Annotated in this window: 107 protein-coding genes, 1 tRNA gene and 1 other RNA gene (1 of these 109 cut by a window edge); 59 read left to right on the forward strand and 50 right to left on the reverse strand. The window is 58.8% G+C overall.

Annotated features, from left to right (window positions below):
- Nucleotides 1-267: 267 nt before the first annotated feature.
- From BMZ40_RS06965 to BMZ40_RS06980, 4 genes are all read right to left on the reverse strand, one after another.
- Complete coding sequence (locus BMZ40_RS06965) at nt 268-1,866, reverse strand: efflux transporter outer membrane subunit (protein WP_177193054.1); 1,599 nt, start codon at nt 1,864-1,866, stop codon at nt 268-270.
- Between the two features lie 4 nt (nt 1,867-1,870).
- A complete protein-coding gene (locus BMZ40_RS06970) occupies nt 1,871-5,041 on the reverse strand; it encodes an efflux RND transporter permease subunit (RefSeq protein ID WP_092373469.1) in 3,171 nt (1,056 codons plus the stop codon).
- A 20-nt stretch (nt 5,042-5,061) separates the two neighbouring features.
- Nucleotides 5,062-6,231, reverse strand: coding sequence for an efflux RND transporter periplasmic adaptor subunit (locus BMZ40_RS06975; RefSeq protein WP_177193055.1), 1,170 nt, complete (start codon nt 6,229-6,231; stop codon nt 5,062-5,064).
- Nucleotides 6,232-6,442: 211 nt separating this feature from the next.
- The gene (locus tag BMZ40_RS06980) at nt 6,443-7,279 is read right to left on the reverse strand and encodes a L,D-transpeptidase family protein (RefSeq protein WP_177193056.1); all 837 of its coding nucleotides are present in this window, start codon (nt 7,277-7,279) and stop codon (nt 6,443-6,445) included.
- Between the two features lie 165 nt (nt 7,280-7,444).
- On the opposite strand from BMZ40_RS06980, the gene BMZ40_RS06985 reads away from it, so the two are divergent.
- Nucleotides 7,445-7,762 carry a hypothetical protein gene (locus BMZ40_RS06985; protein ID WP_092373475.1) on the forward strand — a complete coding sequence of 106 codons (318 nt, stop codon included), beginning with the start codon at nt 7,445-7,447 and terminating at the stop codon, nt 7,760-7,762.
- Between the two features lie 10 nt (nt 7,763-7,772).
- On the opposite strand, the gene BMZ40_RS06990 is transcribed toward BMZ40_RS06985, so the two are convergent.
- Nucleotides 7,773-8,690: a L,D-transpeptidase family protein gene (locus BMZ40_RS06990; protein WP_218143747.1), complete on the reverse strand. Its 918-nt coding sequence runs from the start codon at nt 8,688-8,690 to the stop codon at nt 7,773-7,775.
- A gap of 731 nt (nt 8,691-9,421) precedes the next feature.
- Between BMZ40_RS06990 and BMZ40_RS06995 the strand changes: the two genes are divergently transcribed.
- Together BMZ40_RS06995 and BMZ40_RS07000 are read left to right on the forward strand one after the other, a co-directional pair.
- Nucleotides 9,422-11,455: a methyl-accepting chemotaxis protein gene (locus BMZ40_RS06995; protein WP_092373477.1), complete on the forward strand. Its 2,034-nt coding sequence runs from the start codon at nt 9,422-9,424 to the stop codon at nt 11,453-11,455.
- A 19-nt stretch (nt 11,456-11,474) separates the two neighbouring features.
- Nucleotides 11,475-11,960: a chemotaxis protein CheW gene (locus tag BMZ40_RS07000; protein ID WP_092373479.1), complete on the forward strand. Its 486-nt coding sequence runs from the start codon at nt 11,475-11,477 to the stop codon at nt 11,958-11,960.
- A gap of 117 nt (nt 11,961-12,077) precedes the next feature.
- Here BMZ40_RS07000 and hcp read toward each other — a convergent pair whose 3' ends face one another.
- From hcp to BMZ40_RS07020, 4 genes are all read right to left on the reverse strand, one after another.
- Nucleotides 12,078-13,739, reverse strand: a complete 1,662-nt coding sequence (gene hcp, locus BMZ40_RS07005; protein WP_092373481.1) for a hydroxylamine reductase — start codon at nt 13,737-13,739, stop codon at nt 12,078-12,080.
- A 73-nt stretch (nt 13,740-13,812) separates the two neighbouring features.
- Entirely contained in the window at nt 13,813-14,994 is a 1,182-nt protein-coding gene (locus tag BMZ40_RS07010) for an FprA family A-type flavoprotein (RefSeq protein WP_092373483.1), read from the reverse strand.
- Nucleotides 14,995-15,073: 79 nt separating this feature from the next.
- Nucleotides 15,074-15,610 (reverse strand): HPP family protein, encoded by a 537-nt coding sequence (locus tag BMZ40_RS07015; protein WP_092373485.1) that lies wholly within the window; start codon nt 15,608-15,610, stop codon nt 15,074-15,076.
- 3 nt (nt 15,611-15,613) lie between these two features.
- Complete coding sequence (locus BMZ40_RS07020) at nt 15,614-16,204, reverse strand: CBS domain-containing protein (protein ID WP_092373487.1); 591 nt, start codon at nt 16,202-16,204, stop codon at nt 15,614-15,616.
- A gap of 304 nt (nt 16,205-16,508) precedes the next feature.
- On the opposite strand from BMZ40_RS07020, the gene BMZ40_RS07025 reads away from it, so the two are divergent.
- From BMZ40_RS07025 to BMZ40_RS07040, 3 genes are read left to right on the forward strand one after another with little or no spacing between them, the layout of a single operon-like run.
- Nucleotides 16,509-17,339, forward strand: coding sequence for a phosphate ABC transporter substrate-binding protein (locus BMZ40_RS07025; protein ID WP_092373489.1), 831 nt, complete (start codon nt 16,509-16,511; stop codon nt 17,337-17,339).
- A 4-nt stretch (nt 17,340-17,343) separates the two neighbouring features.
- Nucleotides 17,344-19,155 carry a phosphate ABC transporter permease gene (locus tag BMZ40_RS19890; protein ID WP_245751053.1) on the forward strand — a complete coding sequence of 604 codons (1,812 nt, stop codon included), beginning with the start codon at nt 17,344-17,346 and terminating at the stop codon, nt 19,153-19,155.
- On the forward strand, nt 19,143-19,910 hold the full coding sequence (locus BMZ40_RS07040) for a phosphate ABC transporter ATP-binding protein (RefSeq protein WP_092373491.1): 768 nt from the start codon (nt 19,143-19,145) through the stop codon (nt 19,908-19,910). The genes BMZ40_RS19890 and BMZ40_RS07040 overlap by 13 nt, the downstream gene beginning before the upstream one ends.
- Before the next feature lie 83 nt (nt 19,911-19,993).
- Here the strand turns inward: BMZ40_RS07040 and BMZ40_RS07045 are convergent, their stop codons facing one another.
- Complete coding sequence (locus tag BMZ40_RS07045; RefSeq protein WP_092373493.1) at nt 19,994-20,644, reverse strand: peroxiredoxin; 651 nt, start codon at nt 20,642-20,644, stop codon at nt 19,994-19,996.
- A gap of 390 nt (nt 20,645-21,034) precedes the next feature.
- On the opposite strand from BMZ40_RS07045, the gene BMZ40_RS07050 reads away from it, so the two are divergent.
- The gene (locus tag BMZ40_RS07050) at nt 21,035-22,312 is read left to right on the forward strand and encodes a double-cubane-cluster-containing anaerobic reductase (protein WP_092373495.1); all 1,278 of its coding nucleotides are present in this window, start codon (nt 21,035-21,037) and stop codon (nt 22,310-22,312) included.
- Nucleotides 22,309-23,085 carry an acyl-CoA dehydratase activase gene (locus BMZ40_RS07055; protein WP_092373498.1) on the forward strand — a complete coding sequence of 259 codons (777 nt, stop codon included), beginning with the start codon at nt 22,309-22,311 and terminating at the stop codon, nt 23,083-23,085. Before BMZ40_RS07050 ends, BMZ40_RS07055 begins: the two co-directional genes overlap by 4 nt.
- Nucleotides 23,086-23,153: 68 nt before the next feature.
- Here BMZ40_RS07055 and BMZ40_RS07060 read toward each other — a convergent pair whose 3' ends face one another.
- From BMZ40_RS07060 to BMZ40_RS07075, 4 genes are all read right to left on the reverse strand, one after another.
- Entirely contained in the window at nt 23,154-23,927 is a 774-nt protein-coding gene (locus tag BMZ40_RS07060) for an ABC transporter ATP-binding protein (RefSeq protein ID WP_092373500.1), read from the reverse strand.
- 3 nt (nt 23,928-23,930) lie between these two features.
- Nucleotides 23,931-24,686 carry an ABC transporter permease gene (locus BMZ40_RS07065; protein ID WP_245751054.1) on the reverse strand — a complete coding sequence of 252 codons (756 nt, stop codon included), beginning with the start codon at nt 24,684-24,686 and terminating at the stop codon, nt 23,931-23,933.
- A gap of 133 nt (nt 24,687-24,819) precedes the next feature.
- Nucleotides 24,820-25,944 carry an ABC transporter substrate-binding protein gene (locus BMZ40_RS07070; protein WP_245751055.1) on the reverse strand — a complete coding sequence of 375 codons (1,125 nt, stop codon included), beginning with the start codon at nt 25,942-25,944 and terminating at the stop codon, nt 24,820-24,822.
- A 25-nt stretch (nt 25,945-25,969) separates the two neighbouring features.
- Nucleotides 25,970-27,139, reverse strand: a complete 1,170-nt coding sequence (locus BMZ40_RS07075) for a double-cubane-cluster-containing anaerobic reductase (protein WP_218143748.1) — start codon at nt 27,137-27,139, stop codon at nt 25,970-25,972.
- A gap of 336 nt (nt 27,140-27,475) precedes the next feature.
- Between BMZ40_RS07075 and BMZ40_RS07080 the strand changes: the two genes are divergently transcribed.
- A complete protein-coding gene (locus BMZ40_RS07080) occupies nt 27,476-28,267 on the forward strand; it encodes a protein phosphatase 2C domain-containing protein (RefSeq protein WP_092373756.1) in 792 nt (263 codons plus the stop codon).
- Nucleotides 28,268-28,270: 3 nt separating this feature from the next.
- Here BMZ40_RS07080 and BMZ40_RS07085 read toward each other — a convergent pair whose 3' ends face one another.
- The 5 genes from BMZ40_RS07085 to yedE form a co-directional block, all read right to left on the reverse strand.
- On the reverse strand, nt 28,271-29,497 hold the full coding sequence (locus BMZ40_RS07085; protein WP_092373502.1) for a glycosyltransferase family 4 protein: 1,227 nt from the start codon (nt 29,495-29,497) through the stop codon (nt 28,271-28,273).
- An 88-nt stretch (nt 29,498-29,585) separates the two neighbouring features.
- Nucleotides 29,586-30,380: an NAD(P)H-hydrate dehydratase gene (locus tag BMZ40_RS07090; RefSeq protein WP_342707884.1), complete on the reverse strand. Its 795-nt coding sequence runs from the start codon at nt 30,378-30,380 to the stop codon at nt 29,586-29,588.
- Between the two features lie 68 nt (nt 30,381-30,448).
- The gene (locus BMZ40_RS07095; protein ID WP_092373506.1) at nt 30,449-30,997 is read right to left on the reverse strand and encodes a putative Se/S carrier protein; all 549 of its coding nucleotides are present in this window, start codon (nt 30,995-30,997) and stop codon (nt 30,449-30,451) included.
- Nucleotides 30,994-31,212, reverse strand: a complete 219-nt coding sequence (locus BMZ40_RS07100; RefSeq protein WP_092373508.1) for a sulfurtransferase TusA family protein — start codon at nt 31,210-31,212, stop codon at nt 30,994-30,996. Before BMZ40_RS07100 ends, BMZ40_RS07095 begins: the two co-directional genes overlap by 4 nt.
- Nucleotides 31,213-31,225: 13 nt before the next feature.
- Complete coding sequence (gene yedE / locus BMZ40_RS07105; protein ID WP_092373510.1) at nt 31,226-32,314, reverse strand: YedE family putative selenium transporter; 1,089 nt, start codon at nt 32,312-32,314, stop codon at nt 31,226-31,228.
- Between the two features lie 805 nt (nt 32,315-33,119).
- On the opposite strand from yedE, the gene BMZ40_RS19540 reads away from it, so the two are divergent.
- The 5 genes from BMZ40_RS19540 (at nt 33,120) to BMZ40_RS07125 (ending at nt 37,388) form a co-directional block, all read left to right on the forward strand.
- A complete protein-coding gene (locus BMZ40_RS19540) occupies nt 33,120-33,296 on the forward strand; it encodes a hypothetical protein (RefSeq protein ID WP_177193057.1) in 177 nt (58 codons plus the stop codon).
- 14 nt (nt 33,297-33,310) lie between these two features.
- A complete protein-coding gene (locus BMZ40_RS07110; RefSeq protein ID WP_092373512.1) occupies nt 33,311-34,117 on the forward strand; it encodes a sterol desaturase family protein in 807 nt (268 codons plus the stop codon).
- Between the two features lie 428 nt (nt 34,118-34,545).
- Complete coding sequence (locus BMZ40_RS07115) at nt 34,546-35,859, forward strand: multiheme c-type cytochrome (protein ID WP_092373514.1); 1,314 nt, start codon at nt 34,546-34,548, stop codon at nt 35,857-35,859.
- Between the two features lie 34 nt (nt 35,860-35,893).
- Nucleotides 35,894-36,565: a hypothetical protein gene (locus BMZ40_RS07120; protein ID WP_092373516.1), complete on the forward strand. Its 672-nt coding sequence runs from the start codon at nt 35,894-35,896 to the stop codon at nt 36,563-36,565.
- Nucleotides 36,555-37,388 (forward strand): formate dehydrogenase subunit gamma, encoded by an 834-nt coding sequence (locus tag BMZ40_RS07125; protein WP_092373518.1) that lies wholly within the window; start codon nt 36,555-36,557, stop codon nt 37,386-37,388. The genes BMZ40_RS07120 and BMZ40_RS07125 overlap by 11 nt, the downstream gene beginning before the upstream one ends.
- A gap of 145 nt (nt 37,389-37,533) precedes the next feature.
- Here BMZ40_RS07125 and BMZ40_RS19545 read toward each other — a convergent pair whose 3' ends face one another.
- Entirely contained in the window at nt 37,534-37,707 is a 174-nt protein-coding gene (locus BMZ40_RS19545) for a hypothetical protein (RefSeq protein WP_177193058.1), read from the reverse strand.
- A 175-nt stretch (nt 37,708-37,882) separates the two neighbouring features.
- On the opposite strand from BMZ40_RS19545, the gene BMZ40_RS07130 reads away from it, so the two are divergent.
- On the forward strand, nt 37,883-38,851 hold the full coding sequence (locus tag BMZ40_RS07130) for a virulence RhuM family protein/type II toxin-antitoxin system death-on-curing family toxin (protein ID WP_092373520.1): 969 nt from the start codon (nt 37,883-37,885) through the stop codon (nt 38,849-38,851).
- 45 nt (nt 38,852-38,896) lie between these two features.
- Nucleotides 38,897-39,085 carry an SWIM zinc finger family protein gene (locus BMZ40_RS20155; protein WP_143075564.1) on the forward strand — a complete coding sequence of 63 codons (189 nt, stop codon included), beginning with the start codon at nt 38,897-38,899 and terminating at the stop codon, nt 39,083-39,085.
- A 28-nt stretch (nt 39,086-39,113) separates the two neighbouring features.
- Here BMZ40_RS20155 and BMZ40_RS19550 read toward each other — a convergent pair whose 3' ends face one another.
- Together BMZ40_RS19550 and BMZ40_RS07140 are read right to left on the reverse strand one after the other, a co-directional pair.
- Nucleotides 39,114-39,272, reverse strand: coding sequence for a hypothetical protein (locus tag BMZ40_RS19550; protein WP_177193059.1), 159 nt, complete (start codon nt 39,270-39,272; stop codon nt 39,114-39,116).
- 49 nt (nt 39,273-39,321) lie between these two features.
- A complete protein-coding gene (locus BMZ40_RS07140; protein WP_092373524.1) occupies nt 39,322-40,092 on the reverse strand; it encodes a sulfite exporter TauE/SafE family protein in 771 nt (256 codons plus the stop codon).
- Nucleotides 40,093-40,310: 218 nt separating this feature from the next.
- On the opposite strand from BMZ40_RS07140, the gene BMZ40_RS07145 reads away from it, so the two are divergent.
- Genes BMZ40_RS07145 through BMZ40_RS07165 form a run of 5 tightly spaced genes read left to right on the forward strand, consistent with a single transcriptional unit; the run spans nt 40,311 to nt 43,880 of the window.
- Nucleotides 40,311-40,862: an RNA polymerase sigma factor gene (locus BMZ40_RS07145; RefSeq protein WP_092373526.1), complete on the forward strand. Its 552-nt coding sequence runs from the start codon at nt 40,311-40,313 to the stop codon at nt 40,860-40,862.
- The gene (locus tag BMZ40_RS07150) at nt 40,859-41,440 is read left to right on the forward strand and encodes an early set domain-containing protein (protein ID WP_092373528.1); all 582 of its coding nucleotides are present in this window, start codon (nt 40,859-40,861) and stop codon (nt 41,438-41,440) included. The genes BMZ40_RS07145 and BMZ40_RS07150 overlap by 4 nt, the downstream gene beginning before the upstream one ends.
- Nucleotides 41,424-42,134 (forward strand): hypothetical protein, encoded by a 711-nt coding sequence (locus BMZ40_RS07155; protein WP_143075565.1) that lies wholly within the window; start codon nt 41,424-41,426, stop codon nt 42,132-42,134. The genes BMZ40_RS07150 and BMZ40_RS07155 overlap by 17 nt, the downstream gene beginning before the upstream one ends.
- A gap of 40 nt (nt 42,135-42,174) precedes the next feature.
- The gene (locus BMZ40_RS07160; RefSeq protein ID WP_092373532.1) at nt 42,175-43,176 is read left to right on the forward strand and encodes a tetratricopeptide repeat protein; all 1,002 of its coding nucleotides are present in this window, start codon (nt 42,175-42,177) and stop codon (nt 43,174-43,176) included.
- A 17-nt stretch (nt 43,177-43,193) separates the two neighbouring features.
- Entirely contained in the window at nt 43,194-43,880 is a 687-nt protein-coding gene (locus tag BMZ40_RS07165; protein WP_092373534.1) for a helix-turn-helix domain-containing protein, read from the forward strand.
- An 86-nt stretch (nt 43,881-43,966) separates the two neighbouring features.
- Here the strand turns inward: BMZ40_RS07165 and BMZ40_RS07170 are convergent, their stop codons facing one another.
- Nucleotides 43,967-46,156 (reverse strand): SulP family inorganic anion transporter, encoded by a 2,190-nt coding sequence (locus BMZ40_RS07170; RefSeq protein ID WP_177193060.1) that lies wholly within the window; start codon nt 46,154-46,156, stop codon nt 43,967-43,969.
- A gap of 244 nt (nt 46,157-46,400) precedes the next feature.
- On the opposite strand from BMZ40_RS07170, the gene BMZ40_RS07175 reads away from it, so the two are divergent.
- From BMZ40_RS07175 to BMZ40_RS07215, 9 genes are all read left to right on the forward strand, one after another.
- Nucleotides 46,401-47,624, forward strand: a complete 1,224-nt coding sequence (locus BMZ40_RS07175; RefSeq protein WP_092373536.1) for an MFS transporter — start codon at nt 46,401-46,403, stop codon at nt 47,622-47,624.
- Nucleotides 47,621-48,661, forward strand: coding sequence for a GNAT family N-acetyltransferase (locus tag BMZ40_RS07180; protein ID WP_092373538.1), 1,041 nt, complete (start codon nt 47,621-47,623; stop codon nt 48,659-48,661). The genes BMZ40_RS07175 and BMZ40_RS07180 overlap by 4 nt, the downstream gene beginning before the upstream one ends.
- Nucleotides 48,662-48,751: 90 nt before the next feature.
- The gene (locus tag BMZ40_RS07185) at nt 48,752-51,049 is read left to right on the forward strand and encodes a xanthine dehydrogenase family protein molybdopterin-binding subunit (protein ID WP_092373540.1); all 2,298 of its coding nucleotides are present in this window, start codon (nt 48,752-48,754) and stop codon (nt 51,047-51,049) included.
- Complete coding sequence (locus BMZ40_RS07190) at nt 51,046-51,501, forward strand: (2Fe-2S)-binding protein (protein ID WP_092373542.1); 456 nt, start codon at nt 51,046-51,048, stop codon at nt 51,499-51,501. The genes BMZ40_RS07185 and BMZ40_RS07190 overlap by 4 nt, the downstream gene beginning before the upstream one ends.
- Entirely contained in the window at nt 51,498-52,328 is an 831-nt protein-coding gene (locus tag BMZ40_RS07195) for an FAD binding domain-containing protein (protein WP_092373544.1), read from the forward strand. The genes BMZ40_RS07190 and BMZ40_RS07195 overlap by 4 nt, the downstream gene beginning before the upstream one ends.
- A 111-nt stretch (nt 52,329-52,439) precedes the next feature.
- Nucleotides 52,440-53,741, forward strand: a complete 1,302-nt coding sequence (locus BMZ40_RS07200) for a hypothetical protein (protein WP_092373546.1) — start codon at nt 52,440-52,442, stop codon at nt 53,739-53,741.
- Nucleotides 53,728-54,903 carry a histidinol-phosphate transaminase gene (gene hisC / locus BMZ40_RS07205; protein ID WP_092373548.1) on the forward strand — a complete coding sequence of 392 codons (1,176 nt, stop codon included), beginning with the start codon at nt 53,728-53,730 and terminating at the stop codon, nt 54,901-54,903. The genes BMZ40_RS07200 and hisC overlap by 14 nt, the downstream gene beginning before the upstream one ends.
- Before the next feature lie 66 nt (nt 54,904-54,969).
- Nucleotides 54,970-57,384 carry an SLC13 family permease gene (locus BMZ40_RS07210; protein WP_245751056.1) on the forward strand — a complete coding sequence of 805 codons (2,415 nt, stop codon included), beginning with the start codon at nt 54,970-54,972 and terminating at the stop codon, nt 57,382-57,384.
- Nucleotides 57,385-57,830: 446 nt separating this feature from the next.
- A complete protein-coding gene (locus BMZ40_RS07215) occupies nt 57,831-58,844 on the forward strand; it encodes a TerC family protein (protein ID WP_092373550.1) in 1,014 nt (337 codons plus the stop codon).
- A gap of 77 nt (nt 58,845-58,921) precedes the next feature.
- On the opposite strand, the gene BMZ40_RS07220 is transcribed toward BMZ40_RS07215, so the two are convergent.
- Nucleotides 58,922-59,278: a hypothetical protein gene (locus tag BMZ40_RS07220; protein ID WP_092373552.1), complete on the reverse strand. Its 357-nt coding sequence runs from the start codon at nt 59,276-59,278 to the stop codon at nt 58,922-58,924.
- 487 nt (nt 59,279-59,765) lie between these two features.
- On the opposite strand from BMZ40_RS07220, the gene BMZ40_RS07225 reads away from it, so the two are divergent.
- From BMZ40_RS07225 to cysS, 6 genes are all read left to right on the forward strand, one after another.
- Nucleotides 59,766-60,725, forward strand: coding sequence for a Nif3-like dinuclear metal center hexameric protein (locus BMZ40_RS07225; RefSeq protein WP_092373554.1), 960 nt, complete (start codon nt 59,766-59,768; stop codon nt 60,723-60,725).
- Nucleotides 60,726-60,779: 54 nt separating this feature from the next.
- Entirely contained in the window at nt 60,780-61,511 is a 732-nt protein-coding gene (locus BMZ40_RS07230) for a zinc ribbon domain-containing protein (protein ID WP_092373556.1), read from the forward strand.
- Nucleotides 61,512-61,520: 9 nt separating this feature from the next.
- Nucleotides 61,521-61,877, forward strand: an RNA gene (rnpB, locus tag BMZ40_RS07235) — RNase P RNA component class A.
- Nucleotides 61,878-61,885: 8 nt separating this feature from the next.
- Nucleotides 61,886-63,076 carry a 2-C-methyl-D-erythritol 4-phosphate cytidylyltransferase gene (gene ispD, locus BMZ40_RS07240; protein WP_092373558.1) on the forward strand — a complete coding sequence of 397 codons (1,191 nt, stop codon included), beginning with the start codon at nt 61,886-61,888 and terminating at the stop codon, nt 63,074-63,076.
- On the forward strand, nt 63,073-64,533 hold the full coding sequence (gene gltX / locus BMZ40_RS07245; protein ID WP_092373560.1) for a glutamate--tRNA ligase: 1,461 nt from the start codon (nt 63,073-63,075) through the stop codon (nt 64,531-64,533). The genes ispD and gltX overlap by 4 nt, the downstream gene beginning before the upstream one ends.
- Nucleotides 64,534-64,535: 2 nt before the next feature.
- On the forward strand, nt 64,536-66,005 hold the full coding sequence (gene cysS, locus BMZ40_RS07250; RefSeq protein ID WP_092373562.1) for a cysteine--tRNA ligase: 1,470 nt from the start codon (nt 64,536-64,538) through the stop codon (nt 66,003-66,005).
- A gap of 110 nt (nt 66,006-66,115) precedes the next feature.
- Here cysS and BMZ40_RS07255 read toward each other — a convergent pair whose 3' ends face one another.
- From BMZ40_RS07255 to BMZ40_RS07295, 9 genes are all read right to left on the reverse strand, one after another.
- Entirely contained in the window at nt 66,116-68,164 is a 2,049-nt protein-coding gene (locus tag BMZ40_RS07255; protein WP_177193061.1) for an AsmA family protein, read from the reverse strand.
- Between the two features lie 220 nt (nt 68,165-68,384).
- A complete protein-coding gene (locus BMZ40_RS07260) occupies nt 68,385-69,398 on the reverse strand; it encodes an FAD:protein FMN transferase (RefSeq protein WP_092373566.1) in 1,014 nt (337 codons plus the stop codon).
- Between the two features lie 27 nt (nt 69,399-69,425).
- Nucleotides 69,426-70,307 carry an RnfABCDGE type electron transport complex subunit B gene (gene rnfB / locus BMZ40_RS07265; protein ID WP_092373568.1) on the reverse strand — a complete coding sequence of 294 codons (882 nt, stop codon included), beginning with the start codon at nt 70,305-70,307 and terminating at the stop codon, nt 69,426-69,428.
- 23 nt (nt 70,308-70,330) lie between these two features.
- Nucleotides 70,331-70,903, reverse strand: a complete 573-nt coding sequence (locus tag BMZ40_RS07270) for an electron transport complex protein RnfA (protein WP_092373570.1) — start codon at nt 70,901-70,903, stop codon at nt 70,331-70,333.
- A gap of 18 nt (nt 70,904-70,921) precedes the next feature.
- A complete protein-coding gene (rsxE, locus tag BMZ40_RS07275) occupies nt 70,922-71,641 on the reverse strand; it encodes an electron transport complex subunit RsxE (protein ID WP_092373572.1) in 720 nt (239 codons plus the stop codon).
- A gap of 31 nt (nt 71,642-71,672) precedes the next feature.
- On the reverse strand, nt 71,673-72,251 hold the full coding sequence (rnfG, locus tag BMZ40_RS07280) for an RnfABCDGE type electron transport complex subunit G (RefSeq protein WP_092373574.1): 579 nt from the start codon (nt 72,249-72,251) through the stop codon (nt 71,673-71,675).
- 6 nt (nt 72,252-72,257) lie between these two features.
- Nucleotides 72,258-73,214, reverse strand: a complete 957-nt coding sequence (locus tag BMZ40_RS07285) for an RnfABCDGE type electron transport complex subunit D (RefSeq protein ID WP_092373576.1) — start codon at nt 73,212-73,214, stop codon at nt 72,258-72,260.
- A 60-nt stretch (nt 73,215-73,274) separates the two neighbouring features.
- Nucleotides 73,275-74,471, reverse strand: a complete 1,197-nt coding sequence (locus tag BMZ40_RS07290; RefSeq protein ID WP_177193062.1) for a 4Fe-4S dicluster domain-containing protein — start codon at nt 74,469-74,471, stop codon at nt 73,275-73,277.
- 7 nt (nt 74,472-74,478) lie between these two features.
- A complete protein-coding gene (locus tag BMZ40_RS07295; protein WP_177193063.1) occupies nt 74,479-75,228 on the reverse strand; it encodes a cytochrome c3 family protein in 750 nt (249 codons plus the stop codon).
- A 376-nt stretch (nt 75,229-75,604) separates the two neighbouring features.
- On the opposite strand from BMZ40_RS07295, the gene BMZ40_RS07300 reads away from it, so the two are divergent.
- A complete protein-coding gene (locus tag BMZ40_RS07300) occupies nt 75,605-76,576 on the forward strand; it encodes a calcium/sodium antiporter (RefSeq protein ID WP_092373582.1) in 972 nt (323 codons plus the stop codon).
- A gap of 65 nt (nt 76,577-76,641) precedes the next feature.
- Here BMZ40_RS07300 and BMZ40_RS07305 read toward each other — a convergent pair whose 3' ends face one another.
- The 3 genes from BMZ40_RS07305 to BMZ40_RS07315 form a co-directional block, all read right to left on the reverse strand.
- Nucleotides 76,642-77,019 carry a hypothetical protein gene (locus BMZ40_RS07305; RefSeq protein ID WP_092373584.1) on the reverse strand — a complete coding sequence of 126 codons (378 nt, stop codon included), beginning with the start codon at nt 77,017-77,019 and terminating at the stop codon, nt 76,642-76,644.
- An 81-nt stretch (nt 77,020-77,100) separates the two neighbouring features.
- Nucleotides 77,101-78,474: a PFL family protein gene (locus BMZ40_RS07310; protein WP_092373586.1), complete on the reverse strand. Its 1,374-nt coding sequence runs from the start codon at nt 78,472-78,474 to the stop codon at nt 77,101-77,103.
- A gap of 10 nt (nt 78,475-78,484) precedes the next feature.
- Nucleotides 78,485-79,036 carry a glycine cleavage system transcriptional repressor gene (locus BMZ40_RS07315; protein ID WP_092373588.1) on the reverse strand — a complete coding sequence of 184 codons (552 nt, stop codon included), beginning with the start codon at nt 79,034-79,036 and terminating at the stop codon, nt 78,485-78,487.
- A gap of 145 nt (nt 79,037-79,181) precedes the next feature.
- On the opposite strand from BMZ40_RS07315, the gene purT reads away from it, so the two are divergent.
- Nucleotides 79,182-80,363, forward strand: a complete 1,182-nt coding sequence (gene purT / locus BMZ40_RS07320; protein ID WP_092373590.1) for a formate-dependent phosphoribosylglycinamide formyltransferase — start codon at nt 79,182-79,184, stop codon at nt 80,361-80,363.
- Nucleotides 80,364-80,598: 235 nt separating this feature from the next.
- Complete coding sequence (locus BMZ40_RS07325) at nt 80,599-81,129, forward strand: DUF2059 domain-containing protein (protein WP_092373592.1); 531 nt, start codon at nt 80,599-80,601, stop codon at nt 81,127-81,129.
- A 64-nt stretch (nt 81,130-81,193) separates the two neighbouring features.
- Here BMZ40_RS07325 and hysD read toward each other — a convergent pair whose 3' ends face one another.
- From hysD to BMZ40_RS07345, 4 genes are all read right to left on the reverse strand, one after another.
- Entirely contained in the window at nt 81,194-81,661 is a 468-nt protein-coding gene (gene hysD / locus BMZ40_RS07330; protein ID WP_092373594.1) for a NiFeSe hydrogenase maturation protease, read from the reverse strand.
- A gap of 116 nt (nt 81,662-81,777) precedes the next feature.
- Entirely contained in the window at nt 81,778-83,322 is a 1,545-nt protein-coding gene (gene hysA, locus BMZ40_RS07335) for a NiFeSe hydrogenase large subunit HysA (RefSeq protein ID WP_092192875.1), read from the reverse strand.
- A gap of 15 nt (nt 83,323-83,337) precedes the next feature.
- The gene (gene hysB, locus BMZ40_RS07340; RefSeq protein WP_092373596.1) at nt 83,338-84,285 is read right to left on the reverse strand and encodes a NiFeSe hydrogenase small subunit; all 948 of its coding nucleotides are present in this window, start codon (nt 84,283-84,285) and stop codon (nt 83,338-83,340) included.
- A 347-nt stretch (nt 84,286-84,632) separates the two neighbouring features.
- The gene (locus tag BMZ40_RS07345) at nt 84,633-85,601 is read right to left on the reverse strand and encodes a hypothetical protein (RefSeq protein ID WP_143075566.1); all 969 of its coding nucleotides are present in this window, start codon (nt 85,599-85,601) and stop codon (nt 84,633-84,635) included.
- A gap of 11 nt (nt 85,602-85,612) precedes the next feature.
- On the opposite strand from BMZ40_RS07345, the gene BMZ40_RS07350 reads away from it, so the two are divergent.
- The 3 genes from BMZ40_RS07350 (at nt 85,613) to BMZ40_RS07360 (ending at nt 88,310) form a co-directional block, all read left to right on the forward strand.
- Complete coding sequence (locus BMZ40_RS07350) at nt 85,613-86,596, forward strand: ABC transporter substrate-binding protein (protein ID WP_092373600.1); 984 nt, start codon at nt 85,613-85,615, stop codon at nt 86,594-86,596.
- A gap of 83 nt (nt 86,597-86,679) precedes the next feature.
- Entirely contained in the window at nt 86,680-87,270 is a 591-nt protein-coding gene (locus BMZ40_RS07355) for an NF038143 family protein (RefSeq protein WP_092373602.1), read from the forward strand.
- Between the two features lie 407 nt (nt 87,271-87,677).
- Complete coding sequence (locus BMZ40_RS07360; protein ID WP_143075567.1) at nt 87,678-88,310, forward strand: NF038143 family protein; 633 nt, start codon at nt 87,678-87,680, stop codon at nt 88,308-88,310.
- 4 nt (nt 88,311-88,314) lie between these two features.
- Here BMZ40_RS07360 and BMZ40_RS07365 read toward each other — a convergent pair whose 3' ends face one another.
- A complete protein-coding gene (locus BMZ40_RS07365) occupies nt 88,315-88,614 on the reverse strand; it encodes a hypothetical protein (protein WP_092373606.1) in 300 nt (99 codons plus the stop codon).
- A gap of 155 nt (nt 88,615-88,769) precedes the next feature.
- On the opposite strand from BMZ40_RS07365, the gene BMZ40_RS07370 reads away from it, so the two are divergent.
- Entirely contained in the window at nt 88,770-89,468 is a 699-nt protein-coding gene (locus tag BMZ40_RS07370; protein ID WP_177193064.1) for a FadR/GntR family transcriptional regulator, read from the forward strand.
- 3 nt (nt 89,469-89,471) lie between these two features.
- On the forward strand, nt 89,472-90,488 hold the full coding sequence (locus tag BMZ40_RS07375) for an alpha-hydroxy-acid oxidizing protein (RefSeq protein WP_092373610.1): 1,017 nt from the start codon (nt 89,472-89,474) through the stop codon (nt 90,486-90,488).
- A 24-nt stretch (nt 90,489-90,512) separates the two neighbouring features.
- Here BMZ40_RS07375 and BMZ40_RS07380 read toward each other — a convergent pair whose 3' ends face one another.
- Nucleotides 90,513-90,812 (reverse strand): PilZ domain-containing protein, encoded by a 300-nt coding sequence (locus tag BMZ40_RS07380; protein ID WP_092373612.1) that lies wholly within the window; start codon nt 90,810-90,812, stop codon nt 90,513-90,515.
- Nucleotides 90,813-91,011: 199 nt separating this feature from the next.
- Here BMZ40_RS07380 and BMZ40_RS07385 point away from each other — a divergent pair.
- From BMZ40_RS07385 to BMZ40_RS07450, 15 genes are all read left to right on the forward strand, one after another.
- A tRNA-Met gene (locus BMZ40_RS07385) sits at nt 91,012-91,088 on the forward strand.
- A 377-nt stretch (nt 91,089-91,465) separates the two neighbouring features.
- The gene (locus BMZ40_RS07390) at nt 91,466-93,592 is read left to right on the forward strand and encodes a PAS domain S-box protein (protein ID WP_092373614.1); all 2,127 of its coding nucleotides are present in this window, start codon (nt 91,466-91,468) and stop codon (nt 93,590-93,592) included.
- Nucleotides 93,589-94,956: a sigma-54-dependent transcriptional regulator gene (locus tag BMZ40_RS07395; RefSeq protein WP_092373616.1), complete on the forward strand. Its 1,368-nt coding sequence runs from the start codon at nt 93,589-93,591 to the stop codon at nt 94,954-94,956. The genes BMZ40_RS07390 and BMZ40_RS07395 overlap by 4 nt, the downstream gene beginning before the upstream one ends.
- Nucleotides 94,957-95,241: 285 nt before the next feature.
- Nucleotides 95,242-96,111: an FAD binding domain-containing protein gene (locus tag BMZ40_RS07400; RefSeq protein ID WP_092373618.1), complete on the forward strand. Its 870-nt coding sequence runs from the start codon at nt 95,242-95,244 to the stop codon at nt 96,109-96,111.
- A gap of 12 nt (nt 96,112-96,123) precedes the next feature.
- Entirely contained in the window at nt 96,124-96,621 is a 498-nt protein-coding gene (locus tag BMZ40_RS07405) for a (2Fe-2S)-binding protein (protein WP_092373620.1), read from the forward strand.
- Nucleotides 96,618-98,957: a xanthine dehydrogenase family protein molybdopterin-binding subunit gene (locus BMZ40_RS07410; protein ID WP_092373622.1), complete on the forward strand. Its 2,340-nt coding sequence runs from the start codon at nt 96,618-96,620 to the stop codon at nt 98,955-98,957. Before BMZ40_RS07405 ends, BMZ40_RS07410 begins: the two co-directional genes overlap by 4 nt.
- A 55-nt stretch (nt 98,958-99,012) precedes the next feature.
- Nucleotides 99,013-99,909: a SphA family protein gene (locus BMZ40_RS07415; RefSeq protein ID WP_092373624.1), complete on the forward strand. Its 897-nt coding sequence runs from the start codon at nt 99,013-99,015 to the stop codon at nt 99,907-99,909.
- Nucleotides 99,910-99,918: 9 nt separating this feature from the next.
- Complete coding sequence (locus tag BMZ40_RS07420) at nt 99,919-100,752, forward strand: sulfide/dihydroorotate dehydrogenase-like FAD/NAD-binding protein (RefSeq protein ID WP_092373626.1); 834 nt, start codon at nt 99,919-99,921, stop codon at nt 100,750-100,752.
- Nucleotides 100,753-102,150 carry an NADPH-dependent glutamate synthase gene (gene gltA / locus BMZ40_RS07425; RefSeq protein WP_092373628.1) on the forward strand — a complete coding sequence of 466 codons (1,398 nt, stop codon included), beginning with the start codon at nt 100,753-100,755 and terminating at the stop codon, nt 102,148-102,150.
- Between the two features lie 51 nt (nt 102,151-102,201).
- Complete coding sequence (gene yqeB, locus BMZ40_RS07430; protein ID WP_092373630.1) at nt 102,202-103,002, forward strand: selenium-dependent molybdenum cofactor biosynthesis protein YqeB; 801 nt, start codon at nt 102,202-102,204, stop codon at nt 103,000-103,002.
- Between the two features lie 2 nt (nt 103,003-103,004).
- Nucleotides 103,005-103,769, forward strand: coding sequence for a selenium cofactor biosynthesis protein YqeC (yqeC, locus tag BMZ40_RS07435; protein ID WP_245751059.1), 765 nt, complete (start codon nt 103,005-103,007; stop codon nt 103,767-103,769).
- Nucleotides 103,766-104,380, forward strand: coding sequence for a nucleotidyltransferase family protein (locus BMZ40_RS07440; protein ID WP_143075568.1), 615 nt, complete (start codon nt 103,766-103,768; stop codon nt 104,378-104,380). The genes yqeC and BMZ40_RS07440 overlap by 4 nt, the downstream gene beginning before the upstream one ends.
- A 14-nt stretch (nt 104,381-104,394) precedes the next feature.
- The gene (locus BMZ40_RS07445) at nt 104,395-105,414 is read left to right on the forward strand and encodes a molybdopterin-binding protein (protein ID WP_092373633.1); all 1,020 of its coding nucleotides are present in this window, start codon (nt 104,395-104,397) and stop codon (nt 105,412-105,414) included.
- A 558-nt stretch (nt 105,415-105,972) separates the two neighbouring features.
- Nucleotides 105,973-106,536 (forward strand): PilZ domain-containing protein, encoded by a 564-nt coding sequence (locus tag BMZ40_RS19155; protein ID WP_143075569.1) that lies wholly within the window; start codon nt 105,973-105,975, stop codon nt 106,534-106,536.
- 23 nt (nt 106,537-106,559) lie between these two features.
- Nucleotides 106,560-107,222 carry a GntR family transcriptional regulator gene (locus BMZ40_RS07450; protein WP_092373635.1) on the forward strand — a complete coding sequence of 221 codons (663 nt, stop codon included), beginning with the start codon at nt 106,560-106,562 and terminating at the stop codon, nt 107,220-107,222.
- Nucleotides 107,223-107,322: 100 nt separating this feature from the next.
- Here BMZ40_RS07450 and BMZ40_RS07455 read toward each other — a convergent pair whose 3' ends face one another.
- From BMZ40_RS07455 to BMZ40_RS07490, 8 genes are all read right to left on the reverse strand, one after another.
- Complete coding sequence (locus BMZ40_RS07455) at nt 107,323-109,404, reverse strand: type IV pilus secretin PilQ (protein ID WP_092373637.1); 2,082 nt, start codon at nt 109,402-109,404, stop codon at nt 107,323-107,325.
- Between the two features lie 6 nt (nt 109,405-109,410).
- The gene (locus tag BMZ40_RS07460; protein WP_092373639.1) at nt 109,411-109,902 is read right to left on the reverse strand and encodes a pilus assembly protein PilP; all 492 of its coding nucleotides are present in this window, start codon (nt 109,900-109,902) and stop codon (nt 109,411-109,413) included.
- 10 nt (nt 109,903-109,912) lie between these two features.
- Nucleotides 109,913-110,545: a type IV pilus inner membrane component PilO gene (locus BMZ40_RS07465; protein WP_177193067.1), complete on the reverse strand. Its 633-nt coding sequence runs from the start codon at nt 110,543-110,545 to the stop codon at nt 109,913-109,915.
- Nucleotides 110,538-111,122, reverse strand: coding sequence for a PilN domain-containing protein (locus tag BMZ40_RS07470; protein ID WP_092373643.1), 585 nt, complete (start codon nt 111,120-111,122; stop codon nt 110,538-110,540). Before BMZ40_RS07470 ends, BMZ40_RS07465 begins: the two co-directional genes overlap by 8 nt.
- Nucleotides 111,123-111,137: 15 nt before the next feature.
- Entirely contained in the window at nt 111,138-112,190 is a 1,053-nt protein-coding gene (pilM, locus tag BMZ40_RS07475; RefSeq protein ID WP_092373645.1) for a type IV pilus assembly protein PilM, read from the reverse strand.
- Between the two features lie 817 nt (nt 112,191-113,007).
- A complete protein-coding gene (gene icd / locus BMZ40_RS07480) occupies nt 113,008-114,165 on the reverse strand; it encodes an NADP-dependent isocitrate dehydrogenase (protein WP_092373647.1) in 1,158 nt (385 codons plus the stop codon).
- Between the two features lie 99 nt (nt 114,166-114,264).
- Nucleotides 114,265-114,741 carry a chemotaxis protein CheX gene (locus BMZ40_RS07485; protein ID WP_092373649.1) on the reverse strand — a complete coding sequence of 159 codons (477 nt, stop codon included), beginning with the start codon at nt 114,739-114,741 and terminating at the stop codon, nt 114,265-114,267.
- A 76-nt stretch (nt 114,742-114,817) separates the two neighbouring features.
- Nucleotides 114,818-115,044, reverse strand: partial view of a protein-tyrosine phosphatase family protein gene (locus BMZ40_RS07490; protein WP_092373651.1) — the final stretch only. The gene runs 814 nt beyond the window's last position; the window shows 227 of its 1,041 coding nt (coding positions 815-1,041); its start codon lies beyond the right edge, outside the window — the gene reads right to left on this strand; it ends in the stop codon at nt 114,818-114,820.

Below are 115,044 nucleotides of genomic sequence, written 5' to 3' on the forward strand. Positions count from 1 at the left end.
CAACGCCTGCTCGGCAAGCGCTTCGGAAAGGACATTCTGGACATTCGCATGCAGGAACGCCTGCGAAGCGCCAGCGCCGAACAACTCGACCTCTGGGCGGAGCGCATCCTCGACGCCACGACCATCGAGGATGTCTTCAGGGAATAAATCCGTCCATCCAGGTCGCGGCCCATGCCTCAAGCCAGGCCCAAGCCGGGCACACGCCTGGCTCTCGCACGCTTTCATCCCTTTCGACCATCTCGTGCCGTGTCCGCCCGAAGATGATTCCTATTCCCGCACGCCGTCTCCAGCCACGGGCGCTCCCGTTTCGAGCAGCCCTCCCCAGTCCGTCCGCTCGTCCATCACCCGCCTGATTTCTTCGGGCAGAAAATCCTTGCCGACGCGGGCTTCCCAGCCTCCGCCAAGGGCCTTGTACACGGCCGACAGATTGATGAGCACCGAGCCCTGCGTGCTCGTCAGCAGATCCTGGGCCTGGACCTTGGAACGCTGCGTGTCCAGGACGCGCTGAAAGTCGGCGAGGCCCTCGCGGTACTGGATCATGGAAATTTCCACCGAACGTGTCGCGGCGTCCACGCCCTGCGCAAGAAAGGCAACCTCCTCCCGGGAGCGCAGGAAGGCGGACAAGGCATCCTCGGTCTCCCTGGCGGCCTGGAGCACCGTATCCTTGTAGCTTACGACCAGTTGCTGGAAACGCGCATCCTGGACGCGGACATTGTTCTTGATGCGCCCGTAGTTGAAGATGTCCCAGCCAAATCCCACGCCTCCCGAATACTGGAGACTGTCTCCGCTCATGAGATCGCCCAGATTGCTGCCGCCCGGATATCCGGCGATGGTCAGCGCCGCGTTGCTGGCCGACAGGCCGATATTTCCGAACAGGGTCAAGCGTGGATAGAGATCCGACTGGGCCACCCCGATCAGCGCGCACTGGGCGGCCATGCGGGCCTCGGCGGCGCGGATATCCGGACGCCGCCGCAGGAGCTCGGCGGGAACGCCCACCGCCACATCGGCGGGCACCTCGGGGATGCGTCCCGGCGCACCGAGCAGGTCATCCACCTCGCCGGGCAGCATGCCGAGCAGCGCAGCCAGACCGTTTTTGGCCTGACGCAGCTGAGCATCCAGTCGCGGCATGGACGCACGCGTGTTAGCCAGCAGCGCCCGGGCCTGGGCCACGTCGAGTTCGGTCACGTCCCCGCCCTCGTAAAGCGCCCGGGCAATCTGCAGGGAGCGTTCCTGAACCGCCACGTTTTCACGTGCGATGTCCAGGCGTTCCTCCAGGGTGCGCAACGTCACGTAGACCCGCGCCACCTCGGCCGTGAGCGTGACCAGCAGATCGTCGTAACCCGCCGTGGCCGCGTCCAGATCCCACACGCCCGATTCCACCGCACGCCTGAATTTCCCCCAGAAATCGAGTTCCCAGGCCGCGTCGAGGGCGACGGAGGCCGTGGCGTAATACGTGTCCACTGCGGGCGAGGTATTGGCGTTGTGCTTGCTTAGACCGTTGTCGGCAAGATTGCCCTTGAGCTGCTGCAGCTGCGGAAACATGTTGCCGGTGGCGATGCCGAGTCTGGCGCGGGCCTCAAGGATGCGCAGCCCGGCAACATGCAGGGATGGATTCCGTTCGCGGGCCATCTCCACCAGCCGGTCCAGCACCGGATCATTCAGTCGCTTCCACCACACCGCAAGCTCGGCCGGGCCATCCTTGAGCCTGGTGTCGCCTTTCCCGCTCCATTCCTTCATCACCGGGACCTCTGGACGGACATAATTCGGACCAACGGCGCAGCCGCCCATAAAGACAAGGACAAGGCCCAGGACCGTGATCCGCAAAACATTGGCGGCTTCCGTCACCCGGCGTGTGGCATCCTTCATGGCGCTACTCCTCGCTCTTCACATTGAAAAAGATCGCATACAGCACGGGCACAACGATCAGCGTCAGCACCGTGGCGAAACCGAGACCGAACATGATGGTCACTGCCATGGACACGAAAAAGGCGTCCTGCACCAGGGGGAGCATGCCAAGGATCGTGGTCAGGGCGGCCATGGACACGGGAATGAGGCGGCTGACTCCGGAATCGATGACGGCTCTGAAGGGCGGTTTGCCGCTCCCGGTTTCCACATCGATCTGATCGATCAGGACAATGGCGTTCTTGATCAACATGCCAGAGAGGCTCATGAGCCCCAGGAGGGACATGAACCCGAAGGGCTGGTCGAAAAGAAGCAGGCCTGCGGTCACGCCGATGACGGACAGAGGCACCGTGAACCAGATGACCAGGGTCTTCTTGATGGAGTTGAAAAGCACTATGACGATGAGGATCATGAGTCCGAAAAACACCGGGATGGTACCCGCGAGGCGCGAATTGGCTTTGGCCGAGTCTTCGGACTCTCCGCCCCAGGCCATGTAGTAGCCGGGCATGTCCCTGATGGGCCATTTGTCGGAGTAACCGACCTTGAGGGTCGAAGCGTCGTACCCTTCCTTAAAGGGATCCTCGCCGGGCGCGAGACTTTTTCCGAGCACCTGCGCCACGTCCACGTTCAGAGCCTGTTCGATCACGGGCTTCACGCGCTTCATCAGCTCGCTCGGCAGGCCCTCGCTCGGATCGGCATGAATGCGCAGCATCTTGAAGCGGTCCCGGCGCCACAGATAGGCGTCCTCGAACTCCATCTTCATGCCGGTCAGCACTTGGCCGATGGGAATCATCGACTGCGCGGCCGGACTCCAGATGGGAATGCTCTCCATGCTGTCCAGGTCACTGCGTTCCGCTTCCGGAGCGCGCGTGATGATCGGGAGCAGCTCGTCGCGTTCCTTGAACACGCCCACCCGGGTCCCCTCGAAAACAGACTCGAAAGCCATGGCGATCTGGGGCCTCTCGATGCCCGCCTTGAGTGCCGGAACTTCGGCCATCTGGGGCCGCATGACCTTGACCTTCTGCCGCCATTCGTTGCGCACGGACTTGGCATGAGGGTCATCCAGCAATACCTTCTCCGCCTTGGCGGCCAGCTCTCTCAGCACCGTCGAATCAGGACCGTACAGACGCAGCTGGATCTTGCCACCCACGGAGGGCCCGAGCACAAAGAGCCGCACGCTGACCAGGGCTTGCGGAAACATGCGGTCCAAATCCCGCTGAATCTCTTTGGTAAGCGCCGGGATGCGCTTGTAATCATCGACGTCCACAAGGATCTGACCGAAGGCGTCGTAGCTCTTCTCCGTCGGGTAGGTCAGCAGGAATCGGACCTGCCCTCCTCCGATCATGGTCGTCATGTGGGTCACGCCTTCGCGCCGGGCGATATCCGCTTCGGCCAGTTCCAGTTGCCGCTGGGTTTCGCGGATGTCCGTGCCTTCGGCGAACCAGAAGTCCACGTAGAACTGGGCCCTGGTGGAGTCCGGGAAAAAGCTGTTCTTGAGGGTGCCAAAGCCGACCATGGCCGCGATGAACATGGCGACAACAACCGCCACCGTGACCCAGCGCCGCCGGATGCACCAGGCCAGAAAGACGCGATATGCACCGTAGAATCTCCCGCCGTAGGAGTCGGACGCGCTGCTTGATCCGTCCGCGTTTTGCGGTCGGACCTTCAGGAACGCCTTGCAAAAAAGCGGGGTGGTGTTCACGGCCGTGACCCAGCTCATGAGCAGGGAGATGAGAATGACATAAAAGAGGGAGCGGCAATACTCGCCCGTGCTGTCCTGGGAAGTGCCGATGGCAGCAAAGGCGGCCACGGCCACGAAGGTCGCACCCAGCAGAGGCACCCCGACCTGCCCCACCACGTCGCGGGCAGCGGTCAGGGCATCCACGCCGCGATTCATTTTTTCCTTCATGCCGTCCGTGACCACGATGGCGTTGTCGACCAGCATGCCAAGCGCAATGACCAGCGCTCCGAGCGAAATTCTCTCCAGGGTGATATCGCCAAGATCCATGACGATAAAAGTCGCCATGATGGTGATCACAAGGACCGCCCCGATGATCAGCCCGCTACGCAGCCCCATGAATATGAGCAGCACCACGACGACGATGGCCACGGCCTCCAGCAGATTGATCAGAAAACCGTTGATGGCCGCGGTCACGGCCCGGCTCTGGTGGGAGATGACGTGCAGTTCCATGCCCACGGGACGCATGGATTCAAGCTCGTGAAAACGCTGGTCCAGGGATTCGCCCATGTCGACCACGTTGCCGCCCAGGACAGTGGAGACGGCCAGACCGATGGCGGGCTTGCCGTCATAGCGCAGGATCGTATCCGGCGGAGCGATGTAGTCACGCTTGATGTCGGCCACGTCACGCAGATAGACTGTGCTGTCCGACCCCATGCCCTTGATGAGCAGCCCGCCGATGTCCTGTTCGGACTTGAATTCGCCCGTGGGACTGATGGGTATATACTCGACCCCGAGCGGCAGATGCCCCGCGCTGGCGGGAATGTTCTTGGCCTTCAGGGCATTGCTGATGTCTGACGGAGATACCCCGAACTGGGACATTTTTTCGCGACGCATCTCGATGAAGATGGCTTCCTTCTGCACGACGTAGAGGGTGATCCGCTTCACGTCCTTGGCCTTCAGAAGCTCGCGTTGCAGAAACTTGGCGTACTCGTAAACTTCGCGCGGCGTGTAGCCCTCTCCGGTGATGGCCAGGAAGACGCCGTAAACATCGCCAAAATCGTCATTGACTATGGACGGTCCGGCTCCGGGCGGGAGACTGCGCTGGGCGTCGGAGACCTTGCGCCGCAGTTCGTCCCAGACCTGAGGCAGGGTGGCCTTGTCGAAATTGTCCTTCATCGAGACCTGCACGATGGACAACTCCCGCGAGGAGCGCGAATCGACCCGCTCCAGTTGGCCCATCTCCTGACAGGCCTTCTCGATCACGTTGCTGACCTCTTCCTCCACCTGCTCCGCCGAGGCCCCCGGATACGGGGTGATGATGACCGCCTCCTTGATGGTGAACTCGGGATCCTCAAGCCTGCTCAGGTTGTTGAACGAATACCACCCGACCACGAGAAAAAGAACGGTCATCACCCAGCTTATGACGCTCTTGCGTATGCTCCACTCCGCGATATTCATCATCATTCTCCCGGGTGATCTCAGAAGGTTCCATCAAACGGCTTGACCCGCATCCCGTCCCGCAGCCGACTGGCTCCGCTGACAGCCACGACCTCTCCGGCCTTTAGCCCTTCGGCTATGCGGATGCCCGCCTCCCCGGCCACCCCGCCCGTGACGACCTCGCGCCGCTGCACCGCCATCGTGTCCGGCTCGACCACCCAGACGTGAGCCACACCCCGCTCGTCGGAGAAAACGGCCACGGCGGGAATGACGAACCGCCCGTCACCGTTGACGCCCTCCGGGGACGAACCGACGATCATGGCGGTCATGCCGGGCAGGATGGAGACGTCGTCTGGTTTCTTCATCTCGAAGACGACCTGGAAGGTCTGGGTTTTAGGATCGGCCCGGGTGGAGAATTCCTTGACGACAAGCGCATACTCCTTGCCCGGCAACGCGGCGAACTCGGCCATGACCGGGGCCTTTTTGCCGGTTCTTTCGGAAGGCTCGTTTATGCGGGCGACAACGCTCTCCGGCAAATCGACCAGAATTTCCAGCGCCGAGATGTCGTCCAGGCTGACGATGGGCTCCTTGGCCTGCACCTCCTGAAAATTTTCCACGTGCCGCCTGGAAACGATGCCCGAAAAAGGCGCGCGCAGGGTCGTGTCGCCGAGCTTGTCCCGGGCCGCATCCAGCGCGGCTTGGGCGGACTCCATTTCAGCTGCGGCCCGATCCTTGGCCTCCCGCCTCTTGACTACCATGCTCTCGCTGGTCGCGCCGGGGTCCTGCTTGCGGATGCGCAAGATGCGCTCGTACTCGCTCGTGGCGCTCTCAAGGGCCGCGCGCACATTGCCGAACTGACCCTGGGCGTTGCGCAGGCTGTTCTCGAAATCACGCTGATCCAGCTGGGCCAGAATCTGCCCTTCCTTGACCTCCTGCCCTTCCCCCACCGGGAGCTGCGTAAGCGTCCCGGACACCTGGAAGGCCAGCTCCGCCCTTTTGGACGCCCGCACCATGCCCGGAAATTTTCGCTGCATGACCGCAGAGGACTCCCCGACGGTCAGCAGCTTCACGGGCCGGGGTTCCTCGGGCGCGGCCTGCCGCTCCGGCGGACTGTCGCATGCCGACAAAAGAAAAAATGAAAAAACAACCAGCAAGGCAGCGCCAGGGAAAAAAAATTCACTGTATCCTAAGATCACGTTATTTCTGCTCATGTTGACACCATTTCCTCGTTTTTTCATCTGCAGCTCAAGAGTTCCAGCCGCGATACCGCATCAAGACCACTATTTCGTATCCGCATTTCACGTAGCGCCAAAATTTCAATATCAACTCAAGAAAGTACATATCTTCACTCAAAATCCACTCCCGTCCAGGCGATCACGCAATTTTCGTCACAACTTTCCTGAACAGCTCCCCATGCAGACATCAAAGGCCACGATACGTCCCACTGGCGAAAACATCGACCACCGCCTGCCTGACCATCTCGTAGACGACTTCGGAGGAACGCCCCTCGGCAAGTGGTCCCGTCACGCTGTCCAAAAAGGAAATCAGCCCGTCCGCGTTGGTGTCGGACAGGGCCAGAAGTTCCCTCCCGGAACCGTCGCCAGGGGTCACGCGGACCCGAACGGACCAGCCAAGCCCGCCGCCTTCCGTGATGCTTATGACCGTGCGCCCAAGGGCGGTCACAAGATCCAGCACGTAGACGCAGCCCTCTTGAGGACAAAACGGCAACCCCTCGGCATCGAACGTAGTCAGCCGGGCGAATGGCCTGGCCAGGGCGTAAAGGTTGCTTGCGCTGTTGAAGATGACCACCGCGTCCCCTATCCGACATGACTCGAAAAGCTTTTCCATGTCCGGATTGTTCAGCGCCACGCATCCTTCGGTCCAGTCGCGCTCACGATTGTCGCCGAACTGCCGGACCACTCCGCCGCCATGTATGGCGATGCCGCAGCCAAGGCCCGTGTTGCAGGGGCCGGGCCTGGATTTTCGGGCGGCCTCGCGTATCTTCTTGTATTCCGGGAGAGAGATGACGCCGCTGGCCAAGGCCTTTTCCGCGTCGGCGAGATTTGGGTAGGAAATCCCGAGCGTGCGATGAAAGCGGGTCACGGCCTTTTTATATGATACGAAATACAGGCCCTCGGGGGTTGCGCAGTCGAAGGCCCTGCGCTTGTCCGAGATCGGGTCGATCCCGAAGGTGACGGGATACCTGGCCACCGGCCGTGCGTCCCTGAATGCGACCAGTTCCCTTGTGGCCTTGTCCACGACCAGGCATCCGCTCGTCGCGGACCATGCCTGAGCCGCAGAAAAAATCGTCAGCGCGCAAATCAGCCAAAATAACCGTGTCATTTGACTTTGAAAATGCTTGCGCGGTATTATTTTTAAAATTGATTTCACGTTACCCTGGCTCGAAACAAGGAGGAAAAAAAGATGTTCAGGAAAAAAATGTACCGCGATCTGTCCATGGCCGTTTGTCTCGCCGCTGTCCTTGGTCTTGCCGGATGCGCGACCTTGAACAAGGAGGACCGTGCTCTCCTTGAAAGCGCAAAGCAGTCCGCCGAAGAAGCCAAGCTGTCAGCCGCCAGGGCAGAGGCCGTGGGCGACAGGCTCGAAGCCATGGGCGTGCGCCTTGAAAACGCGGCGGCCAGCGCCGAGCAATCCGCGACCAAGGCCGAAATGGCTGCCGCGCGCGCCGAGGCAGCGGCCGAAAAGGCCGAACGCATCTTCGACAAGTCCCTGAAGAAATAGCCAATCACGGTTATTTTTCCCTGGGACGCGCGACAACCATGGGCACCCCGGTCTTTTCCTCCAGGACCCGTTCAAGGGCCTGACGGTCAATGTCGAGGGGGCCTATGGTTGCTTCATGATAGAGAAGCTCCTCCATGATTTTCATGAGAGGGTATTCCGCCCTTTTTTCAAAATCCTCGAAAGCCTGCACCCAGAACAGCCCATCCCCCCATCCGTATTTGACCGGCTCGTAGATGACCTGGACCGTGGCGCCCACGGGGACCACCGGATAGAGCGCGCCCACGTCCTCCGGGTACATGCGGATGCATCCGTGGCTGACCCTGCGGCCGATGCCCCAGGGCTTGTTCGTGCCGTGAATGGCGTACAGATTACGGGACAGCCTGAACACGAAATCACCCAGGGGATTGTCCGGCCCAGGCGGCACCTCGGCTGGAAGGTCCGGTTCCTCTTCACGGATCGAAGCGGGCACGACCCAAGTCGGATTGGGCGTCTTGCTTTTGACCTTGTAGACGCCAAGCTCCGTAAGATACCCTTCCCTCCCGATGCCGATGGGCGCGGTGAAAAAAAAGTCGTGGCCGCCGTTCGAAAAAAAGAAATACAGCCGCATCTCGGCAAGATTGACCACAATGCCCGCTTGCGGACGTTCCCGGGGAAGCATGAAGGCCAAGGGGATTTTGACCAACTCCCCCTTGGGCGGCACCCAGGGATCGATGCCGGGATTCGCCGCCACGATCTGATTGTACCCAAGGCCAAACTCGCGCGCGATATCAAGAAGCGTATCCTGTTCCTCTGCCTCCACCCGACGCACGGTGCCGTACAAATCCGTCCCCGGCGAGAGCATGAAGGATCTGAGCGCCCAGACGGGCCCGGAATGAGCCAGCAAGAGGACAAACACCGCCGCTCCAAGAGATGAGAATATTCGCTTCATGACCCGCCGCTCTCCATGAATTCCTGAACACCTGAAAAATTCCCCGCTTCGGGCCAAAAACATGACCAACCACGCGACCGGGGCGACTCCTGCCATGACACACGTCACTGCAAGAAGTCGTCATCCCCTTGAAGAAGGGGATCTCTGCCTTTCTAAGTATCTGAAAAGAATGGATTCCCGCCTTCGCGGGAATGACATTCAGGTTCATCCACGACTTTTTGCAGGCGGATCATGACACACCATAGCATACTTGGCCTGCATTGTTCCAGTCGTGATTGCCGGATAATTTCCAGATCAAATCTGGGACCCGCATTTTCAAAGGACTGATGTTTTTGATTTTTTCAAACAGAAAAACGCGATTAACAAATCGCTCCATGAAGGTTTATATCACTGACAAAAAACCACAACGATGATTTAAAAAATCATACAAATAATCTGATAAATATAATTTCATAACTATATTAATTATTAAATAAATAATAACGCATAAATTATAATTTGAAAAATTTAAATTTTCATTATTTTAAAACAAATATAAATTTATTATCAATAATTTATATAAAAATGATACATGTATGACAAATATTATATTCTAATTAAATTTAACAAGATTACTTATAAAATTTTCACATAGCAATTACATTTTTTGTAAGACGCATTGCATTTTATGCTTTCATGTGAGAAATGGCGCAAGGATAAAAATATACCCACTTCATCCTTGCGGAGATTCCATGAAGAACATCAAACTTGGCCTCAAGCTTATCGGAGGCTTTTGCCTCACCGCTCTTATTGCCCTGGCCATAGGACTGCTCGCCATCAACGGCATGAACAACCTGACCCGGGGCATGGATTCCATTGGCTCCGTCTCCCTGCCTACAGTAGAACATCTGCTGCGCATGAAAGGCAGCATCTCCGACCTGACCACCGGGCTTCGTACGCTGCTCAGTTCCAATCTGACCTCTCAGGAACGCAAGGACATCGCCACGAACATCACCGCCATGAGAGCGGAATACAAGAAGTCCCTGGACATATACGCCACCCTACCCCAGACCGCCGAAGCCCAGGCAATCTGGAAACAATGCCAGGAGACCCTCGCCGGTCTGTCCGGAACCAACAACCGCGTGCTTGAACTAAGCCAGCAACTCATTGCCCGGGACATCATGAACCCCGATGACCTGATGCAAAAACTGCAACAATATCGCGGGGACCACTACAAGCTCATGACCGACATCGGCAGGCTTCTGGCCACCGGACAAAATTTCGAGGGCGGCACCGACCATCAGACTTGCAATTTCGGAAAATGGTCCGCGTCGTTCTCCACCGACAACTCCGATTTCGACAAGGCCATGGAGGTCGTACGTGTACCGCACCAAGCCTTCCATCAGACCATCCACGACATCAAGGAAGCCCTCGCGGCCGGGCGTGACGCCGAGGCCCAGGACCTGTACCGGAAGCTCTTGCCCATCGCGGAAGAAGTTTTTGCCCATTTCAGGACCATCCGGGGACAGGCGGAGGCTTCACAGAAAATCTTTCAGGAGATGGGGCAACTGCTCATGGTCGAATCCAAGGCAGAGCAGGACAAGCTCGACAAGCTCCTGATCGAGGTCGTGAACCTGGCGGTCGAGCAGAGCAACCGGAATCTCGACACTGCACGCGCCGCCGCCTCGCGGGACACCACCATTTCCATCGGCGGCATGATCTTGGGAGTCGTCATAGCCCTGGCTCTGGGACTTCTTCTGACCAGATCCATCACCGGGCCGGTGTATAAAGGCGTTGAATTTGCCCGCAAGATCGCCCAGGGCGACCTCACCGCCAAAGTGGATGTGGACCAGAAGGACGAACTGGGCATTCTGGCCCAGGCACTGCGCGACATGGTCGCCAAATTGCGCGAGATCGTAACCGAGGTGCAGTCGGCCTCCGACAACGTAGCCTCGGGCTCCGAGGAACTGAGCGCGTCCGCCGAACAACTCTCCCAGGGCGCCACCGAGCAGGCCGCCTCCGTTGAAGAGGTTTCGTCGAGCATGGAAGAGATGGGTTCCAACATCCGTCAGAACGCCGACAACGCCACCCAGACCGAAAAGATCGCGCTCAAGGCCGCGCAGGATGCCGAAGCCGGCGGCAAGGCCGTGAATCAGGCCGTGGGCGCCATGAAAAACATCGCCGAGAAAATCTCCATCGTCGAAGAGATCGCCCGTCAGACCAACCTGCTGGCCCTCAATGCCGCCATCGAGGCTGCTCGCGCGGGCGAACACGGCAAGGGCTTCGCGGTGGTCGCGGCGGAAGTGCGCAAGCTGGCCGAACGCAGCGGTACGGCCGCAGCAGAGATCAGCGAGCTGTCCTCCACCACCGTGAGCGTGGCCGACCAGGCCGGGCAGATGCTGACCAAGCTCGTCCCGGACATCCAGCGCACGGCCGAACTGGTGCAGGAAATCTCCGCCGCATCGAGCGAACAGAACGCCGGAGCCGAGCAGATCAACAGGGCCCTGCAGCAGCTCGACCAGGTCATTCAGCAGAACGCCTCGGCCTCCGAGGAAATGGCCTCCACATCCGAGGAACTGTCCAGCCAGGCCGAGCAGTTGCAGTCCTCCATCTCCTTCTTCCACTTGGGCGCCACAGCGGCCCGCGTCACCCGGCAGGCTGCCCATCGGGGCATGGCCCAGCCGCCCAGAAGGGCTCCAAAGGCCCTGACGGCCAAGGGTTCAGCCAGCGGACTGGCGCTTGATATGGGGCGGGATGCTGAAGACGATGAATTCGAACGTTTCTAACCAAAGGGCGAACTGACTCATGAGTGACAACACCACCCTGCAATATCTGACCTTTGCCCTGGGCGATGAGGTCTTTGCCCTGGAGACCGGTTCCGTGCGCGAGGTCATCGAACTTGTGCCCGTGACCCGCATCCCCAAAACGCCGCCCTTCATGCGCGGAGTCATCAACCTGCGCGGCCACGCCGTGCCCGTGGTCGACCTGCGCATCAAGTTCGACATGCCCAAAGCCCAGGACACGGTGAACACCTGCATCATCATCGTGGACGTCGAGGTCGAGGGCGAGAGCTGCTACATGGGAGCGATCGTCGATTCCGTGCGCGAGGTCTTTGAAATGACAAGCGACCAGATCAACCCGCCGCCGCGCATGGGCACGTCCATCAGGGCGGACTTCATCAGGGGCATGGGCAAGCAGAACGAGGAGTTCATCATGATCCTCGATATCGGCAAGGTCTTCTCCCAGGAAGAACTGGCACGTATGCGCGACGATGAAGGACTTGAAGCGTAGAAAATCCCCTGTCGTCCTCAACGGTATAATCGGGATCAGTGATCTGAATGCCAAAAAAGCCCCCGCCGGAAATTTCCGTCGGGGGCTTTGTCATCTCATGCCGCTTGAATGTGCGGTCTAGTTTCCGGCCATCATGGCCGCGATGTCGTCCTGCACGGTGCCGATGGGCTTGATGTTGAAGTTCTCGACCAGCACCTTGGCCACATTCGGGGACAAAAAGGCCGGCAGCGTGGGCCCGAGGCGAATGCCCTTCACGCCCAGCGCCAACAGGGCCAGCAGCACGGCCACGGCCTTCTGCTCGTACCAGGCGATGTCGTAGGACACGGGCAGATCGTTGATGTCATCGAGGCCGAAGACCTCTTTGAGCTTCAGGGCGATGACGGCCAGGGAATAGGAATCGTTGCACTGCCCGGCATCGAGCACGCGCGGGATACCGCCGATGTCGCCCAGGTTCAGCTTGTTGTAGCGATACTTGGCGCAACCGGCCGTCAGGATGATGGTATCCTTGGGCAGGTTCTCGGCCACCTCGGTGTAATAGCCGCGCGACTTCTGACGTCCGTCGCAACCGGCCATGACCACGAAACGCTTGATGGCGCCGGACTTGACCGCTTCCACCACCTTGTCGGCCAGGGCCAGAACCTGATGGTGCGCGAAGCCGCCGACGATGCTCCCAGTCTCGATCTCAACGGGCGGAGGACATTTCTTGGCCTGGGCGATCAGCGCCGAGAAATCCTTGGCCCCGCCTTCCGGACGGTCGGGAATGTGCGTAGCGCCTTCGTAACCGACCACGCCCGTGGTGTAGAGACGATCAAGGTAGGTGTTCTCTTTTTTGAGCGGCACCAGACAGTTGGTGGTCAGCAGGATGGGACCATTGAAGGATTCGAATTCCCGGTTCTGCTCCCACCAGGAACCGCCGTAGTTGCCCACGAAATGGGAGTATTTCTTGAAGGCGGGATAGTAGTTGGCCGGGAGCATCTCGCCGTGAGTGTAGACATCCACGCCCGTGCCTTCGGTCTGCTTGAGCAATTCTTCCATGTCCTTCAGATCATGGCCGCTGATGAGGATACCGGGGTTCGTGCCCACGCCGATGTTGACCGTGGTGATCTCCGGGTTGCCGTAGGTCGTGGTGTTGGCCTCGTCGAGCAGGGCCATGGTGGTCACGGCCATGTTCCCGGCCTTCATGACCAGGGCGACCATTTCATCTACAGACAGGTCCTTGGTCGTGGAGGCCAGGGCTTCAAGCATGAAGTCGTCGATCTCGGGCTTGCGAAAACCCAGCACCGCCGCATGATCCGCATAGGCGGCCACGCCCTTGAGGCCGATGATCAGAAGCTCACGCAGGGAGCGCACGTCCTCGTTCTCCGTGGCAAGAATGCCGACGCTTTTGGCCTTTTCGGCGAAGGCGGACGAGTCCGCGCTCCAGGTCGCGGCCTCGGGCAGCGGATCGGCGAAATCCTTACCGTGTTTGGCTTTGTATGCGGCCAGAAATGCAGCTTTGAGACGATCGCGACGCGCCAGCGCGTCCTGGATCAAAACCACGAAGCGGGAGTCGTCCCAGTTGGCGTTGGTGATGGTGGCAAAGAGAGCCTGCAACACGAAATCATCATTGGAACGATCCGGCTGCCCAAGCTCCTTGAGTCTCTCGCCGTACACGGCGATGCCGCGCAGCACGAAAATGAGCAAATCCTGCAAATTGGCGGTCTCTTCGGGTTTGCCGCACATGCCCTTGACCGTGCAGCCCGTATTCTTGGCCGTTTCCTGACACTGAAAGCAAAACATCGTGGCCTCCTTTGTGTTTTCTGTTGCTTGTCGCGTGACAACGCACGCACCTCTGGTCAATCAATGGAAAAATCTATGCCGTAAAGCCGCTCTCCTTATGCTTGGCGGCAATGGCGTCCGCCAGCCGTTCCAGGGCTTCATAAGTGTCATCCTTGGGCAAGCCCTTGCACAGCACAGGCTCAAGCACCTCGACCTTCAGATTGGGTATCATTCCGGCCAGGGTTTCCACGGTCTTGCCGCCCCACCCGTATGAGCCGATTATGGACAGATATTTGGCCTTGGGCCGCAGGGCGTTGGCCAAAAACGCGGCATTGGCGGCCATGGGATGCGGTCCGGCCAGCACAGTGGGAGTGCCGAGCACGATGGTTCCCGCATCCACCAGGGACATGGCCAGCTTGCCGATGTCGGTCACGGCGAGGTTGAAAAGCTCCACCCGCACCTCGCGCTCGGACAGGGCCGCCGCCAAGTGATCGACCATGAGCCGGGTGCTGCCATGCATGGAGACAAAGGGAAAAGCCACCAGATTGTGCGCCGTTCCCGAAACCCAGTCTTTGTAGGCGTCCACGATCCAGCCGGGGCTGTCGTAGATCTGGCCGTGGCTGGGGGCGATCATGCGGATATCGTGGGGGCTCAGTTTTTCCAGGTTCTTGGCGATCATGGACCGAAAAGGCATCATGATCTCGCCGAAATAACGCTTGGCGGCTTCATGCACCCGGCCCTGGTCGCGCACGAAGAGATCGCTTGTGGCAATGTGCGAGCCGAAAAAGTCGCAACTGAACAGGATCTTGTCCTCGGCCAGATAGGTGGACATGGTTTCCGGCCAGTGCACCCAGGGCGTGAGAATGAAGGTCAGCGTCTTGTCGCCAAGGGAGAGGGTTTCGCCGTCAGCTACAACGATGAACTTGTCATCGGGGATGAGCAAAAGGTCCATGAGCATGCCCTTGGCCTTGGCGTTGGTCACGACCTTGGCTTCCGGATACAGGTCCAGCACCAGGGCGATGGTCCCGGAATGATCCTGCTCGGCGTGCTGGGATATTACGTAATCCAGCTTTTCCACACCATCCAGATGCCCAAGCAAGGTATCGACCATATCCGGATCCACGGCGTCGATGAGCGCGGTCTTTTCGCTGCCTTCCACGAGATAGGCGTTGTAGGTCGTCCCGTCTGGGAGCGGCACCAGGGAATCGAAAAGCCGACGGTCCCAATCCACCGCGCCCATCCAGAAAACACCATCAGTGATTTTTTTCGTATGCATGGCAGAATCCTTGTAATGTTGTTGTGTTGCGGAGTTCGCAACTTGAAACTTCAAGCCATTGAGTCATGACTCACCCACGTTAGAACCAAAATTCGGGATATCGCCTGCCCTTGGGGATGTTGTTGACCACCAAGGCGACCAGCAGCAGGACCACCGCCCCCAGCCCCGCCGGAACCAGGGCGTACATGTAGCCCAGGCTATGCACCGAATCTCCACCGATGACCGCGATCAGCGCCGTGGCCCCGCCCGGAGGATGCAGGGTCTTGGTCAGGTGCATGGCCGCAATGGCCGTGGCCACGGCCACCGCGGCGGCCAACCATGGAGTTTCGCCGAGAACCTGCTGCGCGCATACACCAATTATTGCGGAAAGAACATGCCCCCCGAGCACATTTCTCGGTTGTGCGAGGGGGCTGCGAATAGCCCCGTAAACCAGCACCGCCGTGGCTCCGAAAGATCCAATCAGCAAAGCCTGGCCGGTTTGATCGACCATTTTGGCATGAATCAGCCCCACAAGGGCGATGCCGATCACCGCGCCGACCCAGGACCAGAGCACTTCCATGGCGGCCACCCGGGGCGGGCTTTGCGTCGTGCCGCGCATTTTCTTGAAATAGTGCATGCCCTACCTCCCGCACATGGCGCCGACGAGGTCGGTCCGGGTCACGATGCCTACGGGGCGACCCTGCTCGTCGCAGATGGGCAGGCGATTGATGGAATGCCTGGCCAGCATCTCCGAGAGTTCCGCCACGGACGTCCGGGGGGAAGCAACCACGGGTGGGATGCTCATGATGCCATCCACCGGCAACGTGCGCATGTCCGCGACCATGCAACCCGGCTTGGTCAGGCATGTGGCGACCACGGTCATGAAACTGGCCGTGCCGGGCAGACCCATCTTTCGCAGATAGTCCTTTTCCGAGACGACTCCGCATATCCTGCCCTGCCCGTCGAGCACGGGCGCGCCGCTGATTCCGAGCCCCGCCATGTGCGCGGCGGCTTCCGAAGCGCTCATGCCTGTTCGCAGGCAATGCACGGGCGCGGTCATGATGTCCTCGGCCTTGCCCATGGACGTAACCCGTTTCAGGGCCAGGTCGTACGCCAAGGCATATATCTCCCGGAATGTCCCGGGCGTGATGTCCACGTAGCCCTGCATGGAACGCATGGCGTCGAGGACATCCTCCTCGGTCAAGTCCGGAAGACCGCATTGATCGTTCATATTCTCTCCTTGACTTCCATTTGCCACCGGCCCGAACACCCAGACCCGGTGAAATCGCTAAAGGACAATTTTTTTAACATAAAAATTGCCGAACCATCAAATGAGGAATCCAATCCAACTTTCAATAAATCCGGCACAAGAATCGTGCGCCCCGTAATGAAATTCGACCACGAACGCAGAATCCCACGTTTCAACCATCCGTTTTTTCAATGGAAATAAGGCTCACGCATAGATGCTATCAATTTGTTTTCCCCGCTTTGCTGGCATAGTGCAAGTGCCAACATATTATTCTTGGAGGCCTGAAATGAAAGCTTGGACGCATTTTGTCATCTCACTGATTGTAGGTGTTTTCCTGACCAGCGGCTTTGCCCACGCCGGATTGCTCGACAGCTTCGCCGGCCAGTCCGGCAAGATCGACATTGCCGGCGGCACGGCTCACATTCCGGTCATGACCGAGGCCGCCAAGCGGATCATGACGGCCAACCCCGGCATCCGCATAAATATCGAAGGCGGAGGGACCGGTGTAGGAGTCCAGAAGGCTGGCGAAGGACTGGTCGATATCGGCAACACCGGCCGCGCCCTGTCCGAAGACGAAATTGCCAAGTATGGCCTTGTTTCCTTCGCGTTTGCCGTGGACGGAGTGACTGTGGTCGTCAATCCCGCCAACGCAGTGGCGGACTTGAGCGCGGCTCAAGTACAAGACATTTTTGCCGGCAAGATATCCAACTGGAAGGAAGTCGGCGGAGCCGACGCGGCCATTACGCTCTATTCCCGCGACGAGGCCAGCGGCACGCGAGAAGTTTTCTGGGGCAAGATGCTCAAGAAAGGAGCCATCGCCGACAGCGCCAACATAGTGGCCTCCAACGGCGCCATGAAGGTGGCCGTGTCGCAGGATGCCGGCGCAATCGGCTACATGAGCATCGGTTTCGTGGATGCCTCGGTCAAGGCGCCCACGCTGGAGGGAATCGAACCCTCGCAGGACAACGCCAAATCCGGCACCTACAAGGTGGCCCGCAAACTCTACATGAACACCAAGGGCCAGCCCCAGGGATTGGTCAAACTGTTCATCGACTATGTGACCAGCTCCGAGTGCACGGACATCATCGCCAAGGCCGGCTACATCCCGCTCCAGTAGAGACATGCAGCAAATACGAACCTGCCGGCAAAATTCCTCGCGGTTTTGCCGGCAGCTTTTTTTCGACCGGGTGGTCAGGATTCTTTCCTGCGGGGCTGGATTCATCTCTCTTGGGACACTGGCAGCCATCTTCGTCTTCCTGCTGGTACTGGCCCTGCCCCTCTTTCTGGAAGGACAGTGGGGACAAATCCTGTCCCTGACCTGGCGCCCCTACCAGGGGCACTATGGCATCCTGCCCATGATCGCCGGCTCCCTGGCCTTGAGCATATCAGCCTTTACCGTGGCCTACCCGCTCGGCCTGGGCATCTGCGTCTTTGCCTGCGGACCAGGCCCACGCCCCCTGCGCCGGGCGGTCATCGCGGTGATCACCTTCATGACCGCCATCCCCACCGTAGTGTACGGTTTTGTCGCGGTCTTTCTGCTCGTGCCCATCCTGAGCGGCGCCCTGACAAGCAGGAGCGGGCCATCCCTGCTGGCGGCATGCCTGACCCTGGCCCTGCTTATCCTGCCGACCATCGTCCTCTTTCTTTACCAAACCATGCGCGAGACGGAAAAGCGGACCCGCCTGACCAGCGCGAGCCTTGGCTTTTCTCCGCTCCAGGCCCTGCTCCTGGTTGTCCTGCCGGGCTCGGCCACGGGCCTGCGCACCGCGGCCATCATGGGTTATTGCAGGGCCTTGAGCGACACCCTCATTCCGCTCATGCTGGCCGGAAACGCACCGCAGTTGCCGACCTCCTTTTTCGATTCCATCCGCACCCTGACCGCGCACATCGCCCTGGTCGTGGCCACGGACAACAGCTCGCCCGCGTTTCATTCCCTTTTTGCCTGCGGCCTGCTGCTCTTCGGCATGAGCCTTGCGGTGCAGTTCATGATTCGTAGACATGACGCGTCCACCAAGCCGCTGGGCGGGAAGTGGCTGGACCTCCTGTCCTTCCTGGCCGGGCACCGGCTTTGCCGGATGCTGATTCACGTCTGGTCGGGAACGGCCTCGGCCCTGATGCTCATTGCCATCGGCGGTCTGGTCGCCTTTTTGCTTAGACAAAGCCTGCCCGTCTTCAATGCGCGGCTTTTCTTCGGCGACGCACCGATCATGGCCGCAATCCTGGGACGTGCACCTGTCTGGGACGGCATCTTCGCCGCCTGCGCAGGGACGGTGGCGCTGGTCGCCCTGGCCTCGCTCATGGCCATCCCTGCCGGAATCGGCGCAGGCATTGCCCTGTCACAATATCTGCACGGCAGGCTCGCCCGCGCGCTCAGATTCTCGGCCAACACCCTGGCCGGAGTGCCGTCCATCGTGATGGGCCTGTTCGGCTTCTCGCTGATCATATTTCTGCGCCACACCGTAGCGCCCGAGGCCAACACAAGCCTTCTGCTCTCCGCGTTCTGCCTGGCCCTGCTCATTCTGCCGTACATGATCAATGCCACGGCTCAAGCGCTGGAGACGCTGCCGGAGGAACTTCGTCTGCTGGGCCCGAGTCTCGGCATGACCAGCCTGCAGAGCCTGCGGCGCATCCTTCTTCCGGCCGCGAGCCGGGGAATGCTGGGCGGAATTGTGCTGTCCATGGGCCGCGCCGCCGAGGACACCGCCGTCATCCTGCTGACCGGAGTCGTGGCTCAAGGCGGGCTGCCGCGCGGGCTGCTGGACAAATTCGAGGCCCTGCCCTTCACCATCTACTACCTAGCTGCCCAATACCAAAGCGCGGATGATCTGCACAAAGGTTTCGGCGCGGCCCTGACCTTGCTTGTCCTGACCGTGCTCCTTTATGGAGGCGCGCGAATACTGCGGGCGGGCATGGAGAATGAATGGAAAAACTGACGCCCCTCTTCACTTTGCGCGACGTAGGCGTGGCCCTGAACGGCAAGCAGATCCTGTCCGCCCTGGATCTTGAGATCATGAAAAACCGGGCCACATTTGTCATGGGCCGCTCCGGGGCGGGCAAGACGACCCTTTTGCGCGTCTTCAACCGCCTGAACGACTGTTTCCCCGGCTGCACCACCACCGGAGAGGTCCAGCTCCACCGCGACCACGGAGTCGTGCGCCCCTACTCGGGTGAAATTCCCCTGCCCGAACTGCGTCGATTGGTCGGCATGGTCTTCCAGCACCCCAACGTCCTGCCCATGAGCATCAGGAACAATATCGTCATGCCGCTGGCCACCGTACACGGAGTCAACCGCGCGGACGCCATGGACGCGGCCAGTCAGGCGCTCAAGGAGGCACAACTCTGGGACGAAGTGCGCGACCGCCTGGACACCGATGCCCGCACCCTCTCAGGCGGGCAGCAGCAACGGCTGTGCCTGGCCCGCACCCTGGCCATGAAGCCCAGTGTCCTGCTTCTGGACGAACCGACCTCATCCCTGGACCACAAGGCCGCCAAGGGCATCGAGGAGCTGCTTGAAACCTTGAAGGGACGCTACACCCTGGTCGTGGTCTCGCACAGCCTGGATTTCGCGCTGCGACTGGCCGACGACATCATCGTGCTGCGCGAGGGCCAAACGTACCGCCATCTCCTGCCCCAGGCGATCAAGGGGGAAAGCGGAACAATTCTGGCGGAACTGGAAGCCATGTACTGATTCCACAAAAAAAATGACGCCTGTCACACATTCGACAAGCGTCATTCTTCATGCATGCAAAGTTGTCATCGAAAAAATGAAAACTATTTCTCCAATGCCTTGTGGCAAAACCACCAGTCATAGCATTCATTTTCCTTGAGTCGTTTAGCCGCGTCTTTTTCATTAGTGGCAGGAGGTATGATAACGCGATCGCCGATGAGTTCATTATGTGGCCATCCAGCTGCTATCGCGCCCTGCTTGTCAGATATTTGCAGAGCTTTCACGACGCGGACAATCTCATCCATGTTCCGCCCTATTTCTTGCGGATAGTACATGATCAAGCGGACCTTTCCTTCCGGATCAACAATAAATACGGCCCGTACAGTATTGCTACCCTTGCCGGGATGCAGCATGCCGAGCTTCATGGCCACGACGTCATTGGCCGCTACAATTGGAAATTTAATCTCCACGTTCAATTCGGATTTAATCCACTGGACCCATTTGATGTGGGAAAAGACTTGATCGACCGACATCCCGACAAGCTTGCAGTCAAGAGCTTCAAATTCCTCGAACCTCTTCTGAAAGGCAACAAACTCAGTCGTGCAAACAGGTGTGAAATCAGCGGGATGACTGAAAAACACAAACCATTTGCCTTTCAGGTCCTCGGGCAGTTTCATTGGGCCATGCGTTGTTTGAACCCTCAATTCAGGAAACGGATCACCCAACAACGGCAGGCCTGATTTTGATTCTTCCATCGCCATGTCTCCTTTTATACCGTCTGTTGAAAGCAATGCGTCCTCAAGACGACGGTCTTGTCTGCAAGGACTGAAACAACTGTCTCAACGGGTTTACCTGACAATAATAGTTAGAGCTATACATTCTCATTATCAAAACAAACAAATTGATTTTGAAAATTCTCCAAGACATCTTGAATCAGAATGATGGATACATGACCAGCGAATTTCAAAAGAGATTGTCGAAGGTGACAGGGTGCAAACAATTCTGCGTACCGTTCAAATATTGCCGCGAAAAAACAATTCGCATCAATATTTTCGATCATTGGTCGAGGAATCCATCCACTATCCCGATTTGCATCCACCTCGCCTTTCCAGCACATAAGAAAAAATTATTCTCCGGAGGTAATGATGACGCAGGAAGCTTATCGTGAAATGTGGGAAAATCTGAATCTGGATATCGCGGCCCATGACGGACTTCTGGGTGTGCTCGGAAAATTTTACGGCGACATCTACATGAGCCAGCAGGGTCGTCTCAAAGGGATGGAATATCTCGACTTCGTGCTGTCGGAAGTGCACGGCCTGCGCATCAAGGAATTGCAGGACGCCAAGGCCCAGGGACGCAAGATCATCGGCACGTTCTGCGTCTTCGTCCCAGAGGAACTGGCCCTGGCCGTGGATGCCGTGCAGGTAGGCCTGTGTGCCGGAGCCGACGCGGGCAAGGAAGCGGCCGAAACCCTGGTGCCACGCAACACCTGCGCGCTGATCAAATCCTTCATCGGGTTCAAGCTGGCCAGGCTGTGTCCCTACACAGAATCCTGCGACCTCATCGTCGGTGAGACCACCTGCGACGGCAAGAAGAAGGCCTATGAGGCCTTCGCCGAACACGCGCCCATGTACGTCATGGAGGTGCCCCAGACCAAGACGGAGTCGGCCCGCGCCCTGTGGAAGGCCGAAGTCCTGCGCTACATGGCCAGGCTCGAGGAACTGACCGGCAGAAAAGTCACCACCGAAAAGCTCGCCGAGGCCATCAAAACAGTCAACGCCCGCCGCCGCGCCCTGCAGCGTCTGAACAGGCTGCGCGCCGCCGTGCCCGCGCCCATCTCCGGCCGGGATGTGCTGCTCATCAACCAGGTCAGCTTCTACGATGATCCGATCCGCTTCACCGCATCCATCAACACCCTGTGCGACCAGCTTGAAGAACGGATTACGGCCGGCGAAGGCGTGGCACCCAAAGACGCTCCCCGGGTCATGCTCTCGGGCTGTCCCATGGCCGTGCCCAACTGGAAGCTGCCCTACGTCATCGAGAGTTCCGGGGCCGTCATCGTCGGCGAGGAATCGTGCATCGGCACCCGCAACACCCGCGATCTGACGGACGAGTCCGCCCAGACCCTCGAAGAAATGATCGACGCGCTGTGTGAGCGTTACATGAAGATCGACTGTGCCTGCTTCACGCCCAACGCCGAACGCCTGGACAACGTCGAGACCATGGCCAAGGACCTCAAGGTTGACGGCGTCATCCAGTACGCCCTCATGTTCTGCCAGCCGTACGCCCACGAAGGCATCAAGGTGGAAAAGCGGCTCACCGCCGGCGGCGTCCCAAGCATGTCTCTGGAGACGGACTACTCCATGGAAGACATCGAGCAGCTCAAGACCCGCGTCGAAGCCTTTCTGGAAACCGTCAAATGACGGTTCTGGGCATCGACATCGGCTCCCGCTCCATTGAAGTGGTGGCCATGGATCAGGGCAAGGTGGTGGAAAAGCGGCAGGCTCCCACCACCTTCAACCCGGTGGCGCAGCTTCTGGCGCTCCTTGATGGCCTGGATGCCGGACTGGCGGTGGCCACGGGGTACGGGCGAAAACTGGTGCAGGACCTGGATCTTGGCTTCCCCGTGGAAACCATCACCGAAATAAAGGCCCACGGTCTTGGCGCGCACCATCTTTTCCCGGCGGGCCGGACCGTGCTCGACATCGGCGGACAGGACACCAAGGCCCTGTCCCTCTTGCCCAGCGGCCGGGTCGGAAAGTTCGAAATGAACGATCGTTGCGCGGCTGGCACGGGGAAATTCCTGGAGTACACGGCCCAGATCTTCCAGATCCCGGTCCGGGATTTCGGGGCATACGCCCTTGGCGGCGACAAACCGCCCATCATCAACTCCATGTGCACGGTCTTCGCCGAGACCGAGGCCACATCTCTCATGGCCCAGGGCGTGCGCCCCGAGAACATCGCGCTCGGCCTGCACCTCTCCATCGCCCGGCGCACGGCGAACATGCTCAGCCGCGTGGGCCTCGTCCTGCCGCTGATCTTTGTCGGCGGCGTAGCCCACAACCCGTGCATGCGCCAGTTGCTCTCCGAGCAGACGGGTGCCGTCATCGGCGAAACCCTGTTCATCCCGGAGGAACCGGACATGACAGGAGCCCTGGGCGCTGCGCTGTGGGCCGAAAGCCTTGGGGCAAGCTGAGAAAGGGAACACAAACCACGAATGCACGAACAGTCGGGGCCGGATAACGGCCCCGATTGTCTTGCGCTTCAGAATTCTCCCGCCGCGACCACTTCCTCTTCCAGCATATCAAGTATTCGTGCCGTCAGACGGGCGTATTCAGGATTGCTCCGGTCCCGTGGATGTCCAAGCCCGACATCGATCACTTCGCGAATCCTGCCCGGCCGGGAAGTCATGACCACGATGCGGTCGGCCAGATACACGGCCTCGTCAACGCTGTGAGTGACCAGAATCACGGTCTTTCTCGTCTCCCGCCAGATGCGGAGCAGCTCTTTTTGCATAAGGATGCGCGTATGGGCATCAAGGGCGCCAAAGGGTTCGTCCATGAGCAGGACCTGCGGGTCCGTGGCCAGGGCCCGCGCAATGGCCACCCTCTGCCGCATGCCCCCGGACAGTTCGTACGGAAAAGCCTCGGCAAATCGGGTCATGCCGACCAGGCCGAGATAATGCATGGCAAGCTCGATCCGCGCCGCCTTTTTTTCCTCCAAGAATTCAAGTCCCAGGCAGACATTGTCGCGCACGGTGCGCCAGGGCAAAACCGAATATTCCTGAAAAACCATGCCCACGTCCCGGTGCGGACGATCAAGGGGACGATCGTTGTAGGTGGTCTGTCCGCCGTCGGCCCGCTCCAAGCCTGAAATGATCCGCAGCAATGTGGATTTGCCGCATCCCGACGGCCCGACAATGCACACGAACTCACCCCGGCCAATCCCGAGGCTGGCCTTTTCCAGCGCGGCGACAGCCAGGCCGCGTTCAGTGACGAAGGATTTACTTACTTCGTCGATATGTACGATATGGTTCATCAATTACCTCGCGAGCCGCTGCCACGAAAAGCACCGGCGTTCGATCCGACGGAACAGCCAGTCCATGAGCGCCCCGGTCAGGCCGATGCTGAACATCCCGGCGACGACGATATCCGTCGATGCCATGGTGTAGGCATGGGTGATCAGATACCCGACTCCCGAGATGCTCCCCGGGAGCATCTCGGCCGAAACCAGACACATCCATGCCACGCCAAGACCGATACGCATGCCGTTGACCATGGACGGCAGGGCCGCCGGGAGCAGAATCTTGCGAAAAATATCAAACTCTCCGGCACCGAGCACGCGGGCGGTGTCGATGAAAACGCGGTTGACGTTGCGCACGCCGTGGATGCTGCTGGTCAGCACCGGGTAGAAGGCTCCGATGAAGATGATGAATATCATCGAATACTTGAAATTGTTGAGATAAACAAACCACGGCCCCCGATCCACCCCGAAGAGATCGGCGAAGCTCGCGATTCCGAACCAGGCCATGACCAGGGGCACCCAGGCCAGAGGCGGAATGGGACGAAAAAGATTCAGGAAATCTCCGAACATGGTGTGCACCGAGACGTAGTATCCCATGGCGATACCGAGCGGAATCGCGACCAGAACGGCCACGATATAGCCGAGCAGCACCCGGAACAGGCTGACCACTATATTGGTGATCAGGGAGCCCATGCTCAGCAGGTCTTCGTTCGGATGAAAAAGCAACTCGGCGACTTCTCCCACCGTGGGCAGGATGACCTTGTTTCCGATCATGAGTGCAGCCCACGACCAGAGGGCAAGAAAGGCGAGAACAGTTGCAAGCGAAAGAACGCGATGAAAAGAGCTGTGCATTGTCAAATTCCGGGGCAGCCGCCGATTCCCGTGCGACGGGAGTCGGCAGCCGATGTTAGTTTTTGCTCAGGAAGCTGAAATCAAAGAGCTTGTCTTTGACTTCAGCGAGGCTCTTGCCTTTGAGTTCGCCTCGGAACTTGTTCATCGAGTTCAGGATATCAAGATAGGTGCCCTGGCCGAGCATCCAGTTTTCCGAGGGCTCGGTCGTGTAGATGATGGTGGATTTCTGCACCGCTTCAGCCGGGGAACCCGTCCAGCCGGCGAGAATCCCACCTTCCTCGGGCTTGTGCTCGTTGCACCAGTGACCGGATTTGGTCAAAAGCTCGACCGTCTTGCGCAGAACCTCGGGATGTTCGGCGATGACCGCATCCCGGGCCGCCATGACGCAGCAGGGGAAATTGTGCCAGGCTCCGGCCGGAGGAAGGTCGCGCAGATCAAGGGCGATGTGGCCGACCTTCTTGAGCTCCGAGACCTCGGGGTGCGGCGCGGGTCCGACCCAGGCATCGACCTGGCCGCTGGTCAGCGCGGGAATGAAATTGGAGGTGGATTTCAAATCGACCAGCAGGACATCGGCGTCCTGCGCGGTTGCGTCCTGAGTGACCTTGAGACCGGCCTTCTGCAAGGCGCCTTCAATGATGATGCGCGGAGCGCTGGTGGGAGAATGGTAGCCGATCTTCACGGGTTGCTCGGAAGCGCGGATGTATTCAGCGACCTGATCCCAGCCCTTGAGCGTACTCTGGGGCGGAAACACGAGCCCCATCCCGTCGACATGCGTCGGGCAGAGCATCTTCATGGGCGTGCCCTGGTCTATCCCGGCCATGATGGCCGTACCCGAGGCAAGGGCGATGTCCATGTTCCCCTGGGCAAACATGGTTGTCGTTTCGGAGCCGCTCTTGTTCACGATGATGTTGAAAAGAGCCAGGGGCTTGTCGCCGTCCATGAGCTCATACTTCAGCTTGTCCACCACGGGACGCAGGTGGACCCCGAACTCCTTGAATTCCTCGTTTTGTGCCATGGCCACGATGAAGGGGCTATGGTGCGTGGTGAAGATGTAGCCCACGTTCAGAACGGGAAGCTTTTCTTCGGCCATGGACGGCCCCGCGGACAGGATTGCCGCCAGGACCAGGAACAGGCCAAAAATGCGTTTGAACCGCAACACCGACAAAGACATGCGTGTCATGAACCTCTCCTCTCATTACTGTTGGTTATTGAATTCCTTCCAGAAACGCTTCGATGCGGGTCCGGATTTGCTCGGCGTCGGATTCGGAATAGCCTGTTTCGATTTGCAGAAACGGCACTTCCAGCCCTTCGGCCCTTTCTCGGACGACCTGGGATTCGACATTGAATCCGTGACACCCCTGCCAGGTCAGATCGATGATGCCGTGGATGTCGAAATCGCGGCATAAGGCTTCGACTGTCCGCAACCGACCGGGATTGGGGGTCATGCACGCGCAGGGAATCTCAAGGTATCGTCTGCCCACGTTCCCGAAAAGATCCCGTTCGATTTGCACCGGGCTGTCCAGCCCCTTCATCCCGCTGCAATTGTCCAGGCAGACAACCACCGCCCCGCTTTCCTCGATCAGTTGCAGGACCTTGTGAGACCCCTTGCCGACCGGGGTGCCGGTCAGGAGGATTCTGAACCGACGATCGGAAGTCGTCCCGGTGGCGCTTTTTCGCAGCTTCAGAAGTTCGTCCCGCAGCTCGCGCAGGGCGGCAAGATACGGCGCGGCCTCGACCATGAAGCTCTTGCTTTCCAGCACCGGCAGAAGCTGCATGCCGGTCAGCAGAGGCGGACCGTCAGCATTGATGCGCACGATCTCCCACATCAGGGCGCGGACGGCGTTCCCGATCTCGACCTCTTCCCGCAAACGCCCGGCGGTGATGGGCACGCCGCCGTGGGCCGTCAGATATTCTCCCAGCCGCTCCGTTTCGGCGTTCCAGAATCGAAGAGCGCTCCCCAGGGACTGATCATAGGGCAGATGCATGAGGTGCATGGGTTTAATCCTGCCCAGGAACTCGTACATCTTCTTTTTTCCGTCGCAGGTGGTTTCCGCGATGATGAAGTCGGCCGCGGAGAAGAATGGACAGGTGTCGGTTTTGGCGTAGCCATAGCTGGACTTGATGAGAGGACAGAGACTGGCCGGTAGCACCGCCTCGGCCGCCTGGATGGGAGCCTGGCGCTTGCCGCAAAGCCCGATGGGCACGCACCCGGCGGCCCGGATGATCTCAAGGGGCGCGTAGATACAGTAGACCCCGGCAATGGGCCTGCCATCTTCCCGCGCCGCTTCAAGGGCCGCCAGACAGTGTTCGCTGAATTTTTCGAAGAACTGCAATGCCGATGCGACCGAGCCGGAGGCTTTCAGTTTTCGTGTCACACTATCTCCTGTAGTATTGGCTAAAAAATGCTATTAGTTACAAGCATATGCAAAGAAAATTCAAATACAGGCTCTAGCCGCTAATTGGCGATCCGTCCAATTTGATCTGAGAATATATGTCCGGAAGATGTATTGATTTCGCAAATATATGAACAAAAACCGGCGTCATTTCGAACCGGGGCCTCATGGCCCGTTCGAGCGGTCATTGAAAAATACACAGGCGCGTATGGAGAAAATCCAATCACCGATCGGAAATTTCGATTCCAGATCGCGAAAGACATAGATTTTTTCATTTTGACAGGCGGATTTGAAAACGATCAAAGCTTGCTGATGGGTATGAAAGTCGAGCAAATTCTTGAGCAGGGTTCCGGAGCCCAGAACGAAGACTATCTGATCATGGATCACAACATCTTCGGCGTCTTCGACGGCGCTACCAGCCTTACCGATGCCTGCTTCGAAGAGGGCAAAAGCGGAGGCTGCATGGCGTCCTCCATTGCGGGGCAGGTTTTCCTGCGCAACCACCACCCTCTCGTCAGATTGGGAGCCGAAGCCAATGACTCGATCCGGGCCCGGATGGAGCGCTCTCAGATCGACCTGTCCCGTCGCTGCGGATTGTGGAGCACCAGCGCTGCGGTGGTCAGGCTTGGGGACGGCGAAATCGAATGGTTTCAGACCGGGGATTCACAGGTGGTTTTCATCGACAGGGACGGCGGATACAAGGTCGCGGCCAGACGCGAGGACCACGATTATCCGACCTTGAGCATGATCAGTGAGCGGGGCCGCTCCCATCCCGAGGTGCAGAGGCTGGTCGAGAAGATACGCCAGGGCATGAACCGTGATTACGGTGTGCTCAACGGGGAGAGGGAGGCGGAAAGGTTCTTCCGCACAGGCACGGAACCGGCCTGCAACATTAAAACCGTGCTGCTGTTCACCGATGGGCTTGATGTTCCGTGCCCTGCGCCGAAAAAGTACAAGGATTTTTCATGCCTTGTGAGCATGGCCGCCGAATTGGGCCTGGAAGGTCTTCGCGATCACGTGCGAGGTCAGGAGGCGGCCGATCCCGACATCGAGCGTTATCCGCGCTTCAAGAAACACGACGACATCGCCGCCATCGCGATACATTTCTAGCAATCACCTGTCTTCCAGAGCCTGCCTGTACACGGCTTCGACCCTGGCGAAGATGCCTTCCCAAGTGTATGACCCCGTGATTTTCCGGATATAGTCCTGATCCGGCTCCACCTTGTTCATCACATCGGCCATGCTCGCCCGCAACGCCTCGGCCAGCCGTTGTTCAAGCAGCGGCTCATCGGCCCTGTACGGCCTGTCCACGGTCTCAAGATCCGGCAGTTCCACCATGCGCACCATGCTCGGGTGGGGCACCGCGAAAAGCTCTTTGGCCCCCGGCAGATCCGTGGTGACAATGCGGCAGCCGCACGCCATGGCCTCCAGCAGAACCAGAGGAAGTCCCTCGAAAAAAGACGGGAGCACAAAGACGGCACAGCGACGCATCAGGCCACCCAACGCCTCATGGGAGAGGACGCCATGAACCGTGACCCGCTGACCATGGCTGGCGGCCAGTTCCAGACACAAGTCCTTTTCCGGCCCGCTGCCTGCGCCCACAAGATGGAGGTGCCAGGGAGCCTCAACACTTTTCAGGCTTCTCAGCAGCCATGGCACGCCCTTGGATGAGTCGAGCTTGCCCGCGTAGAGAAACTGAACGGCGTCCGCATCCGACTCATCTTCCTCGGCATAAAAGCACAACTCGTTGTATCCACCGCTTATGACGTCCACCCTGTCGGGATCGATGCCCAGCAATTCGACGATGTCCGTCTTCTGCTGCCCGAAGAGGGCGATGATCCGGTCGATGCCGCGCAAAGCCCCCTTGAGCGAATCGCCCAGCTCCGGACACAGGCGATGCTGGCGCAGACACGAACCGTGACAGGTGGTCACCAGCGGCACCTGGGGCGCGACCTCGCGGGCCACGGCCGAGGCCAGCCACAGATGGTTGGAGTGGATGACGTCGGGCGCGAAATCGGCAATGGCGGAACCGATGACCCTGGCGAAGGCCATCCTGTACTCGATGATCTGCAACTTGGTCAGGGCGGAACAGACCGTGCTTGGGTAGGGCATGACATCGCTCATGCCCATGATCGGAAAACCTATGTCCTGGCCCTCGAAACGGACCAGGCGGCAAAATTCGTGTCGTATCAGCGATTCGGGCAGTTCAAAGTCGGCGGAAACGCCCGCGATAAGAAATGGCTCATGCCCGTTGATTCGGCCTTGCCGGATCATCTCCTGGACGTATTTGCCGCTGCCCGTATAGTCGGGCATCTGGCTGAGAATATGAAGAATTCGCATGCCCTGCCTTATAGCAGGATACGCTACGAATATCCATGCACAGAGCGATGACGAGCTGGTTTTCCAGCGTCTCCCTACCTGTCAAAGATCACAAACTCGTCTCCGCATCGCGCATGGCAAGATCCAGTGCCTCGGGCAGGAAAGGGAGCAGTTCTGCCACGCCGAAGGCGGGGGTGGGATTGGCCAGAACACCTAAATACCGGTTGGCCAGTGCTGCCGTCCGGCACGCCTTGGTCATGTCCATTCCGGAGGCCAGCAGCGCCGTAACCAGACCGGTCAAGGTGTCGCCTGTGCCGCCGATGGGCTCCATGGCCGGAGTATCGGGCTCACTCAACCGCGACACGATACGTCCGCCGTCAACCACATAGTCTGTTTGTCCCTTGACCAGGAGATGACGAGCCGCGTTCGCGCTGGCAAAAGCCGCATCAATCAGTTCCGGAATCATCGATTCCTCCTGAAGCAGAAATCCCCTCGTGTAGAAGGGATGGGGGGCGACCTCATCGGCCAGAAAGGCCATCTCCCCGGCATCCGGTGTGAACAGGTCGTAATGATCGGCATAGCCGCTCATTTTGGCCGCGTACATGAACCCCGCGTCAGCCACCAACAGAGGACGCTCGGCGAGCTCCTCCAGACCCCACAGAATTTTGTTGTGCCAGACGACATCAGGCATGAGATAGTGAAAGGTCACTCCGGCATGCCGAATCCGCTCGAGATTTTCCACCAGATGCTTATAAAGGGCGCGGCTGCCCTCCCCCGAACCGGTATCTCCGATGATCAGTGCTTCGGGCGGGTCGATGCCAAGCGCGCGGGCCGCAACAAAGGCCGTTGCCATAAGAGCCGGAGTTCCCCTGGCCACGCTGACGTTAGCGCCAAGCACCTCCATGGCCCGCTCCTGAACAGTGTAGGGTCCCCATGCCAATCTGAAATCAGCCCTTGGGACAGTGCCTACAATTAACCACGACATTGACGTCGCGCCTCATCAAAAGCCAATTGCAGAGCATAGCCGCACAGAGTTTGCCCCAAAGAGCGGGGCTCGGGCGCCGCATCGAGGGTCTGTCCCACCAGCATGTCGGCCAGATATGGCACGTCCGGGCACCCACCGCCGGACACGTTGACGATACGTCGGTCCCGGCGGTCCACGGTGATCTTCATGTTGGCGGCCCGGACCATCAGGTACGACCCCAATTCCTTGGTCTGGAACAGGGACACGGGTTCAAGCAGGTGATCCTGGGCGACGGCTACCCGCAAGGGCTGAAGATTCCGCTCTGCCAGCACCTCCCGTACCCGCATTTCCTGCACCAGGGAAAACTCGACGACCATGTCGCAACCCTGACGCAAATCCGGAGGCGGCCCCTTGACCGCGACCTCCAGACCCGACTGGCGCAATGCCTCCTCGGCCCGGATAACCTCGCCCGTGCTCGGATAGAGAAGCATCCCTTTTTCAGAGAGGCCGCGAACCGGGGGGGCCTTGCGGGACAGAAGCCCCCGCAGCCAGTTCATGACTTCGTCAGGGACAATCTGAATTCCCCTCCATCAAGCTCAACCTCGGCCACGCTCCAACCCTGACTCTGCGCGGCACGAGAAACATTTTCCCGGCTGGCCTCGTTATCCACGACCACCTCGATTTCCCCGGAACCGTTTGCGCGCATGGCCTGCATGGCCATGAGCACCGGCTGGGGGCACGACAAACCTTTGGCGTCAACTACCTGTTTCATCTCCACTCCCCCCCTATTTTCGATTTGTGAACCCGATGAACATCAGTACGATCAGGCAGATAACGACCGCCTCGACTCCGTAAGGGCCGATACCATTGGGCGAACTGGCCAGCCCGAAATTGTGGGCGATTCCTGCGCCTGCCAGAGATCCCAATACGAATATCCCCGCGTCGCTATTGCCTTCGCCGGACATGAAAAGCTGCCTGCCGGGACATCCACCCGCCAAGGCAAATGCCAGACCGGCCACAAGCATCCCCGCGAAATTCCAGAACCACATGGTGTGCGCCACCGGCTGGCCTTCAAACCCGGGATTGAATTGGCCAAGAATGACGTTGGCGATCAAAGCGGTGATCAAAAGCGAAAGAAAACCGAACATGAGATACCACTGCCTGAAAAGCAGAACGTCGCGAATGGCGCCCATGGTGCAAAACCGGCTGCGTTGTGCCAGAAAACCGATACCCAGGCCCGCGCCAAGTGAAAGGAAAAGAGGTGCGTAGGCCGCTCCGGGACCTTTGAGGGAGTACCAGAGCACGCCGCTCTGGGCTTCTCCGGCCACTGGCGGAAAAAGCAGCCGCAAAGCCAGAAGGCCTAGCATGAGCAGAGGCATGAGCAGCCCCGTGCCGATGGACTGGGACTGGGCTCGCCCCAAATTAAAGCCATTCTTGAAGAAAATCGTACCTATCCAGACACCGGTAACAAGGCCCAAGAGCCCGAACAAGGCATTACCGTCGCCTCCGGCCAGTCGAAGTATCACCCGCCACGGGCATCCCAGGAAAACCAGCGCTCCGATCATGGCGATCATGCCCAAGATAAAACGCGCCAGCGGAGCCGACCCCCCATTAGGCTTGAATTCCTTGAAAGCCAGGGCCGCCACGAAAGACCCAAGCACGAAGCCGATAATCTCGGGGCGCATGTACTGCACCACGGCGGCTCGGTGCAGACCTATGGCGCCAGCAATGTCGCGTCCGAAACAGGCCACGCAAATGGCCATGTTCGCAGGATTGCCGGACTTCTGCAAAAATGCGGCGACTACCCCGATCACAGCACCTACGGCCACAATCCCCGCAGTCGTGGCAAAGACATTCTTCACTCCACGTGCCATCACTCTCCCCCTTTGAGGTTACAGTTCCTTCGGCTCTCCAACGCCAACAACCAGCGGGCACGGCAACTCGTCGGGCGAGTAGACGTGTTCTTCCCCGCACAGCGGACACGCCACTGTGACCGTCCCTTGCAAACGCTTGTTTCCCTCATGGTCAAGGCTTACAGTCTCGCAACCCGACATCTCCCACCGATCTGTTCGAAAAACATCGCGTATCACCGGACAAAAAAAGCAAAGTTCCACAATGTCTCCATGCATGAGCAATGATCCATTGCAGAACCTATTATTATAAATGTATTTATGTCCAATAGCCTTTATCAATCCATAGCTTACATATGTATTGACTAATCTTTTCAAGGCATCGATGAATAATATCATACGAAAACAGTCTGAAATAGACGAAACTTTTTCATCAACCAGAAAAAGAACGACACATGTATGAGGAATTACGTGATTTAAAGCATGATAAAGCGATATGATGTAGCAGATAGGATTGAAGTCAAAAATAAAATAAAACTAACAGCTTTGTAAAAATGCATTAATTTTTAATCAATTTTACAAACTATAATCAAGCCTGTTTAAAAGAAGTATGAAGCAATTTATATGCACAAAATATATTGTCGCAACATTCAGATAGATTTCAAAAAAACTCTTGATGAACGTGCATGACAATTATCTGATACAGATCATCGCGCTGCGGGCCAGGACGGAGATCAGCGATGAGTCATTGAGCATCGAGTAAAACTGCTCACAAAAGCAGCAATGACCTAATGTCAGACCGATACGTACCTTCGAACTTGAATTTCACTTGGCCACGCTTGGAATGTTCAATGACGATATTGTGGTCGAAGACTCGAACATCGCGCAAGAAAAATTCGAAGTCGTCAACGGCCAGCGCCTCGGCCTACCCGAACTGCTACGCAAAGGTTTCGTGAGCCGCCTGCTAGGCGCACGAGGCCCTGACAAGCAGGAAAAACAGGCGTAACACCTGAAAACACCATGGACGGAGAAAACATACTCAGACTCGGGGCCTTCATACTGACGGCCATGCTCATGGCCGCCCTTGAAATCGCCCGGCCTCGCAGACGGCCCGATCCGGACCGCAAGGGTCGCTGGGTGGGGAATCTCGGCGTGGTGGCCGTGTCCACGCTGCTCGCACGCCTCGTTTTCCCCGTTGTGCCCATGGCTCTGGCCGCCACGCTCCGGGATCAGGACCTGGGAATCTTTCCCGCACTCGGTATGCCCCTGGCCGCGGAAATCGTTCTGGGCATCCTCATCCTGGACCTGGCCATGTACGGCCAGCACCGCGCCTTCCATGCCTGGCGGCCCCTGTGGAGGCTGCACCGCATGCACCATGCGGACACCTTTTTCGATTTCTCCACCGGGGTTCGCTTCCACCCCTTGGAAATCCTCATCTCCATGGCCTTCAAACTCGCCCTGGTGGCACTGTTTGCACCGCCTCCCCTGGCCGTTCTGGCCTTCGAGATCATCCTCAACAGCGCAGCGATGTTCAACCACGCCAACTTCTTCCTGCCTCTCCCCCTGGACCGTATCCTGCGCCTCGCGCTGGTCACGCCGGACATGCACCGCATCCACCACTCCATCGACGGCAGGGAAATGAACAGAAACTTCGGCTTCAGCTTTCCCTGGTGGGACCGGATTTTCTCGACCTACCAGGACCAGCCCGCCGGGGGCCACGAGAACATGCCGCTGGGCCTGAATATTTTTCGTGATTCCAAATACCGATCCTTGTTTCAGATGCTGGCCATGCCTTTTACGAATCCCAGTTCAGGACGCAAGAAATAAGCACGCCTTCCGACCTGCGGCCGGCCGCTGAAAACCTTTTTCGAGACTTGGACCAAGCTTCCCGCCGTCTATGCCAAGCAAAACATTGCGGCAACGCGACACCACGACAAGTACCCGATCTGCCACGACTACCCGATTTTCCGGACTTCACTGATCCGGTAAATTTCGCCTTGACAGCAATTCGCGCTTGACTCTTGTACGGCAAGCTGTGCTATGTATCTCACAATATCTCCGCCGTATATCTTCAATGTATTGATTTTTATATACTTTATAATTTCACCCTTCTTTTAATGAACCAACGCATTTTCATATTGGCAGCAACATGGTCACACGCATGCGCTTGAGACCTACACTCCCCTTCCGACACATTCCGTGCTGTTCGCCAAGCCCGAAAACCCTCTCACGTTCAACATCTTGAGGAGTGCGGTATGGAGCGGAAAAAAATCTTTTTGATCGTGCTGGCGTTTGTGGTCGCAGTCTTCACGCTAGGCTGCGGGAGCGAAAAGCCGGTGGATGTCAAGGCCGTCATGTCCCAACCCAAGACCTTTGTCGGGTCCGAGACCTGCCGGGGCTGTCACCTCGAACACTACGACTCGTGGAAAATGACCCTGCACAGCAGGATGCTCATCGACGTAAGCAAGAACCCCAACGCCTTCGTGGTCGAGTGGAACAAGGAAACGATCCGGACCGACCTGGAAAAAATCAAAGCCAAGCTCAAGGTTCCTCTTGAAGAGGTTTACATCCCGGAAAAAAGCGAAGTTCTCTACGTCATCGGAACGCAGTGGAAGCAGCGCTACGTGCTGAAGAAGGGTGACATGTTTGTAGTCGCTCCGGTGCAGTACAATGTCGCATCCAAGCGGTGGGTCAATTATTACGACGACGCCTGGGACAAGCGCGACTGGCTGGTCCGTTGCGGCGGATGCCACGCCACCGGCGTCGACCTGAAGGCCTACACGTTCACGGAGGAATCCATCGGATGCGAGGCCTGTCACGGAGCAGGTTCCAGGCACGCAGCCCTGCCGCGGACGGCGCTCTTCGAGAAACGCGACACCATCGTGCACCCGGCCAAGATGACCGCCGGGGTCGCAGTGCAGATCTGTGGATCCTGCCATACGCGTGGCAACTCGAAAGACCCCGACTTCAAGGATGCTGGCTGGCCCGTGGGCTACGAACCAGGCATGACACTGGAGCCGATCTACCAGAACTCCTACGAGAAGGCCGACATGCGGAGGCTGTATCCGGACTTCGCATCCCGCTCACACCATCAGCAGTACATCGACTGGATGCAATCCAAACACGCCGTACAGGGCGTGACCTGCACCTCATGCCACTCCGTGCACCGCATCGGTATCGCTCCCACCCGCTTCCAGACCAAGGAAGCCGGGTCGAGCCAGTGTCTGAGCTGCCACTCCATGGTCAACGCCAACCGCGCGCACTCCATCCATTCCTTCGCCAACTGTCTGGGCTGCCATATGCCGCGCATCGCCAGCACGGCAGAGCCCAATGACATCCGGAGTCATACCTTCAACGCACGCGCGCCCATGGACACCATCGACAACCCCGATCTGCCCAACTCCTGCCAGATCTGCCATTACCACAAGAACGAGAGTGTGGAGGAGATGCAGCGCAAGTACGAAATCCTGACCCAACTGCCCAAGCCCCAGGGAATGATGATCCCGGCCGTCTCGCAGGATACCATCAAGCAGCGAACGGCAGCGGAGCCCACTACGAATCCGCAGTAGGCCCCAGAGGCATTACAACCCCGTGGGGGACACCATGTTGAAAACAACCGTACCGCTTCTACTCCTCCTGCTGGTCACCCTCCTGCCCGATCCGCTCCTCGGGCAGGAGGAACGCGCCTCCAGGTATTATCATTACCGCAGCACGGAAATGAGCACCGGAATCTACGAGGAGTACGAGGTCAAGCCCAGGAGCGCCCAGAACCGGGTCGAATCAATCACAGGCCAGGGACGGACCATCAGTCGGGTGGAATCCGAGGAGAACCGTGCACTCAGCCGACTTTTCCTGAACGATGCGCACCAGGGCCTAGCCTTTTACGAGCAGCGCCGCTGCGTGGACTGCCACACGCAGGAGGCGCGCAACAACCGTCACTTTGTCAGACACGGCATAACCTGCCGGCAATGTCACGGAGGAGAGCCCATCGCGAGCAGCAGCCATTTCTTCTCCAGGCTCAACTCCATCAGACAGCACACCCATGTCTGCGCAAAATGCCATGAAGGCGCTGGATACTCCTTCGCCCTCTATGCCGTGCATGAACCGACGCCAGCCAACAACGCCACCCTCGCCTCGATGCCGGTCCTCTATTACGCGTTCTGGATCATGATCGCCTTGGCCGTCGGCACGTTTGCGCTCTTCCTGCCCCACACGCTGCTCTGGGGAGTGCGTGAACTCTTTCTGAAAAAAACGAGGTCCCCAAATGAACAATGACGCCGGAAAACGAATCAAGCGGTTCACCGTGGCGCAGCGGCTGTTCCATCTGGTGCTCATGGTGACCTTTCTCCTCCAGGCCGCAACCGGCCTGGCCAGGATGTACAACGAGACGGCCTGGGGGCAGAGCCTGGCCAGCCTGTTCGGGGGATTCCAGGCGGCCCTGACCGTGCATATCCATGTCGGCATCCTCATGGTCTGCGCCTTCGCCCTGCACATCCTGTACGCCGTGGCCGTCATCCTTAAAAAAGGTCCAGCCGCGACCCTCGCCGGACCGGATTCACTGCTGCCAAGACCGGCGGACTTCAAACAGTTTTTCCAGCATGTCGGCTGGATCCTTGGCGTGGCCAAGCACCCGCCGCTCGAACGTTGGGGATACTGGGAGAAGTTCGACTACTGGGCTGTGTTCTGGGGCATGATCGTTCTGGGAGCAACGGGACTTTTGCTGGCATACCCCCTCGCATCGAGCCGATTCATGCCCGGCTGGGGCTTGAACGTGGCATTTTGGGTGCACCGCATCGAAGCCTTGCTGGCCATGGGACATGTTTTCGTCATCCACTTCTTCATCGCGCACCTGCGGCGCAGCACCTTCCCCATGGACAGAACCATGTTCGAAGGCAGCGCCGATTTGCAGGATGTGCAGCATGAGCGTCCGGCTTGGCACGAACGCCTGAATGCATCCGGAAAGCTTGACGATATGGTCGTACACGAGGCCCCGCTTTACAGAAGGGCAATCTACATGACCGTGGGCTTTGCCGCTATCTGCGCTGGGGTCTATCTCCTGGTGGGCGGACTGATCCACGCAACGAACATCACCTGGTGATGAGACCAGGCTGAAACAGTACGGGCCGGTTTGATGTTTCAGACCGACCTCTCATCTTTTGCGCCCAGGACAAGGCAGCTTTCCAGCCATAAGATTTTTCGGTTTTTTTAAGTCCTCACCTCAGCGCTCACAAGATAATCCGTACCTAGATCACCCCCGTCGTCAGCACCTTGCGGCTGTAGTGCACGCCCAGAAAAGCCGAGAGGGTGGTGGCGATGAAGGCATCCTTGCCAAGACCCGCGCCAAGCAGGAAGACGCTGCGAAAGCCCCATGGTTGCCCGGCAGACCGCCGAAAGCGTTGCAAGCGGTCAAATTGCATTGTCTTCTGGGTGGTTATGCTCTAAATTGATTTATTGCGTATTTTTCACCAATACGAACGGTCCGAGTGCATTTACGGAAAATCAGAAACAAGATCTGCAGCGCCCCCCCTCGACCATACAAGGCCGTCCCCTACCGCATTGGCCCCTAAAGCGAGCGACTGACGGATAATAACCATGCCAGAAATCAGCATCTACCAGACCGAAAGCGGCGCCGTCGAAGTCCGTCTTGAGCAGGACACGGTGTGGCTGAATCAGGCGCAAATGGTCGCATTGTTCGGTCGCGACCAGTCGGTCATTTCACGGCATATTGGTAACATCTTCAAAGAGGGTGAATTGGTGCGGGAAAGCAATATGCAAAAAATGCATATTGCAAATTCAGACAAGCCAGTGGAATTCTTCAATCTTGATGTCATCATCTCGGTTGGCTACCGAGTCAAGTCCGTGCAGGGCACCCGTTTCCGCCAATGGGCCACCCGAACTCTGCGCGAGCACCTGACCCAAGGTTACACCCTGAACCGACAGCGCCTCGAAGCCAACGCCCGGGAATTGGAGGCCGCACTTCTCCTCGTGCGTAAAGCCGTGCACAGTCCAAATCTGCAGATCGACGCCGGACGAGGGTTGATCGAGATCATCACCCGCTACGCCCAGACCTTCCTGCTCCTGCAGCGCTATGATGAAGGTCTACTGACCGAACCTGTCCAACTCCCCGGCGGAGCGCTGCCAACGCTGGACACGGCCCGCGCCCTGGTGGCCGGTCTTAAGGCGGATCTCATGGCCCGGGGCGAGGCCACGAGCCTTTTCGCACAGGAACGCGGCGACGCCTTTGCCGCCCTGCTCGGCAATCTGGACCAGACCGTATTCGGCGAGCCCGCCTACCCTTCGGTGGAGGCCAAGGCCGCCCACCTGCTGTACTTCGTCATCAAGAACCACCCCTTTGCCGACGGCAACAAACGCTGTGGTGCATTCCTGTTCGTCGAGTTCCTGAGCCGCAACGGACGACTGCTGGGCGCCGACGGCGCCCCGGTGCTGAACGACATCGGCCTCGCCGCACTGGCCCTCCTGGTCGCGGAATCCGCCCCGGCCCAGAAGGAAACCATCATCCGCCTGATCATGAACATGCTGAGCACTGACGACGCATTATGAATTGCGTCATGCTCAGTCAAAATCCAGCACGCTTCATTGCCCACGATGTTCTTCAGAGCCCGGCCAACAGGAACAGCAAGATGGATCGCGGATAAAAACCCTCGAGAAACAACTGCCATTGATGAAGCCGGAGAGTTCGAGTGCACCTGCACCTGTCCCTGTTCGGACGGCGTCTGCAAGCATGCCGTGGCCACAAGGTCAAACGCCGTCTCATGCAGGAACTCGATACGTTGAACAAGATCGTGAGGCTGGTATGAACGCGCTAGTCCGCCACCTCCGACAGCCCCAGCCAGAAGCAGGCCAGGGCGGCAGGAATCTTCAGGGCCGAGCTTGAGGACGCCGTACGGGCGGATCGGGAAACGAGGAAGCGCGAAACCGGTATTTGCGGACTTTGAGCTTCCTCGTTGTCTTCTCCCACCATGCGAAGGCCCGAACTACCTTCGAACAGGCTGGAATAGCTTCCGCGACGGCTAGATCACCCCCGCAGCCAGCCCCCCGCCCAGCAGCAGGAGCATCACACCGACCAGTAGCCGTACCGTCTGGATCGTGATTTTCTTCAGCACCTTGCGGCTGTAATGCACCCCCAGGAAGGCCGATAGGGTCGCGGCGATGACAAGCCCCGCGTTGTCGGTGATCATGTGCGAACCGGACATGCCCGCGTAGACGCCAAGGCGGGTCACGTCGACCACGCAGGCCAGGACCACGCCCGTGGCGATGAAGGCGTCCTTGCCAAGGCCCGCGCCGAGCAGAAAGGCGCTGCGGAAGGCCCCCTGATTGCCCGACAGGCCGCCGAAAAACCCGCTGACGATCCCGCCCAAGGGGAGCCAGACCGGCGCGATGGCCTGCTTTTTTCCGCCGCGCAATTCCTGGGTGGCGAAAAAGACGATGAGCACGCCGACCAGAAGCTTGACCGGAGTGACGAAGAATTCGCCTCCGGCAAGCGAATAGGAGAAAAGCGGCTCAAGGTCTGAGACCCTGACCAGCAACCACGCACCTGCGAAGCTTGCGATCAGGGCGGGCAGGCCGAAGCGCAGGCTCACGCCCCAGTCGGCCTGGCGACCGAACAGGGCGAGTTTAAAGAGGTTGTTGGCGAAATGCACCACCGCCGTGACGGCCACAGCCGTCTCGATGGGAAAGAAGATGGCCATGACCGGCGTCAGCACCGTTCCGAGCCCGAAGCCCGAAAAGAGGGTCAGGCCGGACACGGCCAGGCTGGCCAGACAGATGACGAGATAATCCATGCTGTTTCCTTAAAAAAAATTCGTCAGGGTCTCTGCGGTCTTCCCGCAGGGACAGTTCCATTTATTTACATTCATTCCTGGTCCTTTACCACCGGGACCTTGACCTTCGTCAACGAAGGACGTGCTCCGGATAGCAGACATCGACGCCGGCACAAAGATCATTTCGGCCCCCGTGGAAAATGTGACAAATCCGCCCTTCCGAGCGTATATGACAATACATGGATAAACCGGACAACGACAGAGACGACGCCTGGGCCGTGGAGCGGACCTTGAGCGGCGACCGAGAAGCCTTCGCCGTCCTCGTCCGGCGGTATCAGGGACCCATCTTTCGCCTAATGCTTCGTTTTTCGCAGGATGAGTGCGACGCTGCGGAGATGGCCCAGGACGCCTTTGTCAGGGCCTACGAACGTCTGGCCGCCTACGATTCGCGCCGACGTTTCTTCACCTGGCTCTACACTCTGGCCCTGAACCTGGCTCGGGACCATGCGCGACGGCTTAAACGCGCTCCCCAGTGCCGACAGAACCTGGACACGACCCACGCCGATAAGGGCCGCGACCCGCTGGGCAGTCTCGAAGCCGCCAGGCTCCTCAACGTCCTGCGTGGCCTGCCGCCCAAATACGCCGAGGCCCTGGCGCTGCGGTACATCGAGGACATGCACCTGGAAGAGGTGGCCGAGACTCTGGGCCTGTCGATCAGCGGCGCCAAGATGCGCGTGCACAGGGGGCTGCGTATGATGCGGGAACATTTCGGAGAGGAAGAAAAATCATGAACAACGAGCATCAAAACAACACAGCGCAGGACAGACTCACGTCCGGCCTGCGTGGCCTGGGCGGCATGGACCCGGGAGCGGACTTCGCATCCTGCGTCATGGAGCGCATCGGCTCCGCGGCTCCCCTGCCCCTTCCGAAGCGCCGGTCGGAGCGCGTCCTCGACTGGCTCGCCAGACCACGCACCTTGCGAATTTCACCCCTGGCCGGTCTGGCCGCTGCGGCCTGTCTGCTGCTGTCCATGGGCCTGCTCCTCAAGCACGACTTCGGCGTCGGCAGTCAGGCACCGGAAGGTCTCGTCCCGGTGACCTTCGTTCTGGCGGCGCCATCGGCCAGGGAAGTGGCCGTCATCGGCAGCTTCAACGACTGGAACGCCGTCGGGTGGACCATGACCCGCGACCCGTCCCGGGGCCTGTGGACCCTTTCGTCGGCCCTGCCGTCCGGCAGTCACGAGTACGTCTTTCTCATCGACGGGACCACGCCCGTGGCCGATGTCACGGCCGCGCTCAACGTCGACGACGGCTTCGGCGGCCGCAACTCTGTTCTGCTGGTGAAAAGCGGCCATGACTCGATTCTCTAGAACCCTTCTCGTGTCCTTTCTTCTGGCTATCTGGCTTTTGGCACCATTCACAGCCGAGGCGTATCGCATTGAAAGCTCCCTTCGCCAGGCCCAGGAAGACGGCAGGCTGACGCCCGAGGAGGCGCAAGGCATTCAGGCCCGCATCGATCAGACCCGGGAACAAGGGCTGCCTTCGGCTCCCTTCGCTGCCAAGGTCGAGGAAGGTCTGGCCAAACACGTCCGCGCACAGGCCATCATCCACGCCCTGGACGTCATTCGCGGTGATTACGTCTTCGCCCGCGACACGCTCAGGCGAAACGGTGTCGAACCGACCCCAGACGACATCGCCCTGACCGGAGACAGCCTGAGGCTCGGTCTCACGCGACTGGAACTGACCGCAATGGCCGATTTGAACCCTCCGCCGCCCATGCTGGCCACGGCGGCCAGAACCAGGGCAGCCCTGAACGCCATCGACTTCCCCGCCCCCCTGTCCGACAAAATCGTGCGCCAGGGGCTTTCCCTCGGATCGCTGAAGCCCGGCTGGGAACGGCTCTTCCGGGTGGTGCAGCGCACCCGCGAGGTCGGCATTCCTGACGCTACAGTGGCCGACGCCGCTGCCCGGGTCCTGGCCGACGGCGGCAGTCCCGCTGAACTGTTGCAGGAGCTGGGTCTGACGGGCCGCGACACCCGGCACGAACCGGGCGCATCAAAATAATCTGTGACCTCATGGTCGCCCAAACGTATATTGGTTTGACATGAAAAACATCATCCGACTCCTCGCTCTTGTGCTACTGGCGACCTTCGTCCACGGCTGCGCGACCATGGATACGGCCGTCCGGAAAATCCAGAGGGAATACCATCAGGTTCAGGGACAATATTACCTGAACAGAGGCGATTTCGCTGCCGGACGCGCCGCCTTCGCCCCCAGGGTCGCCCAGTTTCCCGAAGATCCGGAGCTCAACTACTTCATGGCGCGCTTCGAACTGGGAACGGACAAGCCCGAAGCCGCGCTTCCCTTCATCCAGAAAGCCGTGAAGCTGTCCCGGGCCAACGCCGACTACCGGTTTTGGGAAGGCGTAACCTACTGGGCCCTCATGAAACCCGACAGGGAGCGGGCCGCCTATGAAAAAGCCCTGGACATCGATCCGGACCACCTCTCGGCGAACCTCTACCTCGCGCACAACATGCTCGACCGGGGCAAAAACGCCGAAGCCCTCCGGCTCTACGACAAGACGCTCTCCCTGAACCCGGAAGAGCCCCAGGCCATGTTCAACAGGGCCGTGGCCCTGGAGCGCATGAAACGTGACAGGGAGATGAAGCTGTCCGTGCACCGCTACCTGGAGATCTACCCGGACGCCCCCCTTGCGCGGCAGGGAGTCCGGATGCTGAACAAAGCCGGCGACTTCACGTGGCGCAACCACGTCATCGGCCCGCGCACCATCCCCCTGCGGGCCGTGGAGTTCCTGCCCGGTAGCGCGACACTGACCGAAAGCGCCGAAGCATCCCTGAAGAGCATCGGTGAAATCCTGTCCAAAAAGACGGACCTGAGCGTCCACGTCGTCGCCTACGTCAAGGGCGACAAGACCCTGGCCAGGCTGCGCGCCCTGGCCGTCAAAAATTTCGTTAGCCGCGAATACCCGAAAGTCGCCCCGGAACGCCTCGCGCCGAGCTGGTTCGACAAGCCCGAAAACATCAAAACGAGCGGCAGGACCCACAGCCTGACCCAGTCCGTCAACATCTTCACCAAGGTTCAATGATCCCAGGAGGTTTTACCATGAACAGCATCCTTCGTCTTCTTCTGTCCGGCCTCATCCTCGTGGCCCTTTCGGCCCTTCCGGTCCTGGCCCAGGCGGCGGATGAACCGACCGACGACCCCGACGCCGTGTCATCCCTGAGCAACCCGGCCCAGGCAGCCAAGGCGGAAGGTCTGGCTGCCGCCGCCACGGAAAAGGCCGCTGAAGCGCTCGACACGGCGATCGCTGAAGCCCAGGCCGCCTACGACTCAGCGGTCGCTGCCAATGATCCGGTCGCCACGGCACAGGCTGACGCAGACCTGACGGCAGCTAAAGAAGCTATGGCAAATGCAGCTGGCGTGAGCACCGCTGAAGTCGAAGCCATGCGCGCCGCAGGGCTTGGCTGGGGCGACATCGCCCATGAACTCGGCGTCCACCCCAGCACTATCGGCCAGAGCGTCGCGAACCAGAACCGCAACATGAACCACTTGGGCAAGGAATACGGCGTGACCGCCCGCAACACGGCCACGGGCAAGTCCTCCAAGGAGTCGGTCTCCAGCTCCGGCAAGAGCAACAATGCCGGTGGCAACGGCAAGGGCAATGCCGGCAGAAACTCTGGCGGGAATGGCAATGGAAATGCCGGCGGAAACGGAGGTGGTAACGGAGGCGGAAACGGCGGAGGTAACGGAGGCGGTAATGGTGGAGGAAACGGCGGCGGAAAGAAGTAGCACCCTTCGTCTTCGTTGATAATTGCTCAAGGGATCGGACAACTTGTCCGGTCCCTTTGCTTTTTGAGCGGGTCTTCCCCCGCGCGTTATGCGGAACAATCCATTATGTAACGGTCCAGCTGCAGGGCGAAAGCGGGGGCTTGCTGTTCGAGCTGATTGCGGGCTTCCGCCGTGAGTACGGCTATGCGGCATATCCCATCCGCTTCCATATGTTCCTTGGCGATGCAGGAACCGAAAGCCGCCTTGGGAGCGACAACGGTCCCGGCATCGTAATGCGCAAGACGGGAAGTCCTGTCCGTGGATCTGGAAGTTGCAGAACCCCACATGATCAGATGCATGCCTTCGTAGGCTGCCCCCTGTGCGACGATGACATCACCTTCTTCGTAGGAACGTTCCGTGAGCCACGGAGCCAGGTCTTCCACCAGCGCTTCAAAAATACTCAGCCTGTCCAGGTGGGCCATCATGTCGTCCACAGTCTGCTCGAAAAGGTTTTCTTTTGCTGACGCCTGAGTTTCCAGCATCTGCTCGAATTTTTCCAGGATGGTGTCTTCGCAAAGCTCAAGTCCCTGATCGAGATCTGCCGTGAAGCGAATCCCCTCCAGGACCGCTGGGGCAAGCGCTCGTGACAGCGTATCCTTGAAACGACTGGACGGGCTGGCAATCACGATCGGAATCATTGCCGTGTGCGCAGCCTGAATGACGCGCTGAAGGGCGTTGACGGAAGATACGTCAAATCCCGAAACGCCGGAAAAATCCAAGAGCATGCACCATGGCCGGGGAGTGACGCTCAGTCCGGCCTTGAGCTCTTCACTCAGGCGAGCGGCGGAGCCAAAGAACAGATAGCCGCTCAACTGGTATCCCTGCAGTCTGCTCCCGTTCGTCTGCAGGATGGTGCGCATGGGAATTGAACGGTTTTTGCAACTGTGCCGCATGGTGCCATTGAACCTTTCCCTGATGACATCGATCCTGCTGAAACGAATGACGAAAAGCACCGTGGTGATCAGCAGGCCGATTCCGACTCCCTTGAGGAATCCCAGAAGGCAGATGGACAGAAAAATGCTCCCCAGCACAAGATAATCCTGGAGGGGAAGCTTGCGGTACGTGCTGTAGAGCCAGTTATCCATGATATCGATGCCGAGGAAGACAAGCAGGCCGCCGAGAACAGGCAGGGGGAAGTATTCCAGTGCCGCGCCACCGGCAAAGAGAACCGTGGCCACAACGGCAGCGGCCACAAGCCCTGCCAGACGGGTGTAGGCTCCCGTCATCCGGCAGAGAAGGGAAAGCGAGAGCGCATGGGCTCCGGGGGAACTGCCGCCCAGTGCACTGGCAATGTTTGCCAGACCGACGTTACGAAATTCCTTGTTGAAATCGACGTCAACGCCTCCCCCGAGGTCGATGCCGCTCACGTTCAGTAGGAGCCCAATCAGGGTGACCAGAAAAACGGCACCCATGACAGGCAACTGGTCAAACACGACATCCCAGCGCACCATGCCAAGTTCGGCCGGGCTAAAGGCGGGCCAGAGGCCCGTGGCCGGCACGCCGGAAAGAAGAAAGCCGGTTGACCGGGCTTCGGCCAGTGACATCCCGGCGATCTGGAATGCAACATAATAGACCGCTGTCACGACCAGCAGCGATGCGGGAAGGATAAGAAAGTGCGGCCAGCGTTTCAGGACAAGCCAAAGAAGGATGGCATACAGGGCGCCTGGCCCCCACTTCAGAAGCGGTGATGCATCAAGCAGGCTCTTCATCGTGTCGAAATTGACGTCCATACCGCTCATGACCGAAAGGCCGCCCAGGGTGAGAAGCCATCCTCCGCCTGCCAGAAAGCCGCCTACAACAGGGTAGGGCATGAAGCGGAACAAGTTGGTCAGTCTGAAATGGCCGATGGCCGTAAGCGCCAGGCCAGTGGCGAGAGTAGCCGAACCGATGGAGGCGACCATGGTCATGAAAGTTGCTTCCGGCGACGCCATTCCCATGGCTGCGACTACCGAAGGACCCATCCCTGCGAGGACAGCCACCGGAGCATCCTGCGGCAAGCATATGACGGATCGGAAGGAACTGGTCAGGGCGAGGAGGATGCCCATCACAACCGCGCCGAAAAGCAGCAGCCCCGATGCCCGCGTCGCAAGCGGTGCGAGCGAGCCCGAAAAAATCATGGCGCTCAGGGAAACCTCGATGACGACAATGAGAACGCCAATGACACAGCCGAGAGCCAGCGCCGGGACTATTTTATGCGACAACAGGTCGTCCGCAAGTTCCTTGAGTAGTGATTTCATGCTCGTCTCCTCCAAGAAACATATTTCATGACAGGGCGTTAACGCAATGCATATTCGTTCGATCCAAAATAGCGCATGTTCTTCCTTGGCTGTGGGCAAGCCGCCACGGCATCTTGTCCGCCGCCCTTGTCGAGCGTTCCCGACAATAGGCCGGATCGTTTGGCCGCAAGGGTAATTCTTCGCTGGCAAAAGGCTGCCAAGCCCGTTAAGGACTGCGCATCCCCAACCGTATCAGGAATATGCAATGTCCACGAACGCCGCAGCCCTCTTCTCGTACCCCTTCGTGTCCCTGTGCCTGGTGGCCCTGTTCGGGTTCGGCAACATCGCCGTTTTCTACGGTCTCTATCCCTACCTCATATCCATGGGCATCTCGCCCTTCTGGGCCGGTTGGATTCTCGCCCTAGAACCCCTGGCGGCCTTCGTGCTGCGCCCATTCATCAGCCCTTGGCTCGGACCGGGCAACGCTCTGCCTGTCATGCGCGCAAGCCTGGTCATGATCGCTCTCGCCCTGCTTGGATACGCCTGGGCCCAAAGCCTTCCCTCGCTCATCTGCCTGCGCGTCTTCCACGGAGCGGCCTTCGTGAGCCTGGTCTCGGCCACCACCGCCCTGCTCGTGCATTTCATCCCGCCGTCCAGAAGCGGCCAGGGCTTCGGCCTCTTTTCCCTGACCACCATGCTTCCCTTCGCCGTCATGCCCCCGCTCATGGAATACCTGCTCCGGATCGTCCCCGACGCCGGGCACGCCTATGCCTGGGTCTCCCTCATGACCCTGCCTGCCCTGGCCTTGCTGGCACCCCTCGGGCCCCATGCACGTCAGGCGCGGGAAAAAGAGAGGCAAATCTCTTCCGGACAGGCATCGACCGGGCTCGCCGACATCGGGACGGCCTTGAAAAACCCCGGGGTGCCACTTGTCCTGGGCGCGGGCCTGCTGACGTTTCTGGGCTCCACCCTGCTCTTCTTCTTCATGAAGGACTTCGGGGCGAGCCTTGGCCTGGCCAACGCGGGTCTTTTCTTCACCGTGTCCACGGGAGCCACCATCGCCGTACGCCTGTTCGGCAGCGCCCGTTTCGACAGGATGGACAAGCGCCGGACCCTGATGCTCACGTTCCTCGTCCTGGCGGGATGCTACGCGTCCTACTCCCTGGTCGCATCGCCCCTGCCCTTCCTGCTCGCGGCCGGTCTTTTCGGCGCCTGCATGGGCGTGGCCATGCCGCTTCTGCAATCGACCCTCTTTCACCTGGCCGACCCGTCCAAGCGCGGCCTGACCGCCAACCTCATGCTGTCCACCATGGACGCAGGCTATGTCCTGGGCCCCTGGCTCGGCGGCATGATGCTCGGCATGGGCCTGTCCCACGCGGGCCTGTTCCGGATCTCGGCGCTGCTGGCCCTTGGCGCCTGGCTGCTGATCCGCCAGACCGGACAACCATCCCCGGCCACCCTCAACCCTTCCCACGGGAGAACCGCATGACCCGCACCCGACAGGAAAACCTGGAGCGCCTGCGCGCCAACCCCGGAACCGTCGAACCCGGCCAGAAAATCGAGGTCAGCCCATTCCGGCCCGAAGACGCCGAAGGTGTGGCCAGGCTCTATTTCGCCATCTACGGGGAGAATTTTCCCCTGGACTACGTCTACGACCCCGAACAGATCGCGGCCGCCAACGCCGGGCCGGAGCTCCACCAGTTCGTGGCCCGCACGTCAGCAGGGGACGTGGTCGGGCTGACGGCCCTCTTTCGGGTGGCGCCGAGCCCGAACATCATGGAGTCCGGCGGACTCATGATCCTGCCGGCCTATCGCGGAGGGACCCTGACAGTGCGCATGACCAAAGCCTCCCTGGCCACCCTGCCGGAGGAACTGGGCCTCAACGCCGTCTTCGGCCAAAGCGTATGCGACCACCTCATCAGCCAGAAGTTGGCTCGCCATTTCTCATCTCCTGCCTACGCCCTGGAGATGGAAGCCATGCCCCCCAGACCCGAAGGCAGTACCGACGGCGTCGGGGGAAGAATCTCCCTGCTGGACGAACTGCGCATCTATCGGGATGTGCCCCACACGGTGTACCTGCCCGAGCGTTTTGCCGACTTTCTCGCGGGCCTGTATGCCAAACATGGTCTGGCGAGATCCTTCGGCGCGGCCGGACCAGTCAGCGGACGGACGCGCTCCGGCGTGACGACCATGGATGGGGCATCCCTGGCCAAGCTCCTGGTCGACGAACCGGGCGCGGACCTCGGCGAGGCCATCGACGCCTTCGAGACCGGGCATCCCGGACGGCACGCCTATCACCTGCAGCTGCCCCTGGCCCATCCGGGGGTGTCCGCAGCCGTGGAAACAGCCCGCGAGCGCGGCTACTTCCTCGGCGGACTGCTGCCGCTATGGACCGGAACCGACGTACTGCTGCTGCAAAAGCTCGCCTCGGACCCCGACTTCTCGCTCCCGCTGCTGCTGACCGACGAGGCCAAAGAACTCATGGACTGCATCCGCTCGGACTGGGCAGGGCTGCCCGGCCGATGAAAGGGAAAGACCGGAAGTCGGCCCCGCGAGTTGACACAAAACCCTTTTCTTCCGCACTGTTTGGCACTTTTTCAGCCCAAGGATGTGTCCATGTCTCATGAACCTTACGATATCGGCCCTGCACGCCCCCGCCTGGACGCCCTGGCCAAGGCGTGCGGCACGGAGCTTTTCAGCGCCGACAGCTACCCGCCCGGCCTGCTCTGGGCCGGGGCCAGACGCTGCGGCGTGCCCCACGGCATCCTGCGCGGCGTCGATGCATCCGCAGCCAGGGCCCTGCCCGGGGTGCACGCCGTCCTGACCCGCGAGGACGTGCCCGGATCGAACCGGCAGGGCATCGTGCACAAGGACATGCCCGTGCTGTGCGGAACCAGGGTCCGCCATTGCGGGGATCCCGTGGCCCTCGTGGTGGCGGAATCACGCGACGTGCTGCGGAAGGCCCTGGCTCTCATCCACGTGGATATCGAGCCCCGGCAGGCTCTGGCCGACATGGACGCTGCCCTGGCGCCGGACGCCCCGCTCATTCACGAATCCCACGGCTCCAACATCCTCCTGGCCGCCGAGATCCACAAAGGGAACGCCGAAGAGGCCCTGGCGCAGTGCGATGTGATCCTGGAGGAAACCTACTTCACCCCGGCCCAGGCCCACGCCTTTCTGGAAACCGAAAACGGCCTGGCCCGCCTGGACGAAGACGGCATCCTGCACCTGACCGTCTCCACCCAGGCCCCTTTCCGCGACCGCTTCGAAATCGGCCACGCCCTGGGCATTGAGCCCTGGAAAATCCGCGTCCACAGCCCTTTTCTTGGCGGCGGATTCGGCGGCAAGGACGGGGCCACGGTGCAGTGCCTCCTGGGACTTGCGGCCCTGCGCCTTCCGGGGCGGACCATCAAGATGTGGTGGGACAGGGAGGAAAGCTTCCTGGCCGGTTACAAGCGCCACGCGGCCCGGATGCACTACCGGCTGGGCGCCATGAACGACGGCACGCTCAGGAGCCTGGTCTGTCACCTGTGGTACGACACCGGTGCCTACGCCCATCTGGGCGGCGAAATCATGGAGCTTGGCATGGAGCACGCCGCCGGACCCTACCGGGTCGACCACATGGATTGCCGGGGCCTGTGCGTCTACACCAACAACCCCGTGGCCGGGGCCTTCCGGGGTTTTGGCGTGGCCCAGGCCAGCCTGGCCTTCGAGGGCATGATGGACCGGCTGGCCGACCGGCTCGGACGGGACCGCCTGGATCTGCGCCGCCAGAACGCCCTGCGCCGCGGGGACCGCAATTGCGCGGGCGTCACGCTGACCTCCTCCGTGGGCCTTGACGAGTGCCTGCGCCGCGTCCAGGGCCACGAACTCTGGACCACGCGCCACGCCTGGAAAAAGGACGCCCCCGCGTTCACCCGGCGCGGCGTCGGCGTCGCCGCCGTCTTCAACGGCATGGGCTACGGCCGAGGGCTGGCCGACAACGCCATCGCCAAGATCGAGCTGACCCCGGACGGACGCTTCGTCATCTACAGCGGCGTCCCGGACATGGGCCAGGGCAACGCCTCCACCTTCGCCCAGATCGCGGGCGAAATGCTCTGCCAGGACGCCGGACGCCTCGAAGTCATCCAGCCGGATACGGAGCGCTCCCACCCGTCAGGCTCGGCCTCGGCCGGCCGGACCACCTACACTTTCGGACAGGCGCTGATCAAGGCCTGCGAGATGATGACAACCAAGCTCGTCCGCCGCGCGGCGCTGGCACTCATGATCGACGAACCCGGCGGCTTCACTCTGGTGCCTGGAGCGGTCAGGCACCTGCCCACGGGCAAGGAGCTGCCCCTGACGGTCATGGGCGCCATGCTGCCCCGCGACGACCGCGTCTGCGTGGCCGAATACCTCATGCCCGTCTCCCGCGAGGTGCCGGACACGGGCAAGGATTTTCCCCTCGGCTTCCCGCACCTGATCTTCCCCTTTGCCGCGCATCTGGTGCGCGTCGAGATCGACGAACTGACCGGCCTGGTGCGGGTCTGCGACTATCTCGCGGCCACCGACGGCGGCCGCGTCCTGAACCCCCAGAACTTCCACCAGCAGATCGAGGGAGCCGTGGCCCAGGGCTTGGGCTTCGCCCTGATGGAAGGTTTTGGAACCGAAAACGCCCGCATCACCACCCCGGACCTCTCGACCTACCTCATCCCCACCAGCCTGGACCTGCCGGATACGCAGTCCGTGGCCGTGGAAACGCTGGAGCACAGCGGGCCCTTCGGCATGAAAGGCGTGGGCGAGGTGGGCATGAACGGCCCGCTGCCGGCGGTGGCCTCGGCCCTGTCCGACGCCCTGGGCGCGCACATAGTCCGCGCCCCCGTCACTCCGGCCATGATCCTCGAACTTCTCGCCTCACGCGGAGCACAGGCATGATCATCCGTTTTTGCATCAACGGCCGGGACACTGAACTCGATGTCCGGAGCGACGAACGCGCCGTGGACATCCTGCGCGAAAGGCTCGGGCTGACCGGCACCAAGGAAGGCTGCGGAACCGGCGAATGCGGCGCGTGCGCCATCCTGGTGAACGGACGGGCCCGCCTGTCCTGCCTGACGCTGGCGGCCCAGCTCGACGGCCAGGACCTGACCACCATCGAAGGCCTCGGCAGCCCCAAAACGCCTCACGCCCTGCAACGGTCTTTTGCCGAGCATGGCGCCGTGCAGTGCGGGTTTTGCACGCCGGGCATGGTCGTGGCCGCCGCGGACCTCCTGGCCCGCGATCCGCATCCCGAACGCGAGACAATTCGCGAGGCCCTGTCCGGAAACCTCTGCCGCTGCACGGGCTACACCCGCATCCTCGATGCGGTGCACAAGGTGGAAAAACCATGAGCGTCTTCCTGCCCGGGACCTTGAACGAACTCTGGAACCTTCTCGACGAACCGGACACCTCCGTCATGGCAGGAGGCACGGACTACCTCGTGCGGCGCAGGGCCGGAAAATCCGCAGGACAGATCTGCTGTCTTGAACGCATCACCACACTGCGTGGCATGGAAGAGGAGGGCGGCCTCCTGGAAATCGGCGCGGCCACGACCCTGACCGACCTGCTGGAATCCGGGACAGTCGCCGCTCGCCTGCCCTTGCTGCATCAGGCCGTGCGCCAGCTGGGATCACCCCTGGTGCGCAATCAGGCCACCCTGGGCGGAAACCTCTGCACGGCATCCCCGGCCGGGGACACCCTCCCGGCCCTGTACGCCCTTGGGGCGCAAGTGGCGCTCATGTCTCGTGACTCGGAACGAGTCCTGGACGTGGCGGAGTTCATCACCGGCCCCGGCCGGACCGTTCTTGAATCCGGCGAGATCCTGGCCCGCGTGATCATCCCGTTGCCCGATCCGGACTCCGTGCAGCATTTCGAGAAAGTCGGCAGACGCCAGGCCCTGGCCATCAGCGTGGCCAGCCTGGCCGCAATGCTGCGTCTGGACGGCGACATCATCCGGAACATCCGGCTGGCCTTCGGCAGCGTGGCCCCCACGGTGCTGCGCTGCACCGAAGCCGAGTCCTGGCTGACGGGCCGCGCCCTGAGCTCCGGCAACCTGAGCCACGCGGCCGACCTCGTGCGCGCGGCCGTAAGCCCCATCGACGACGTGCGTGCCACGGCGGACTATCGCCGTCAGGTGGCGGGCAACCTGGTCCTTCGTCTTAAAGCGTACAGGCCATGAAAGCGCTTCTTCCGGCGCTGCTGCCGACGTTGGCCAAAAATGCACCTATCGCCACTGCGGCGACATGAATGAATTCAGGGCCTGCTTCGCGCTGCCCAAGGAAGAGCAAACATGACCAATCAACGAACCATAACCCTGCGCCTGCACGCGGACGCGGCCTGGATTACCATGGTCCAGGGCGTGGCCAAACAGTGCGGCGCGGTTTTCGGCCTGGATCATGGCAAAGCCCTGCGCCTGACCATGGCGCTGGAAGAAATTCTGGCCTACCTGGCCGACCTTACGCCGCAGGCCCCGCTGGAACTGAATCTGACGCCCGGCGCCAGCCATGTCGACACGACCTTCTCCTTCGCGGCCAGGGATGCCGATCTCTGGGCCATGAACATCACCGCCTGCGGGGCCGACTGCGCCGAAGAAAATATCCAGGCCATGGGACTGCTCCTGGCCGCGCGCATGAGCGACGGCATGGACGTGCGCCGTGACGGAGCGAACGTGATCCTGCGCCTACGCCTGGACCGCTCCTATCCAGACCTTGAAACGCGGCTGGCCGAACGCTTCGCGCCCCGAGGGGAAGTGCTGTTCCAGCCCGCCCTCGACCCGAGCCGGATCAAGGAGGCCTGCGCCCTGGCCACGGCGCTCTATCCCGAAGCAGTGGTGCCACGGGCGTTCAGAACCCCCGGCAAGGTGGTCGACCAGATTCTCGGAGGCGAGCTTTCCGGAGCCATGGCGCTGGACCAGGGCGGAAATGTGTGCGGCTTCATGACCTGGAGCCCGCGTTCCGCCACCAGCGTGTCCTTCTGCGGGCCGTATGTCTTCACCAGTGAGAGGACGGTCGTCGCGCGAGGGCTGACCGAGCATCTCGTCGGCGCCGTGGCCCGGACTCCCGTCTCGGCCATACTGAGCCAGCTGCCCACGGAAGACCTGCCTCGGGAGGATGTCGAGCTGCTGGGGACCCTGCCCCTGCTCGCGGCCGACGGCACGCCCTGCCCCATGCCGATCTGGTACCGGGGCATGCGCGAGGACAATGGACTGGCGGTCTGGACACACCCGGAACTGGAAGGATTTCTGCGCACTGCATACGAACAACTTTTCCTCATGCGCGACATCCACGCCGTCTCGCACCAGGGCGAACAGGTGGCCGGGCGCTCCGTCTTTGCCACGTCCTTCCAGCCCGAGGCCAGCCAGGCGCTGCTCATCCCCATGCTCGACGGGGCCGACGCCTCAGGCACCCTGCACGGACACGTCCAGTTGCTCCTGTCCGAAGGGTACCGCAACATTCTGGTCCACCTCGACCTGGCCCACGGCTGGCAGGCGGCTCTGGCCCCAGTCCTGCTGAAGAACGGTTTCCAACCCCGCGTCCTGCTCCCCCATGCGGGACAAGCGGACGTGATGGTGCTGCAGCATGCTGGATCTTGAACGACTGGTGCCGGCCCACGTCCGGAGCTTCGAGGTATATACGCCGAGCAGGCCCGACCAGGAACTGATGCGCCTCTTCCGGGTCGACCACCTGCACCGTCTCAACAACAACGAGAACCCTCTGGGCCCACCGCCCGAAGCCGCCCGTATCATAGAGGGTTTCCCGCCCCGCCTGACCCCCATCTACCCCAGCGGCGACGCCTACGCCCTGCGCCAGATCCTGGCCGAGCGCTTCTCCAAGTCGCCGGACCAGTTTCTGGTCGGCAACGGCTCGTGCGAGGTCATCTCCAGTGTCATCAAGGCCTTCTGCGCCGAGGGCGACAACATCGTCACGGCGGACAGGACCTTTGCCGTGTACGAGTGGGTCGCCGAGTTTTCAGGCATAGAGGCCAGGCTCACCCCCCTCAAGGATTTCGGCTTTGACCCGGACGCCATGCTCGCCGCCCGCGACGAACGCACCAAGATCCTCTTCGTCTGCAACCCCAACAATCCAACAGGCACCTGGTGGGACACAGCCACCCTGCGCCGCTTCCTGGACGCGGTGGACGGCCGCCAGATCGTTGTCCTGGACGAGGCGTATTTCGAATTCGTGGACCAGTCCGACTTTCCGGATGGCATGAAACTACTGGAACAGTATCCCAACCTGGTGGTCTTTCGCACCTTCTCGAAGATGTACGCGCTGGCCGCACTGCGCATCGGCTACCTGTGCAGTTCCCCGGCGGTGGTCGACATCATCCGCCGCACCCACGTGGTCTATTCGGTCAATTCCCTCGCGCAGCAGGCCGCCGCGGCAGCCATGGAAAACGACGGGCCCTTCATTGCCGCGACCCGCGCCATGGTGGCCGCCGGCAAGGAGAAGGTCCTGAACCTGTGCGAGGAATTGGGCCTGACCTGCCAATGCGGCGAGGGCAACTTCATCATGATCCGCGTGCCCATCTCCGACACCCTGCTCTACCGCAAGCTCATGGCCAAGGGCGTCATGATCCGCACCATGACGGGCTTTCGCTTCCCGGGCTGGATCAGGGTCAGCCTAGCGCAGGAAAACGTGATGGAGGAATTCTGCGGAGCCATGCTGGGCGTGCTTCACCCTGAGAGACCGGCAATCGACAAAATCCTGTGCCACCCACTTACCATCGAAAATCCGGCACAAACCTCCTTTTGACATTTTCCCGCTTGACCCCGCCCGGGGTGCCGCGCCATGTATTCGCTTCCATGCGGGAGTCCGGCCATGCCCGTCTTCCCGCGCCCGGGGCACGACCCCGCCAAGAACATCGCCCCCTACAGCCTCACGGAGCTTGCACAGATCATGCTGTCCCTCTTCATTCTTCTGTTCATAGTCCTCGCCGCCCTGGTCCTCTTCATCGGCGGCTGGCTGCCTGCGGACGTGGTCGGGATCATGGTCCTCGCCGCCCTGGCTCTGACCGGTCTGGTCTCCCCGGAAGAGGCCGTGGCCGGATTCAGCAGCCCCGCAGTCATCACCGTGCTGGCCATGTTCGTCCTTTCGGCCGGACTGAGCCGCACGGGCGTGGCCTACCGCATCGGCCAGCCCCTGCAACTCTTCGCGCGCAGGGGCGAAACCGTACTGATCGTCGTCCTCATGGCGGCGGCCGGTATTCTTTCCGCCCTCATCAACACCACCACCGTGGCCGTCATTCTGCTGCCAGCGACCATGGACCTGGCCCGCCGCAGCGGCCTGCCACCGGCGCGTCTGCTCATGCCCATGGCGCTCGGCTGCCTGCTCGGCGGGCCCTTCACGGGCATCTCCACACCGCCCAACATCCTGGCCACCGACGCCCTGCGCTCCGCCGGACTGACGCCCTTCAAGATTTTCGAATTCACGCCCATCACCGGGGCTCTGGTCGTAGCCGGCATCGCTTTCATGGTCCTTGTGGGCAAGCGCCTGCTGCCCAGACGCGCCTCATCCGGGGCCGATAAAAACGGTATCGAAACCGCCTACGAGATCGGGTCGCACATCTTCACCATCGAGCTCGCGCCGACATCTCCCCTGGCAGGCCGCAGTCTGGGTGAAAGCCGCTTGGGCTCGGCCCTCTATCTGACTGTGGTCGGCCTGCAACGCGCCGGTGAGCTGATTCTCTCCCCCCGGGCACAGGAAACGCTGCGCGCCAAAGACATCATCATCGTCCACGGCCAGTCGGACCAAGTCAGCCATTTTCACGGCAGCAGGCATCTACAGGTCGAACAGCCCGGACCCGAAACCGCCGAGATCACAGCTCGCCTTGGCACGGCCTCGGTCCGCATCGGCAAGGGATCGCCACTCATCGGGCGTACTTTGGCCGAAAGCGGGCTGCGCCGGGATCATCGCGTGCATGTGCTGGCCCTGGGCTCCCCCACAGGCGAATGCCTGCGCGAAGTCCGGCGCCATCGTTTCGAGGAGGGGGACGGCCTCGTGCTCCAAGGCGAACACAAGACCCTTGAGGCCCTGGCGGACACCAGCCTCGTCGAACTCGTGGCACCGCTGACGGAAGGACCAGCCGATGCATCGGTCTGCGAACTGCTCAGCCTCTGTTCCGTGCGGGTGCCGGAAGGATCGGTGCTGGCAGGACGCAATCTGGTGGAAAGCCGCCTGGGCAATGCCTTCGGCCTGACGGTGGTGGGACTGGTGCGGGAAGGGAAGGTGACCTGCCTGCCCGCCCCGGAAGAAACGGTCCAGCCTGGCGACCTGCTCGTGGTCCAGGGACTGGCCCGGGACATCGACGTGTTCGAGGGCCTGCAGGAGCTTGAAATTTCGGAACAATCGTCGCGACTGGCAGCCGAACTGGAATCCCAGCAGATCGGCATGACCGAGGTGCTGCTCTCGCCCCGCACTACCCTTGCCGGAAAAACCCTGAACGATCTGCTCTTCCGGGATCATTACGGACTGAGCGTCCTGGCCGTGCTGCGCAAGGGCCGGGCCTGTCGCTCGGGCCTACAGGACATGCCCCTACAGTTCGGCGATGCGCTGCTGGTCTACGGACCGCGTCAGAGCCTGGAGGCCGTGGCCCGCGACGAAGACTTCCTTGTCCTGGACCAGGCCGCAGCCCAGGCGCCACGCCTGCACAAAGCCCCCCTGGCCGCCTTGATCATGGCGACCGTGCTCCTAAGCGCCATCCTGGGTTTCGTGCCCATCGCCATCGCGGCCCTGACCGGAGTTGCGGCCATGGTCGTCAGCGGTTGCCTGACCATGGAGGAGGCCTATCACTCCATTGAATGGAAAGTGATCTTTCTCATCGCAGGCATGCTCCCACTGGGCATGGCCATCGAAAATACCGGGGCGGCGCAGATGGGGGCGGCGGCGCTTATCGGCATGGTCGGAGACCTGGGCCCACGCTGGGTCGTGGCGACGCTCTTCGCGGTGACGGTGCTCGGCACGCAGGTCATTCCCACGGCGGCACTGGTGGTGCTCATGGCGCCCGTGGCCCTCGGCGCGGCTTCGTCACTGCACATCTCACCGCAACTTCTGATGATGACCGTGGCCATGGCAGCTTCGGCGAGTTTCGCGAGCCCGCTTTCGCACCCGGCGCATCTCTTGGTGATGGGGCCCGGCGGCTACAAATTCATGGATTACGTGAAGGTCGGCGCACCTTTGACTCTCGTGGTCATGGCCGTGTCGGTCTGGCTGTTGCCCATCCTGTGGCCAGCGTAAACGAGCTTGCGATCCCCCAAATTCCCGCAGGATTTCGCCCGAAAATTCCGACTTGACGATTCCTGGGGGCTGCCTATAGCTTGCTTTCTTTGAAGGGGAGTAGCTCCTCAAGACAAGGTCAACATCACTGGCGCAAGAGCGCTTGGCCTTGTCGTCGGATCCCACCGATGAGCAAGACCTTCAGCACGACAAACCGTGCTGGAGGTCTTTTTTTTTGACCTCCGGCCAATCTTTGGAGGTTTCATGACCGCAGGGATCTTCTCTCCAAACCCGGGACGCCGGACAATGTCCAGTCACGGCCCACCTGCTTTTTGCCGTCAGCCCCGAGGCTTGTCCTTGTGGCGAGATGTTGCGTCGTTTTCCTGGATTCGTTTCAGATCATCCATCAGTAAAAACCCATGGGGCTATCGGATGCCCCTGTCCGCTTAACGGACCTGGAGAAATATATGGACACATTGCTTTTATGGACCGGATTTCATGTTTTCATCATTGCGCTGCTGCTTTTCGACCTTGGCGTGGTGCAGCGCAAAAACAGGGAGATGAGCGTCGGAACCGCCCTTTGGGTGAGTCTGGGCTATGTCGTTCTGGCGCTTCTCTTCGGGGCGGGGGTTTTTTTCTTCAGAGGCTCCGAGGCCGGACTTGAATTTCTGACGGGGTATTTCATCGAGAAAAGCCTGAGCGTGGACAACATCTTTGTCTTCCTGCTCATCTTTCTGCATTTCTCGGTGTCCAAATCCAACCAGCGCCGGATTCTTTTCTGGGGCATCCTGGGGGCGCTGGCCATGCGCGCCACGCTCATCATCGCCGGAGCCAGCGCCATCGCGACCTTTCACTGGCTGCTCTACGTCTTCGGCATCCTGCTCATCGCCTCGGGAATCAAGATGCTGGTCACCATCAACCAGGAACCGGACCTCTCGCGCAACCGCATCGCCCGGTTCATGCGCAGCCATTTCCGGGTCACCGAAGACTTCGAGGGCGACAGGTTCTGGGTCCGGCGCGACGGCCTTCTGTACATGACGCCCCTGTTCATGGTCCTGATCATCATCGAGGTCTCGGACGTCATCTTCGCCATCGACTCCATCCCGGCCATCCTGGCCATCAGCAAGGACACGTTCATCGTCTATTCATCCAACGTGTTCGCCATTCTGGGGCTGCGGGCGCTGTATTTCGTCCTGGCCGGAGTGATTCACCGCTTCCACTACCTCAAGTACGGGCTGTCCTTCGTGCTCGTTCTGGTGGGCGTCAAGATGACCGTGAACACCTATTACGAGACCAAGATCATCTCTACCGAAATGGCGCTTCTGGCCACCGCATGTCTCATCGGCGGCTCCATGCTCTACTCCATGTACCGCACCAGAGAATTGCCCGAATCCGAAAGGAAGAAATCCATTCGCTGGTGGATTCCGGGCACCCCGGCACGCAAGGAACGCAGCGAGGATCAAAAACCGGATGTGAACTAAAAAAAACCGGACGCGCATCCTTTTTTCATGTGTCTTCTAAGGATGCGCGTCCAATGATCGCAAAAAGGCGCTCGCGCCTACTGCATGACCACCCAGCCGTCGGGCCCCTTCACGAAACGCACCGTCGTCATTTCCTTGGAGCGCCCGGCAATGGGGACGGTCATGTCGACTTCGACGTCGCAGACAAAACCGGGCGCCTCCTTGGCCTCAGTGCAGCCGATCTTCTTCACGGCATGAAGCTCCGTCTTCCCGAGCGAATCGGTAAACGCCTTGCCCGCTCCGCCGAAAAGTTTTCCGGCCTCGTCGAGGCTTTGAGCGGTCTTGGCCATGTCCTTCTCAAAGGCGGCCCTTATGTCGGCCTCGGACGGCTCGCCTGAGCAGCCCACGGCAAAAAGCGACACGGCAAAAAGGATTCCCGTCAGCATGAATTTCATCATTCCCTCCATTGGTTGCGGATACCGTGATCCATTGATCATCCCGAAGCCGAATATTGGCTTTAAACGGGACGGTTGTCCAACTTCCGCCTATCCATGCGGCTGCTCCCGTGATGCCAGTCCCGCCGAAGCGCGCATGTCCGCTCGCTGCCACCGCGACATTCTCCCCAAGAACCGTTGACTTCCACGCCGCCCTATGCTCAAGGTTCCGCTCCCGGGCGCGCCTGCCTGGGCGGATCACGCGGCATGCCGTTATTGAAGACCGGAACATGCGCAAGATCCGGCTGTTTTTCAAGGGTGCGCCCTGAAGACAGAATTCCCGACGACTCAAGGCTCCGGCCACGCAAGGCCTGAGCCTTTTTCGTTGTGCCCCGCATTGACATCACGGGGACTGGTTACTAAGTTTGCAACTTTCCCTGTCCACCGGACGTGCCTCTCGGGCCTGTCGGCAGGACGGCACAACGATCCGGTTTTCCTACGGAGTTCCATGCATCCCTCGACACTGACCTCGCGCATCGAAACCACGGCCCCGCTCCAGCTGGCGGCGTCCTGGGACAAATGCGGCGTGCAGATCGCCTCTGCCGCCTCCGAGATCAGGACCTTGTGCGTGGCCCTGGACCCCAGTGTCGAGACGGTGCGCCGGGCGGTGGAGCATGAGGCGGATTTCCTGCTCTGTCACCACCCGCTGAGCCTCGCGCCCAGACTGCCGAGCCGCCTCGATGACTTCCACGAGGTGCTGAGCCTGAGCCTCAAGAACTCCATGTGGCTCTACAGCGCGCACACCTCTCTGGACGCCAATCCGCATGGTCCGGTCAATTGGCTGGGACGCGCCCTTGGAATGCAGGACATGCGCATTCTTGAAGTGACCCGCCGCGAAACGCCGAGCCTGCTGCGCCTGGCCGATCCGGCCATGCAGGAAAGAGTCCGGAATTTTGCAGACTCCGTCACCCGCCGCGATGGACAAATGGAGGAATACCTCCTCTGGCCGGAAGAGAGCTCCGCTTTCAAGGCCAAACTGCAAACAGGGACGCCCTGGCAGGAGATCGCCCTTGCCGCGCCGATCCGTGAATACGGTTTCGGATGCATCGGAACGCTGCCCGAGACCCTGGTCTGGAATGAATTTACAGCGCGGCTGACCGCCCTCGGACTGCCGCTGTCGCGCATGGTGGGCCAGGTGCCGGAAACCGTCGCCCGGGTTGCCTATTGCCCCGGATCGGGAGCCGACCTTGGACCGGCCGCCTTCGCCCAAGGCGCGGACGTCTACCTGACCGGCGACGTCAAATACCACCAGGCCCAGGCCGTGCAGGATGTCGGCCTGACCATCGATGTCGGTCATTTTTGCCTTGAAGAGACCATGATGCGCACCTGGAGCCAGAGCCTGGACCGCGAACTGTCCCCCGAGGGAGTCCGGGTCATCTTTCTGCAGGGCCGCGATCCCTTTGCCTGAATCTTCCCGGGAAGAACCCCGGAAAATTGATACGCTTTTGAGGAGGATGCTACCTTGAGTATTTATATGGAACAGATCGAGCAGCTGGTCGTGCTGCAGAAAGTGGATTCGGAGATGATCACCCTGGAGCGCATCCTCGAAGACGCGCCCAAGCAGCTGCGGAGCCTGCAGGAAAAACAGGCCTACCTCAAACAGCAGCAGGACGTGATCCAGGAAAAGGTCGACGTGCTGATGGAGCAGAAGAGCCGCCTTGAGGGTGAAATCGAAAACGACACCCAGAAGGTCAAGAAGAGCAAGAACAAGCTCATGATGGTCGAGAACACCAAGGAATATCACGCCATGATGCGTGAGATGGACACCATGGAGAAGATGAACCGCTCCCGCGAGGAAGAGCGGGCCAATCTTCTTGCAGACCTTTCCGACCTCGAAGGTCGCAAGGAAGCCCTGCAGGGTGACATCAACAGCCTTGAAGAAACCATCACTGCCCAGCAGTCCACCCTGGATCAGGAACTGGCCGAGAAGCGCGCCCGCATCGAAATTCTGGAGAAGGAAAAGCGGAAGGCCTCCGAGGCTGTTCCCGCGCCCATCCTGACCCGCTACAATTTCATCCGCGACCGCATCCCGAATCCCGTCATCGTTCCGGTCAGCGAAGCCGTGTGTCAGGGCTGCCATGTCGTCATCCCACCCCAGGCCTTCATCGACCTGCAGAAGGGCGAGCAGATCCTGAGCTGTCCCAACTGCCTGCGCATCATTTTCTGGGAGCGTCATTTCTCGGGCAATGATTGATTTTTTTGCGGAGCCGGACAGGCTGTCGCTGCCGGCCGCAAGGCCGGGAGAGGAAAGTCCGGACACCACAGGGCAGGATGCTGGATAACGTCCAGCGGGGGCGACCCCGGGACAGTGCCACAGAAACAAACCGCCCGGGCTTCATGCCCGGGTAAGGGTGAAAAGGTGGGGTAAGAGCCCACCAGTTGTCGCGGTGACGCGGCAAGCTAGGTAAACCCCATCCGGTGCAAGACCAAATAGGAAGGTGACCGGCCCGGTCACGACCCTTCGGGTAGGTTGCTGGAGACGGCGGGTAACCGCCGCCCTAGAGGAATGACAGCCGCCCGGCAACGGGCACAGAATCCGGCTTATCGTCCGGCTCCGTATTTTTGACAATGACACACTCACTATGGACCATAATCCTGGCCGCCGGCCAGGGTTCGCGCTTGGCCGCCTCCACGGGCGGCACACGCAAACAGTTTCTGCACCATGAGGGACACCCCCTCTATTGGCGCAGCGTTCTGACCATGTCCGCAGTCCCTGAACTTGCGGGCGTGGTCCTCGTTTTTCCGCCCCAGGAGATGGAGCAGCGCTCCGCCGAACTGGAAAACCTCAAGAACATCTCGGACCCCGGTGTCCGCATCCTGACCACCGCTGGCGGGGACAGACGCCAGGACTCCGTGCGCCTGGGCCTGGCCGCGCTGCCCCGGGATTGCACCCGAGTGCTGGTGCACGACAGCGCGCGCCCCTTTTTCTCGCCCGCCCTGGTGCAGGCGCTCCTGGCCGGATTGACGGACGACGTCCACGGAGTCATCCCCGCCATCCCCGTCACGGACACGATCAAACAGGTCGAAGACGACCTTGTCCTGGCCACGCTCCCGCGCGAAACAATGCGCGCGGTCCAGACGCCGCAACTCTTCCCGGCCGACCTGCTGCGCCGGGTTCATGAACAGGCCCTGCGCGAAGACTGGACCGTCACGGACGACGCCAGCATGATCGAACGCGCGGGATATAGCGTCCGGATCGTGCCTGGCGAGTCCGCCAACCTGAAGATCACAACCCCGGAGGACCTGCGCGTGCTTGCCACTCCCGCTCCCCTGCCCGTGCCCTGCACCGGATTCGGCTACGACGTGCACGCCTATGGCGGCAACCGGCCCATGGTGCTGGGCGGCATGCCCATCGCAGGGGCCCCCTTCGTCAAGGCCCACTCCGATGGCGATGTGCTCCTGCACGCCCTCTGCGACGCCATCCTCGGCTGCCTCGGCCTTGGGGATATCGGCGAACATTTTCCGGACAGCGACGATCGCTTCGAGAACATCTCCTCCGGCATCCTGCTTTCGGAGGTCATGGACAAGGCTCGCGCCCTGGGGCTTTGCATCACCCATGTCGATCTGACCGTCATCGCCCAGGTCCCGCGTCTGGCTCCGCACAAGGAAGCCATCCGCGGCAACGTGGCGCGCCTGCTTGAGCTTTGCGACCAGCAGGTCAACGTCAAGGCGACCACGGAAGAGCACCTGGGTTTCACCGGCCGCAAGGAAGGGATCAAGGCCGTGGCCGTGGTCACCGCCACAAGGAAGCAGGCATGAGCAACTTCAAGACCGGCGGCCCCTTTGTCACCCGCTTCGCCCCCAGTCCCACGGGAGGGCTGCACCTTGGCAACGTGCGCACTGCCATCCTGAATCATCTTCTGGCCAGACAAAGCGGCGGCAAATTTCTGCTTCGACTTGAAGACACGGACCAGGAACGCTCCACCTTCGCCGCCGAAGCCGCCATCCTGTGGTCCATGTCCTGGCTTGGGCTTGTGCCCGACGAACCGGTGCGTCACCAGAGCCTGCGCCTTCATCTCTACCGCCGCGCCGTTGACGGTCTGGTGGCCGAAGACCGCGCCTACCCCTGCTTCTGCACCGATGCCGAACTGGAACAGGACCGCAAGGAAGCCGCGGCCAGAAATCTTCCTCCCCGCTACAGCGGCCGCTGCGCCCGCATGTCACGCGAGGAGCGCGCCGAGAGGCTGAACCGGGGCGACGCCCATGCCCTTCGTTTCCGTCTGCCCGAAAAACCGGAAGTCAGTTTCAAGGATCTCATCAAGGGACAGATCACCCTGCCGGCAGGCGCTTTCGGAGACTTCGTGCTGCTGCGCTCAAGCGGCTGGCCCAGCTACAATCTGGCCGTGGTCGTCGACGACGCGGACATGGGCGTCAATCTTGTGCTGCGCGGCGAAGACCACCTGACCAACACGGCCCGCCAAATCCTGCTTTACGACGCTCTCGGGCTCACGGCTCCGGCTTTCGCCCACCACGGCCTGCTCATGGACCCGGACGGCAAGAAACTCTCCAAACGCAGCGGCGCTCTGAGCATCCCCGAATGCATGGAAATGGGCCTTGAACCTCTGGCCGTGGTCCAGTATCTGGCTTCCCTGTCCGGCGCTTTGCCGACCAAGAATCTTTTCACGTCTCTTGACGAGATGGCCCGGGCCTTCAACCCCTTCGCGCTGGGCCGGGGCAACGCGGTCATGAGCCTTGATGAGCTGACGGCCCTGAGCGCGCGCGTTTTTCGGGCGGCGAATCCCGCAGATCAAATCCGGCAACTTGACGAAACCTTGCCTGCCGAGAGCGCCTGGCACGAATTCGATCCGCAAGTCCGCTTGCATCTGCTGACCAGCCTGCGCGAAAATGCGGCGAACCTGCATGAGCTGCGCGCCCTGCTGCCTCTCTTCACGGAAAAAGAGGCCCGCTTCACCTCGGGGGCGCTGACCGAACTGGCCGGGAGCCTGCCGGTACTTGCCGCCCTTGACCAGGGCATGTCCGCGCACAGTCCGAACTCTCGTCTTGAAAAGGATGCCGCTGGCGCCGTGTTGCGCGGAACGGGCGAAAAAGCCGGTGCCAAGGGCCGAAAGCTCTACCACCCCATACGGCTGGCCCTGACCGGCAGCGAAAACGGCCCGGAGCTTGCCACTCTGCTCACGCTTTTGCCGGCTGGCCTGATCAGGGAGCGTGTACAAACGGTGCTGAACATATTTTCCCATTGCAACCACAAGGAATGAGCATGCAGATCTACAATAGCCTTACCAGGAAAAAAGAGGAATTCGTCCCGCTCAAACCCGGTCATGTGTCCATGTACGTCTGCGGCATCACGGCCTACGACTACTGCCACATCGGACACGCACGCTCCGCCGTGGTCTTCGACGTCCTGGTCCGCTACCTGCGTTACATCGGCATGCAGGTCACCTTTGTGCGCAACTTCACCGATGTGGACGACAAGATCATCAATCGCGCCAACCGCGAGGGCACGGATTTCGAGACCATCGCCCGCACATACATCGACGCCTTCTACACCGACATGGACCGACTCGGCATCCTGCGGGCCGACATCGAACCCAAGGCCACCGAGCATATCAAGGAGATGATCGAACTCTGCGAAAATCTCATCGCCAAGGGCCATGCCTACTCGACGCCCAGCGGCGACGTGTATTTTCGGGTTCGTTCCTACGACGATTACGGCAAGCTTTCCGGCCGCAACGTCGAGGAGCTGATGTCCGGAGCGCGCATCGAGCCGGGCGAGAAAAAAGAGGACCCTCTCGATTTCGCCCTGTGGAAGGGCGCAAAGCCCGGCGAACCGTCCTGGCCCAGCCCCTGGGGACCGGGCCGTCCGGGCTGGCACATCGAGTGTTCAGCCATGAGCGAACGCTACCTGCCCCTGCCCTTCGACATCCACGGTGGCGGACAGGATCTGGCCTTCCCGCACCACGAAAACGAGCGCGCCCAGACCGAGGCCGCCACGGACAAGCAGTTCGTGCGCTACTGGGTGCACAACGGATTCGTGCAGATCAACTCCGAAAAGATGTCGAAATCACTCAATAATTTCGTGACCATCCGCGATATTCTGGCCAATTACCTGCCCGAGGTGCTACGCTTCTTCCTCATCACCAAACATTACCGCAGCCCCCTGGATTACACCGCCGACGCGCTGGAAGAATCGGAACGCGCCCTGAAGCGGATCTACCTGACCAAGGCCGCCGCCGAGACGCACGTGGCCGGAACCAAATGGACCGCCACTCCACTTCCGGCCGAAATCGTGGTCGAGGCCACCGCTCTGGAAGCCAAGTGGGACGAGTCCATGGCCGACGACATGAACACGGCAGCGGCCCTTGGCCACGTCTTCGTGCTGATGAAGATCGTCAACCGCATCCTGGAAGACAAGGCCCTCAAAAAGTCCGAAGAAGGCCGCGACATGATCCGCCATGCCCTCAAGCTGTTCGAACGCTGGGGCGAGGTGCTCGGCCTTTTCCTCATGCCCAGCAGTGATTTCTTGACCGAGCTCAAGCAAAGCCGGGTACTGCGCAGGAAAATCGACACGGAACTGGTGCAGGCCAAACTGCAGGAACGCATGGAAGCCCGTGCGGCCAAGGATTTTGCCCGCTCGGACGCCATCCGCGACGAGCTTCTCACGCTGGGAGTGACCATTCAGGACACGGCTCAGGGCGTTCAGTGGGACGTGGAATGCGCTGAGAAATAAAAGGACTCGCAACTGCGCTCCGGCAAGGGTGCGCTTTTGTTCCAAGGACGTAAACGACGAAAGGCCGCGCAATGCGGCCTTTCGATTTTTCTAGCCAAAGCACAAGGCTGTCATTTGAAGAGGTTCTTGAGGCCCTCCACTCCCTTGTTCAGACCCGACCCCACGCCTTTTATGACTTCCTGCACGGCCTGTCCGCCGCGCAAGCCCAAATCCCGCAGGACAGCTTCCATATCAGGACTGATGGTAGGCTGGCGCACTGGCCCGCTGATCCGCACCGGGACGCTGTTCAAACCCAACGAACCTTCATCGAATTCACCCTCGCTTCCTGCAAGCTCGATGAGCAGCCTGAAGTCAAGAACCTCGCGCACCAGATCCGTCTGCCCGTTGCCGGTGACGCGAAAACGTGGCGCAAGAAGCAAAAGATCGGGCGTTGTCTCCACCCCTCTGGTTATGGTCCCGCTGGCTGAAAGAACTGAAAAAACTGTGCGCGGAGGTTCCTGCGGCCCTGGAGAAAGGCCTTTGACCTTGCGGATTCCATCACGCAGCAACTGCGAGACGTTCACGTCACTTATGGCGCCGTCGGACACCTTGAAATCCACTTTACCTTTCAGATTGCGCCGCAGATCCATCGTGCTTCGTCCGGAAGTATCAAGGACGGCGCTGCTCTGCATGAGGCCCAAGAGACTCTCCCTGCCATGCAGATCGCGCAGCAATGACCCAATCTGCACGGAGCTTATGGAATGCGACCAGGAATACGCAGGCATCTCTCGGCGTACATCAAGGGAGGCCGAGCCCTTCAAACTTCCGCCATACAGGCTCGATTCGATCCGGGGCATATCAAGCAGCCCGTCCTTGGCCGTAAGATGGATGCGCGAATCGGAAACACGCAGATTGATTACGTTCAGGGTATCCACCACCAAAGTGGCATTCAGATTCAGCTTGCGCATCATCGAGACAGGAAGGTCGATACGCTCTTCAGAGGCCCCCGACGAAGTCTCCTTCGCGCCGTCATCGGACCTGATGCGGTAGCGGTCCAGGTTCAAGGTGTCGATATGCATATCCAGTTCGATTTTCGGATCTGTGCGACCTTGAACGGATACACGGCCGTTCAACGCCTGCCTGTCGAGCACAAGACGCAGGTCCGACGCCTCGAAACTGTCCCCTCCGGCAGACCACTTGCAGGAAAAAGCCGCCTCTTCCAAAGCGGCAGGGTCAGTGAAATTCGGCAAAGGAATAGCTAGCCGCGCAAAGGCTTCCTTCGGATTGAAACGTGCGACATCAAGAACGCCAGTGCTGCCGGCGTCGCCTGAAGGCTGGGCTGAAAAGGTGATATCAAGCCCCAACCCCTGCATACGTGCGTTGTCCATCCGGCCGTCCGTGGAAAAATAATCCGCCGAAAAAGATATTACTTCAGGACTGTTGGGCAGACTGTCGCCCGACAGAACGGCTTTGAGGACCAGATCCTCGACGTTGAGCCGGTCGAGATCCAGAGTCGCCTTGGCGGTAAAATCAAGCTCGCCGGTGATTTCGTTGCGCTTGGCCATTGCATGTGTGTCCACCACAAACGGTTCGCCAAAAGCAAAATCAGAAACGTCAAGACGAATTCCCCCGACCTCAAAACTTTCCCCGCCAAGCTTGTCATCCCAGACAACCCGGGCATCCGAGATTTGAAGACCGTCCACAATCAGGCCCGCCAAAAAAGGAACGCGCTTGTCCCGGGCCAAAACGGGAGCGTCCGGTGCACTGTCTTCAGCCGAATCGGGCGTGGCAAGATCCATCCAATTTCCGCGCCCATTCGCATCGCGGGACAGAAACAGGGAAAGTCCTTCGATATCGATTGCCACGACTTCAAGCCGTGACGATAGAAGAGGCAGAAGACGGGCCTTCAGATGCGCGCCGTTCAGAGTCATGAAGGGTCCGATGAAACCATCGCTGTTCCCAAGCTCAAGGTCACTGATGGAAACGGACAGATAGGGAAAGAATTCAAGCCCCAGATCCCCGGAAATGGTCAGCTCGCGACCGGTGTTGTCGCGCACGGCTTTTATGATTTGCGGCTTGAAATCATTGGGATCCACCGTCATGAGCAGCGCTCCGGCCAGAATGCCGCCGAGTAAAATCAGCCCCAAAAGACCGCGCACGATCCAAGTTCGTATATTCATCACATCTTCCCCTGGTAAAGTGTTAGAGCGAAAAGCAGTCATCGTCGCGGGTCATGATGAAAGCTGTTCGCACAAAAACACCATAAAGACAAAACACGTCGGGATAAAGAGAGGAAACCCGTAGAAACGCCGGACAGGATGGAATCGGGGCATCGATGTGTAAAAAAAAGCCGGCTTTCGCCGGCTTTTTTTAATCGATAAAATCAATAATCTCTGGCTGCTAACTCCACTCTGGAGAAGTAAGGCGTGCACCTGTGGAGGTCACCAGCAGACATGAATGACCAGGCAGGGAAGACGTCAGGCGCAAGGCTTCACGCGGAGACATGAGACTCAGCGTCGTGGCCAGGCCGTCTGCCTGCATCACCGTGGGCGCCTGAACACTGACGCTCTTGATGTACTGCGGGGAAGAGCCGTTCGACGGGTTGACCAGATGGTGCGATTTCTTCTTGGGGTCGAAAAAGACCTCATACCCGCCGGAAGTGGCCACAGCGCCAGAACGCATATTGATGATCGAGGGATAGTTGCCCCCTTTGTCCGGATCTTCAATAGCCACGCGCCATGGACGTTCAAGTCCTTCAGGAGAACCCTGGGCACGGATGTCGCCACCGGCGTCGATGAGAAAATTCTCGACGCCATGGCTCATGAGCACTTCGGCGGCCCTGTCAGCGATAAAGCCTTTTGCGACTCCATCGAGGGTCGCGGCCATGCCCGTTGACGTGAAGTGCAGATCATTCCCGCGCTGCCGCAATCCCGAGGCATTGACCAGATCCAGCACCTCGCGGAGTTCCTTTGAGTCTGGCTTGCCGTGTGTGCGCTCGAGTAGATTTACAACCGGTGCGATGGTGATGTCGAATCGTCCGCCGGAATGACGCGACAGTGTGGCGCTAAAATCAACGACATCGAGCAGTTCCTGGGGAGCGCCATTCAAGCGGCCGCTCTGGTTGAGGGTGGAGAGAGCCGTAACGGAATCGAAACGGTCAAATATCCCGATCTGCCGCCGGACTTCCTCGAAAGCTCTGCCAATGGCTTCTTGCCCGAGAGTTTGCGAAGGAGCCAGGACGGTCATGTTCACAAACGTTCCCATGAGTATCCGCTGCTCGGAAGTCTGAATCAGGCTGGAAGAGGCCATGGCCGGAAGCACCCGGATGAAAGGAGCCAGGGTCGCACTTCCTGCGAGAATGGCCAGTGATTTCAGAAAAACCCGGCGGTCCTGAGTATGGGTCCCATGCTTCATATCTATGCTCCGCTCTTTTGACTTGGTTTAGGCGTTCAGATCCGGGACATGCGAGTCTTCAGGATAGCGGGCCGGATCCGTCTCAGGCGCGCCGGCAATCATATCGGGATTGAGACAGCGCAGAATATTTCTGGGACATTTCTCAACACACACTTCCTCGCAGGAAGGCCCGTAAGCCAAACATGCCTTGTGGTCGATGACTATGACGTCATTTTCCTGCGTGATGCATTTGGCCGGACACTTCTTGATGCAGGCACCGCAACTGATGCAGCCGACGTCGCAGACATCCTTGACGGCCTTACCCTTGTCCTTGGAGGAACAGAAGACCATGACGCGGGCGCGCCGGGGGATGAGTTCGAGTATCGAATTGGGACATGTGCGCACACACGTTCCACAACTGGTGCATTTTTCCGGAGCGATGTGGACGATGTCGTCTTCGATCCACATGGCATCGAATGGACATGCCCGCACGCAATCTCCGAATCCGAGACAGGAATAGGCGCAGGCGTCAGGTCCGTCGTAGACCATCTTGGCGGCGGCGCAGGTCATGATTCCGAAATAGTCAAAATTCTTGGCAACATTGCCTTCAGTCTTCAGACAGCGCCGGAATGCGACTTCTGGGTCCGCATCTCCGGCGGCCTTGCCGGTGAGCTCAGCCACACGTGCGGACACATCGGGCCCGCCGGCGCAGCATTTGTTGGGTGGCATGTCGGGGTCATTGATGACGGCAATGGCATAGGCTTCACAACCTGCAAAGCCGCAACCGCCGCAATTGGCTCCGGGTAACGCATCGGTTACGACCTCGATGCGCGGATCTTCTTCCACGTACAAAACCTTGGAGGCGACTGCCAGGATTCCTGCAGAAACGAAACCCAGGCTAAACAATGTCAGAACGGATACTGTAATCATAAGGAAATCTCCACAACCTTAGGCTATATCATCCCCTTGAACGCCATAAACGCCAGCGACATGATTCCAGCCATAACCAGGCCAATGGGAACACCCTTCATGGCCCGAGGAATCCTGGAAATTTCGAAACGTTCGCGTATGGACGCCATCACAACAATGGCCAAAATGAAACCCAATCCGGAAGCCACGGAAAACAGCAACGAGGTCAGAATATCGAATTCCTTTCGGTGCACCATGATGGCCACGCCGAGAACCGCGCAGTTGGTGGTTATGAGCGGAAGAAAGATGCCCAGCGATTTATACAGAGGCGGAACCATCTTCTTTAAAAACATCTCCACGAACTGAACCAGCGATGCAATAACCAAAATGAATGCGATAGTCTGCAGATAGCCGAGGTTGAACGGAATAAGCACGCTCTTCTGCATGAGGTAGGTCAACAAAGTCGCCATGAACATGACGAATGTGACGGCGCACCCCATACCGATGGAAACGCCTTTTTCCTTGGAACAGCCGAGATACGGGCACAGCCCCAAATATTGGGCCAAAATTATGTTGTTAACAAAAATGGCCGAGATGAAGAGAAGGAAAATATCCATGTTACGTCGCTCCCGGGTTTAGCTTTTGGCCGATTCCAGCCGATCCAGCTTCTTTTGGTTGACGATCTTTTCCAGGCCCTTGCATGCCCCACAGCCTCTACAACCGGCATCGAAGTTGGGATCCAGCTCAACGCCGCTGCGCTTGGCCTGCCAAGCGGTGAAAAAGTTCATGCCAGCAAGAATGAGCCCGAGACTTATGAATGCTCCGGGAGCCTGAACCATGAAGGTAAAAGGTTCAAAGGAAGGACCGAAAAGATCGACGCCAAATAACGTCCCGGCACCGAGCGACTCGCGGAGGCTTCCGATGAAAGTCAGCGAAAGGGTGAAACCTATGCCCATGCCCAAGCCGTCAGCCAAGGCCATATGCGGAGGATTCTTGGAGGCAAAACCCTCGGCGCGGCCAAGGATGATGCAGTTCACGACAATGAGCGGAACGAAAATGCCAAGCTGCTGATAGAGAGGATACGCGTAAGCCTGCATGAGCATCTCGACCGTGACCACCAGCGAGGCCGCGATGGCGATGAAGCACACGATGCGGACCTTTTTGGGGATGATCTTGCGCACCAGGGAAATAATGACGTTGGACAGACTGAGAACGAAGATGACTGCGGCACCCATGCCGAGGCCATTTTCCGCCGAGTTGGTGACAGCCAGGGTTGGACAGAGACCCAGGACCAAGCGAAAGGGGGGAATTTCCTTCCATAGTCCCTTTGTGAATTCTTGCATCATTGTGGCCATGTAAATTCTCCTTGAGATGATCGCGAACTGACTACCACGTGGTTTTGATCGTATCCTTGAGTGCCGCATACCATCCAGACGCCTGCTTCACCGCGTCGGTGACGGCACCACTGGACACAGTCACTCCGGAAATGGCGTCTATGTCGCCGCCATCCTTCTTCAAAGTGGCCTTGGCAGGATCCTTTGACTTGAATTGCTTCGTGAACGCATTCTCCTGGACACGCGATCCAAGACCCGGGGTCTCCTTGTGGGTGGTAACGCTGATGCCGAGTACCTTGTCCGCATTGATGTCAAACCCCACAATGACATTGACATCGCCGCCATAACCCGAACCGGCGCCCTCAATGGCCACGGCCTGGAGTTTTCCATCCTTTAGGGCGGGGAAAACCAGTACTGTCTGCTCGGTTCCCGGCAGAACCAAGGGCTTGCGGTCGGCGATGGGATCGTTGGAAGCCTGCAGAAGCACCTGCTTCAAGGCCGGGCCCTGAACATTGGCAAGCACTTGCTCCTCAATGATGGGTTCGGTGGCGACCTTGATCGTGGACAAAATGAAGCCCGAGAGACCGGTGATCACGGACAACACAACCACCATGCGTAATATTTCCATCATGGCTTCTTACCTCCCGCCAAAGGGCTTGGGTGCAATCATGTCGAAGAGCGGAGTGCACAGGTTTATCAGCAGAATCGCAAACGGCACTCCATCGGGATAGATGCCGTAGGAGCGCACGATGATGACCAGCACCCCACCGAAAAATCCGAAAATCAACATCGGAATCTGGCGTGAAGGCGAAGCCGACGGATACGGCATGAGGAAGAAGGCCGCCAGCATGGTGCTGCCGGTCAGGAGATGAAAAAACGGAGAAGCGTAGACATTTGGATCGAGAATGTTGAAGACCAATCCCGTGACGAAGACACCCAGCAGAAACGAAACCGGGATGAGCCAACGTACCTGGCGAATGCCAAGCAGGAAAACCCCACCCAGAATTACAGCCGCAACCTGAGACGCGCCCAAGGCGCCGAGGTTGTCGCCGAGCAGAAGGCTCACGGGCGAAATGGCGGCGACTGTATCCAGACCGAAGTACTTCAACTCGCTCAGCGGCTCGACAAGATCCCAACTGAGCAGCATGGCGTTGAGGTCCATGAAATCAGGCCACGAGATGGTCAGGATGCACCATCCCAGTGCAGGTGCGCAGACCGGGCTTCCGCCGTAGCCGCCAAAAACCATGCGGCCGAGGATGACGGTCAGGGCACTGCCGATGACAACAAGCCATACAGGTGCCGTTGAAGGCAGCAGAAACGCAAACAGGACGCCGTCAACCAAGGCGCTGAAGTCGTCTCCTGTCGGTTTCTGTTTCATCAGTTGTTGGACGGCGAATTCCGTGACAACAGCAGTCAGTCCTGCCCAGGCGATTACTTCGACTGCATCGTACCCGTATTTGAAGACCGCCATCAACGCTGCAGGCAGCAGCGCCAGCAGCGTCATGATCATGGTTAATCTTACAGTACGACCGCTGTGCCAAAGCGGCGCTGAGGACACGGTGAATAATTTTTGAGACATTTCCTGGCTAGCCATGTGCTCTTACCCTTGTTGGTTCAAGTCTGTTATGATGAAGATATCAACCGCTTCGCCGCGTCAGTCTTGCAGCCTGCACGTGCTCACGAGTTCGTCCTTTCCTGCCAGGCTGTGCTTGGCAAGCAGGATGTATTGCATAACGGGACGCGTGGCGGGGCAGACAAAGGTACACATTCCGCATTCCAGACAGGCCTCGACATTCTTGTAGCGGGCCTCATCGTAGAATCCGAATTCAGCATTACAGGAGAGCATACCCGGATGGATGCGGGCGGGACAGACAAAAACGCACTCTCCGCAATTGATACATGGATTGGGTTGAACCTGAGGACAGGCGTCTTCCCGAATCAGACTGATTGCGGTACACTTCTCCGGAATCCCCATAGCGAGATTGAAGATGGGAGTGCCGCGCATGGGGCCGTTCAGGGCGATTTTCCACTCCGATCCATACTGTACGCCAGCATGATCCAGCAGATTCTGAACAGGCATGCCAATTGGAACAAGATAGACGTTGTCACCCACGCTGACCACGGCTTCCATGAGGGGAAGCTTGGTCTGGGCAACCCTGCCAACCTGAAAAAGATCGGAAATGGAGATTACATCAACATTGTCGGGTCTTTCGGAGCCCGTGGCGGCATAGACTACCAAGGGATCGATGGTTGCTGGATAAACGTCACTGGCGTGAACAGTGGTACAGCCATGCAGGGAAATTTGCTTACCCTTGGCAACAACCAGCTTCACGGTTCCGGGCTTTATGGCCCGTTCCAAGGTCTGGAGACCGATCTTCAAAGTTTCCTGGGCATCCTTTACGAGCTGTTCACTGACCAGCACGCCGGGCTCGGGATTCAAGCCATTGATGATCAGTGCCCGGGAGGCATGAAAACGGCTCGTGTCCACACCCAGCTCCAGAAGCTTGCGAGACAGCTCCTCATTCTCCAAGGTGTCGAGTTCCGCGCAAAGCTCCGTAACCGGCGGAGCGACGGCTTCCTCGCCCTCCTTGGGAGCGGGAATGGGTCCGATGACAATGGCATCGGCCAGAACTTCCTCCACGATCCCGTCAATGCTCGAATGGACAAAACCAAGGCTGTAAGCGCTCTTTGTCGGATTCTCCGCGATGACCTGACCGCGCCCCACGATCTGCTTCTTCTTGACCACGGGCTTATGTTTTTTTTGAATCGGGATTCTCACCACAGAGGAAACCGGGGCGTCCTGGAGACTGCCCGTGACTTCAACCGATGTATTCAGGCGTAATTTCATCATGGTAATCTTACCTGGTGTGACAGCGGGTACACGATTTTTCGCCATAAGGCCCAGCCCCAACCTCTTCGTGACACTTCATGCACTGATCGTGGAATGAATCCATGCGATGTGGCAAAGGCGTGGCGTCCGTATCATAGTGACAGGAATTGCATGTGGGCTGAGGACCGTCGGCCTTGCCCGGGAGCAACTCGTGACACTCGTTGCAGCCATCCAACTTCTTTTCGTACATGTCGGTGTGACAGCTTTCGCACTTGGCGTGGACCGCGTCACGTAGCGACGGCGTGTCCCCATCGGCCGTTTCACCATGACACTGGTTGCACGCGCCCGGCTCGGGCTCGATATCCTCACCGTGGTGACAATCGGTGCAGCTCGAAGCGTACATCTCCGCATGGTCGTCATGACTGTAGACGAGTTTGCCCAGTTCGGCATGGTGACATTGCGTGCACGTTTCAGCCGGCAGATCTGTTTGGTGATCAGCGGTGAACTTGGCATCGAACTCAGTGGCGTGACATGAACCGCATGGCAGAGGAGACAATGTCGGGCGATCACTCTCGTGGTGACATCTGACGCAATCTCCACCCATTTTATCAACGTAATCTACGTGGCGTGAATGGGCAAAAACTACATCGCCGCCCTTATTGTCCATCCGGAGACGAACAGGCAGTTCTTCCGAAGGGGCTGGCGCGAATTGGCCTCCGAGGGCCAGGAGCGCCAACAGACCGCAGGCAATGGTGATGGGTACATAACGTTTTTTCAAGACAGTGTCCTTGTGCTCCGGTTTGACGCAACTAAAGACAGGATGCTTCACTTGAACATCCATCCCCGACAAAACAACAACGCATGCCAACTTACTCTGATCAAAAAATTCGCTTTCTCGGAACGCCTATTCAATTATCGATTTTTTGTAAACAGAAATCTGAAATGGGTTTTAAACTCAACTGTTTTGCTCAGAATACTCCCGCAAAACCCCCGGTCTTCGGAAAGCCGTGAGCCCCGTCGAAAATCACGTCTGGACCTCGCCTTTTTTTCGCGACATGATAAAAGGCTCATGCTTCAGGGCGACGTGTTCTGTTGTCCTGCCATAATCCGGGATCCAAGGCGCCCGGATCAATTTTTAGCGAATACGGTGTCACATGTTTATCGCTTTTCTCGCCCTTTGTATCGGACTTGCCGTGCTTGTCTGGAGCGCGGACCATTTCATCGACGGCGCGGCCAGCGTCGCGCGTCACTTCTCCATGCCACCACTGCTCATCGGCATGATCATCGTCGGATTCGGCACGTCCGCCCCGGAGATGGTCGTCTCCGCTCTGGCCGCCGTGAACGGAACCCCCGGCATAGCCCTTGGCAACGCCTTTGGTTCAAACATAACAAATATCGCGCTCATCCTCGGTTTCACGGCACTGCTCAAACCCATCGAGATCCACTCCCAGGTGCTGCGCAAGGAATTGCCTCTGCTCACGGCGATGACCGCCGTGACGGCATACCTCATTCACGAAGGCACCCTCTCCCGCTCCGACGCCGTGATCATGCTGGCTTTTTTTGCCGGAGTCATGTTCTGGACCTTGCGCCAGGGCATGCAAACCCAGCCCGATGCCTTCGGAGACGAGATGGGAGAGGAATTGTGCACGAAGTGCATGCCCCTGGGCCGCGCCTACTTCTGGCTGGCCACGGGCCTTGTGCTGCTCATCGCCAGCTCTCGTCTTCTGGTCTGGGGCGCGGTGGAAATCGCCCACGCCCTCGGCGTGAGCGATCTTGTCATAGGCCTGACCGTCGTGGCGCTGGGCACCTCGCTTCCGGAACTGGCGTCCTCGATAATCGCAAGCCGCAAGGGCGAACACGACATTGCCCTCGGTAATGTGCTTGGCTCCAACCTTTTCAACACCCTGGCCGTAGTGGGCATTGCCGGGGCCATCCACCCCATGGATGTCGAACCGGAAGTCATCACGCGCGATTTGCCGGTCATGACCGCCCTGACCCTGTCCCTTTTCGTCATCGGTTTCAGGTTCAAACGCCCCGGACGTATCAACCGCTATGCGGGCATGGCTCTGCTGGCCTGCTATGTCGGCTACACCGCCTTTCTGGTCAAAACGACCATGTTCCCTTGAAAATGAACGCAAAGAGGCCCGCAAACTTTCGATTGCGGGCCTCTTTGTCGACTTCATTTCAATGTTCACTTGGCGGAGTGAAGATCCTCGCCTATCTCCTGCAACATCACGCGGATGGCCGCGAGCTTGTCGCGATGTTTTCCATCCAGACGCTGGTCCAGGTCCTCGGCGGCATACGCCATGGCCTTGACCTGATTCTCCATGGTCATGAGCGATGTCCGCCTCGGGAGCGATCCGAGTTCAGTCACCTTGCCGTCCAGCGTGGCATGCCGGGCATCGAGATCCAGCACGGCGCTGTTGAGCGACTTGAGTTCGTCGATTTCCCTGCCAAGCCCGGCCACATTCTGGTGCAGAGCGTAAAAAAAGACGAAAAGAAGCAGGATGGTGCAGGCGGCAAGCCCCGCAGCCAAGCGGTCCTTTCCGAATACGTCTTTTGATTCCATTGATGCCTCCCAAGCGGCAATCGCCGCAAAATGCCTTTTTCAAGCCACAAATCATAGCCGGATAAGGCGTCAGACTCAACCTCAGTTGATAAGAGCCTGCAAGGGTGCCGGGATGCCTCCACCCCGATTGATGAATCCCGCCGAAACGCCGTTGCTGCGCACGGGCATGATTTCCGCCTCGCCCAGCAAGCCGCCGAAGTGGACCCGGTCGCCGGCCTTCTTGCCGGGAACGGGAATGAGGCGACACGCCGTGGTCTTCTTGTTGATCATGCCGATGGCCATTTCGTCGGCGATGATCGCGGACAGGGTCTCGGCCGTGGTGTCGCCCGGCAAGGCCACCATGTCGAGGCCCACGGAACACACCGCGGTCATGGCTTCGAGCTTTTCAAGACAAAGATGTCCGGCCGAGGCTGCGGCCGCGATGTTCAGATCCTCGCTGACCGGGATGAAAGCGCCGCTCAGCCCGCCCACGCGGGAACTGGCGAAGGCACCGCCCTTCTTGACCGCGTCGTTGAGCATGGCCAGCGCTGCCGTGGAACCGGGCACGCCGATGGCGCCCAGCCCCAGGGACTGGAAGATCTCGCCCACGCTGTCGCCGACATTGGGCGTCGGAGCCAAGGACAGGTCCACGATGCCGAACTCAACGGCCAGAATGCGGGCCACTTCGCGGCCGATGATCTCGCCCACGCGGGTGACCTTGTAGGCGGTGCGCTTGATCACGTCCGCCAGCTCGCCCAGATGCGCCCCTGGATTGTCCTGCAAGGCGCGATCGATGGCTTTCTTGACCACGCCCGGTCCGCTGACGCCGACGTTGATGACGGAACTGGCCTCGCCAATGCCCAGATAGGCCCCGGCCATGAACGGCACGTCCTCGGGGATGTTGGCGAAGACGACGAGCTTGGCGCAGCCCAGGCCATCGCGGTCGGCCGTGCGGGCGGCGGCGGCCTTGATGGTCCGTCCCATGAGCGCCACGGCGTCCATGTTGATGCCGGCCCGGGTGGTGGCCACGTTGATGGATGAACACATGCGATGAGTGACGTCCAGGGCTTCGGGAATGGCGTCTATGAGCGCCAGGTCGCCCTTGGCCATCCCCTTTTCGACCAATGCGCCGAATCCGCCGATGAAATCGACATTCACGTCCTTGGCGGCCTGGTCCAGGGTCTTGGCCACCTCGACCATGCCCCGGCTATCGAATGGAGCGGCGGCCACGGCGATGGGGCTGACCGAAATGCGCTTGTTGACCACGGGAATGCCGTAGCGGTCGCCAACTTCGTCGCACACCGTGACCAGATCCCTGGCCAGGGTGGTTATCCTTTTATATATGGTATCGGTGAATCTGGGCAGGTCGTGGGAAGCGCAGTCGAGCAGGCTGATGCCAAGGGTCACTGTGCGTACGTCCAGATTCTCGTTCTTGATCATGGACAGGGTGGAAAGAACCTCGCGGTCGTTGAGCATGCCTGGTCTCCTAAACTCTATGAATCGTTTCAAAAATGTCGCGGTGCTGGACCGAGACGTTAAGGCCGAATTTGGAACAGGTCTCCTGCATGACCCGCCGCAGATGGCGATGCTCCACACCCGAGGGAACATCGACCTCGAAGATCATGATCATCTCGTCCACGCCGTCATCCTGGGTGATGATGGCCCGGAAGTGAACCACGTTGCAGGCGAGCGAGGCGATGGCCTCGGTCACGGCGGCGATGGTGCCGGGCTTGTCCACGCCCTTGGTGGTTATGACGAAGGGCTGCGTGGCGGAAGCCGCCACCGGTGCCGAAGCCGCCATGGGGCGCAGGTGGGCGCTGAGCTCCATGTCCTCCAGGGCGGCGTTCAGGCTGCTCCCGATTTCATCCAGCGGATGGTCGTCCGGATTGAGAACGATGAAGATGGAAGCAAACTCGGTTTGCAGGATGGTCTGGCTGACATCTTCGATGTTGCAGCCATGGGTGAACAGGATGGTCGATATTTTTGCCAGGATGCCCGGCTTGTCTTTGCCGATGACCGACAGCACGAATTTATTCATTGATCCTCCAAATCGTGGGAAAGTTCTGGTCTATTGCTTGGGGCGCGGGCATGCGTCAAGCCTTATCCCCACCCGGCTCTGGTCAAACAAAACGAGATAGGCTACGTGGCGGGCACCCTGATACATCAACCCCACCGAGGAAAAAATGGCACAAATAGGCACCCCCCTCTCACCATCATCCACCAAAGTTCTTCTGCTCGGTTCCGGCGAGTTGGGCAAGGAAGTCGTCATAGAACTGCAGCGGCTTGGCGTAGAAGTCATCGCCGTGGATCGCTACGAGAACGCCCCGGCCATGCAGGTCGCGCATCGCAGCCATACCGTCTCGATGCTGGATGGCCCGGCTCTGCGCAGGATCATCGAGGATGAAAAACCGGACTACATCGTCCCTGAAATCGAAGCCATCGCCACCGACACCCTGGTGGAACTGGAAGCCGAAGGCCACACCGTCATCCCCACGGCCCGCGCGGCGAAACTGACCATGAACCGTGAAGGCATCCGCCGTCTGGCCGCCGAGGAATTGGGGCTTGCCACGTCGCTCTACCGCTTTGCCGAGACCTACGAAGAATACCTGGCTGCGGTGGAAGCAGTGGGCACCCCGTGCGTGGTCAAGCCCATCATGAGCTCCTCGGGCAAGGGCCAATCCGTGGTCAAGACCCCGGCCGACGCCGAAAAATCCTGGAAATACGCCCAGGAAGGCGGACGCACGGGCAAAGGCAAGGTCATCGTCGAAGGATTCGTCGATTTCGACTACGAGATCACGCTGCTCACCGTGCGCCACGCCGCAGGCACATCTTTTTGCGCCCCTATCGGCCACTTCCAGAAAGATGGAGACTACCAGCAATCCTGGCAGCCACAGCCCATGAGCGAGACGGCCCTGACCGAGGCCAGGCGAATGGCCCAGGCCGTGACTGAAGCTCTGGGCGGACGGGGAATCTTTGGCGTGGAACTCTTCATCAAGGGCGACACCGTCTATTTCAGCGAGGTATCCCCCCGCCCGCACGATACGGGGCTGGTCACGCTCATCTCCCAGGACCTCTCTGAGTTCGCGCTGCACGCCCGCGCCATCCTCGGCCTGCCTGTGCCCAGCATCCGCCAGCATGGCCCCGCCGCCTCCAGCGTCATTCTGGTCGAAGGCGAATCTCGGCAGGTGCTGTTTGGAAACCTTGAAGCGGCCTTGAGCGAAGCGGATACGGATTTGCGCCTTTTCGGCAAACCCGAAGTCAGCGGCAAGCGGCGCATGGGCGTGGCTCTTGCCCGAGACGAAAGCCTGGAAAAGGCGCTGGAGAAGGCCAAGAAAGCCGCGTCGGCGGTCACGATCCAGCTTTAGAAAACAGCCCGGCATCAGAGCGGCGGATTTGAGCTTCAACAGCCCTGATCATGACTCTTCGATGACGAGGGCCTCAGGCTTGTTATGAGCCCTGGGCCCTTGTAATCCGAGATGGCTTGCACTAGGAATTCACGGTCCTGGCGATGTCCGCCATAACATTCTTACGGCAAGATCCCGCCATGCTTCGGTTCATCCCGCGCAAACGGATCGCCCCTTTGTCCGCCAAGGAGACAACATGTTGAAAAAAATGATTTTTATTGTTTGCTTCGTACTTGCTTGCAGCACCGCCTACAGCGGAGAAAAAGAACATCGGGCCCTGGCCGAAGAGCTGATCAAGATCACCGACGGCGACACGGTCATGGAAAAGATGAAAGCCCAGGTGGCCATGATCTTCCAGCAGATCGCCTCCCAGATGAACATTCAGGAAGCCGACAAGCCCAAGCTGGAAAAATACTCAGCCCGCTTCGACGCCATCCTGAAAGAAGACATGTCCTGGGAAAAGGTCAAGACCCAGTATCTGGATCTCTACACCTCCGTTTTCACCGAGGAAGAAACCAAGGGTCTGGTCGACTTCTACAAATCCGATCTGGGCAAGAAGGTTACCGCCAAGATGCCCGAACTCATGCAGCAGAGCATGACCGTGGCCCGCACCTACATGCAGGGTGTCGTGCCCAAACTCGAAGCATTGACCGAGGAAATGCGTGTTGATTTCGAAGGCGCTGCCCCCGAGGCTCCTGCCCAGACGGCTCCGGCTCCGAAGCAGTAGCCCCTTCCGTCCGACCAAGAAAAGGAAGGCTCCCCGCATGCCGGTGGAGCCTTTTTTCATGCCCTCAGGACAGCAGAGTGCGGATCTCTCGCCGCGCGGCTTCCAGAAACCGTGGATACCTCTCCTTGACCGGATCGGATAGTTCCATGGACCATTCGCTGATGGTCAGCGGTTCAATGCCGATAACCATCAGTTCCGGCTTGTTGCCAAGCAATTCGGCCATTTTCAGGGAATCGAGAAGATCGATGTCGTGAAGAGACAGGCGCTGCTGATAATTGTCCCGCAAATTGTCTTCCGTGAAACGATAGACCGTCCCCGGTTCCCGCCCGCCCTTGACGGTATCAAGGACAAGCACCCGCTCATATTCCTGGAAAATGTAAAAAATATCCTGCGTGAAGGTGGCCCCATCCAGAAAATCGACCTTTTCCTGATCCCATTCCTCCTCCAGGGCAAGATCCTTGACCGCGTGCACACCAGCGCCGTCGTCAGTCAGAAGCAGATTGCCCACTCCAAGAACCAAAAGTCGTTTCATGCCGTATTCTCCAGATCCAACGTTCTCCCGGTGACAGTCACATTCGCGACCCTCCTGCCGGGCGCACTAAAAAAAAGGGCCGGTTTCCCGGCCCTTCATGGTTCAGTCAATCCGCGTTAGTCAATGTTGACAACGTGTTCTTCACCGGTCTCAGCGTGCAGCACGTGCACGGCACAGCCCAGTCACGGGTCGTAGGAGCGAACTAGGCGCCCCACATTGACGGGATTCTTGATGTCGGGAACCGGCACGCCGATGAGGGCTTCCTCGATCGGGCCGCGCTGTCCCATGTCATCCCTGGGGTTAGCGTTCCAGAGAGTCGCGGACACGATCTGATAGTTCTCGATCTTCTTGTCCTTGATCTTCAGGAAGTGCAGCAGGGAGCCGCGAGGAGCTTCCGTGAATCCGGTGCCTTCGGCGGCGTCCGGAATCTCGGACTTGACGTAGGTTTCGGCGCCGGGCTGAACCTGCTTGAGCCATTTTTCAACGGCCACTGCGGTAAGCCAGGTTTCTTCAGCACGAGCCACGTGGCGGCCCATGATGGAGAAAGCCTTGTCGCCCAGATCGCGGAAGTTCTTGGCTTCGATGCCGTAAAGTTCCTTGAGCAGTTTCTGGCCAACGGGGCTGAGCTCGGGGTTCTGGACCCACATGCGGGCCAGCGGACCGACTTCGCAGGGCTTGTCCTTGTAACGGGGAGCCTTGACGAAGCTGTATGCACCGGGTTTGTCCGGGTTGGGATTCGTTTCACCGACGCTGTAGTGCAGGCCGCCGGGAGCGGAATGATCAAAGAAGGAATGTCCGACATATTCCTTGACCAGCTTGGAATCGAATTCCTCGTCCTTGCCGTCGATATATACACCGGGCTTGAGCAGGAAGGTCTTGTAATCATCGTCTTCGGGGAAAACGCCGAAGGCGATGACGTTCTTCCAGCCGATGCCGGTTTCGAACAGATCCGTGTAAACGGAACCCAGGGTGTAGATCAGAGGCAGGTATTCCTCGATCACGAACTTCTGGACTTCCTTGAAGCGGGCCGCGTATTCCGCGACTTTGTCCGCCGTGGGAATCTCGGTTGCACCGCCCACGACCATGCCCTGAACATGAGGCATGCGACCGCCGAACATGGCGACCATCTCATGACAGATGCGGCGGATTTCAAGCGCCTTCAGGTACTGGTTCAAGCCGTAGGTGTTGGTTGCATCGGCCTTGGCTCCGTCCTTGATGCGATCCGTCAAAAGATCCGCATTGGCGTAACGGGGAACAAAGGGAGAGACATCCGGACCCTTGACGTAATCCAGGGCGGCCAAATGATAAAAATGCAGAATATGAGACTGCAGATAGTTGGCGCCAAAGATCAGGTTACGGGTAATGCGGCCGTTGGTGGTTACTTTGACGCCAAAGGCGTCGTCCTGGGCCATGACGGAAGCCGTACAGTGCGCCGTGGGGCACACGCCGCAGATACGCTGTACGATCTGGGAAGAATCCCTGGGATCGCGGCCGCGCAGAATCTGCTCGAACCCGCGGAACATTCCGCCGGAACACTTGGCATCGACGACCTTGCCGTCCTTGACTTCAACCTCAATCTTGAGATGACCTTCAACCCGGGTCAACGGATCGATGGAAATCTTGACTTTCCCGTCAGCTGCGGGAGTAGCTGCTTGTGACACGTGCGTCCTCCTTGATTATTCCGCTACATAGAAAGGAGACTTTCCGTCCGGAAAGTCCGGTTCCACACAGCCGATACACACGGCGTTCTCGACACACCAGTTGATGCCGTTGTTCCAGCGACGCTTGGCGCAATCGGCATAGGTGGACGGACCCTTACAGCCAAGTTCGGCCTTGCAACCGGGCTTGGTGAAGGTTTCCGCGAATTCGGAGTTGTCGTATTTATCAAGATACGGACAGGTCTCGTGGATGTTGTCGCCAAAGAAGAGCAGCGGGCGTCCATCGTCATCCAGTTCGGGCAGGGGATGCTCGGTAGGATTCAGGACGTGGCTCCAGGCGGCAACCAGCGTGCCGACCATCCAGTCCGGATGGGGCGGGCATCCGGGCACGTTGACCAGCAGTTTCTCGATCTTTTCATCGGCAAAGAAATCACGCACGCTCTTGGAGCCGGTGACGTTGCCTTCGGCGGCAGGAATGCCTCCGTAAGCGGAACAAGTACCTACAGCCACGGTGGCCAGAGACTTGGGTGCCAGATCCCGGATCAGTTCCATCATGGTGACTTCATGATGATGCCCCTTGGCATCCAGAGTTTCACCGACAATGCAGTAGCGACCTTCCTTGGCGGTAGGGATGGCACCTTCCACCAGCAAGAAAAAGTTGCCGTTAAACTTTTCAGCAATTTCGTACATGTGCGCCAATGCCATCTCACCTTCACTTGCCATGACGGTGGGATGGAACTCAAGGCTGATCACATCCAGCAGAATCTCCTTGATTCTGGGATGGACTGCATTGAGAAGAGAAACGGAGCAACCTGTACAACCCTGTCCCTGTACCCAGATGACCGGAGCTTTTTTAGCCCCTTCGGTCATGGCGTGCACGATGCCCGGATGATAAATCTGGGAAATTCCCAATCCGGCGACACCTGCGGAGCACAGTTTTACGAACTCACGTCTGCTAAGACTCATACCCTCCTCCTTCAAAAAGGTAATAGCGTGCAGAGACTTCGGCCTTTTTTTCACGAGCGATCAGATATCCTTAAATTTCTTGATATGTCAACGGACTTTGGATCGAAAATCATAATCACGAGAATCTGTTCGCCGCAGCATGGATAAAGCGCGATTCGTTCTTTTTTTCACATGGGTTATACATAAAAAATATTACATATATGAAAATCGTAACACTAAAGCGTATTCACTCCAGAAGATTCCGCGCACGACGCTTCACTCGGAAGCGCAAGCCTACGGAAAGAGAGACGTAAATTAATTTTCTGCTCAGGTGACGTATTCAGACATGCAAACCGGAAGCAATGGTCTCAGTCACGACGTGGAAAATAGGCGTGTGTCGAGTTGTGCTGCCATAAAAACTGGTGGATGTGATAGCCGTCGGAAAAGAAGGTCACCGACCCTAGAATGGGTTCGGGAGAATCAGGCTTTTCGCCGTAAACATAGATAAAGCGGTTGAACCGAAAAAGCGGACGTCTAAGTCCCATGGACTCGGCATGCAGGATAAGATGTCCGCTTCCCCCACGATCATCCTCGATCCAAACCTTCCCGGCCTTGCCCAGGGAATATTCGCCGATGTAATTCTCCTCCACGAATTCCTCCGTGGCCACGCCATGCATGAAGCGGGCTTCGGCGCCATGTTTGAGGGCGTCTTGCCCCGACTCGTTGGCCAGTACGGTCACTCCCTCCCGCGGAACGATTTGTCCGATCGGCACAGCACTCTTGACGTCCGTCTGCGACACCGAAGCCGTCTTATGCACATCTTCCGGCGCAGACACGTTCTGGACGCGAGATTCCGGCTTTACGCGGGGCACGATTTTTTCCGGCATGGTTTTCTCCGAGACAGCAGTATGAACCGGGCCGTCGAGGGTGTCAGGCGCGGACATTTTTACATCCGGTGACGGAACTGGAACCGTCCGTTCCGTCTCGGTCAAAGGAACCTTGACAGGAGCAGGCGCGACTAGCGGCTCGGCAGGAGGGGTTGGGGCGGGTGTGACAATGTCCAAAAGAATGAGCCGGTCCTGAATCAGTTCCTGCACGGGCCGAAAATCAGCAAGCCAGCCACCAAGCACATGCAAAATCAGCGACAAGAGGACACAGCCAGCTAATTCAACTTTTGTGATGCCGAAAATATGACCACCCTGGGCAGGTCTATGCGATTTGTTTTCCGAAACATCCTGCTCGGAACCAAAAAAAGCCTGAAAACTCGTCACGGAAGGAATCATGTTGTTCTTTCCTCCGACCCGTGATATTTTTAAAAGAATATCAAAGCGTTCCACGGGAGGCGGATATGCTGAAGCTGGTCTTTACAATGCTCATCATGTGCATGGCAATATCCAATGCTGCCGCAACTGTTACTATAAGCATCGTTCACAGCTATCACAAGGAGTACGCTTGGGAGCAAAGTTTGACCAGCGGCCTTTTGGACACCTTGCCCCAAAACGCGACTCTCGATCATTTCTATCTGGATACCAAGCGCCTGCCCAAAACCCAGCACGAGGACCGAACCAAAAAAGCCTTGCATCACCTGGCATCAAGCCGGCCTGACCTGATCATCCTCTGCGACGACAACGCGGCCAAGTATCTGGGCCCGCACCTCAAAAATGCCTCCATTCCGGTTGTTTACGTAGGGCTTAACCGCAATCCCAGAGATTACGGTCTCTTTCCGGCCAACAACATGACCGGGATTCTTGAACGCCCTCTGCTCAAGCGGTCGCTGCACTCCATGTGCCGACTGGTCAACACGGAAGACACCAAGGTGCTCGTTCTGTTCGACTCGGACTCCACATCCGATGCCGCCCTGTACGAAGCTTTCAAGGGTGAAAAATCTTTTAATCTAGGCAAGGTGCGGGTGGAACTCAATCAGTTCGAATTGCTGAAAGACTGGCAAAATGCACTGCTGAATGCCAAATCCGAGGGCTTCGACACCGTTTACATCGGCCTCTACCATACATTGCGCAACGGCAAGGGCGAGCATGTGCCCGATGAAGAGGTGATCGCCTGGGCCAACGCCCATGCCCCCGTGCCCATCTTCGCTTTTTGGGATTTCGCGGTCGGCGAGGGAAAGACTATTGGCGGACATGTACTGAGCGGCCGCGACCAAGGTCTGGCAGGCGGTCAGATCGTGTCGGAAATTCTGAACGGCGTCGCGCCGGCGGAAATTCCACCACGCTCCGCAAAAGAGGGTTCTTACAAGTTCAGCATTCATGAATTGAAGCGATTCGGCATCAGATTGCCGCAAAAAATCCGTGAACAGGCCGTTCTGGTGCCTTGAAGCATGATAAACTGCCGCGCCCGAAAGAACCACCTGGAACCACTTCTTGACCCGGAGCGGGTCACTCATTACCAGCCTTGTCCATGAGCATAAAAAACGCCGACCAAAAAAAGCAGCATATTCTGGACCATGAATCGCAACTGGCCAACCAGTTGGCCTTACAGGTTCTTGAAAAGCCCAAGCCGCCCATCTGGATGATCTTTGTCCCGATCTTCTTTGTCTTCTTCCTACAGAAGATGAACCAGTACAAAAGCGGTCTGACGGAATTCGTCGACAACTACCTCAAATCACGACGTTACGCCCTGGAAGCGGCCCTGGAAGCCGAGGAGACCGGAAGGCCGGCCAACGTGGCCGGGCTTGTAGAAAAAGTGGGCAACATTCCGGAACAGGCCAAGCCTCTTTTCGCGGAATGGATGAACGTCTTGGTCGATCACTACCGTTTGCTACTGACCTCGCAAGGAAACAACCATTCCAAATTGGTCCGCGCCGGCTATCAAAGCAAGACGGATTATCTCCTGTTCTGCAATTGCCTGAACAAGGCCGAAAATGCATACAGCATGGCTCTTCTTCCTGAAATGGACGGAGACAACCAAGACCTGCATCACGTCATCCAAAAAATAAACGTCTGCGTCACAAATCTGCGCAGACAGGATGCCGACACCATTTTTTCCTGAACACAAAAACGCGAAAGACACCTCTAAAAAGACCGCAATCCGCCCTCGCTTCAACAATCAGTACAGTAAAGCGGCAATACCGTATCAAAATACGGTATTGCCGCTTTCATTTCAAAATTATTTTTTTCACGTCTTTATATTATTACACGATATAATTATGCTACATGCATCCAACTCGTAGAGTGCAATAAAATAAATCCTTCGCTATGCTTTATGCCATATAAGCACTTGTCAATATGACCTGAAATTCATTTTCTTACGGCAATATATCCGAAATTATTTCTAAATGCCCTCTTCATCGGAAGGAAAAGCCGATTTGAGTTGCTTCAAGTCAAAAAAAAATCTATCGTCGGCTATCCACATCAACCTCTTTGCGACTGATCCACCAATCAACAAACGCACTGGAGTTGACAAAACTGATGAACACACCGTGCACGGAAGAAAAAAAGCGAATTATTCTGGGTCAAGAAACCAAAATGGCTCGCCAGCTTGCGTTGATCGTCCTGGAAAAACCCGAACCACCCTTTTGGGCCAGTTTCATCCCCATGGTCTTCGTTTTCTATGCTCAAAAATTGAAGCAGTATTCATCTGGGCTAGACGAATTCGCCCACAACTATATGACTCTTCGGAGAGGGGCACTGGAAAGCGCCATGGCGGCCAAAATGACGGATTCAGCAGTGGACGTCGCCAAACTATTGGAAAACGCAGGAGACATGCCCCCACCCGCCAACCCCCGGTACCTGAGATGGATTGCCCTGCTCACGGACCACTACCTGTTGCTGCTGAATTCCAACGGGAACTGCCATGCGACACTGGTTCGTAGCGGATACGAAAACAAAGCCGCCTACCTGTCTTTTTGCGCCTGCTTCATCGAGGCGGAACAGGATTTCAACCTTGCACTGCTGCCGGGAATTGAGGGAGAGGCTCAAGATCTCTTCGAAGTCGTGCAAAAGATGAACATGGGCATAGCCAAGTTGGCCTATCATGAAGCCGAAATGATTTTCCCTCCGGACACGCAGGCTTTGAAACCGCTCCCCTGACAAGCTACAGCATCTCTTGCATCTGAGTAAAAAAATCCCCACGCTCAAAAGCCGGAGCATGAGTTTTTTCCAACCGATCCAGACTCGCAAGAAATGCTTCCCACCCCTCGATTTCCTCGATTTTGCTCTTGTCGCAGAAAATCTTGAAACGCGTGCCCTTGGGGCACTTGGTCAGATTTATCTCGAAGCTGTGCCCCTGATTGTACACTGTCCAATGTGCGGACCAGCTGCTCCGGTCACCCTCGGTCTTCTTGTACTTTTCAAAAAAAGCCTCGAATATTTCGACAATTCGTGTCTCATCCATCTTTTCCTCCTTTCGATAGCGCATGATTATTGCCCAGTTGCATTCCCACGAAAGAAAAAAGCATTTTCTCCGCTCTTCGGCAACCCCCAAGCGGGGACTTGCCCTTTGACCAGATTCGGACGTATTGGTAGGACCAATTTCACGGGAGAAAAACTGTGACAATATCCTTCAGACAAAAAAGAATCTACGAAGAAATCACAACACGTCTGCAAACAATGGTGCAAAACGACGATCTCAAACCTGGGGACCGCCTGCCGCCGGAGCGTCAACTTGCTATAATGTTTGGAGTTTCTCGGAACTCTGTGCGGGAGGCAATCAAAAGCCTGGAACAGCACGGCGTTTTGCTCAGCAAGCCCGGGGCAGGCACTTACATTGCCGAAAACAGCCAGACAAATCTGGCCATGGCCATGGGGGACGCCTTCGCACGAGAGAGGCACCGTCTGGAAGATATTTTTGAACTGCGCCTCCTGCTTGAACCTCAAATCGCCCATCTGGCCGCCCAGCGCGTCACGAAACAAGAACTTCAAAAGCTGCGGTCGCTTATCAGCGCCTACACAAAAAACATGCAGGATGGCCTCCCCGTCTATTTCTACGATCAGGCGTTTCATGACGCCATTGCCGCCGCCACGGGCAATCAGTCCATCACGATGATCATGGTCCAGATGCATGAACTGCTGCGTGAAAGCCGTGATGAGGCGCTTCAATCAACTGTTCGCAGCGCCAAATCGCTTGAGGATCATCAAAAAATCCTGGAGGCCTTGAGCATGCGCGATCCGGAGCGTGCCCGGGAAGCCATGACGGACCATCTCAAGCACACCAGGGAAATTGTTTTCACTTCAACCACGGGAGAATGAAAAATGAAGGAAATACGCAAAACAGCCCGCGACCTGATGACCGGATACTGTCGTGTCTGCCCTGTCTGCAACGGCAAGGCTTGTGCCGGAGAAGTCCCGGGCATGGGAGGACTCGGCACCGGATCGGCCTTCATGGCCAACGTTCAGGCCCTGGCCAAAGTCACTTTCAACATGCGTCTGGTGCATGAAATCACCGAACCCGACACCAGTACCAGCATCCTTGGACTGGACCTGTCCATGCCCGTCATGGCGGCTCCCATCGGAGGCATATCATTCAATATGGGAGGCAAGCGCACTGAAGAGGAATACATCAAGGCCATCATCGACGGGAGCAGACAGGCAGGAATCATCGGCTGCACAGGAGACGGAGTGCCGCCCTTTATCCACGAATCGGGCCTGGCTGCCATCGCGGCCGCCGGAGGGCACGGCATTCCCTTCATCAAGCCTTGGGAAGATGCCGAACTTTACGAAAAACTGGCCAAGGCCAAGGACAGTGGAGCCACGATCGTAGGAATGGACATCGACGCGGCAGGTCTCATCACCTTGCGCAAAATGGGGCGTCCGGTTTCACCGAAATCAGTGGACACATTGCGGGAAATCATTGCCAAGACCGGAGTGAAGTTCATCATCAAGGGCATCATGACCCCGGAAGACGCCGCGTTGGCCCTGCAGGCAGGCGCTGATGCCATAGTGGTTTCCAACCATGGCGGACGAGTGCTTGATCACACGCCTGGAACAGCCGAAGTATTGCCGGCCATAGCCGAAAAGATGAAGGGAAAGCTGGGAATAATCGTGGACGGCGGAATACGGGCCGGAGCCGACGTGCTCAAGATGCTCGCGCTGGGCGCGGACGCGGTCATGATCGGAAGACCATTCAGCATCGCAGCCATGGGTGGTCTGACCGAAGGCGTTGTCGCCTACAGCGAAACGCTTCGCACCGAACTCATGCAGGCCATGGTCATGACCGGCACGGAATCAGTCGCAAAGATCTCCCCTGCTCTGCTCTACGGCAAAGCCTAAAAAAAAAGGGCCGGAAAACCGGCCCTATCCTCTATATTTCAAACCGGTCTCGTAAACCGGCAACCCGCGCTCCGGGATTTCCTTGCTCCAGCAGACAGCCACTGGGTAACGGTCGAATTCACCCATGGAGGACTCCGGAGAGTAACCTTCCAGGGAAAGCTCGAGCTTTGCGTCCTTCTGGATGGGCGTACGGGTTTTAAGGCACAGGCCACCGTCGCTGTAGTTGATCAAACGGGCATACTGGGTCTTGTTCTGCCCTTCATAGACATAACGGACAGGCACCAGGCAATCTTTACGAATATGCATGCGCTTGTTTTCAGACATTGGATTCCTCCTCGCGTTTTGCCCTGATTCTCATGGATCAGGAGTGATGCTCTCACAATTAGAACATGGAAATTTATAGCCGATTCCAGCTGAAGAGGCAAATATTCAATTCCTGAAAATATCTTCAAAAAAAACTTGCCATTTGCGAACCCGCTCTATATTAACCGACTTCGCTTTCGGGGCAACTCAAAGCGAATACGGCGAGGTAGCTCAGACGGTTAGAGCATGCGGCTCATATCCGCAGTGTCGGGGGTTCAATTCCCTCCCTCGCTACCAAAACATCAAAAACCCGGTTTCAGCCGGGTTTTTTCATGCCCTCTAATAATATCTTTTTTTATTATCTATACTTACATCATCTCTTCTCCGATTATCTCTCTACGTCTCACTGTGTTCCAATCGATCCGAAGGCCTGATTCGGGGCAAGCTCCAAGGGGAAAAATTCGGCCCCCAACAGGCTCGGCAACCGAGCCCATGGGCCATCGAACACGGGAACCGCATTGCTTTGACCACCCTCCCATCCAAACGACGCCCTAATCGCCTTTATTCTTCTCCACTCCTCCGTTATGACCACCCTGTAAAACACACACCGAACAGCCGCCCGCTATTGGCTCGGCAACGGCATTCAGAACCTGACGTTCCCTGGCGAGGGTATCATGGACAATCAGTTGATTGGCGATCCGCAACCTGCGGGTCAGCCTGAGGATCTTGTACGGCTGCTGGCCGCGAAGGACCTTGAAATCGCGGCCATGCAGAAGAAGCTGGAGAAGTACGAGGCCATCTTCCAGGGCCTGTCCGACGGCGTTTTGCTCATCGACGAGACGCTGTCCGAGTGCAACCAGGAGGCTTGCCAGATCTGGAAGTGCGAGAAGGAGGACATCATCGGGTTCTTCCCGAGCGATTTCGCCCCCCTCTTCCAGCCCGACGGCGAAAACTCCTACGAAATAGCGCAGAAGAAGGTCAGCGAAGCCCTGCACGGCAATATCCAGAAGTTCGAATGGAAGGACATTCGCCGCGATGGCATCATGATCGACACGCAGGTCATCCTGAACCGCATCGAAGTGGACGGAAAGGGCTATGTGCTGGCCACCTTCAAAGACATCACGGATCTCAAGATCAAGGAGAACGAAAAGCAGGCCCTGCTGCACATGATGGAGAAGATCATCGAGGACAGGACCCGGACGCTGCAGGAGTACAATGAATCCCTGAACGAGGAGATCGCCCGCCGCAAGCGCACCGAGCGCAACCTCGAACACGCCTACATGGAGCTCGAACACATCTTCGACACCTCGGGCGACGGCATCCTCGTCCTCGACTCGGACCGCAACATCGTCCGCGCCAACCTCGCCTTCGCGGAACTGGTCGAACAGCCCGTCGAGGGGATTATGGGCAAGAAGTGCTTCGACATCTTCCCCTGCCGCCACAAATGCACTGACCACTGCATCATCCAGGAGATCGTCGTCGGCTCCTCCAAGACCGACTTCGAGAAGGAGTTCGTGTCCGTCTCGGGCGAGCGCAAGTCTTGTCGGGTCAAGGCCGCGGCCCTGCGCAATGAGGGCGGCGAGGTGCTGGGCATCGTCAAGAATTACAAGGACCTGACCAGCTACAAGCGCTGGGTCGACAGGCTGCAGGAGTCCGAGGAGTTCCACCGCATCACCCTGGAAAGCATCTGGGACGCGATCTTTTTGACTACCGATGATGGCAGGATCGTCTTCGTCAGCTGCAACGTCACAGGCATCTTCGGATACGACTCGGACGAGATCCTCGGGTTCGACACCATCTTCGAACTCGTCGGCAACCGGTTCTACTCGGGCCTCGAACTGGAAAGTACCCGGGAAATCAGGAACCTGGAGCTCGAGATCACCGACAAGGCAGGGCAGAAACGCACCCTTATCGCCAACGTCAAGCGCGCCGCCCTGCGCTCCGGCACCACCCTCATCGCCTTCCGCGACATCACCGAGCGCAAGAACGCCGAACGCCGCGCCAAGATCGAGTACGAGCAACTCGTCCAGGCAGGAAAGATGGTGTCTCTGGGCATCCTCGTCTCGGGCGTGGCCCATGAGATCAACAACCCCAACAACTCCATCATCCTGAACATACCGCTCCTGTCGCGCATGTGGTACGACGCCCGGGTCATCTTGGACGAGTACATGGAGGAGAACGGCGACTTCATGCTCGGCAGCCTCAGGTACTCCTACGCCCGCGAGCACGTGCCGCAGCTCTTCTCCGGCGTCATGACCTCGTCCAGGCGCATCAAGCACATCGTGCAGGATCTCAAGAACTACGCCCGCCAGGGCTCCTCCGTCATGAACGAAGTCATCGACATCAACGGCGTGCTGCGGGCCGCCGTGCTGCTCCTCGACAACCAACTGCAGAAGGCCACGAGCCGCCTGGAGATCGGGTACGGCTTCGGCATGCCGCACTTCAGGGGCAACTTCCAGAAGATCGAACAGGTCATCATCAACATCCTCCAGAACGCCTGCGAGGCCGTGGACGACAAGTCCAAGGCCATCCGCGTGCGGACCGGCTTCGACACTTCGCTGGGGCAGACCTGGCTTGAGGTCGCGGATGAGGGCCAGGGCATCAGCGACGAGGATCTGCCACACGTAACCGACCCCTTCTACACCACCAAACGCACCTGTGGGGGCACCGGACTCGGGCTTTCCATTTCCTCGCGAATCATGCAGGAGCACGGCGGTGAATTGACCATCCATTCTCGCCTGGGCGAAGGAACGCGCGTCAGGCTGACCTTCCCCGCTCGCCAAGAAGGAGGCGCCGCATGATCCAGCCCTATCCCGTCCTCATCATCGACGACGAGGCCGATATCCTGACCAGCTTTGACCTGTGCCTGCGCTCCTGCGGCATCGACAACATCATCTGCTGCCAGAAGCCCGCCGAAGCCCTGCGCATCATCGACGACCAGCCCCTGGGAGCCATGATCCTCGACCTGAGCATGCCCGGCGTCACCGGCCAGGAAATCCTGGCCCATGTGCGCGAGACGCGGCCCGGGCTGCCCGTCATCGTGGCCACAGGCGTGGAATCCATCGAATCGGCCGTGGAATGCATGAAGCTCGGGGCCCTGGACTACCTGGCCAAGCCCGTCGAGGAAGAGCGGCTGATGGCCTCCGTGCGCACGGCCCTGGAGATGAGCCGCCTGCGCCGCGAGAACACGTCCCTGCGCGAGAGCCTCGTCCAGGACCGTCTGGCCAATCCCCAGGCCTTCGCCCATTTCACCACGGCCAGCATCAAGATGCGCCAGATCTTCAAGTACCTGGAGGCCGTCGCCGCCTCGCCCGAGCCCATCCTCATCAACGGCGAGACGGGCGTCGGCAAGGAGCTGGCCGCGCGCGCCGTGCACAAGCTGTCCTGCCCGGGCAAGCCCTTCGTGGCCGTCAACGTGGCGGGCCTCGACGACATGGTCTTCAGCGACACCCTCTTCGGCCACCGCAAGGGCGCCTTCACCGGCGCGGTCCTGGCCCGCAAGGGGCTCGTGGAACAGGCCGACGACGGCGTTCTCTTTCTGGACGAGATCGGCGACCTGAACGAAACGTCCCAGGTCAAGCTGCTGCGCCTCCTGCAGGAGCGCGAATACATGCCGCTCGGCGCGGACCTTCCCCGACCGTCCGAGGCGCGCATCGTGGTGGCCACCAACCGTGACCTGGAGGCCATGACCCGCGAGGGCCGCTTCCGCAAGGACCTCTACTACCGCCTGTGCACGCACATGGTCCGCATCCCCCCCTTGCGCGAACGCACCGACGACATCCCGGTGCTGTTGGAACTCTTCATCAGCCAGGCCGCCGCCAGCTTCGGCAAGGACGCGCCAAGGCCCAGCCGCTGCCTGATCAGCCGCCTCGGCGCCTACCCCTTTCCCGGCAATGTCCGCGAGCTGCGCGCCTTCGTCTTCGACGCCATGGGCCGCTGGAACGGCGGGGATTTCTCCTGCGGTCCCGACAGCGACACCGCCGGGCACCTCGGCATGCACGAGGAACTGTGCTTCCCCGCCACCCTGCCGACCATCGACGAAACCGTGCACGCCCTGGTGCGCGAGGCCATGAGCCGGGCGGACGGAGTGCAGACCGTGGCCGCGCGCTGGCTCGGCATCTCCCAGCCGGCGCTCAGCAAGCGGCTGAAAAAAGACGGACTCTGAGACGACTTTGAAATCCTGGACACCCGTATAACCCATGGCATGAACCGCCGCTGGGGAATAACCGGGTTTATCTATCCGTAACCATTCCATGAATCAGCTTTTCCTCTGAAGATTTGCCCCCCAAGGCCATAACAAAAGTTATGGCCTTTTTTCGTTCAATCCAATTAAATCATTAAATTTCAAACAATTAAATTGTCATACAATTTGGCATGATCCTTCCAATACCAATCTCGAATTTCGGCACCGGCATCCCGGCCGCGTTCGAAAACACCACGGAGGACAGTTATGGTTCAAAACTACGTTTTCCCGGCGACCGTATCCGAAGCGGTCACGGTCCTCAGCACCAACAGGGGGAAGGCCCGGATCATCGCCGGTGGCACCGACCTCATGCTGGAACTGCAGGATGGCAAAAACACCTGCGACGTACTGGTGGATCTCACCCAGATCGCGGAACTCAAAAACATCACCGAAGAGAACGGGTTCATCCGTATCGGTGCGAGCGTCACCCACGCCCAGGCGGCCAAATCCGAGCTGGTCCTGAAACACGCGCCGGCCCTGGCCCAGGCCTGCCGGAAGGTCGGGTCCCTGCAGATCCGCAACATGGGCACCATCATCGGTAACATCGTCACCGGAAACCCCGCCGCCGACGCCGCCGTGGCCCTGGCCTGCCTCGAAACCACGGCCGAGATCACCACCCAGGAAGGCATGCAGACCATGCCGCTCGAAGACATGTACGCCGGCGTCTGCCTGTCCTGCATCGACAGCTGCTGCCAGGTCGTGACCCACGTCAGATTTCCCGTGAAGCAGAAAGGCCAGGGCTCGGCCTACCTGCGCATGGAACAGCGCAAGGCCCTGGCCCTGCCCATGCTCGCCGTCTCGGCCATGGTCGAACTCGACGGCGACGCATTCAAATGGGCCCGGGTCCTCATTGCTCCAGTGGGCGCAGGACCGCAGCACGCCCTCGACGCCGAGGAATTCCTCAAAGGCGCTCCCGTCACGAGCGCGACCATGGCCGAAGCCGGGCAACTGGCCCGCAACCAGGCCATGTTCCGCAGCAGCGCCATCCGCGGTTCCAAGGAATACCGGATGGGAGTCCTGCCCGTTTTCATCGAACGGGTCCTTCAAGCGGCAGTCGAAGACGCCCGCAAAGCATAACGGAGGAAGAACATGCCGAACCAGATCATTTCATTTCGACTCAACGGCGAGGTCATCGAAATCGCTGTCTCCCCCGCGGAGATGCTCCTCGATGTGCTCCGCGAGAAAATGCACCTCACAGGCACCAAGCGCGGCTGCGGCAAGGGCGAGTGCGGCGCGTGCACCATCATTTTCAACGGCAAGGCCATGAACGCCTGTCTCATCCCGGCCATGCGCGCCCAGGGCGCGGACATCCAGACCATCGAAGGCGTCGAGGGTGAAGGCGGCCTGCACCCGCTGCAGCAGAGCTTCATCGACAAGGGCGCGGTCCAGTGCGGCTTCTGCACCCCGGGCATGATCATGTCGGCCAAGGCCCTGCTGGACAAGAACAAGTCCCCCTCCAAGGACCAGATCCGCGAAGCCGTCGGCGGGAACATCTGCCGCTGTACGGGCTACGTCAAAATCGAGGAAGCGGTGGAGGACGCCGCGCGCAACCTGCGGGCCAACGCCGTCAAGGGAGGAGACCTATGAGCCAGTTCGAATATGTCGGAAAAAGCGTCAACAGGCGCGACGGCGTGGACAAGACCACGGGCCGCGGCCTCTTCACAACGGACATCTTCCTGCCGGGAATGCTCTTCGCCAAGGTCCTGCGCAGCCCGCACCCACACGCACGCATTGTCAGCATCGACACCTCCGAGGCCGAGAAACTGCCCGGCGTCAAGGCCGTCATGACCCACAAGAACGGCCCCAAAAACCTCTTCAACGCCGCTGTGCCCATGTTCCTGACCATCCCGCAGCTGGAGCGGGTGCTGGATCAGTTGCTCTTTGACGAGATCGTGCGCCACGTAGGTGACGAAGTGGCCGCCGTGGCCGCCACCAGCGAGGCCGTCGCGGAAAAGGCCCTGGCCCTCATCAAGGTCGAATACGAAATCCTGCCCGCAGTTTTCGATCCGCTGGAGGCCATGAAGCCAGAGGCTCCCGAACTGCATCCCGGCAAGGGCTGCACTCCCGAGGGCAGGAACATCCCGGCCGAGATCGTAAAAATCCCCTACAACGACGTGGAGAAGGGCCTCGCCGAATCCGACGTGATCATCGAAGAGACCTTCGAGCTGCCCGTCGTGAAGCAGGTTCAGATGGAGACCCAAGCCGCCGTGGCCCAGGTCGATGGTGACGGCAACGTGACCGTGTGGTCCACCACCCAGACTCCCCACCCCTCACGGGCCATCCTCGGCAAGATCTTCGACATCCCGGCCGGCAAGATCCGTGTCCTGGCTCCACCTTACGTGGGCGGCGGCTTCGGCGTGCGTATCGGCCTGAGCGGCAAGGCCGAGCCCATCGCCATGGGCCTGGCCCTGCTGGCCAAGCGGCCCGTCAAGATGATCTACACCCGCAAGGAGGACTTCATCGCCTCCGACACGCGCCACTCCGGCTACGTCACGATAAAGCTCGGAGCCAAGAAGGACGGCACCTTCCAGGCCCTGGACATGAAGGCCGTCCTCAACACGGGCGCCTTCTGCACCTTCGGCGCGGAGCTGCCCGGCGTGTGCGGGGCCATGACCCTGGCCATCTACCGTATCCCGCACCAGCGCTACTTCGGCCACAGCGTATACACCAACTGCACCAGCGCCGGCGCCATGCGCGGCTTCGGCAACCCCCAGGGCAACCTGGCCATGGAACAGGCCGTGGACATGATGGCCGAAAAGCTCGGCATGGATCCCATGGAACTGCGCAAGAAGAACATCATGCGCCCCGGCGATCCGTGGTGTCTGCCGTACCCATGCGGAACGTCGGAGCTGCCCGAATGTATTCGCCAGGGTGCCGAGAGCATCGGCTGGTCGCGCCGCGGCAAACTCAATGAGCCCGGCTCGGTCAAACTGCGCGGCCTGGGCATGGCCGTCGGCACGCACGTCAGCAACGCCTGGCCCTTCTGCGTCGACTACGACAACGCCTACGTGACCATCCAGTCAGACGGCTCGGCCCAGGTAGCCTCGGGCGTGCCGGACATCGGCACGGGTACGAGCACCAGCCTGGTACAGATCGCGGCCGAGACCCTGGGCATGAACATGGACAACGTCGGCCTGACCTACGGCGACACCCTGGGCACGCCCTTCGACATCGGCAGTCACGCCAGCCGCACCTGCTACGCCGCCGGCACGGCCATCAAGGCAGCCGCGGCCGACGCCCGCAAGCAGATCCTGGATTACGCCGCCGGCTACTTCAACATCCCGGCCGAACGCCTGGAGATCAGAAAAGGCATCATCGCCCCCATGGCCGAAAGCCTCGGCGAGTGCTCGGGCTCGGGCCTGTGTCAGCTCGAAGAGGTCAAGGAGGGCAAGGGCAACTCCGTGACCATGGAGGAACTGGCCTACCACGCCCACGTCCGCAACAAGCAGTTCATCGGCGTCGGCCGCATCGTGCCCGAGAACGCCCCGCCATGGCACGCCTGCTTCGCCGAGGTCGAGGTGGACACCCGCACGGGTCAGGTCCGCGTGGTCAAGCTGACCGCCGCCCATGACGTCGGCCGAGCCATCAACCCCATGATCGTGGAAGGCCAGATCGAGGGCGGCGCGGTGCAGGGCATCGGCTACGCCCTGAGCGAGGAGATCACCTACAACGACAAGGGCCGCCAGCAGCAGTACAGCATGCACAACTACATGCTGCCCACGGCCGAGGACACTCCCGAAATCCACTCCATCATCGTGGAGTCGCACGACCCGACCGGCCCGTTCGGGGCCAAGGGCGCGGGCGAATGCAGCCTGGTCTGCCCGGCGTCGGCCATCGCCAACGCCGTGGCCGATGCCACAGGCTACCGCTTCAAGAAGATCCCGATGACACCGGAGCGCGTGTTCAAGGCCTTGAATTCATAAGCATGGCGGCGCAGGGGCCTGTGGTCCCTGCGCCGCATCAGCCTGGAGGGGCGAAATGAAAAAACTGCTGTTAGCCGCCACGATGGCGACCTTCGTGATGATGGGATCAGCCGCCCTGGCCGGATCGGGCCATTATGTAAGTGGCGTGGAGGGCATCAAGGCCGCGACCCTGCCGCCCGAAGGCATCTACTGGCGCATGTACAACGTGCTCTACACGGCCGACGACCTGCGGGACAAGAACGGCAAAGAGGTCGACGTGGACTTCGACGTCAATGTCTACGCCCTGGTCAACCGCCTCATCTATTCTTCGGGCGTCGAGATCCTCGGCGGCAACCTCGTGGCCGACATCGTCGTGCCCCTGGTCTACACCGACATCTCCATGAAGGCCGGCGGCATGACGCTCTTCGACGACAACGAGTTCGGCCTGGGCGACATTCTCATCGAGCCGGCCGTTCTGGCCTGGCACGGCCCGCGCTGGGACGCGGCCCTGGGCATTGGCGTGTACCTGCCCACGGGCGACTTCGACGCCGACGAACCGGCCAGCCCCGGCAAGGGCTTCTGGACCGGCATGCTCACGGCCGGCGCGACTTTCTATTTCGACGAGGCCAAGACCTGGTCGATCTCCGCCCTGTCCCGCTACGAGATCCACTCGGAGCAGGAGGACACGGACGTCACCTACGGCAACGACTTCCATTTCGAATGGGGCCTGGGCAAGACCCTGGCCAAAACCTGGGATGTGGGCCTGGCCGGTTACTGCCGCTGGCAACTCACCGACGACAGCGGTCCCGGCACCACGAACGACCGCGAGGAAGCCTACGCCATCGGCCCTGAAGTCAGCGTCTTCGTGCCCGACTGGGGTCTGGGCGTATCCCTGCGTTCCCTGTGGGAGTTCGAGAACAAGGTCAATTCCCAAGGCAACGTGACCACCCTCATGATCATGAAAGCATTCTAAGGAAAAGCCATGTTCACCATAGTCAACAGAGAGGAGATGGCCGGAGGCACGGTCATTTTAAACGAGATCGAGGCCCCGCGCATCGCGGCCAAGGCCAGGCCGGGGCAGTTCCTGATCCTGAAAGCGAACGAGAACGGCGAGCGCATCCCGCTGACCATGGCCGAGACCGACCCCGAAAAGGGCACGGTCACCGTCATCTACATGGTCGTGGGCAAGAGCACGGAGCTCTTCCGGCGCCTTGGGGTCGGCGACGCCTACCAGGACGTCATCGGCCCGCTGGGCCAGCCCACGCACATCGAACCCGGAAAGAACGTGATCTGCGTGGGCGGCGGCACCGGCGTGGCAGTACTGCACCCCATCGCCCGCGGCATGAAGCAGGCCGGGTGCGACGTCACGTCCATCATCGGCTCCCGCAACAAGGACCTGCTCATACTGGAGGACAAGATGCGCCTGGCCTCCACGGCCCTGCACGTCTGCACCGACGACGGTTCCTACGGCCGCAAGGGTTTCGTGACCGAAGTGCTGAAGGAGAAGCTTGAAGCCGGCGGCGTGGACCAGGTCGTGGCCATCGGCCCGGTGCCCATGATGAAGTTCGTGTCCCTCATGACGAAGGAATACGGAGTGCCGACCATGGTCAGCCTCAACCCCATCATGATCGACGGCACGGGCATGTGCGGCGGGTGTCGCGTGACCGTGGGCGGCGAGACCAAGTTCGGCTGCGTGGACGGGCCCGAGTTCGACGGCCACCAGGTGGATTTCGATGAGCTCATCCTGCGCCTGCGGGCCTACACCGAGCAGGAGTGCTGCAGCCACGAACTCTGTAAATGCGAAGGGAGGCACTAGATGGCCGCTGAAAAAACACCCAGGCAGGCCATGCCCGAGCAGCCGCCGCTGGTCCGGGCCCGCAACTTCGAGGAAGTGCCCCTGGGCTACACTGCCGAACAGGCCGTGGCCGAGGCCGGCCGCTGCCTGCAGTGCAAAAACCCGGCGTGCGTGCAGGGCTGTCCCGTGAACGTCGACATCCCGGACTTCATCAAGCACATCGCCGCCGGCGAGTTCGACAAGGCCATCGGCAAGATCTGGGAACGCAACAGCCTGCCGGCCGTGTGTGGCCGGGTCTGCCCCCAGGAGATCCAGTGCGAGGGCAACTGCCTGCTGGGCCGCAAGGGCGAGGCCGTGGCCATCGGCAACCTGGAGCGCTTCGCCGCGGACTGGGAGCGCAGGCACCACGTCTGCGAGCTGCCCTCCCGCGACGTGGCCACGGGCAAGCGCGTGGCCGTGGTCGGCTCGGGCCCGTCCAGCCTGACCGTGGCCAGCGACCTGATTCTCAAGGGCCACGAAGTCAGCCTATACGAAGCCTTCCACAAGCCCGGCGGCGTGCTCGTCTATGGCATCCCGGAGTTCCGGCTGCCCAAGGACATCGTCGGCGCCGAGGTGGCCTGCCTGCAGGCCCAGGGCGTGAGCCTTGAGTGCGACGTGGTCGTGGGACGCACCGTGACCGTGGACGAACTCTTCGAACAGGGCTTCAACGCCGTGTACCTGGGCGTTGGCGCCGGCCTACCGAAGTTCATGAACATCCCGGGCGAGAACCTGGTCGGCGTGCTCTCGGCCAACGAATACCTGACCCGGGCCAACCTGATGAAGGCCTACCTCTTCCCCGAAGTGGACACGCCCATCCCGCGCGGAAAGCGCGTGGCGGTTTTGGGCGGCGGCAACGTGGCCATGGACAGCGCCCGCACGGCCATGCGCCTGGGCGCGGACAAGGTCAGCCTGGTCTACCGTCGCTCCCGCGAGGAGATGCCGGCGCGTAAGGCCGAGATCCATCACGCCGAGGAGGAGGGGCTTGATTTCCAGCTCCTGTGCAACCCGGTGCGCTACCTGGGCGACGACAAGGGCCGCCTGACGGGCATCGAGTGCATCCGCATGGAACTGGGCGAACCCGACGCGTCGGGCCGCAGGCGGCCGGTGGAGGTGCCGGGCTCGGAGTTCACGGTCGAATGCGACCTGGCCATCGTGGCCATCGGCTCCGAGGCCAACCCGCTGCTGACCCGCTCCACGCCGGACTTGCCGCTCAACAAATGGGGCTACGTCACGGCCAACACGGACACGGGCAAGACGGGCAAGAAGGGCGTCTGGGCCGGAGGCGACATCGTCACCGGCGCGGCCACGGTCATCCTGGCCATGGGCGCGGGCCGCAAGGCCGCCGACTCCATCCACGAATACCTGACCTGGGGCTGGTAACAACGGGGGGGAGGGATTCCCTCCCCCTTCCCGAAGCCACGAGGAGGCAGCATGAATCTGAGCGAACGGATCATCGCCATCAAGAGCGGCGGAGAAATGGCATCGGCCGTGGTCTGGCGGCTGTACCACGCGCGCATGCGGCGCATCGTCATCCTGGAGACGCCCCACCCCCTGGCCGTGCGGCGCACGGTCAGCTTCTGCGAAGCCGTGCACGACGGGACCTGCATGGTCGAGGACGTGCGCGGGGTGCGCGTGGACGGCCCGGAACAGATCGAAGCGGTCTGGGCCGCCGGCGACGTGCCCGTGCTGATCGACCCCACCTGGAAAAGCCTTGAAGCCATCAGGCCCGACGTACTCATCGACGCCATCATCGCTAAGCGCAACCTGGGCACGGGCATGAACGACGCGCCCCTGGTCATCGGCATGGGGCCGGGCTTCACGGCCGGCAGGGACGCCCATCTCGTCGTCGAGACCAACCGCGGCCACAACCTGGGCCGCATCATCACCGAAGGGGAGGCGGCCCCGAACACGGGCATCCCCGGCTCCATCGGCGGCTTCTCGAAAGAACGCGTGCTGCGCGCCCCCGTGCCGGGCAAGCTCGTCTGGGACTGCAGCCTCGGGGATCTGGTGGAGAAGGGGCAGGTCCTCGGACACGTCGCGGGATCTCCGGTCACGGCGGAAATACCCGGCCTCCTGCGCGGCCAGATCCGCCCCAACGGCCATGTGTCCCAGGGCCTCAAACTCGGGGACATCGACCCCAGAGGCGACCTTTCCTACCTGCACACCATCTCGGACAAAGGCCGCGCCCTGGGCGGCGCCGTGCTGGAATGCGTCATGAGGGTGTACAATTGACCATGCCGGGGACCATGGCCGAGGCCCTGGACCTCCCAGGGCAGGGCCTGCTGGCCATCGTCGGCGCGGGCGGCAAGACCACGGCCATGTACCGTCTGGCCGCGGAACTGACCGGGCGCGGGCTGCGGGTGGCCTGCACGACCACGACGCGCATCTTCCCCCCCGAGCCGCACCAGGCCAGCCTCATCCTGGCCGAGAACAACGAGCGGCTCCTGAGCCATTGCCGGGACGCCACGTCCCCGGGCCTTCCCGTCTGCCTAGCCTGGGCCGTGGACGGCGGCAAGCTCATGGGGCTCACGCCGGACTTCATCCACAACCTGACGAACGCGGGAATCTTCGACTGGATCCTGGTCGAGGCCGACGGCGCGCGCTGCATGCCCCTCAAGGCTCCGGCCGCGCACGAGCCGGTCATCCCGGCGCGCAGCACCCATGTGCTGGCCGTGGCGGGCCTGACGGCCATAGGCGGCCCGCTGGACGAAAGGCATGTCTGCAGAAGCGCGCGCTTCGCGGAGCTGGGGGGCCTCGCTCCCGGAGCCCGCGTCACGCCGGCCTCCGTGGCGCTGATCTGCGCGCACCCCGAAGGCATGTTCAAGGGCGCACCGGAAAACGCCGTGCGCCTGCTGTGGCTAAACCAAGCCGACATGCCGCGCGCCCTGGACCACGGCCGCGAGGTCCTCGGACTGCTGCGCGACGCCAGCGCCCTGCCGCAGAGGGCCTGCATCGGCGCGGCCGGCACCCTCACCTTCAAGACGGAGGTCTGGCCGTGAGCGTGCGTGGCGTAATCCTCGCGGCCGGGCTGGGACGGCGCATGGGCGCGGTCAAGCAACTCCTGCCCCTGCACGGCCTGCCGCTGCTGCAGCACGTCATCGACGCGGCCCGGGCCTCGAGCCTCGAACATGTGCTGCTGGTCCTGGGCAACGCCCACGGGGAAATCCTGCCGAAGATCAACGCGAGCGGCATCGCCGTGGCCGTGAACCCGGACTTCGCCGCAGGCCAGAGCACGTCGGTGCGCACCGGCCTGCTTAACGGGCCCGACGCCGACGGCGTCATGTTCCTGCTCGGCGACCAGCCCCTTGTCGGCACCGCGCTCATCGACACGCTCGTCGAATGTTTCCTGGCCGAGCGCCCCATGGCCGTCGTCCCGGTCCATCAGGGCCGGCCCGGCAACCCCGCCGTCATCGGCCGCGAACTGATGCGCCGTGCGTCCGCGCTGACCGGCGACATCGGCGCGCGGCGTCTCTTGAAGGAGCACGCCAGGCATGTGCGGGAGGTGGAAGTGGACGACCCCGCGCTCCTGCGCGACGTGGACACCATGGACGATTACCTGGCCTTGCTCGCCACGCAGCAGCCGGACTCGGACGAAATTTTCAGACCCTGAACAAGGAGAAGGACATGAAGACCATCGCAGTCGAACACGCCGTGGGAACAGTGCTGTGCCATGACATCACGAAAATCGTGCCGGGCGGCGGAAAGGGTCCGGCCTTCCGGCGCGGCCACGTGGTGCGCGAGGAGGACATCCCGGCCCTGCTCGATATCGGCAAGGCCAACCTGTACGTCTTCGACCCGGCCGACGGCTACGTGCACGAGGATACGGCCGCCATCCGCCTGTCCCGCGCTGCGGCTGGCCAGGGCATCGCCTTCAGCGAACCCCAGGAGGGCAAAGTCACCCTGACCGCGTCCCACGACGGACTGCTGTGCATCGACGTCGACGGGCTGACGCGCCTGAACGACATCCAGGACGTGAGCTTCGGGACCATCCACCGCCATCAGCGCGTGAAGCCTGGCCGCGTCCTGGCCGGCACGCGGGTCGTCCCGCTGGTCGTGCCCGAGGCGCTCATGCAGGAGGCCGAGGCGGTCTGCGCCGAACACAGCCCGCTCATCGAGGTCAGGCCTCTCAGGCACGCGCAGGTCGGCGTGGTCACCACGGGCAGCGAGATCTTCCACGGCCGCATCAAGGACGGCTTCGGCCCGCTGCTGCGCGCCAAATTCGACGACCTCGGAAGCGAGGTCGTGGACCAGGTCTTCGTCTCGGACATGGTGGGCATGACCGCCGACGCCATAACGTCCCTGGTCCGCCAGGGCGCGGATTTCATCGCCGTGACCGGCGGCATGTCCGTGGACCCCGACGACCAGACCCCGGCGGCCATCCGCGCCACCGGCGCCGAGGTCATCTCCTACGGCGCCCCCACCTACCCCGGCGCCATGTTCATGCTGGCCTACCTGGACGACGTCCCCGTCCTGGGACTGCCCGGCTGCGTCATGTACTACAAGGCCAGCATCTTCGATCTGGTGGTCCCCCGCCTCCTGGCCGGCGAACGCCTCACCCGGCGGGACATTGTGGCCCTGGGCCACGGCGGCCTGTGCGAGAATTGCGGAACATGCAGATACCCGGCCTGCGGGTTCGGAAAGTGAGAGATCAGAACCGTATTTTCAAGACAAGATGAAAATCGTCGGATGAAGCTCTATTAATGTTCATTTCGCAGATGAATCCACGTCTGGATAAGTGTACAAGAAAAGACGTTAAGGGCTACATCCGACGACATTGCATCTTCTTTCAGCACCGTTGCTACCAACTGTCTGACTTCCGATGATCAATTATCCGGAACACGGATTCCTGCGCTTGCAGGTTCCTTGAACCTGGGATGAAAATCGCCTCACCCTACATATTGAACAATCGTTCACGACCATCGTCAACGAGATGCCGGACAGTTCCCAACTGATCAGTGCTCTCGTTTATGGAAATGCCTGTTTCAAAAAAACAAAATCTGAATTTCATTCGCAGACAGATCATTGCGAAACCAACATCCCGCAAACAATTAAAACCAATGAAATCATAAACTTATGATCACAAGCAGAAACTATAACAGAAAATTGATTATTGAAAATTTGCTCGAAATATGAAACTGCTACCATGTTAAAGAAATGTGGTTTTAAGCGGTTTTGAAACAGGCATGAAAATGGTGAAGCATGATGAGCATTTTCAAACATTCAGGTCCACGTAAAAATACAAAAATTTCCTTTCGGACCGACGATGAGACGCTCGATCAACTCAAATCGATTTGTAGAATTGAAAACAGAACGATTTCATCTTTGATAGAGAGCGTACTTACAGAATATGTACTTATCCATGAAAATGGCTCACAAGCTGATCAAGAAAAAAGACTGTCTCCACGAAAAAAATGCTCCATTCCAGCTGTAATATTATCTGATAAAAATAATCAACAATCTTATTTCAACTGTTTGATAAAGAGTCTTTCAGCAAATTCAGCCCAACTTGTTTTTAAAAAAATTCCTGATGAAGAAAATTTTTACAGTGATTTTTTTATCCTTTTCAAATTGCCAAAAAATGACCATCCACTACTTGTTTCTAGCAAACTGATTCGTTCTAAATGCTTAGAAAATGAATGTATGATTGTGGCGAAAATCAACTGTGATACTATTTCTGATAGCGAATTGTTGCAAAAATATTTATTAAAAATTGAATTTGCAGAAAATAACGACAACAAAAGACATCTGTTACCCAATAATCAATAATTGTGTTTCAAAAGGATATACTGATGGAAACTAGGAATTTGCTTAAAAGAAGGGTTTTGCGAGATGATGTCGCGGAATATTTGATGGAATCCATTCTCAAGGGGGATCTCAACCCGGGAGACAAGATAGTTGAATCGAAATTGGCAAGGGAACTCTCCATCAGCCAAGGAGCGGTAAGAGAAGCCATTCGCGATTTGATCGCGCAGGGAGTACTGGAAACGGAACCTTACAAAGGAACACGCATAAGGACTCTCACCAAAGATCAGCTCAATGACTACTATGACGTGCGCACGGAAATCGAAGCCTTGGCTGTAAGATGGAGCATCGTCAAACATGAGTCCAAGTACCTTGATCTCGCTTTTTTGAAGAGCTGCGTCGATAACATGCAACTATGCGTCGACAAAAACGATTCAAAAAACATGCGGAAACACGATATGGCGTTTCATTTGGCCATCGTTCAGGCCGCACACAGTGAATCGCTCGAAAAAGCCTGGAATTCACTGGGAAATTACTACTGGACGTATATCGCGGTTTACTACGATCACGCCGCTTCCTTATTGCAAAACCAGATCGTCAAACATCAAACCATGTACGAAGCCATCGCGGCCGCCGACATCAATGCCTATGCAAGCTGCGTTCGGGGCCACTACTTCGACACCAATGAACTCTTCCCTGAGAAAAAATAGATCGAAAGCATTCTGCTGAATTGCTTCCTTATCAGCACACAAAAACAAAGGCCGCTTGTGATCAAGCGGCCTTTGTTTTTGTGTGCTGGTAAGGAAGGGACTACATGATGCGAGGCTGGATGAAGATAAGCAGTTCAGCCTTGGACTTGGCATCATAGGTATTTTTGAAAAGCCAGCCCAAACCAGGCACATCGCCCAATCCAGGGATCTGATTCGTGCCGCTGGTTTCAGTGGTTTTCTGCACGCCACCGATGACGATGGTTTCACGATCGCTGACCATCATCTTGGTCTTGGTCTGCTTGGTGTCGATGTCGCGGCCGTCACTCTTGGGACTGTCATCGCTTATTTCGAGATCAAGTATCAGTTTGTTATCAGGGGTGATCTGAGGCAGCACGGAAATTTTGAGAACCGCTTCCTCATATTCGGTCGTGGTGCCGCCGCTCTCCGATTCCGTTGCCGTGGCGAGCTTTGTGCCTTGCTGGATCTCGGCTCTGTTGTTGTTCAGCGTAAGAATTCGAGGAGAAGAAATCGTCTTGACCAGATTCTTCGCTTCGCCAAGCTGGAGCGCAGCATCGAGGGTAAACAAATCCTCACCCAGATATTTGCCAATTGTACCGCCAAGAGTGATGCCATTTACCGTATTGATCGCATTCAAACCAGTCGAAGCAAAATTGCCGCGCCACTGTTCATTGGGGAGATTCGCAGCGGTTTCGGTGCTGTAAGTCGTGCCCCATTTGACGCCAAGGCTTCTCTGAAATTCGTCCGTGGCGTAAACAAGCCGAGCCTCGATCATGACCTGGCGTTCGGCCCGGTCGAGTTTCTTGATGAAACTGTCCACTCGCTTCAATGTATCTTCAGTATCGGTGACAATCAAAATGTTGGTGCGCGGGTCCGAAGAGACAGAACCCCGGCCCGTCAACATCGTCTTGACCTTGCCTTCAAATTCGGCGGCGGTGTTGTAGTTGATCTGCATGTATTCAGTCTTGAGCGGAGCCAGATTCTGCATGCTGACCTGCGCCTGGATTGCGGCCTCACGGGCTTTTTGCAGCTGCGCACGTTCAGCTTCGAGTTTTGTGATCGAAGCGATGCGCATGATGTTGCCCTTTATGACCATTCCCAAGCCTCTTTGCAGAAGCACCAGATCAAGAGCCTGATCCCAAGGGATGTCTACGAGCTTAAGGGATATTTTTCCGGAAATATCATCGTCAAGAATCAGATTGTAGCCGCTGATTTCAGAAATGAGGCGCAACACATGTTCAACATCCGCATCCTGCAAATCGATGGATATCCGCTCACCCGTGTAACGCTCTTTCATACCTGGAAAGAGAGTGTTGAGTTCCTGAATCTCACTGGATGCTTCGGCAAGAGCGTCTCCAGGTGCAGGAGCTTCAGTGCCGGCAACATCGCCCATTGCAGCTTTCACGCTCTTGCCCTTGATCAGGATATGGGTTTCATCTCCTTTGCGCAGCACCGACAGAGCAGGGTTTTTCGCGCCGGCAAATATGAGATACGCGTTGCCGTCGTTACCGTTGAGGGCGGTAACGTAATCAATCGCGGAACCAAGTTTTGTAACGTCATATTTTTTCAGCAAAGTATCCTGAAATTGCACTTTGCGGAAGGTGAGCTTGAAATCGCCGTCTTGGCCAGGTGTAACTTCAAAGGGGAGACTTGAATATGTGACGACCTGCAGAGAATCATTCTTGGGCTTGAAATTCAGTGAAGAGATGTAGTTTGAAGGAAGCTGAGGAGTCGACGTCTCGTCAGATACGAGCATAAGACGGCCAAGAGTTTCTGATTGTTTTGAAAGAAGAAACTTACTGTTCTCTTTCAAAAAAATATTCAATGCCGTGACTTTGTCTCCATCCATTTCTTTTTGAATATCGCTGACAAGCTCCGTCACATTAAGTGGAAGCTCAAAGTCGCTTACCGGTGGAGTAAACAGTACCTTGATATTTTTATCAGCATCATGATCTGCGTAAATCTGCGTGTTGGCATCCAGTGGCATATCGATGATTGTTTTTCCAAGCGCCTCGGAAACAACCACCGCAGGCAGATTTTGAACAGGCACATCCGTTTCGGAACCTGTATCCATGTTGGCGGGCTTAGAGTGCGTTGCGCATGAAGTCAGCACAACGATACAACCTAAAAATAAAAATCCAGATATCGCTCTGAAGATCTTCATAGCACCCTACTCCTTCTCTTGCCGCAATCTTAAATTAATTATTCGCTTTTTTGCTTCACCAAAAACATCAATGACATCTTCTTCGACGACAAGTACTTCATTTCCAATAGAAGTGACCACGCCATCATACAGCCCGATTGTCATACCAGGGCGAATCAAATATCCCTTGCCATCCGGCAGCTCAACCATCGCCATGGAATTTCCGCCCACCTTGTTGATGATGCCGATGAGCTTCAAGCTTCTTACATCGACCGTTTCCAGCGGCGTGGCAGCCTTCTTTTCAATTTTTGCCTTTTTGGCGGCCTGCATGAGTTCGTATTCGCGAATCTTCACAAACGACACAAACGGATCGATTTTACCTTTTGCGTCATATGGGGGATACTGTGATGTTATCCAGTCCGGAAATTCCTGACCGGACGCATCTGTCTGCCCCTCGGCGGCAAAGACTGGCGCACATAGAAGAAACAAGGCTGTCAGGATCAAAATGTGTACTTTCATGGCGTCTCATTCACTTTTTTTTCTTATTTTGATTCTTTTGAGCTTCACGAGCCTGGATTTCAGCCGCTGTAAGAGCCCTGTAGACTTGAAGAACAAGACTGGTATTGAGATACTTTTCCGTCGGAGAAAAATCAGAGACTGGCGAAAAAGTGATATTTTGGATGGTTACAAGACGATCGAGGCGCGATAGGCGGTCGAAATACGTAACAAGGCGGTGAAACGTCCCGCTGATTTGCAGCTGAACCGAACGCGTCGCATAAAATTCCTGAATTTGTTCAGCGCCGGGTTGAAAGAGGATGAACTCCACATTTTCATCGCGACCCAGCTTCTCAAAGGAGGCAAGCAGCATCTCAAGCGCCCGGGCATCCTCGGGAAGCAGAGTCTTGGCGTAATAAAGTTCCTTCTTGCGCAAGGACAGACTGCGCTCCAATTCCGGCAGTTTGGCGACCTGCGCGCGATAAAGAGCGATGTCCTTGTCGAGCTTCTCGATAGTTTGCTCGGCTTTGGTCATCTGGACCAGCTTGTCATCGAGAATGAAGTACCAATACGCTCCGTACACCACCCCTGCCAAACCGAGCAGTATCAAAAACAACTGCAGGGATGACAATTCCGCAAATTTTTTGGAAACTGTAGATTTATCCATTTGTTGTTCCATTCGTACTTATGTTCTCGAAATACTCTTGAGCCTTGACGGAACATTCAAAGGAAACCAGTCCCAGTCCGTCAATTTCACGGCGCGACGTCCTTCGGGTGTCCACACTGGCAATATATTTCGACAGACGAAGCCTTTCGACGAAGCTGACAAAAGCCTGATTGTCCAATGCGACTCCACTGAGGGCAATATTTCCATTGGCGTCGACATTGAACTTTTCAACCCACAATTTGTTTTGCGGCATATTGATGACAACCTCATCAATATACTTGACTGGAAGCCCCTGGCGAAGGCGAACTTGCTTGATGATCTTGATTCTTCCTTCGATATCCTGAAGTTCCTGTATGGTTTGATTTACCTTGGCGACCTCTTTTTCCAGGAGCGTCTTTGTCTGCGTTTTTTTGGACACGGACGCATTCAAATCCGCAAGTTGAGCAGAAAAATAATAGTCTACGGCAAAAACGGATCCAAGAACCAAGATGACCCCTAACACGAAAAAAACAAAGCTTTTTTCAATGTTTGTCGATTTTGTTCGCTTTTGCTGAGGAAGTAAATTAATTTTGATCATAGCTGGCTTCCAATATTATATTGCTCTCAAGGCAAGGCCAAAAGGAACAACCATTTGCGGGCCTATTTCTTCAAGGTATTCTTTCTGAAAAGAATTTCTGTCGACAAAAATCTTCCGGAACGGATTGTGATATTGCACATCAAGGTCGAGTTCTTTTTGAAACACATCCTTGAGTCCACCCAGCAAGGCCCCGCCGCCGGAGAGATAGAGAGACTCGGCGGGCACGACATTGCTTGAGGATGAATGATAGAATCCTATCAGGCGCTTCAATTCATCACACCAATTCTTGAAAGTCTTGTTCACCGCGTCGGCAATGGCCTTGGCGCTCTTTTCGTCAAGGTCATCCTTGCCGCCCAACTTGATCCGTTCCGCTTCCATCCTCTTCAGATTGAGGATGGAGGCCAACGATTCCGTCACCACACGTCCTCCAAACGAAACCTCACGCAAAAAAACAGGCTGCGCGTTGTGATAGATGCAAAACACACTCTGTGCGCCGCCAATATCGAGAAGGTAAACAGGCTTTTCCTGCAATTCAGGGTAATTGTACTCAAAGCTATTGCATATCGCAAAAGAGTCGACATCGATCACCGAGAGGGACAGGCCAGACTGGGTGATCACATCGCTCAAGTTCTGAACGACCTTCTTCTTGCTGGCCACGAGCAACACGTCATAGCTTTTTTCTTTTGCGCCAGGACCCAGAATCTGAAAATCGAGGTAAACATCATTGATATCGAAAGGAATGTACTGACGTGCGTCTTTGTGGACCGTGTCGCCCAGAGTCTTGGGAGAATCAGACTCGAAAGTGACACGTTTTACGATTACGGCGTGCCCGGCCATTGAGGAGGCGACCACCTGCTCCTTGAGCAAAAGCTGCGACCAGAGCCCTGCAATCTTTTTTGCTGTTGCCGAATTGTTGTCAAGGTCACCAGGTTGCCATGGACTCCTGGCAATGCTTTCCAGAATAAAATCACCTTTTCCCGGCCGAATCTTTACCATTTTCAGCCATTCGCTTCCAAGATCCAAACCGACACCGGCATTTTTCTTAGAAAAAAAACCTAATTTTTTCACAGCGTTATATCCTCAACGATTTTTTTCTCCACCCAGAACCATGCATTTACTCGTCGATAGTTCATTTATTAGCATAAAACATTCAGTCCATGCAAGAAATAATGCGTTGAAAAACAGTGAATAAAATAATCATCTCTCAGGCTTTTGAAACTTAATCCAACGACACAAACATAACCCATTCTGTTTACCTGCGGAGGAGTCATCGCCACAACACCATCTGGTATTTTTACCGATACGTAACGAGCGGATCAATTCACTCGCAATTAAGGCTCCCGCTTTGCGTTGAAAGATAACGGCAACCGCTTTCTCTTCTCAAAATTATCCTTTTGATCCAATTTCTCATCGTTTGAGCATGTCAAACAATGACGCCGACTTCTTGCCTGCTGGAGCAGTGGGGCGTCATTTCGAAAGAAAAAAGCCCGATTCATTTTTAAAGAATCGGGCCCGAGTCGACCAAGCAATGCCATATCGAAAATGAAACATCCGCTCAATACGAAGTTACTGTGAAGCCCTGCAGTCACATCCGCTGATATGACCGCTGGTGCGAATTCAAATTCCAAATACCCACTTGAAGAAAAAAGGGTATTGAAACGGCGGTTCATGGAACCTGAGACTTTAACCTTCACAGAATCAAGCGCTCATGGAGAGACAGGATTCTTATTGCGAATCTCGACACCATGCCGTTTTGAACAAATTATTTGCGTGACAGGGCTCTAATAATGTTCAGATATCGCTGAGTGATGCATGAAAAAAACATGCACTTCGCAAAACGGTCCCTGTTTGCACTGCAAAACAGCCCAGCAAGACCTTCTTGTCATTAAACTTTTTCGAGATTGGCAAGCAGAATCTGCCCGAACTCCGCACATCCCACCTGCTCCGCCTTGGCCATCTGTCCGGCCAAATCGACGGTTACCCGACCTTGCGAGATGGCCAATTCAACTGCCTTGCGTATTTTGCCGGCCGCTTCGTGCCATCCCACGTGTTCAAGCATCAGCGCACCCGAAAGAATCAGGCTGCCGGGATTGGCAAGATCTTTGCCTTCAATAGTCGGTGCGGTCCCATGCGTGGGCTCGAAAAAAGCCAAGTCGCTGCTCATGTTCACCCCAGGGGCCAGGCCAAGGCCTCCGACCTGCGCGGCGAGGGCGTCGGAAAGATAGTCGCCGTTAAGATTCGGAGTGGCGATGACGTCATATTTCTCGGGCCTGATGAGCACCTCCTGAAACATGGCGTCGGCAATTCTGTCCTGGAGCACAACCCGGCCCGGAGGGCAGCATTCTTCACCCTCGCGAATCACCACACCGGAAAACTCCTCCGCAGCAAGCTCATAGCCCCAGTTGCGAAAAGCGCCTTCCGTGAACTTCATGATGTTGCCTTTGTGGGCCATGGTCACGCTTTCACGTTTCTGATCCAGGGCAAACTGAATAGCCTTGCGGATAAGTCTTTTGGAGCCCGCTGCCGTCATCGGCTTGATGCCGATGCCGCTCTGCTCGTCCACATTCGCACCCATTTCGTCCCGCAGGAACGCAATGAGCTTTTTAGCCTCGGGGCTCCCGGCTTGCCATTCGATGCCTGCGTACACATCTTCGGTGTTCTCGCGAAAAATCACCATGTTGACGCGTTCAGGATGCTTGACCGGACTTTCGATGCCCTTGAAATACTGTATGGGTCGGATACATGCGAACAAATCCAGGGTTTGGCGCATGGTCACGTTCAGGCTGCGAAAACCCTTTCCCACCGGAGTCTCAAGGGGACCCTTCATGGCCAGATCCGCTTTCTTCAACGTGTCCAGCGTCTCCTGGGGAAGATAGGAGCCCGTCTCTTCAAAGGCTTTCTTGCCCGCCAGCAACTCAACCCATTCAAATCCGCGGCCGTCTCCAAAAGCCAGTTCAACGGCCCTATCGAGAACAGGACGACCGGCCGCCCATACTTCGCGTCCAATCCCGTCGCCTTCAATAAAATATACCCTGCGTTTCATAGTTGTCTCCTAGATCAAAAAATAAAAAACCCCTCGCGGGGTTTGGGGATAGTAAAAGATTATTGATCACGCAACCGCCAAAAAGCGGCATCCCGGCGTTCAACTGAAGCAGACTTCAACCATGAGAGCACCATGCTGCGTTTCAAACGGGATGGCCAAAATGGCGCTTGTCGAAACATGCCTGATCGTATGTCCGGCTCCGGTGATCACGGAGGGAATCGCGCCCTCGAAAATCATGCCCATTCCGACAAGGCCTTTGCGGGCCTGCCCGGAGATCATGTTGGTCAGTTCGCCGACGGCATCGGTGACGACATCGTTTATTTCGGACTGTTCCTCATAAAGCATCGCGCCTACAATACCGAGGGCCGAACCGGAGGTGAATGTCAGGGACATGGTACCCCTGCTTTTACCTTTCGGGTTTGAAAATCCAATCACACCCGTCACGTCCCCTTGAGCCCCTGCGTGTTGCTTTACAAATGGAGTTCCCACCTTGGCATCGGTCATCGCCATCGTCTTCAGAACGGAGGTCGTCGCATCCACAAACTGCGCAATTATTCCCTTTATGGCATCATTCATAGTATCCCACCATGTTAAGCTCGATTTTTTTGACAACAATCACGCGGCTCACGGCCATCGGAAAATGAGCCATACGTTACTGTGAACGCACCATCAAGTGAAACAGCGCCTGCACATACTTGCCCGAAACAACATCAGCCAAGGCGAAAAGCGGCAGGGAACCACGAGCGATGCCCCCCGCAAAGGCAAGCCACAATTCAAGAGACAGATTGCCCAGTGCCGGATCGAGGGCTGTTTCCCACAAAGCACCGGCCCTCTCTTCATTCAACCCGAAAAAACGACACCTGAGCGGACGCCCGGCAA

This window comes from Desulfomicrobium apsheronum, assembly GCF_900114115.1.
Taxonomy (GTDB): Bacteria; Desulfobacterota; Desulfovibrionia; order Desulfovibrionales; family Desulfomicrobiaceae; genus Desulfomicrobium; species Desulfomicrobium apsheronum.

Coding starts and splice junctions, on each gene's coding strand:
- BMZ40_RS07445 (WP_092373633.1), top strand. CDS start 104,395: ATGAAGACCATCGCAGTCGAACACGCCGTGGGAACAGTGCTGTGCCAT.
- BMZ40_RS07090 (WP_342707884.1), bottom strand. CDS start 30,380: ATGGAGGTGCTTGGCGCTAACGTCAGCGTGGCCAGGGGAACTCCGGCT.
- BMZ40_RS07285 (WP_092373576.1), bottom strand. CDS start 73,214: ATGGCTAGCCAGGAAATGTCTCAAAAATTATTCACCGTGTCCTCAGCG.
- BMZ40_RS07200 (WP_092373546.1), top strand. CDS start 52,440: ATGACCAATCAACGAACCATAACCCTGCGCCTGCACGCGGACGCGGCC.
- BMZ40_RS07065 (WP_245751054.1), bottom strand. CDS start 24,686: ATGATCGGAAACAAGGTCATCCTGCCCACGGTGGGAGAAGTCGCCGAG.
- rsxE (WP_092373572.1), bottom strand. CDS start 71,641: ATGGCCACAATGATGCAAGAATTCACAAAGGGACTATGGAAGGAAATT.
- yqeB (WP_092373630.1), top strand. CDS start 102,202: ATGAATCTGAGCGAACGGATCATCGCCATCAAGAGCGGCGGAGAAATG.
- BMZ40_RS07165 (WP_092373534.1), top strand. CDS start 43,194: ATGAACAGCATCCTTCGTCTTCTTCTGTCCGGCCTCATCCTCGTGGCC.
- BMZ40_RS07180 (WP_092373538.1), top strand. CDS start 47,621: ATGACCCGCACCCGACAGGAAAACCTGGAGCGCCTGCGCGCCAACCCC.
- BMZ40_RS19545 (WP_177193058.1), bottom strand. CDS start 37,707: ATGCAATTTGACCGCTTGCAACGCTTTCGGCGGTCTGCCGGGCAACCA.
- BMZ40_RS07060 (WP_092373500.1), bottom strand. CDS start 23,927: ATGAACCATATCGTACATATCGACGAAGTAAGTAAATCCTTCGTCACT.
- BMZ40_RS06995 (WP_092373477.1), top strand. CDS start 9,422: ATGAAGAACATCAAACTTGGCCTCAAGCTTATCGGAGGCTTTTGCCTC.
- BMZ40_RS07315 (WP_092373588.1), bottom strand. CDS start 79,036: ATGAATAAATTCGTGCTGTCGGTCATCGGCAAAGACAAGCCGGGCATC.
- BMZ40_RS07465 (WP_177193067.1), bottom strand. CDS start 110,545: ATGGATAAATCTACAGTTTCCAAAAAATTTGCGGAATTGTCATCCCTG.
- BMZ40_RS07100 (WP_092373508.1), bottom strand. CDS start 31,212: ATGAAACAGGTAGTTGACGCCAAAGGTTTGTCGTGCCCCCAGCCGGTG.
- BMZ40_RS07055 (WP_092373498.1), top strand. CDS start 22,309: ATGACGGTTCTGGGCATCGACATCGGCTCCCGCTCCATTGAAGTGGTG.
- BMZ40_RS07170 (WP_177193060.1), bottom strand. CDS start 46,156: ATGAAATCACTACTCAAGGAACTTGCGGACGACCTGTTGTCGCATAAA.
- BMZ40_RS07365 (WP_092373606.1), bottom strand. CDS start 88,614: ATGGATGAGACACGAATTGTCGAAATATTCGAGGCTTTTTTTGAAAAG.
- BMZ40_RS07455 (WP_092373637.1), bottom strand. CDS start 109,404: ATGAAGATCTTCAGAGCGATATCTGGATTTTTATTTTTAGGTTGTATC.
- BMZ40_RS07210 (WP_245751056.1), top strand. CDS start 54,970: ATGCCCGTCTTCCCGCGCCCGGGGCACGACCCCGCCAAGAACATCGCC.
- BMZ40_RS07070 (WP_245751055.1), bottom strand. CDS start 25,944: ATGACACGCATGTCTTTGTCGGTGTTGCGGTTCAAACGCATTTTTGGC.
- BMZ40_RS07150 (WP_092373528.1), top strand. CDS start 40,859: ATGAACAACGAGCATCAAAACAACACAGCGCAGGACAGACTCACGTCC.
- BMZ40_RS07260 (WP_092373566.1), bottom strand. CDS start 69,398: ATGAAGCATGGGACCCATACTCAGGACCGCCGGGTTTTTCTGAAATCA.
- BMZ40_RS20155 (WP_143075564.1), top strand. CDS start 38,897: ATGTTCTTCAGAGCCCGGCCAACAGGAACAGCAAGATGGATCGCGGAT.
- rnfG (WP_092373574.1), bottom strand. CDS start 72,251: ATGATGGAAATATTACGCATGGTGGTTGTGTTGTCCGTGATCACCGGT.
- BMZ40_RS07395 (WP_092373616.1), top strand. CDS start 93,589: ATGATCCAGCCCTATCCCGTCCTCATCATCGACGACGAGGCCGATATC.
- BMZ40_RS07175 (WP_092373536.1), top strand. CDS start 46,401: ATGTCCACGAACGCCGCAGCCCTCTTCTCGTACCCCTTCGTGTCCCTG.
- BMZ40_RS06990 (WP_218143747.1), bottom strand. CDS start 8,690: ATGAAGCGAATATTCTCATCTCTTGGAGCGGCGGTGTTTGTCCTCTTG.
- gltX (WP_092373560.1), top strand. CDS start 63,073: ATGAGCAACTTCAAGACCGGCGGCCCCTTTGTCACCCGCTTCGCCCCC.
- BMZ40_RS07450 (WP_092373635.1), top strand. CDS start 106,560: ATGGAAACTAGGAATTTGCTTAAAAGAAGGGTTTTGCGAGATGATGTC.
- BMZ40_RS07420 (WP_092373626.1), top strand. CDS start 99,919: ATGTTCACCATAGTCAACAGAGAGGAGATGGCCGGAGGCACGGTCATT.
- BMZ40_RS07110 (WP_092373512.1), top strand. CDS start 33,311: ATGGACGGAGAAAACATACTCAGACTCGGGGCCTTCATACTGACGGCC.
- BMZ40_RS07305 (WP_092373584.1), bottom strand. CDS start 77,019: ATGGAATCAAAAGACGTATTCGGAAAGGACCGCTTGGCTGCGGGGCTT.
- BMZ40_RS07255 (WP_177193061.1), bottom strand. CDS start 68,164: ATGAATATACGAACTTGGATCGTGCGCGGTCTTTTGGGGCTGATTTTA.
- BMZ40_RS07220 (WP_092373552.1), bottom strand. CDS start 59,278: ATGAAATTCATGCTGACGGGAATCCTTTTTGCCGTGTCGCTTTTTGCC.
- BMZ40_RS06965 (WP_177193054.1), bottom strand. CDS start 1,866: ATGAAGGATGCCACACGCCGGGTGACGGAAGCCGCCAATGTTTTGCGG.
- BMZ40_RS07125 (WP_092373518.1), top strand. CDS start 36,555: ATGAACAATGACGCCGGAAAACGAATCAAGCGGTTCACCGTGGCGCAG.
- yqeC (WP_245751059.1), top strand. CDS start 103,005: ATGCCGGGGACCATGGCCGAGGCCCTGGACCTCCCAGGGCAGGGCCTG.
- BMZ40_RS19155 (WP_143075569.1), top strand. CDS start 105,973: ATGAGCATTTTCAAACATTCAGGTCCACGTAAAAATACAAAAATTTCC.
- BMZ40_RS07190 (WP_092373542.1), top strand. CDS start 51,046: ATGATCATCCGTTTTTGCATCAACGGCCGGGACACTGAACTCGATGTC.
- hisC (WP_092373548.1), top strand. CDS start 53,728: ATGCTGGATCTTGAACGACTGGTGCCGGCCCACGTCCGGAGCTTCGAG.
- gltA (WP_092373628.1), top strand. CDS start 100,753: ATGGCCGCTGAAAAAACACCCAGGCAGGCCATGCCCGAGCAGCCGCCG.
- BMZ40_RS07380 (WP_092373612.1), bottom strand. CDS start 90,812: ATGTCTGAAAACAAGCGCATGCATATTCGTAAAGATTGCCTGGTGCCT.
- hcp (WP_092373481.1), bottom strand. CDS start 13,739: ATGTTTTGCTTTCAGTGTCAGGAAACGGCCAAGAATACGGGCTGCACG.
- BMZ40_RS07460 (WP_092373639.1), bottom strand. CDS start 109,902: ATGAAAGTACACATTTTGATCCTGACAGCCTTGTTTCTTCTATGTGCG.
- BMZ40_RS07195 (WP_092373544.1), top strand. CDS start 51,498: ATGAGCGTCTTCCTGCCCGGGACCTTGAACGAACTCTGGAACCTTCTC.
- BMZ40_RS07085 (WP_092373502.1), bottom strand. CDS start 29,497: ATGCGAATTCTTCATATTCTCAGCCAGATGCCCGACTATACGGGCAGC.
- BMZ40_RS07355 (WP_092373602.1), top strand. CDS start 86,680: ATGAGCATAAAAAACGCCGACCAAAAAAAGCAGCATATTCTGGACCAT.
- BMZ40_RS07080 (WP_092373756.1), top strand. CDS start 27,476: ATGAAAGTCGAGCAAATTCTTGAGCAGGGTTCCGGAGCCCAGAACGAA.
- BMZ40_RS07225 (WP_092373554.1), top strand. CDS start 59,766: ATGCATCCCTCGACACTGACCTCGCGCATCGAAACCACGGCCCCGCTC.
- BMZ40_RS07185 (WP_092373540.1), top strand. CDS start 48,752: ATGTCTCATGAACCTTACGATATCGGCCCTGCACGCCCCCGCCTGGAC.
- yedE (WP_092373510.1), bottom strand. CDS start 32,314: ATGGCACGTGGAGTGAAGAATGTCTTTGCCACGACTGCGGGGATTGTG.
- BMZ40_RS07310 (WP_092373586.1), bottom strand. CDS start 78,474: ATGCTCAACGACCGCGAGGTTCTTTCCACCCTGTCCATGATCAAGAAC.
- BMZ40_RS07410 (WP_092373622.1), top strand. CDS start 96,618: ATGAGCCAGTTCGAATATGTCGGAAAAAGCGTCAACAGGCGCGACGGC.
- purT (WP_092373590.1), top strand. CDS start 79,182: ATGGCACAAATAGGCACCCCCCTCTCACCATCATCCACCAAAGTTCTT.
- BMZ40_RS19550 (WP_177193059.1), bottom strand. CDS start 39,272: ATGGTGGGAGAAGACAACGAGGAAGCTCAAAGTCCGCAAATACCGGTT.
- BMZ40_RS07130 (WP_092373520.1), top strand. CDS start 37,883: ATGCCAGAAATCAGCATCTACCAGACCGAAAGCGGCGCCGTCGAAGTC.
- BMZ40_RS06970 (WP_092373469.1), bottom strand. CDS start 5,041: ATGAATATCGCGGAGTGGAGCATACGCAAGAGCGTCATAAGCTGGGTG.
- BMZ40_RS07045 (WP_092373493.1), bottom strand. CDS start 20,644: ATGGAAGAATCAAAATCAGGCCTGCCGTTGTTGGGTGATCCGTTTCCT.
- BMZ40_RS07000 (WP_092373479.1), top strand. CDS start 11,475: ATGAGTGACAACACCACCCTGCAATATCTGACCTTTGCCCTGGGCGAT.
- BMZ40_RS19890 (WP_245751053.1), top strand. CDS start 17,344: ATGCAGCAAATACGAACCTGCCGGCAAAATTCCTCGCGGTTTTGCCGG.
- BMZ40_RS07485 (WP_092373649.1), bottom strand. CDS start 114,741: ATGAATGATGCCATAAAGGGAATAATTGCGCAGTTTGTGGATGCGACG.
- BMZ40_RS07400 (WP_092373618.1), top strand. CDS start 95,242: ATGGTTCAAAACTACGTTTTCCCGGCGACCGTATCCGAAGCGGTCACG.
- rnfB (WP_092373568.1), bottom strand. CDS start 70,307: ATGATTACAGTATCCGTTCTGACATTGTTTAGCCTGGGTTTCGTTTCT.
- BMZ40_RS07470 (WP_092373643.1), bottom strand. CDS start 111,122: ATGATCAAAATTAATTTACTTCCTCAGCAAAAGCGAACAAAATCGACA.
- BMZ40_RS07415 (WP_092373624.1), top strand. CDS start 99,013: ATGAAAAAACTGCTGTTAGCCGCCACGATGGCGACCTTCGTGATGATG.
- BMZ40_RS07020 (WP_092373487.1), bottom strand. CDS start 16,204: ATGAACGATCAATGCGGTCTTCCGGACTTGACCGAGGAGGATGTCCTC.
- BMZ40_RS07300 (WP_092373582.1), top strand. CDS start 75,605: ATGTTTATCGCTTTTCTCGCCCTTTGTATCGGACTTGCCGTGCTTGTC.
- BMZ40_RS07155 (WP_143075565.1), top strand. CDS start 41,424: ATGACTCGATTCTCTAGAACCCTTCTCGTGTCCTTTCTTCTGGCTATC.
- BMZ40_RS06975 (WP_177193055.1), bottom strand. CDS start 6,231: ATGAGCAGAAATAACGTGATCTTAGGATACAGTGAATTTTTTTTCCCT.
- BMZ40_RS07160 (WP_092373532.1), top strand. CDS start 42,175: ATGAAAAACATCATCCGACTCCTCGCTCTTGTGCTACTGGCGACCTTC.
- BMZ40_RS07390 (WP_092373614.1), top strand. CDS start 91,466: ATGGACAATCAGTTGATTGGCGATCCGCAACCTGCGGGTCAGCCTGAG.
- BMZ40_RS06985 (WP_092373475.1), top strand. CDS start 7,445: ATGTTCAGGAAAAAAATGTACCGCGATCTGTCCATGGCCGTTTGTCTC.
- icd (WP_092373647.1), bottom strand. CDS start 114,165: ATGAAACGCAGGGTATATTTTATTGAAGGCGACGGGATTGGACGCGAA.
- BMZ40_RS07015 (WP_092373485.1), bottom strand. CDS start 15,610: ATGCACTATTTCAAGAAAATGCGCGGCACGACGCAAAGCCCGCCCCGG.
- BMZ40_RS07140 (WP_092373524.1), bottom strand. CDS start 40,092: ATGGATTATCTCGTCATCTGTCTGGCCAGCCTGGCCGTGTCCGGCCTG.
- BMZ40_RS07115 (WP_092373514.1), top strand. CDS start 34,546: ATGGAGCGGAAAAAAATCTTTTTGATCGTGCTGGCGTTTGTGGTCGCA.
- BMZ40_RS07145 (WP_092373526.1), top strand. CDS start 40,311: ATGGATAAACCGGACAACGACAGAGACGACGCCTGGGCCGTGGAGCGG.
- BMZ40_RS07405 (WP_092373620.1), top strand. CDS start 96,124: ATGCCGAACCAGATCATTTCATTTCGACTCAACGGCGAGGTCATCGAA.
- BMZ40_RS07095 (WP_092373506.1), bottom strand. CDS start 30,997: ATGAACTGGCTGCGGGGGCTTCTGTCCCGCAAGGCCCCCCCGGTTCGC.
- BMZ40_RS07215 (WP_092373550.1), top strand. CDS start 57,831: ATGGACACATTGCTTTTATGGACCGGATTTCATGTTTTCATCATTGCG.
- BMZ40_RS07325 (WP_092373592.1), top strand. CDS start 80,599: ATGTTGAAAAAAATGATTTTTATTGTTTGCTTCGTACTTGCTTGCAGC.
- BMZ40_RS07040 (WP_092373491.1), top strand. CDS start 19,143: ATGGAAAAACTGACGCCCCTCTTCACTTTGCGCGACGTAGGCGTGGCC.
- hysB (WP_092373596.1), bottom strand. CDS start 84,285: ATGAGTCTTAGCAGACGTGAGTTCGTAAAACTGTGCTCCGCAGGTGTC.
- BMZ40_RS07350 (WP_092373600.1), top strand. CDS start 85,613: ATGCTGAAGCTGGTCTTTACAATGCTCATCATGTGCATGGCAATATCC.
- BMZ40_RS07375 (WP_092373610.1), top strand. CDS start 89,472: ATGAAGGAAATACGCAAAACAGCCCGCGACCTGATGACCGGATACTGT.
- BMZ40_RS07290 (WP_177193062.1), bottom strand. CDS start 74,471: ATGATGAAATTACGCCTGAATACATCGGTTGAAGTCACGGGCAGTCTC.
- ispD (WP_092373558.1), top strand. CDS start 61,886: ATGACACACTCACTATGGACCATAATCCTGGCCGCCGGCCAGGGTTCG.
- BMZ40_RS07270 (WP_092373570.1), bottom strand. CDS start 70,903: ATGGATATTTTCCTTCTCTTCATCTCGGCCATTTTTGTTAACAACATA.
- hysD (WP_092373594.1), bottom strand. CDS start 81,661: ATGAAACGACTTTTGGTTCTTGGAGTGGGCAATCTGCTTCTGACTGAC.
- BMZ40_RS07050 (WP_092373495.1), top strand. CDS start 21,035: ATGACGCAGGAAGCTTATCGTGAAATGTGGGAAAATCTGAATCTGGAT.
- cysS (WP_092373562.1), top strand. CDS start 64,536: ATGCAGATCTACAATAGCCTTACCAGGAAAAAAGAGGAATTCGTCCCG.
- BMZ40_RS07120 (WP_092373516.1), top strand. CDS start 35,894: ATGTTGAAAACAACCGTACCGCTTCTACTCCTCCTGCTGGTCACCCTC.
- BMZ40_RS07010 (WP_092373483.1), bottom strand. CDS start 14,994: ATGCATACGAAAAAAATCACTGATGGTGTTTTCTGGATGGGCGCGGTG.
- BMZ40_RS07025 (WP_092373489.1), top strand. CDS start 16,509: ATGAAAGCTTGGACGCATTTTGTCATCTCACTGATTGTAGGTGTTTTC.